The following is a 115343-nucleotide window of genomic DNA, read 5'->3' on the forward strand; positions in this document are numbered from 1 at the left end:
GGTGAACTTCCGTAGGTCGGCAGTCCTTCGATATCGAACGGGGTCATACTGTGATCACATCGCTACCAAGTCCGTCTGAAGCCGTCAAGAAAGCGGTAAACACAATTCAGATCTCGGTTGTCGTCCCGTTCTTGAACGAACAGGACGTCTTGCCCGTCTGTTATGCGAAGCTGAAAGGGATTCTTGGAGGGCTGGCCCAACCCTACGAAATCGTGTTCGTGGATGATGGAAGCACGGACAACAGCGTGGAGCTCGTGGCTGCGCTGATTCGACGGGATCCCACGGTGCGAGTCGTGCGCCTGAGCAGAAACTTCGGAAAAGAAGCTGCGATGAGCGCAGGGTTGGCGCATGCCCGCGGTGAGGCCGTGATTATGTTGGATGCCGACCTGCAGGATCCTCCTGAGCTCATTCCAGATATGGTGAGGGCTTGGCGCGACGGCTTCGACATCGTCTCCATGCGACGACGCAAGCGTGAGGGGGAAGGTGCAGCGAAGCGGTTGTCTGCGTATGCGTTCTACCGAATCCTCAGTCGTATGAGCCGTTCGCGGATACCCGCCGACACCGGTGACTTTCGCCTTATGAGTCGCAGAACGGTAGAGGCCCTGCTTCAAATGCCGGAGCGGTGCCGCTATATGAAAGGTCTGTATTCCTGGATTGGATTCCCGACCAAAGTCATTGATTATGACCGCGCGCCCAGGGCTGCCGGCAAGACAAAATGGAACTACTTCGCCCTGTTCGGGCTCGCCCTTGAAGGAATCACCTCCTTCTCAACCGCTCCGTTGCGATGGGCGACGGGGATAGGCGCCGTTGTGGCATTGGCAGGCGCCACGTTTGGGTTTTGGATTATCTTCAAAACCCTGATGTTCGGTGATGACGTACCGGGCTATCCGTCACTGATGGCCATGATTACGTTGCTGAGCGGAATTCAGCTTTTGACTATCGGCCTGTTGGGCGAATACGTAGGCAAGGGGTATTTGGAAAGCAAACAGCGTCCCGTCTTCGTCGTACGCGACGTGCTCGATTACGCCACTGAGACCCACTCGCATTACGCCCCATTCCGAGAAAAAAATGCAGTTGAAGGCTAGCTGGTTTTTCTGGGGGCTGGCAGGCATCGTCATCGCTCGGCTGTTTTCAATGGCGGCAGTGCCGCTGATGGATCCCTCAGAGCCGAGATACGCTGAGATCGCCCGTCTTATGGTCGAAACCGGCGATTGGATAACGCCCTGGTTTGAACCCGGAGTGCCCTTCTGGGGCAAGCCGCCTCTGTCGTTCTGGAGTCAGGCCCTGGGGATGCGAATCCTTGGGGAGTCGGAGTTCGCGGTTCGATTGCCGTCATTCCTTGCCATGGCCGCGCTGGCAGCCTTGCTTTACCGCGCGGCCACCCTCCTTTTCGGTCGAGAGACAGCGCGATGGGCCACGCTCATGCTCTCCACCATGCTTCTACCGCAGGTCGCGGCCGGCGCAGTACTGACGGATCCGTTCTTTGCGCTGGGAGTCACCTATTCAATGTTGGCGTTCATTGTTGCGCCAACGACGCCTACCAAGTTCTGGCGCTATGGCTTCTTCATAGGCTTGGCGATCGGTCTGCTGTCGAAAGGGCCCCTGACGTTTGTCCTCGTTGGGTTGGTCGTAATACCTTGGCTGGTCATCTACCGCGAGCGCACGGTGCATCTGACCGTTCTTCCGTGGTTCACCGGTACGCTGGTCATGCTCGTGCTGACGGTTCCCTGGTACCTCTGCGCAGAGATAAAGACCCCCGGATTCCTCCAGTATTTTTTAGTGGGCGAGCACTTCCTGCGGTTCGTGGATGCGGGCTGGCAGGGAGATCTGTATGGGACGGCGCACAAGAGCGCCTTGGGCAGTATCTGGTGGCAGTGGCTGCTGGCATCCTTGCCGTGGGGAATTATGGGGGGCCTGCTGGCTGTTTGGATCGGTGCCAGCGCCTCACGCAGGTCCAAGGCATTCGAGGTTCATAAGTCTCCTGTCGTCGGATACCTGGCACTGTGGGCCATTGCTGCTCCCGTCTTCTTCACCTTCTCGGGAAACATACTTTGGACGTATGTGCTGCCAAGCTTGCCTGCTCTTGCACTACTTATTTCGATATACGCGCAAGCGTTTCTTCCCGCAGGCAATGCACCACCCTTGAGTCGGATTTTGATCGGGGCGGCAGGTCTGGTGCCCATAGTGGCAATTAGTCTCGGGGTGATCTCGCTTATGGCGCCCACCACACTGATGACCGAGAAGGAATTGGTGGCTGTCGCCCGGTCTCAAATGAGCGATGGCAAGAAGCTCTATTTTGTGGACAGCCGACCTTTCTCGGCACGCTTCTACTCGGACGGCAAAGCCGAACTTATCGCCCTGGGCGAGCTGGAAAATCTGGCGCTGCAAAAGGGGGAATCGGCTATCGTCGCCATCCCAAAAAAAAAGGAGTCTTCAATAGCAGGAAGCGTTAGAGCCCGATTGGTGGAGATGTATAAAAGCCGGCGCTATACGCTTTACAGACTCAATGGCTAGGCTTTTTTCAGCCGTAATGGGAACGTCGATATGACCGGGAAATTAAGGACTGTCCCATTACAGTACTGGACCCGTCATTTCTCCTCGACGGCCGCAATGACCGCAAGACTGCGGGTAGCGATACTGGTTGTCCTGCTCTCTGTTTTCGCGGCCCCTGCACAGTCTTGCGACAGCATGCCCTCGTGGGCGCGGTCCGCCTGCAACCGGCTTGACCAGATCTGGACCGAAGGCGGAAACGATCTCTACATCAGCGGATATACGTGGCACAACCGCGCCACGTACAGCAAAGAACAAATCAACGGCTTTAACGAATTAGCCTGGGGCGGCGGATACGGTCGCAGCATCTACGACGAAGACGGTGATTGGCAGGGCCTGTACGCCATGGCCTTTCTGGACTCACACAGCAAGGTCCAACCCGCGGCAGGCTATGGCTTCCTGAAAATCGGCCAGGTCAGCGAGAACTTCCGACTGGGCGCGGGCTATACCGTATTTCTGACCGCGCGCCAGGACATCATGGGTTATGTCCCTTTCCCCGGCATCCTGCCACTGGTCAGCGCGAGCTACAAGGGAGCCATGCTCTATGCCACCTATATCCCAGGTGCAAGCGGCACGGGTAACGTCCTTTTCATATTCGGCCGCTGGCGCTTCTAACGCCTCGGCCCCGCGCCCCGCCCCGGACGGGCAGATTTGCCGGGCTTGAATTTGCAACTAGCGAACTGATGTCGTTTCGATAGGGCCCCTTGGGGGCCGCCGTGATTAATTCACTGGCTCTTGCGGGCCGAGGCGGGACGATGATAAAGCGCATGCTTGGATGTCTGGTTGGCGGGCTGCTTTACGCCGGATCGAGTTTTGGCGCGGACCAGGTTGATACGCCTGTGTCCGACGGTCGGCGATCAGGCGAATGGGAATTTTCAGTCACGCCGTATGTCTGGGCACCGGCGCTGTCTGGAAAGGTGTCTCACCGACGGTTGCCGGTCATCGATGTAGACACGAGCTTTGATCAGATTCTCGAAAACCTGGATTTCGCGGCCATGCTTAGCGGCGAAGCACGTAAGGGCCGGTACAGCCTTTTCGGCGATCTGATTTATGCAAAGGTCGGCGCTCAGGGCGACACGCCCCGTGAGGTTGTGGCAACCACTGCGGACGTCCACAGCAAGACCTTCACCGGTCTACTGGGCGCAGGGTATTCGGTCCTTGATCAGTCACCTCACAGCCTTGACGTCGTGGCGGGTTTACGCGTTTGGTCCGTAGACACCGACATCACGCTGAAGGGCGCACGCCTGAATGGCAGGAAAAGCAGCGATGGCGCCACGTGGGTGGATGCCGTCGTAGGGGTGCGGGGCAACTACGTTTTCACTACAAAACTGTACGCGACAGGCTGGGGCCTGATAGGCGCTGGCGGCGCAAATGCGGATTGGGATGTTGGAATCGGCATGGGATACAACTTCAGCAAGAGCGTCTCAGCGACTGCCGGCTACCGCGCTGTGGGCGTGGATTACAGCGCCGGCGGCTTTAAGTTCGACGCTGTGCTGCACGGCCCAATGGCCGGCTTGACCATTCGTTTTTAAAGGCTGCTTGTCAGACTCGCGTCGACTCACCCAGTCTTCATTCAGTGGTGAGCCGATCCACCCGCTGGACTTAACAGATGGAATAGAGCCTCATGGACATCAAACTACCAAAAGCAGTTTGTCGCGCGATGCTGGTGATTGCGTCCTTCACATCGTCCTATGCCTGCGCGGAAATCAGTCTCTCCGAAACGCGGGCCATCGCGGAGGAAGGGTACATCTACGGTCTTCCTATTGTGATGAACTACGCGATCATGTACGAGTACGCGGTCGACAAGAACTCGAGCCAGTACAAGGCACCGTTCAACCAGATTCGCAGCCTGCACCATGTCGCCACCTACAAGGACACGGCCATTATCTCGCCGAACAGCGACACGCCGTATTCCATGATGTTCATGGACCTACGCAGCGAGCCGATCGTTTTATCGGTACCGGCAGTGACTAAGCCTCGGTACTACTCGGTTCAGCTTATTGACGGCAGTACCTACAATTTCGGCTACATCGGAAGCCGTTCCACCGGGGACGAGGCTGGCGATTACATGATCGTTGGCCCCGATTGGAAAGGCGTAATGCCTCCAGGCATAAGAAAGGTCTTTCGATCCGAAACGCAGCTTCCCTTCGCGGTCTTTCGGACTCAACTGTTCAACCCCGCCGACATGCCCAACGTCGTAGCGATTCAATCGGGCTACAAAGCACAGCCGCTTTCTGCATATCTCAAACAGCCGGCGCCTCCTGCCGCGCCTGCAATCGACTTTCCAAAAATCAATAACGATCTGGCAAAGACCGACTTTTTCACATACCTGGGTTTCGCCTTGCAATTCGGCCCGGCCGCGCCGGAAGAAGTGGCAATTCGTGCGAAGCTTGCCCGTCTGGGCATTGGCGCCGACGAGAAGTTCAGCTTCGAACAGCTGTCCGCCGAGCAAAAGAGCGCCGTCGTCAAAGGCATGCAAGACGGGCATGCCAAGGTCGAAAATGCTATCAAGAATCTGGGCACGAAGGTCAATGGCTGGAACATCGTGGGGGCCGGCGGCGACAGCGCCTTCTACCACGGCGACTGGCTGAAGCGGGCCGCGGTGGCGCAGGCGGGCATATACGCCAACGACGCTGCGGAAGCCACTTACCCCCTGACCACGACCTTGCCCGATGGCGAGCCGCTGGATGCTGGTAAACACAACTACACCATTACCTTTCGCGAGGGGCAGCTGCCGCCGGTCAATGCTTTCTGGTCGGTGACGATGTACGACGGCAAGACGCAGTTGCTGATCGAGAACTCCATCGATCGGTACCTGATTAATTCGCCGATGCTCTCGACCATGACGAAAAACGCGGATGGCTCGCTGACGCTGTACCTTCAGAAAACGTCACCCGGCGCGGACAAAGAGAACAACTGGCTGCCGGCACCAAACGATCTCATGTACCTGGTCATGCGCCTGTACTGGCCGAAGACCGAGGCGCCTTCCATCCTGCCTCCCGGGAATGGCACGTGGAGTCCGCCCCAGATCGTCAAGGCGATGTAGCGCATTGCACTGAGCGACTCCTGACTACAGGAACCCTATCCATCTGCCCGCTACCAGGCAGCCCGTCCATAGCAGCAGCGAGACGGCAGCCTGGCAGCGCAGCGCGGTGGACGCGGGGCCGCCTTGTAGCACCTGTCCCCATGCCCCGCTCCGGCGCACCAGCCAGGCGTTGATAAGCCCCGCGCCCAACAGGCTCATCTTCACCACGAAGGCCGGATTTTCCAGGTATTCCTGCGCCCGCACGGTGAACAGCGTTGCGCCGGTCAGTATGGCCAGCGCAAGGCCAACCGCGGCGGTGCGCGCCAGCACAGGCGCCAGAAGCGCCAAGGATGTGGGCTTGAGCACGCCGAGCAGCCGCAGGTCCAGCGGAACGATCGAACCGATCAATAGGCCGATGGCGCCGATATGGGCGGCGTTGACCAGAAGATAAAGCGTTCCGGATCGTCGCAGCCACAGCGCCGGGGGCAGGGCCGTCAGCGCGTCCAGCGCCAGCCGCAGCGGTTCAGGCATGGGTGAAAGCCGTGGCTCAGGGTTTCTTGATGCGGCTGGGATAGATGTCGTAGGTCTTGCCGCCCACCGTGACCTGGACGGCCTTCATGCGCCTGTTGCCGGCGTCCTGGTCGCGGTTGCCAATGGCGGTGATGGCGTCGCCCGGCTTGGCGGAACCCTCGACGAATCCCGCTTCCTTCGTCTGCGTGGGATTGCCCAGCTCGACCACCCAGACGCCATCATCGGCTCGCACCTTTAACGTGGGATGGGGCGGCGCGACCTGCACCTGCTCGACCGTGCCTTGCAAGGTCATCTGTTCGGATTCCGCCCATGACCAACCGTGATGCGCCATGGCCGTGGGGGCCGCTGCGCACAGCGCGGACAGCGCCAGCCCTGCAAATAACGCGCGCTTCGATAGCTTCATGTCGATGCTCCTGGGTTGCGGTGGGGCCGTCGCCACGGCCCGCGCTGGGGCGTGGCGGCCAGTGAGCAAAGCATACCTCTAGAACCGATAAGCCAGCTTCAGCGAGCCCGAATGGCTGTTGCCCCGCGACGCGAACTCGCCGTCGTATTGCAGCCTGAAGTCCAGCGCATTGGCGTGCGTGACCTGGAAGCCCGCGCCGATGCGTCCGACCACATTGTCGGTGGGCATCGTGGTGGTGAAGCTTCCCGCGCTGTCGGGGGCGCCCGCGAGTTTGGACTTGGTTTTCCAGCCGTCTTCCGACAGCAGCGACACGCCTGCGTAGGCAAACGGCCGCAACACGGCGCCCTGCGGTAGCTCGCTGCGTCCGCCGACTTCCAACGTGGGGGCAAGGCCGAAGACCATCTGATCGCTGCTGGCCACCTTCAGATGCAGGGCGTCGCCCGACTCTTCATAGCCGGACATACGCGAGTAAGTCGCGTCCAGATCCGCATAGGGTTTCACGTAGACGTCGCCGTCGGTGAAGGTCCTGGCCACGCGTATGCGCGCGCCGAAGCTGTACACGTCGGGCTTGCTCGTGGCTTGCGACTTGAAATTGGGAATCGCCAGATTGCGGTTCAGGTCATACGACCCATAGCCTGCGCCCAGCGCGCCGGAAATCGTCCAGGGGCCGGCTTCCCGCTTGAGCACCAGCCCGGCATACCCGGTGTCGCCGGAACCGGTGACGCGACGATCGTCGCCACGAAGATGCGAGTTCTGGTAGGCGAACGAGCCGCCCAGATACCAGTCCGGCGCAATCCGCCGCTGGCCGCCCAGCTGGTACGTCACGCTGTCCAGTGAGAACCCCGATGAGCCGTTGCCGCCGTCCTGATTCGTATTGCGGCCGGTGACCTGCCCCCAGACGCAATCCTGCTCCTGGGTCATGGGCCCGTTGCCCACGAACGTGGGGCAGGACATCATTGCGCCGGTGAAGCGCGCCATGCCCAGCTGCATTTGCGCGGCGGGCGCCAGCGCAACGCCGGGCGACAGGTCCGACAGGCGATTCTGGTACGAGCCGGCCCCTTGGCGCGAGGCCGCGTCCAGCACCGCGTACAGCTTGGCAAGCCCGGCGGTTCCGCCTTGATCCCAGTCGCGTTGCAAGTGGCTCGCCAGGCTTGTCGCGTTGCGCTTTAACTGCATCGAATCCGCGTTGAAGTTGGCGCCCACAGAGCGCACGTGGGTCGTGCCGCCATCCTGGCGCGCTTCGTAGTCGACCACCGGGGAATCCGATGCAAGCAAGGCGCCGGCCTGGATGCCGTTGACGTTCAATACGGCCAACTCCCGATTCGGCAACAGCGCGAGCGGCGCCACCAGCAATTTGCCATCCAGGGTGGCAGGCCCGTTGATGGTCAGGAAGTCGGATGCCATCTTGTCAAAGTCGGCCCCCACCTTAAGCGTGCCCTGCGCCGATTGCGTGTAAGTCGTGTTGAAGGTCGTGGCGATGAAGCGGGTGCGGTCATAACCCCAGTGGGTGCCTTCGCGCCCGCCCAGCGCAACCAGCCCGTTGTTCTGCAGCGATGTCCCCACGTATTGGGGGCCGGACGAAAAGGTGCCGGTATTCGTCATCCCGCCGCCGTTCTGGTAGACGTTGCCCATCAACAGGCCGGCGTTGTTGATATTGAGCAGGCCGGTGGTGGCCCGGACCGCAGTGTCAGCGGTCACCGAGCCCGTGCTCGCTATGTTCATCATGCTGTCGGCCGCGCTGTCCGTCCATATGGCGGTTGCCGCCTCGGTGGCCGATCCCCCGATGACGCTGCCGTCGATGGCGAGGGTCACGCCGTTTCCATTCGCGTTCTGCGCGAAGATGCCGATGCCATTGACCGCCGTGGACGAGACGCTTGCATTGGCGCCGACTGTGACATTGACAGTGGCGTTGCCGAGCCGTTCCGAAGTGCCTGATCCTGCATAGACCGTATTCCCATCCGCTGCCAGCATCAGGCCACCTGCGCCACTGACGCTTTGCGCCAGGATCCCGATGGCGCCGGCGCCCGTAACGGTGATGATGCCGTTGTTGGTCACCGAGACGTTGCCACCTTGCCCGTTGCCCGGCGATATCGACGCGGCTTGGCTTGCGTCGACGGTGAGGGTGGGCGCGGTGCCTGGCAGGCCGACCAAACCACCGCCTCCGCCCACCGATTGGGCGACCAGGCCATGCGATCCGGTCCCGAAAGTCTTGATCCAGCTTTGTGCGCCAAGACTTGCAGTCACCGTGCCGCCGTCAGCCTGTGCGCCGCCCTCGGGTGTGCTGCCGAAAATGCTGGTGTTGATGCCGGCGGTCGCTTGTTGATTTTGCGAATTGATGACGATCCCGCCGCCGCCGCCCACGCTTTGCGCCAGCACCCCAAACGCGTTGTTGCCCTGCGTCGTGATGCGCAGGGCGCCGTTGTCTTGCAGCGTCACGGCGCCGCCGTTGCCTTCGCTTGTATTCTGGGTTTGGCCGGTCGACAGTTTGATGGCCGGTATGGGATCGTCGGCCACGGCAACCCGCACACTGGTGCCCGCACCCGCGAAGCCGCCGCCACCGCCCACCGATTGCAGCACCGTGCCGAATGCCGCTTCGCCCTGCGTGCCGATGGTCGTGATGTTGGCCGGGGCGCCCGCAGCGGTGGATAGCGTGACGGCCCCGCCATTGCCCGCACCACCGCCCGAACCGCCGTAGCCGACGCCGACGGTGAGGGTGCCAAAGAAGCCGTCCGAGCCGTCCGCGGCATGGCCGCCGCCACCGCCCACGCTCTGCGCGTAGATGCCGGCCGCGCCATAGCCGCTGGTGGCAATCGATCCGCCGTTCAGCGCCGTCGTCACACTGCCGCCGGTTGAGCCCTTGCCACCATCGCCGCCCACGCTGTAGTTGGAGTTCACGTCGACTTTCGTCGGATCCACCCAGCCCGAGCCTGTTGCAAGCGCGCCGCCCCCTTTACCGCCGCCGCCGCCGATGCTCTGGGCAAATATCCCCGCGGACCAATCGCCCGCGGTGGTGATCGTGCCTGTGGGATCCAGATTCACCGTGACCGTGCCACCGGTATTGCCCACGCCGCCCGCGCCGCCGACCGACACATCATGATTAAGGTTGAGCTGATAGTTGGGCGGCTGCTCTTTCAAGAGCTTCTGGTACACATCCTGGAGCACGTTCTTGGCGTCGACGCGACCATCAAGAATGGACACGATGGGATTGTCCGCGGAACCATCCGACCCCGCCGATCCACCTTGCCCGCCACCACCGCCGATGGACTGCGCCTGCACGCCCGCGGCGTCACCGCCGTAGGTGGCGATGTTGCCGCCGACCGTCACCCCCACGGCGCCTCCCGCGCCGCCGGCCCCGCCCGTCTTGCCCACTTTGACGTCGAACGACGGTGATACGTGCATGGCCAGGCCAACGAAGTTATAGGAGCCGCCTTGTGACGCGCCTCCGCCGCCGCCAATACTCTGCGCCAGCACGCCCATGGCGCCGGATCCCGCCGTCTGGATCTGCCCCGTGGGCAAGACCTCTACCTGGACCAGGCCCCCATTGCCGCCGCCGGCGCCCGAGCCGCCCAAGCCGATGCTGGCCGTCAGGACGGACCCGGTGCCGAAATCTTGCGTGTTTGCGCTGCCGAAGCCGGCGTTGCCGCCCCCGCCACCGATCGATTGCGCGGTGATGCCGTTGGCATAATCGCCGTAAGTCGCGATAGTGCTGCTTGCGGTTCCGGCCGCATCGGGCGTGAACGTTGCTTGCCCGCCGGATACGTTGACCAGGCCCCCCAGGGCGCTCCAGACCGAATTGCCGTTGCCGCCGGCGCCGCCGTCCGCTCCCACGGCCACGGCCACATTCAAGGATAAAGAGAACGCACCTTCGGGCACCGTACCGCCGTAATCCAGCGCAGCGGCCAGCGACGACGAGTCGCCGCCCGCGCCGCCGCCACCGCCGATGCTTTGGATCAACACACCGTGCGAGCCTTGGCCCCGGGTTTCGATCTGCGCGCCTTGCGCAGCGGCAAAGGTCACGTAATTGCCATCGCCCGCGATACCGCCAGTGCCACCGACCGCGACCGAAACAGGAATCGAAACCTGCGTACCCGCTTCCGTCACCGGGATCCCGATTGCCGCCGCCTTCGCCGTGGCATTACCGCCCAGGCCGCCGCCGCCACCTATGCTTTGGATCACGGCGCCAAAGGAATCGATGGGCTGCGCGTTCGCCGTCAGGCACGGGTCGGCGCAAGTGCCGTTGACCAGCCGCGAGGTCTGCCCCGTCTTGATGCTGCCGCCCAACATCTGCGAACTGACGACGCCGCTGTTGCCGCCCGTGCCGCCTTGTCCGCCCACCGCCACGGCGACTGTCGCCAGGGGGCCGACGCTATAAGCGAACGCCTGGCCGCCGGTGCCGCCGCCACCCCCGATGGACTGGCCGACCAGGCCTGCCGCCTTGGTTCCCTGCGTGACGATGTTGGAGTTGTTCAGGTTCAGCACCACGGACCCGCCCGTGCCTCCATCACCGCCCGATGCGCCAATGGCGACTGAATGGAAAATGCCAAAGCTGCTGGCATTGCCCCCGTTGCCGCCGCCACCGCCGATGGATTGGGCGACCAGGCCGTGCGCGTTGTCGCCGCCCGTAGTGAGCGCCAGGTTGGTGGGCGTGCCGATCACTGAGCCGCCCGAGCCGCCTTTGCCGCCGGTGCCGCCAACGCTGATCAACCCCTGCGTAGCACCGCCCGCGCCGCCGCCGCCACCGATGGATTGCGCCAGGACGCCTATCGCGGACAGCCCCGTGGTGGCGATGGTGCCGGACGAGTTGAAGGTCACCGTGTTGGCATTGGACTCGAACGGGTTGGTGGTGGCATCGCCACCCAGCGAAACCCCCAGGCCGCCCGCGCTTCCCGCCGCGCCGCCGCTGCCGCCGATGGACTGTGCCAGGACGCCCATCGCCATGGTGCCGCTGGTGCGAATGGCGCCGGTGTTCGTCACGGTAATGACCCCGGCAGAGCCGGCGGCGCCGCCCGTGCCGCCCTTGCTGTAGAAAATGCCGTAGTCGACCGACCCGGCGCCGCCCGCGCCCGCCAGGGACTGCGCCATGATGCCGACCGAATCCGTGCCGGCGGTCGTTATCGTGCCGGCGTTGGCTACGGTTATCGCGCCCGCCGAGCCACCGTTGCCGCCACTGCCGTCAACGCCGCTCAACTGGCCGTTGCCATTGCCGCCGTTGGCGCCGGCGCCACTGGCGGTTTGTGCCAGGATGCCGGGCGAGCCTTGCCCCTGCGTCGATATGGCGGTGTTTGAATCCGTCGATATCGTTACCGTGCCCGTCGAGCCACCATTGCCGCCGTTGCCCCCCTGTACGTCCGTGCCTGTGGCGGACGCGGCGGTGCCGCCATCATTGCCCAGGTTCTGCACCAGAATGCCGAAGGCGTTCGCGCCCCGCGTCGAGATCGATGTTCCGGCAAGGGACACGTTCATCGATCCGGTGGAACCGCCCGCGCCGCCATCGCCTCCCGAACCGCCGCCGATCGTTCCGGTAAGCGTGCCGCCGTCGGCGCCTTGCCCACCCTGCAACACCGCATAGATGCCATGGGAGTCGTTCGCTGCGGTGGTGATGTTGATGGGCAGGGCCTTGCTGCCCGCCAGTTTGACCGTCAAGCTGCCGGCGTTGCCACCGCTGCCGCCATTGCCGGCGTTGCTGCTGCCGAACCCCAACGCATCGCCGCCGTAGTCCCCGCCCGCACCGCCCGCGCCGCCGACTTGCGAGGTCTGGATCCCCGAAGCGTGATCGCCTGTGGTGGACAAGGTGATGGGGGCGCTGGCCGTGGTGACCCATACGCCCGCGTCGCCCGCCTGCCCGCCAAGACCCCCATTACGATCGTGATAGCTGCCGCTATTGAAATTGCCGCCGCCCGCGCCGCCGCGCGCTGAAACCAGCAACGCCGGCAGCTGGCTTCCCGCCGTTGACACGCTGGCGTCCGTCACGTTGATCTGCAAGGGAACCTGCGAGCCATTGATGCTGCCCGCGTTGCCGCCATTGCCGCCCAAGGTGTCGTCTTCGTCGGCCAGGCCATTGCCGCCATTGCCCGCCACGATGATCGCTGCGACGCCCGCTCCGGGCGCTGGCGGCGTGCCGCTCTGGGTGACGGTGACGTTACCGCCGCTTAGCAGGGTGACCTTGGCGCTGAGGTCGCTGGCGGCGCCGCTGCCTGCCGCACCGCCATTGCCAAGGCCCTTGTCGGTTGAATCGCCGCCATTGCCCGACGTGGATTGAGCCAGCACGCCATACAGCGCGGACGAGGCGGTCGAGTTGTTGGTCCAGACCCAATTCAAAGCGACATTGCCGGAGTTGGTGACCGATGCACTGCCGCCGCCGCCGCCCATGTTGGCGCCGCCGTCGTATTGATCGGCGCCATTGCCGCCGCTGCTGGACGCCAGGATGCCTGCGTAGCGCCCCGTTCCGGCGAGGTTGACGTTGATGTTTCCCGTATTGACGATGGACGCCCCCGCCGACTGGCCGCCGGCACCGCTGGGGTTATGGTCGTCCGTGGTGCCGCTACCGGCGCCGCCCTGGCTCAGCGCGGCCACGGCCGCGCCGCCCGCTACCGTGACGTTGGGCAGATTGATGCTGACGTCGCCGTGATTGGTCACCGACAGGATCTCGGTCTGCGACCGGCCGGCCACGCCGCCATTGCCGCCATAGTCGCCGTTGCTGCTGCTGGCGGCATTGCCGCCCTGCATCTGCGCGAATAGCCCGTAGAGATTGCCGTCGCTGACGATCGGACCTCCCGTGGACTGCAACGTCAGGTTGCCCGTGTTGATCACGGTCAGGCCTTGCGTGTCCGTACCGGTCAGCGTGCCGTCTGGATTGCCGTTGCCGCCTATCGACAAGGCCTGAAGCGCCGCCTTCGTTGAAGAACCAACCGTCACCGTGATGTCCGCGCTGGCGCTTACGTTCATGGGCGGTACGGGGTTGTAGTTTCCGGCTTGGAATATGACCGCCTGGCCGGAAGTGCCTGACGTGTTGCAGGACAGTCCGCCGCTGCCACCGCCGCAGTTGTACGTCTGGCCCGACGCCGCAGCCCCCAGGAAGGTGCCGGCAATCGCGGCTGAGAGAGTGGTTACGCGAAGGTAAACCCGGCGGTTGGTCATGCGTTCTTCCGGTTATCAGGACAGCGTTGAGGTGGCTGGCGCAGCATAAAAAACTTGTGCAACACTGTATGTCCCTAAAACTGAGGACATGACGGAACAAGCCGATGAAGGCAGACTCGCCGCTTGTGCTCGCAGCGGGGCTCGCTCTGGCGATCCGGTGCGCCCTGTTCGATATGAATCGAAGCCGTCCGATGATCATCTGATGCGAAAAAAAGACATACAACAAAAGTCTGAACCGGCGGCGCAAACTCCCGACACGAACGAAGTGCTGCCGCGCGCGGACAGCGCATCGGCAGCCAGCGGACCGCCTATACGTGTGGCAACGGTCGAAGACGATGCGGTTTGCCAGCAGGCCTTGGCGCACGCCGTCCAGACCGCGCAGGGACTATGCATGGTGTGGATGGCGGCCAACCGGCGCGAAGCGTTGTCCCAGCTGCCACGCCAGCCGCTTGACGTGCTTTTGGTGGACCTGGGCCTGCCCGACGGCTCCGGCCTGGATGTGATCGCCGCCGCGCGGCAGGCATGGCCGGAATGCGCGGTGATGGTAAGTACGATTTTTGGTGATGAAACCCACGTCCTGCGCGCCATCGAAGCGGGTGCCATGGGCTATGTGCTGAAGGACTTGAGCGCCCAGGAACTGGTCGCGGAAATTCGCAGCCTGCATGCCGGGGGCAGCCCGATCAACCCGATGGTGGCCAGGAAACTCCTTTTGCGACACACCGTGCAGGCGCCGCCCGTCGAGGCCGTTGCCGCCCCCGCATGCGCGCCGCTTGTATCGCCTTCGGCGCGCGAAGCCGAGACGCTGCGCCTGGTCTCACGCGGCTATACGGTGGACGAAGTCGCCAGCGCTTTGGGCGTCTCACCGCACACCGTGCAGACCTTTGTGCGGCGCATCTATACCAAGCTGCAGGTGAATTCGCGGGCTGAAGCGGTGCGCGAAGGCGCGCGACACGGGTGGCTGAGTGAGGATTGATCTGCCCGGGGGGGCGCGGACTTGGGTGGCCATGGGCAGCTGGGACGCCGCGCTGAGGTTAATGCTTGGCCTTCTTCTGCTTGCCGTTTGTGGGCTGGCGCAAGCCCAATCGCCCGTGCTCCATATCACTGAAGCGCAGATGTGGCCGTCATCGAGCACCACGTGGATGCAGCCGCCTTCGATGGCTGAACTGGACGCCGGGGACAGTGCCATGAATGCCGCCGACGCCGACTGGCAGCCGGTTAGTCTGCCGCATGCCCGGCCGCGAACGCCGTGGCCGCTAGCCGCGCCGGGATCGGCGGACCGTGCCCAAGTGCAGTGGTACCGCATGCACATTCCTGCCACGGCCTTCACGACGCCGCGGCTGCGGCTATACGCCGCGCGCTGGCAGGCAACCGGCACGCTGGCGGTATACGTGAACGGGCAGCGCGCCTGGCAATCACGTGGCGACCGCGCGTGGAACAACTTCAATCACCCTTTGTGGGTGGATCTGGGCGGCCTGTTGCACCCGGGCAAGGATGCATGGGTGTACGTGCGCGTGGCCAACCAGCCCAATACGGGTGGCGCGCTGTCGTCGATGTGGATCGGACCGACCGCCGACTTGCTGCCGTCCTGGCGCTGGCGCACTTTTCTGCAGACGGCGCTGCCGACCTATTGGCGTGGCTCTTTCCTGCTGCTGGGATTCTTTGCCTTGGGCATCGCCATCTGGCTGCGCACGAATCGCCGTCGCGACACCAGCCTGGCGCCTGCCGGCGGCGCGTGGCCGTTCGCGCTTTTCTTTTGCATGGCGGTGGCGCAGGCGCTGGCAGCCTTGCTGTTCCTGGTGGACGATGCGGGCCTGTCCATGAGCTTCGCCTGGTTCTCGTGGATGACGTTGATGGGCATGGTGACCGTACCCGTCTGCGGATTTCATTTCCTTGGCATGGTGCAGCATCGCCCGCGCCCGCGCTTGGGCCGCGTCCTGCTGGTGTACTGGGCCGTTGTCGTCGTCGCGACGCTGCCCTGTTGGTGGGCGGATCGTCCCGGGATTCTGGCCGTGCAGCGCCTGGCAATTCTGCCGCCGGCGCTGGCGCAGATCTATGCCGCCACGGCCAACGCCTGGCATGAACGCAGCCGCGCCAATGTGCTGCTGGCTGCATGGGGGCCCGTGTCGTTGCTGATGGCGTGGCATGACCTGCGCATGCAGAGCTTCAAGACGGACATGGAAGGCATATACCTGACGCCGTATGTGAATCTGGGCTTGCTCACCCTGTTCGTCTATGTCGCGTTCACGCGCTACACCCGTGCGCTGGCCGTGGCTGCGCGCGCCCGCGCGGTGCTGGCCGAGCAATTGGCCGCACAAGAGCGCGAACTGGTCCAGGCGCACGAGCGCCTGCGCGTGGCGGAGCGCGAGCAGACGCTATTGAACGAACGTCAACGCCTGATGAGCGAAATGCATGATGGCGTGGGCTCTTCTCTGATGAGCGCGCTGCGCCAGGTAGAGCTGGGGCGCACGCCGCTGGACATCGCTCAGGTTCTGCGGGAATGCATCGACGACCTGAAGATCGCCATCGATTCCCTGGAAAGCACCGATGCCGACCTGTTGGCCTTGTTGGGGGCCTTGCGCTTTCGATTGGGGCCGAGGTTGACCGGGGCCGGGATCGCGCTGCGTTGGCGGATGAGCGATCTGCCGCCATTGCAGTGGCTCGACGCGCAAAGCGCGCTACACGTGCTGCGTATCCTGCAAGAGGTGCTGACCAATATCGTCAAGCACAGCGACGCGACGGAGATCACCGTGACCACCGCCGAAGCGACGGCCGCCGTGTGCGGCACGGAAGAGATCGGCGTGTGGGTGTGCGTGCAGGACAACGGCCGACCGTTCATGCCACCGCCGCCCGAGGTGGCATTGCCGGGGCGGCGGGGCGTGGCGAATATACGCAATCGAGTGACGGTACTTGGGGCGCGGTGCGCCTGGCAGCCACTGCCGGGCGGCACGCTGTTCAAGCTGTGGCTGCCCCTGTCCCAGCATTACGGTCAGCAGCAGAAAAAAAGCGCCCAGAGTCTCGTGGCGAACTAGGAACCAGGAACCAGGCCCCCCCAATCAATTCGCCGTGATGTTCGCGGCCTTGACGACCTTGCCCCAGCGGTCCAGTTCCGACTGGGTATACGCGCCCAGTTCCTTCGGCCCCATGAAGATGGCTTCGGCGCCTTGCTCCGCGGCCTTCTGGCGGAAGGCGTCGGTCTTCATGATCTTCTGGATTTCACCGGCGATCTTGTCGACGACCGGCGCGGGCGTGTCCTTGGGCGCGTACATGGCGAACCACGATGACACGATCAGGTCGGGGTAGCCGGCTTCGGCGGCGGTGGGCACGTTGGGCAGGGACGGCAGGCGGGTGTTGCCGGTGACGGCCAGCGCGCGCAGCTTGCCGGCGGCGATCTGGCCCAGCAGCGGCGGGGGCGTGGTGATGGTCATGTCCACGGCGCCGCCCAGCAGGTCGTTCAGCGCGGGGCCGGTGCCCTTGTACGGGATGTGCGTGATCTGCGTGCCGGCCATCTGGTTCAAGAGTTCGGTGGCCACTTGTTGCAGCGAGCCGTTGCCGGATGACGCGTAGTTCAGCTTGCCCGGGTTGGCCTTGGCGTAGGCCACCAGTTCCTTGAGCGAGTTGATGGGCAGGTCCGGGCGCACCACCACGACTTGCGGCGCCGACAGCACGTTGGCGACGGGGGCGAAGTCCTTGATGGGGTCCCAGCCGGCGGCAGGCGTCACGTGGGGCGTGATGACCTGAAAGCCCGAGTATTGCAGCAGCAGCGTATAGCCGTCGGGCTTGGCGCGGGCGACTGCCTGCGCGGCGATGCCGCCGGAGGCGCCCGGCTTGTTCTCGACGACGACGCTTTGGCCCAGCGCCGTGCCCAGGGGCTGGGCGATCAGGCGGGCGGCAATGTCGGTGGTGCCGCCGGGCGCGGCCGATACGATCAGCGTGATGGGGCGATTGGGAAAGTCCGCTTGCGCGCTGGCTGCGCTGGCGCCGAGGGCTAGCGCGGCGGCGATACCGGCGCGCAGGAGGGTGGGCAGGCTGGGCAATGTCATGGGATGTCTCCTTGCTTTTTTATAGGTGTGGTCAAAACAAACGGATGAAACGGCTGCGGGTTTTGGGCCGCGCTGCGTCGTACTTCACTGCATCACCGCTACTGCGGAAATCTCTCAGCCAGCCAGGCGGGCGCGGCATGGGTTGCCAAACGTGGCCCTGCTTGCAGCAGGGCGTTGCTCAGGTCGCGCTGCACCAGCGCGGGCAAGCCGCGCACGATAGCCAGCAAAGGCTCCAGCGACACGCCGGTGTCCACGCCCATGCAGGCGAACATGTGCACCAGTTCTTCGGTGTTGACGTTGCCGCTGGCGCCGGGCGCGTACGGGCATCCGCCCAGGCCGCCGGCCGCCGCGTCAAAGCGGGTGATGCCGGTTTGCCAGGCGGCCATCGCGTTGGCCAGCGCCATGCCGCGCGTATTGTGCAGGTGTACGGTCAGCGCCACACCGGGCAGGCGCGCGGACGCCTGTTCGCACAACGCGGCCACTTGCGTCGGATACGCCATGCCGGTGGTGTCGCACAGCGTGATGCCGGTGGCGCCCGCGTCCGCCAGCCGTGCGGCCAGGTCCAGCACCTGGTCCACGGCCACGTCACCGTCAAACGGGCAACCGAAGGCGGTGGACAGCGACACGTTGCACGGCGTGCCGCTGCGGGCGGCGGCGGCCAGCACCTGCGACAGTTCCGCAAGCGACTGATCGCGCGTCATGCGCAGGTTGGCGCGGTTGTGCGTCTCGCTGCACGACATGACCAGGTTCATCTCATCGGTGCCCGCTTCCAACGCGCGTTCCAGCCCGCGGATGTTGGGCACCAGCGCGGTATAGATCACGCCGGGGCGGCGGCGAATGCGGCGCATCACCTCCGTGGCGTCGGCCAGCGCGGGGATGGCCTTGGGCGAGGTAAAGCTGGTGACTTCGATGCGCGCAAAGCCGCAGTCGGACAGGGCGTCCACAAAGGCGACCTTGTCATCGGTGGCGACCAGGTTCTTTTCAATTTGCAGGCCGTCGCGCGGGCCGACTTCGTTGATCTCGATCTTGGCGGGGCCGGCGTTCATGCAATCACTCCCTTGGCGCGCAGTGCGTCGCGTTGTTCGTTCGACAAACCCGCCTGCGCCAGCACGGCATCGGTGTGCTCGCCCAGCGTGGGCGCGCGTTCGCGCACCGCGCCGGGATTGGCGGACAGATACGGAAAGACGGCCGGCATTTCCACTTGCACGCCCGCGGCCGATTGCACGGTGGTGATGGCATTGCGGGCGCGGTAGTGCGGGTCGGCGGCAATGTCCGCCACGGAATAGATGCGACCGGCCGGCACGTCGGCTTCGCGCATGGCGGCCAACACGTCGTCGATCAGCCGCGCCTGCGTCCATGCGCCGATGGCGGCGTCGATCTCGGCAACCCGGCGGGCGCGGCCGTCGTTGTGCGCCAAGGCCGGGTCCTGGCCAAGGTCGTCGCGGTCGATGCGCGCCATCAGCCGGGTGTAGATGGCGTCGCCATTGCCGGCGATCAGCACGTAGCCGTCCTGGCAGGGATAGGCGTTGGACGGTGCAATGCCCGGCAGCGCGGCCCCGGCGGGCTCTCGTACGGCGCCGAACACGGAATATTCGGGCAGCAGGCTTTCGCTAAGGTTGAACAGGCTTTCGTACAGCGCCGCATCGATCACTTGGCCGACGCCGCCACGCGCATCGCGCTGGTATAGCGCCATCATCACGCCCAGCGCGCCATGCAAGCCCGCGATGGTGTCGCCCAGCGACAGGCCGGCGCGCACCGGCGCGCGACCCGGCTCGCCGTTCAGGTAGCGCAACCCCGCCATGGCTTCGCCGATGGCGGCAAAGCCCGGTTCGCGCGCCTTGGGGCCGGTCTGGCCGTAGCCCGAGATGCGCAGCATGATCAGGCGCGGGTTCAGCGCATGCAGGGCTTCCCAGGACAAGCCCCATTTTTCCAGGGTGCCGGGGCGAAAGTTCTCGATCAGTACGTCGGCCTGTTGCGCCAACAGACGCACGATGTCCTGGCCTTCCTGCTGGCGCAGGTCCACACACACCGACTGCTTGTTGCGCGACTGCGCTTCCCACCACACCGACGTGCCTTCGTGCAGCAAGCGCCATTTGCGCAGCGGGTCGCCCTGCCCGGGGGGTTCGATCTTGATGACCTGCGCGCCAAAATCCGCCAGGGTCTTGGCGGCGAACGGCCCTGCTATCAGTTGGCCCAGCTCCAGCACGCGGATGCCAGCAAGAATCTGCCCAGCCATTTCGCCTCCTTGGCAACGCTTGATATTGATGATTGACAGGCGGCAGTGTGCCCGCGAAGCGGCGGGAAGCGGAATGGACAATCGGGGAAAGGGGTATTCCTGGAACGAGAAACCCCGGGCAAACCCGCAGCGGCAGCCGCCTTCTTTGTCGCCGCCTTCTTGATCGCCGCCTTAGTGGTCGCCGCCTTAGTGGTCGCCGCGCAGATGCGCCAGCAACAGGCGGGCGCCCACGGTCAGCGTGTCGGCATCGCGCACGCCCAGCAGCAGCCAGCGGCGCGCCCATTCGTCGGTCAGGGGGATCAGCTTGAGCGGCATCGAGCGCGCATGCGGCTCGGCCGCGATGCGCGGCAGGATGCCCACGCCGCCCGTGGCCGTGACCATGCGGCAGATCGCGTCAAAGCTGCGCACCTGGATGCGCAGCCGCATTGCCCGGCCCAGGCGACCGCTTTCTTCGGACAAGCGGGTGGCTAGCGACGTGGCGGGCGGCAGGCCCACGTAGTCGTAGGCCAAGGTGTCGGCAAACGCCACCTGCACCTCGGCGGCCAGCGGATGGCGCTGCGGCACGATCAGCACCAGTTCATCCAGCCGATACGGAAAGGTCGACAGCCCCTCGGCCGCCGTCCGGTCGGCGAATACGCCGATATCGGCGCGGTTCTCCAGCACGGCGGTGACGATGTCGCTGCTGTTCTGCTCTTCCAGGTCAATGCGCACGGCCGGGTGCCCGTCCATGAAGGCGGCCAGGTCTTCGGGCAGAAACTGCGTCAGCGACGAGGTATTGGCGGCAATGCGAACCTGCCCGCGCACGCCTTGGGCAAAGTCCGACAGCGCGCCCGTCATCTGCTCGACTTCCTGCAACACACGAAGCGCGTGGACCAGGCAGGCCTGGCCCGCGTCGGTCAGCTCTACCCCGGCGGCGTTGCGGTACAGCAGCGCGGTGCCCAGGGCGGCCTCCAGGTCGGAAATGCGTTTGCTGGCCGCCCCAACCGCCAGATGCGACTGGCGCGCGCCGGCCGAGATGCTGCCCTGGCGCGCAACGGCAACAAACAAGGCAAGGGTGACGAGGTCGATGCGGGCAAGGTTCATGGAAAAATCGGGCACGGATAGGCCAGGGCGGGCGGCGGGCGCAAGGCGACTGCCGGGGTGCCAGGGCAATAATTATGTCCGAATTTTTTCTTCCCGCCCGTTGCGGCTCAACCGCGCGTTGCGCCGCCGAGGACGGTCCTTGGCCCTTGGCCCTTGGCCTGGGCCTTGGGCCATCAAGGCTGGAAGAACGCCGTGGGCGTCATCAGCCGGTTTTCCTGGCGGATCAGATAGCCGGCCTCGGCGCTCTTGGTCAGGTAGCCGGCCCAGGCGGGGTCTTTTTGCAGCGCCAGGCGCTTGGCTTCGCGGTCGGCGGCGCTGTCATAGACCCAGATGTGCATGTAGCTGTTGACGTCGCCCGTCTCGGTCTGCATGTAGGCCAGCGGCTTGCCCAGGTGGCGGCTTTGCACCGCATAGCCGTGCTCTGCATAAAGCGCCAGGTGCTTCTTGATGGTGCCGGCGCGGCAGGTGTAGGTCCGTACGTCGTAAAGCATGGTGTTTCCTTTGAGGGGTTGCGATGGGGATTGCAATGGGGATTGCGAAGGGGGCAATGCGGGTTGCAACGCGCATTGCAGGACCTGATCGATCGTCAGTCCGCCGTGGCGCCGGACTGTTTCACCAGCACGCTCCAGCGATCGACTTCCTGGTTCACGTACTGCTGGAACGCGGCATGGCCGTCGCCGACCGGATCGGCGCCCAGCCCTTTCAGCTTGTCCTGCACGGCGGGGTCGGCCACGCCCTGGGTGATGGCCTGCGACAACTTTTCCACCACGGGCGCGGGCGTGGCTGCCGGCACGAACAGGCCGAACCAGGACCGGGCGTTCATGGCGGGGTAGGACGTTTCAGAAAACGCCGGCACGTCCGGCAACGCCGCATGGCGCTGCTTGCCGGTGACGGCGATGGGCCGCAAGCGGCCGGCCTGGACCTGCGACAGCACTTCGGGCAGATTCGCGAACATGATCTGGACCTGGCCGCCCATCAGGTCATTCAGCGCCTGCGAGCCGCCCTTGTAGGGCACATGCGTCATCTGCGCGCCGGCCAGTGAATTGAACTGGGCGCCCGCCAGGTGCGATGCCGTGCCCGTGCCGCCCGAGGCGTAGTTCACGCGGTTGCCGCTCGCCTTGGCGTAGGCGGCCAGTTCTTCCGGCGTCTTGGCCGGCACCGACGGGTTCACCACCAGCAGCAAGGGCACCGACGCCAGGTTCGACAGGCCGGCGAAGTCGCCCGTCAAGCTGTAGTCCAGCTTGTGATACAGCGTGGAATTGATGGCATGGCTGGACGTGGCCATCAGCAGCGTATAGCCGTCCGGCTCGGCGCGCGCGGCCATGACGGCGCCAATGTTGCCGTTGGCGCCCGCTTTGTTTTCCACCACCACCGGCTGGCCCAGGCGGGTGGACATGGACTGCGCCACGGTGCGCGCAATCACATCGGTGGCGCCGCCGGCGGCGAAGGGCACGATGATGCGCAAGGGCCGCTCGGGGTAGGCGGAGGCGGTGTCGGAGGATGCCGCGAACGATGCAGCGCCAAGGGTCGAGGCGGCCAGCATCGCGGCCACGGCCAGCCGCCGCAGGGCGGGCAGGGGGGTATTCATAGTCTCTCTCCAGGTGTGGATATTTTTTATGGGGTCGCCGCGCGCCGTTCTTGCGACTGCTGCGCGGCAATCCGATCCTGAACGTCAGGAAGCGGCAAGCTGCGCTTGTTTGCGCAGGCTCGTCAGGGTGGCCCGGGGCGTGATCACCTCGGGGTCCAGACAAAGTTCGATCAGATAGGGCGACCCGCTGTCCAGCGCCCGCGTCAAGGCGGGCGCGAAGCCTTCGTGGCTGTCCACGCGTTCGGCCGGCACGCCGAACGATTCCGCGTAGGTCACGAAGTCGGGGTTGCAAAGGTCCGTGCCGATGGTCCGGCCCGGGTAGTTCTTTTCCTGATGCATGCGGATCGTGCCGTACATGCCGTTGTTGAACACGATGAAGACGACGGCCAGGCGGTGCTGCTTGACGGTCGCAAGCTCCTGCGAGGTCATCAGAAAGCAGCCGTCGCCCGCCAGGCAGACAACCTGCCGTTCGGGGTGGCGCAGCTTGGCTGCAATGGCGGCGGGCACGCCGTAGCCCATCGCGCCGCTGGTGGGCGCAAGCTGGGTGCGCGGGTGGCTGAAACGGTAATAGCGATGCGCCCAGGCGCTGTAGTTGCCCGCGCCGTTGGTCAGGATGGCGCGCGCGTCCAGCCCTTCGCGCAGGGCAACGATGACACGCGCCGGGTCCATGGGCAGATCGGTGGCGGGCGGTTCCGTATAGCGCTGGTAGCTCTGGCGCAGCCCCTCCAGCCAGCCGCGCCACGGGGCGGCGTCCACCGGCTCCAGTGCGGCGGCTGCGTGGGCGAAGGCGTCCAGGCCCGACGGTATCTTCAGGGTGGGCTGATACACCCGCCCCAGCTCTTCGGGGCTGGCCAGCACATGGATCAGCGTCTGCCTGGGCACGGGAGATTGCAGCAGCGTATAGCCGCCCGTCACCATTTCACCCAGGCGCGCGCCCACCGCCAGGATCACGTCGGCGTTGCGCACGGCGTCAGCCAGTTCCGGGTTGACGCCTATGCCCACCTCGCCCACGTATTGCGGGTGGTGGTTGTCGTACAGATCCTGCCGGCGAAAAGAGCACGCCACCGGCAAGCCATTGCGGCCGGCGTAGCGGGCCAGGGCGTCCAGGCCGGCGTCGGTCCATCCGGACCCGCCCACTATCATCAGTGGCCGCTGCGCGCGGGCCAGCAGGGCGCGCATGTCGGCCAGCGCGTCGGGCGCCGGATGCGCCTGCGGAAACTGGATCGTGCCGCAGTCCTGCGGCGCGGCCAGCTCGGTCAGCATGTCCTCGGGCAGCGCCAACACCACGGGGCCGGGCCGGCCAGACACCGCAACCGTGAACGCGCGGTTCAGGTATTCGGTGACGCGCGCGGCGCTGTCGATCTGCGCCACCCATTTGGTGAACTGGCCGAACATGCGCCGGTAATCGATTTCCTGGAACGCCTCGCGCTCGACCATGTCGTTGCCCACCTGGCCCACCAGCACGATAAGCGGCGTGGAGTCCTGAAACGCCGTCTGCACGCCGATGCTGGCGTTGGTCGCGCCGGGGCCGCGCGTGACCATGCAGATGCCCGGTCGGCCGGTCAGCTTGCCGTGCGCCTCGGCCATGAACGAGGCCGCGCCTTCGTGCCGGCAAGACACCAGGCGTATCCGCTCGCGTTCCGTGTACAACGCGTCCAGCACGTCCAGATAGCTTTCGCCGGGCACGCCGAATACCGTGTCCACGCCGTGTTGCAGCAGCGCGCGCACCACATGCTGGCCGCCCGTCATCAATGTTGGGGTGTCGTTCATCGCAGTTTCAATCAGGCCGCAAGGCGGCGGGTTTGGGTCTGGATGAACTGTACGCAGCCTGGCGGCGGGCGCGTTAGGACAGATCAGAGCTTGTATTGCACTTTTTCGCGCGTTGCCCGCGCGGCCGTCAGCCGATGGGGCGGTCGTACTTCTTGCGGAAATCGCCCGCGGTGCTGCCGGTGTGTTTCTTGAAGAAGCGGGCGAAGTACGAGGGGTCTTCGAAGTTCAGCTGAAACGCAATTTCGGCGATGCCAAGGCCCGTATTGCTAAGCAGGCGCTTGGCCTCAAGCGCAACGCGCTCTTGCACCAGCTGGCTGGCGGTGCGCCCCACGCTGCGCTTGACGGCATCGTTAAGCTGGCGTTCGCTGACGCACAGCGCGTCGGCGTATTGGCGGATGGCGTCGAAGTCCAGATAGTGTTCTTCGATCAGCATGGTGAACCGCTTGGCCAGCGAATAGCTGGGGCCGGCGGTGGTCTCGCGCTCGTCGGCCGGGTACAGGCGGCGCAGCTGCGTCAGCAGGATCAGCAGGTACGAACGCACCACGTCAAAGCGCCCGGTCTGGCGGTCGCGCGTTTCGCGTTCGATTTCATTGAGCAGCGGCAGCATGCCGTCGTGCTGTTCGCGCGACAGATAGATGGCCGGCGAGCCGCCCGCCAGGTGAAAAAAGGGAAACTTGGCGATGTCGTCCGCGCGCGGGAACATGTGGGCGAAGAAGTCCGTGCTGATATTCAACACGTAGCCGCGCGGCTTGACGGACGAGGTCCAGGCGTGGATCTGGCCGGGCGACAGAAAAAATACCGAGTGGTCGCGCACCTCGTGCTGCTCGAAGTCCAGCATGTGGGTGCCGCTGGCCTGGCTCATCCAGAGCAAGTGGTAGTAGTTGTGCCGATGCAGGAAGCCGCGCGGGATATCGTCGCGGTCCTGCAGGCGGACAAGATCGAAGTAGAACGAACCCTCGCCCGAGAAATCGGAAGTTTCAAAGGTGGGGAAGGGTTGCGCGTTGGGCGTGTGCGGGCCTGCGGACAAGCGGGAAGTCTCCTTGGCGGCGCGCGAGGCGGCTCGATTTTTTTGCCATGATATCGCCAAACGTGCCCAGCCGCGGTTGCCGTAAACCCGGTATTGCCCGCTCCGGGGTCGCCTTACGACCCTTCAGGCAGTTTCGCAATCACCTTGATCTCGAAGTCAAAGCCGCTTAACCACGTTACGCCCACGGCCGTCGCGGTGGGATACGGCGCCTGGCCCCAGTATTGCGGCACCACGTCAGTCCAGATCCGTTCGAAGTGCGATTGCGGGTCGACCATGAAGACGGTCACATCCACCACATCGTCGAACGTGCAGCCCGCCGCTTTGAGAATGGCGTTCAGGTTGTCAAACGCCAGCCGCACCTGCGCATCCAGCTCGGGCTCTGGCGTGCCGTCCGCGCGGCTGCCCACCTGCCCCGAAACAAAGAGAAAGCCATCGGACCGGATGGCGGGCGAATACCGGTGGCGCGCGTACAGCGCGTGGCGGTCAGGCGGAAAAACGGGGTCTCGCGTCGTCATAGAAAGCTCCTTGAATCGGGCCGGCATGGCCCGTCGTTAGCGATGGGTTCACTGTAACGACGCGCCCACGGCCGATAAACGCGCAAGCTTGTCCATCACTGTTTGTAGAATCCAAACATTCTTCAACCGGCGGGGGCCGACGATGGACCGTTTCGATGCAATGCAGGCGTTTGCCCGCGTGGTGGAGGCCGGCAGCTTCACCAAGGCGGCCGAAACGCTGCACATCAGCAAGACCACCGTGACGCAACTGGTGCAGCAGCTTGAGGCGCGCCTGCGTGTGCGACTGTTCAACCGCACCACGCGACGGGTGAACGTGACCGCCGACGGCGCGGCCTATTACGAGCGCGTCATCAAGCTGTTGGCTGACATGGATGATGCCGAGACCAGCCTGTCGGTGGCCTCGGCATTGCCCCGGGGGCGCTTGCGAGTCGACGTGCCCAGCCCGCTTGCCCGCATGGTGCTGATCCCCGCGCTGCCGTCGTTTCACGCGCAATACCCCGACATTCAATTGGACATGGGCGTCAGCGACCGCATCGTCGACGTCATCGCCGACAACGTGGACTGCGTGGTTCGGGGCGGCGAGCTGACCGACCTGTCGCTGACGGCGCGCCGCGTGGGCGATCTGCAATTGGCGGTGTACGCCGCGCCCAGCTATCTGGAGCGCGCCGGCCACCCCACGCATCCGCACGACTTGGAAAACACGCATCACCGCGTGGTCGGTTACCTGTGGCAGCGGCTGGGCAAGGCGTTTCCCTACGCCATGCATCGCGGCGACGAGCATGTGCGGGTGCATGGGCGCTATGTGTTGGCGGTGGATGACGGCAACGCGTACCTGGCGGCGGGGCTGGCGGGGATGGGGGTATTGTGGCTGCCCCAATACATGGCCGAGCCGCATGTGGCGACGGGCGAATTGACGCCGCTGTTTCCGGACTGGCGGCTGGACCCGATGCCGTTGACCATTGCATTTCCGCCCAACCGGCACGTCAGCACGAAGCTACGGGTGTTCATCGATTGGGTGGTGGCGCTGATGGGGCAGTACGCACCGGCGGCCGGCGCACCGGCGGCGGGCGTACCGGCGGCCGGCGCACAGGCGGCAGGGGCACCGGCGGCAACGAAGGCAACAGCGAAGTCGGCAACGAAGGCAAAAGCGCAGACAGCAGCGCAGGCAGCGACGCGATCAGAGACGCAGAATAGGGACGATCCGCCGACTTGATCGCCCCGACATCACAAGCCTGCATCCCCGCTTCAGGGCGCGAACAAGCTCAACCCTGCGCGCGCCGGGGCAGCCAGCGCCAGAACACCCCGGCCGCCACCAGCCCCAGCGTGCCCACGCCGAACGATGCGCCGCCCAGCGATACCAAGGCGGTCAGCACCGACAGTGCCACCGGCCCGCCGCTGGCGCCCAGGTCCGCCATGAAGCGCCAGATGCCCAGGAACTGCGTGCGCGCGCCGGGCGGCGCGGCGTCGGCGCCCAGCGTCATCACAATGCCGGACCCGATGCCGTTGCCAAAGCCCAGCAGCGCCGACACCAGGATGAAGCTGGCCACGCCGCCGGTCAGCGGGATTGCCATCAGACTCAAACCCATCAGCAACGTGCAGGGCAGCGCCACCCACAGGCGGCCGCGCTGGTCCATCACCTTGCCCGCCGGATAGAACACCGACATATCCACCGCGGCCACCAAGCCGTACACCAGCGACGTGGTGGCGGCATCCAGGCCCAGATGATCGGCCCATAGCGGGATCACCACCTGGCGCGACGCGCGCAGCGCGCTGATCAGCATCACGCCCACGCCCAACGTGGCATACACGCCGCGATGGTCGCGCGCCACCTCGCCGATGCGGGCTCGCGGGCCGCCCTTGTGCGCGCTGCCCGAGGGTTCGATGTCGGGCGCCTTGATCGCGATAAGCCCCGCGCCCAGCATGGCGCAGATGGCAATCCAATAGGCGCCGTCCAGCCCCACGAAATGGATAAGCGCCGCGCCCGCGAAGGGGCCGATAAAGGTGCCGATCCGCGTGGTGCCGCCCAGCGTGGACAACGCCCGCGCGCGATAGGCCAGCGGCACGACTTCAATCATGTAACTCTGGCGCGCCAGCTGAAACACCGACTGCGCGCAGCCCTGCATCAGCATGGCCACCCCCAGCACCCACAGGTGCGGGAGGCCGATCACCAGCGCCAGGCCCATCACGCTCAACAGTGCCGCGCCCGCCATGGCCCGCTTCTCGCCGAAGCGTTCGGTGATCAGGGCGGACGGAATGTTGGACAGCAGCGAACCCACCCCGATCAACGCGGCGATCAGGCCGGCAGTGGCCACCGACGCGCCGTGGTCGCGCGCGGTCAGTGCGATAACGGGAAGGATGGCGCCGTTGCTGATGCCGTAGAGCAGCGACGGGCCGAACGCCGGAACGGCGATGCGCTTCAGATTGAACGAATCAGAGTGCGACATGAAGGAACGGTGGGAACTTGGCCGTCTGCCGACCGCCTTGCCACTGGCGCGGGGCTGGCCCGGCGACCATGGATGCGGGATTCCGAGAGTGTAGCGGCAGCCCTGCGCGGCTGCCTGTCAGGCGGCTGACAGTGGGGCTGAAAAGCGGACTGAAGAGCGGACTGAAACGCGGGCTGAAAAGCGGGCCGACAATCGTGCTGACGGCCGGCAGACGCAGACGCGCGTCGGTCACGCCCAACGGCGCTCCGATCAATCGGGCTTTGACGCCTCTGTCTCGGTACCGGACTCGGCAATCATGCGCAGGCATTTGACGAACAGGCCACGGTATTCCTCGGGCAGCCGAGCCAGCAATTGGTCTTCCACCACCACATCGCGCGGCATCACCCTGCACAGCAGCTCCAAGCCGGCCGGCGCGACATACAGCTGGTTAGCGCGGGCATCCGTGGGTGACGGCCGGCGTTCTATCAGCCCGCCGCCATGCATGCGCCTGACCATTTCAGCAACGGTGTTGCGGTCCATGGCCAAGCGCTCCGCCAGGGAATTCTGGCTAAGGCCGGGCTCTTGGTAAAGCAGCACCAAGGCGGCCTTTTGCCGGGGCGTTACCCCTTCGCCCGCAAACGTCGCCGCGAAGATTTCCTCGGCCTTGAAGTGCGCGCGCCGCAGCAGATGCGACGGCACCTCTTCAAGGCGGAAATTTCGCAGCAGGGATTCGACTTGCGCCTCGGCGGCCGATAGCGAAACGCCCGCCGGCGCTGACGTGCGGGCGGACGTGGGTTGGGCTGTCTTGGAGGTAGGTGATCGGGCCATTGTGATGGAGTTTTCTACGGTCGTTGTCGCGATTAGGATGGGTCCCTGCGTAGTTACAATAACACGTACACGTACAAGATAGGCGCGTTTCAAACACTCATCTGATCATTCTGAGGCAATAAATATAGGGTAATCACGCGTTTCTTGCCGTGTCGCTCCGCCCTACGATAGTACGCATACGTCTTATAAAGCCACCCCGCCGGATGCCGCGACCGAGGTGGGCTTCAACTGTCAAGGTAAGGAGCTTCACCATGAGCGAAGGTCAAATTCTCTCCGGCTTCCTGGCGCCCCATCCGCCTCATCTGGTCTATGGCGAAAACCCGCCCCAGAACGAGCCGCGCTCTGAAGGCGGCTGGGAGCCGCTGCGCTGGGCGTATGAGCACGCACGCGAAAGCATCGAACGCCTGAAGCCGGACGTGCTGCTGGTCCATTCCCCGCACTGGATCACGCAGGTAGGGCACCACTTTCTTGGCGTGCCCAGACTGGCGGGACGATCCGTCGACCCCATCTTTCCCAACATCTTCCGCTACGACTTCGGCATGAACGTGGATGTCGAACTGGCCGAGGCCTGCTGTGCAGAGGCCGCCAACCTGGGGCTGGTCAGCAAGATGATGCGCAACCCGAAGTTCCGTCCGGACTACGGCACGATCACCACGCTGCACATGGTGCGGCCGCAATGGGACATTCCCGTGGTGGGGATATCCGCCAACAACACGCCGTATTTCCTGAACACCAAGGAAGGGCAGGGCGAGATGGACTTGCTGGGCCGGGCCACGCGCGAGGCCATCCGCAAAACCGGACGCCGCGCCGTCCTGCTCGCCAGCAACACCTTGTCTCACTGGCATTTTCATGAAGAGCCGGAGCTGCCCGAAGACATGACCAAAGAGCACCCCGAACGCTATGACGGCTACAAGTGGGACGTGCGCATGATCAACCTGATGCGGCAAGGCCGCATGCAAGAGACCTTCCAGCTGTTGCCGCAGTTTATCGATGAAGCGTTCGCCGAAGTGAAGTCCGGCGCCTTCACCTGGATGCATGCCGCAATGGGTTATCCCGAGCTGGCCGGCAAGCTGCATGGCTACGGCACCGTCATCGGCACCGGCAACGCGGTGATCGAATGGAACCTTCAGGACGCGGGCCTTTCACGCCTGGCGCCGGCTGCCCAGGCCGCCTGATTGCACCGTCTGCAAAAGAAAAAGGGGAATGACATGAGCATCGTATCCGCGTTTCTTGTACCGGGCAGTCCGCTGCCGCAGTTGCGCCCCGACGTGGCGCCGTGGGGCCGCCTTCGAGACGCCTTGGCGCAAGCAGGCAAATCGCTGGCCGAATCCAAACCCGATTGCGTGCTGGTCTATTCGACGCAATGGTTCGCCGTGCTGGACCAGTTGTGGATCACCCGGGCGCGCAGTACCGGCCTGCATGTCGATGAAAACTGGCACGAGTTCGGCGAGCAGGCGTTCGACATCTATTCGGATGCCGCCCTGGCGCACCGCTGCGTGCAGGCTTGCAATGACGCCGGCATCAAGACACGCGGCGTCGACTATGACCAGTTTCCAATCGACACGGGCACGATCACCGTGACCACGCTGATGAACTTCGGTACGCCGGCGCTTCCCGTCGTCATCGCCGCCAACAATCTTTATCACAGCCCCGAGCAGACCGAGCAGCTGGGCGCCATCGCCGCGTCCGCCTTACAGGACAAGCGTGTGGCGGTGGTGGGAATCGGGGGCCTGTCCAACAGCATGTTCCGCGAAACCATCGACCTTCAGGAAGACCACATTCTTTCCGACGCCGATGACACGTGGAACCGGCGCCTGCTTGCCCTGATGGAAAGCGGCGACGTCCAAGCCCTGCGCGCAAGCCTGCCCGACTATGCCAAAGAAGCGCATCCGGACATGGGCCTCAAGCAGTTCCATTGGCTGCTGGGCGCGATGGGCGGAACTTTCAAGCAGGCAATCGTGCATGGGTATGCACCGCTATACGGCAGCGGCGGCGCTGTCGTGGAGTTCAAGCTCCAGTAGCGTGTTTCCGAAGGGCCGGCCAGGCCAGCCCTTATTTGCCAAGGAGCAGTCGTGTTCAAGCAGTACAGAAATTTCATTGATGGCCGGTTCCAAGACAGCCAGAAGCGGTTTGCCGGCATCAACCCGGCAACGGGCGTTCGCTTTGCCGACGTGCACGAGGCCACGCAAGCGATGGTCGACGAGGCGGTCGCAGCGGGCCACCGGGCGGTACGCAGCTGGGGCGCCACGTCGGTTGCCGACCGCGCCGACATGCTCTACCGCATCGCCGACGAGATCGATCGCCGCGCGGACGACTTCCTGGACGCCGAAGTCAGCGATACGGGCAAGCCGGTGTCGCTGGCGTCCAAGCTTGATATCCCGCGTGGCGCGGCCAATTTCCGTATTTTTGCGGACATCCTGAAGACAGCCCCGCTGGAGACGTTTCGCACCGAACTGGCGGGCGGCGCCCACGCCATCAACTACGCCGTCAGAAAGCCGCTGGGCGTGGTGGGCATCATTTCGCCGTGGAACCTGCCGCTGCTTTTGTTCAGCTGGAAAGTCGCGCCGGCGCTTGCGTGCGGCAACGCGGTAGTGGCCAAGCCCTCCGAAGAAACACCGGGCACCGCGACGCTGCTTGCCGAAGTGATGCAGTCGGTGGGCTTGCCCGACGGCGTGTTCAACCTGGTGCACGGCTTTGGCCCGAACTCGGCGGGGGAATTCATCACCCGGCATCCGGACATCAGTGCCATCACATTTACCGGTGAATCAAAAACCGGCACGGCCATCATGCACGCCGCCGCCGCCGGCGTGAAGCCGGTGTCATTCGAGCTGGGCGGCAAGAACGCGGCCATCATCTTCGCCGACTGCGACTTCGAGAAAACCGTGGAAGGCATGGCGCGCGCGGCGTTTCTGAACAGCGGCCAGGTGTGCCTGTGCTCCGAGCGCATCTTCGTCGAGCGGCCCATCTACGACCGCTTCGTGGCCGCGCTTGCCGAACGCGCCCGGCGCATCAAGCTGGGCGATCCCACGGACGTGTCGACCGACATGGGGCCGGTGATTTCGGCGGCCCATCGCGACAAGGTGCTGAGCTACTACGCGCTGGCGCGGCAAGAGGGCGCGCAGTTCATCGTGGGCGGCGGCACGCCAAGCTTCGGCAATGCGCTGGACGGCGGCTTCTGGGTCGAGCCCACCTTGATCGCCGGGTTGGCCGATGACGCCAGATGCGTGTCGGAAGAAATATTCGGCCCCATCGGCCACGTCACGCCGTTTGATTCGGAAGCAGAAGTCATCCGTCGCGCCAACGCGACGCCGTATGGGTTGGCGGCCACCATCTGGACCAGCAACGTCAACAAGGCGCACCGCGTCGCGCAGTCCATGAATGTGGGCGTCGCCTGGGTCAACGCCTGGTTCCTGCGGGACCTGCGCACGCCCTTTGGCGGCAGCGGCCTGTCGGGAATCGGCCGCGAAGGCGGGCTGCATTCCTTGAACTTCTACTCCGAACTCACCAACGTTTGCATTCACGTGGATGCACCGGACGCCGTCAATGACTGAGAAACCCATGGCCCAAAGCAAGCTGTCATCCACCGTCATCGAAGGGCGCGCGCAGCCACGCGGCAAGTTCCCGCACATCAAGCGTGCCGGAGACTTTCTCTTTGTATCGGGCACCAGTTCGCGCCGCCCCGACAACAGCTTTGCGGGCGCCGACGCCGACGCCATGGGCGTGCTGGACGCCGATATCCGCGCGCAGACGCGCGCCGTCATCGAGAACATCAAGGCGATTCTTGAAAGCGCGGGCGCCAGCCTGAAAGACTTGGTCGAAGTCTCTACGTACCTGGTCGATATGGGCGACTTCAAGGGCTACAACGAGGTCTACGCCGAGTACTTCGACTACGACGGCCCCGCCAGAACCACCGTCGCCGTGCACCAGCTGCCGCATCCGCTGCTGCGCATCGAAATCAAAGCCGTGGCGTACAAGCCGATGGATTCCAACGCATAGGCGCCGGGGGAAATATGCCGACCTTGTATCGCGATTTCAAGACGCAGGACGAGATAGACGCTCAGTACGACGTCGAGAAATCCGTTCCTGATTTCATGATCTATGCCAAGCACTACGTCGCGGAAAGCGAGCACGTACGACAGCGCCTGCCTGCGCACCTTGACGTCCCTTACGGGCCGACGCTTGACGAGACCGTGGACATTTTTCCGGCTGCGCAGGCCGGCGCCCCTGTGTTCGTCTTCATCCACGGCGGCGCATGGCGCATCCTGAGCAGCAAGGAGTTTTCGACGGTGGCCAGCGGCCTGAGTGCACGAGGTTTCACCACCGTCGTCGTCAACTACTCGCTTTGCCCCAAGGTCAGCATCGACGAGATAACGCGGCAATCACGCGCGGCGGTGGCTTGGGTGATCCGCAACATCGGACGTTTTGGCGGGGACCCCAAACGCGTCGTGCTGGGGGGGCATTCCGCCGGTGGCCATCTGACCGCGATGTGCCTGCAAACGGATTGGGAACACGAGTACGGGCTGCCTCGGGACCCGCTGGCGGGTGCGGTCATGGTCAGCGGCGTGTTCGAGATCGAGCCGTTTCGCTGGTCGTCGATTCAGCCGATGCTTCAGATCGACGATGGCGTCATACGCAGAAACTCGCCGCAGCATCGTGTGCGCGCCTGCGCCACGCCCGTTCTCATCTCGTGGGGTAGTGACGAACCATCGGAATTCGCCAGGCAGTCGCAGGATTTCGCGCGCGTGTGGACGCAGGCGGGAAACCAGGCACAGACCCTGATGCAGGACGGCAGAAATCACTTTGACGCAATCTACGGTTTCGAAGATCCCAACCATCCGTTAACGGAATGGATAGCAAATGTAGTGACACGCTGAACCGCAGCGGTTCGCGTCATCGAATATTCCTCCACGCAGTAGAAACACGCTAATCAACGCGGATCGCCATGAGCTTTACCAATCTTGCCCCCCAGCCTCCGCTGTATCCCGCCGAAGCCGAGGACTACGCCCGCGCGGCGTTGGCGCTTTCGGCTGCGGCGGTACAGCGCTGCGAACGCATCGCCGACATTCAGTACGGCGACACTGCTGCGCACAAACTTGACGTGTACCCAAGCCGAAAACAAGCGGGGCAACCCAGCCCGATCCTGGTCTTCGCCCATGGCGGCGCGTGGACGAATGGCTACAAGGAATGGGTGGCGTTGATGGCTCCTGCCTTGGTCGCCGCGGGCATTACGTTTGTCTCGATATCGTATCGACTCGCGCCAGACTTCAAATGGCAGGCGCTATTGGACGACTGCCATGCCGCGCTGTCGTGGGTGGTTCGGAACATTCACGAGTATGGCGCAGACCCCGCTCGCATCGCGGTGGGAGGCCATTCCGCCGGTGGTCATTTGATGACGCTTGCCGCATTAAGCGCGCAAGGCCTGCACCGCCACGGCATTCCCGCGTCGTCGATCGTTGCGTGCTTGCCCCTGTGTGCGCCGCTGGATATCCGGTATCCCGAACGCACGCCGGGCAGCGGCGAAGAGCGCACGCATCAGAACCTGCTGGACGACGTAGCGGAAGCCGAATCGGCAAGCCCCGTGTGTCGGGTGGATCAGGACACGCCGCCGATGTTGCTGGCATACGCCCGGGAAGACCTGCCTCGCATCATCAAGGGCAATCAAACGATGGAAGCCGAGCTGCGTCGGCTGGGTCGGCCCGTTGAAACCATGGTGTTAGCGGGAGATCATTTTGCGCCGGCGATCGCGGCAGGGCAGGCGGACTCGCCCTGGATGAAGCGCCTGATTCAAATCATGCAGGGATGAGCCCTGTTTAAGAAGACCCGGAGAATCCGATGAAAATTTCCCAATGCTTGGCGCTGTTGGCCCTTACCTTGTCGACGGCCGTGCAGGCGCAGTCCTGGCCGAACAAGCCCATCAAGCTCATCATTCCGTATGCCGCGGGGTCCGGCCCCGACGTGGCGACGCGTCCCGTCGCCGAACAGATCGGGCGAATACTGAAGCAGCCGGTGATCGTGGAAAACCTGGCCAGCGCGGGCGGCATCGTGGGCACCCGCACGGTGGCCAAGGCGGCACCGGACGGGTACACGTTCGGCTTTGGCAACAACATCACCTTGGCCGTCAATGCCAGCTTCTATCGCAGCCTGCCCTATGACCCGATCAAAGACTTCGCACCCGTCGGCTTGCTGTTCGACAACCCTTATATTCTTGTTGCCGGCAAGGACTTCAAGCCGAATTCAATTCAGGAGTTCATGGCCTATGTGAAGCAGAACCCCGGCAAGGTGAACTTCGCCTCGGGAACCGGGGTGGGCTCGGGCAGCCACCTGACCGGTGAAATGATGAAAGCGGTCGGCGCCCTGGATATCACGCACGTACCGTACAAAAGCGGGTCGATGGCGCTGTCCGACGTGGTCAGCGGCCGGGTCGACGTGATGTTCGATAACGTGAACGGCGTCCAGCAGTTCATCAACAACGGAACGTTGAAAGCGTTTGCCGTCACCAGCCCCAAGCGCCTGCCCACCATGCCCAACGTGCCGACGATGGCCGAATCCGGGTTTCCCAACTTTGAAGCGGTGGCCTGGGGCGGCATCGTGGCGCCCAAGGGCACGCCGCAGGCCATCATCAATCGCATGAACGAGGCGATCGGCCAGGCGTTGAAGACGCCCGAAGTTGTGCAAGCCAACGCCGCGATGTCGCTGAACCCGATCAGCGCGACGCCGGAAGCATTTACGGCATTCATCGCGGCCGAAACCAAACGGTGGGCCGAGACGGTCAAGGTGTCGGGGGCCAGGGCAGAGTAGGGGTGTGAACGCGGGTGGCGAACGCGGGGAGCGAACGCGCCGGGGGACTGCCTATCGCGTCGCCACAACGACGTGCGCCTGGATCTTGCCCGTGATGCCAGCCGGGCCAAAGCGGTCTTCAATCGCCGAAGCGGCAACGTCCGTTGCCTTCTCCAGAATGCCGGCGTCGCGCGCTTCCAGTTCGGCACGCATCGGCGTGCCCTGGCAATAGGCGACGGCGACGCTGCGGGGTGACTCGCCGAGGCTTTGCATGGCAATCGTATCGAAGGTGATGGCCCCGGTGAACCCGCCCGCCGCCAGCGCGCCGCGGATCTGCGTCTGGTCGTAATAGCCGTGCGGCACTTTCACCATGAACCGGGGCGGGTCTGCCGGGAACAGCGTTGCCATTGCCTGCGTGACGCAGTCGGCGAATTCGTTGTCTTCTATGCGATCCCACACGTTGAACAGGAATGTGCCACCTGGCCGCAGCACCCGGTACGCTTCGGAAAAAGCCCCCGCCTTGTCCGGAAAGAACATGGCGCCGAACTGGCATACCACCGCATCGAAAGCGCCATCGGCAAAGGGCAGCTTCATGGCATCGGCCTGGCGCCACGTGACGGGGCGGCTCGTGCCCAGGCTCATGGCATGTTCCAGCATCGGCTGGCTAAGATCGGTCGATACGATAGAGGTGCCGGCGGGCAGTTGGGCCGCCAGATGGCGTGTGACCGCCCCGGTGCCCGCGGCGATTTCCAGCACGGATGACGGGGCCAGGGCCGCGACTCGCCGCGTTATGTCCCGCGCATATCCGTCGAAAATCATCGGGACCAGATACCGCTCGTATAGCTGGGGAATGGGTCCGGCAAAGGCGCGTTCGCCACTGGACGTGTTCATGATGATCGACTCCACAATAGGTCGATAAGGCCGCCCGACGTTGTGGGCGGCGCGGTTGCCGCTGTGCGCGACGGCGTCATGCCGCCCGCCTTGTAGTGATGGCTTTACGCGCATGCATGAACACCAACGATAGTACGCCTCAAAACCCCATTTCCGATGCGGCGTGGGCCACTTTCATGGCGTTGCCACCCTCAAGAAGGGGGCGCCGAGGCGCCGTTTTATTCGGTGTATGCTTGCCGGGCAAAAATGCCCGGTAGCCATTGCCATCCGGTCCGTTATCTTCCGATCTCCTCTTGTCCCGACACCATGATCAAGGCCTTGTTAGTTGAAGACGATCCGAAGCTCTCGCGCCTGATTGCGCAGTTTCTGGAGCAACACGGTTTCAAGGTCGCCCAGGCCTATCGCGGTGACCAGGCGGTGGAAGCGTTTCGGCGCCATGACCCGGCCATCACCATCCTGGACCTGATGCTGCCGGGCCGAGACGGCTTGCAGGTTTGCCGCGACCTGCGCGCGTTTTCTTCCGCGCCCATCCTGATGCTGACCGCGCGTGAAGACGATCTGGACCAGATTCTGGGGCTGGAGTCCGGCGCGGACGATTACGTCATCAAACCCGTGGAGCCGCGCGTGCTGCTGGCCCGCATTCGCGCCTTGATGCGCCGCCGCAACCAGACGGACGCGCAGCCGGATCAACTGGCGTTCGGTCCGCTGTCGATTGACCGCCAGACGCGTTCGGTCGCCCTTGCCGGGGTGGAAGTCGATCTGACGACCATGGAATTCGAGATGCTGTGGGCATTGGCCAGCCAGGCCGGGCAGGTGCTGACGCGCGACGATCTGCTGAACGCGGTGCGCGGCATTGAATTCAATGGCCTGGACCGCAGTGTGGACGTGTGCGTCAGCAAACTGCGCCGCAAGCTGGACGATGACCCGCGCGACCCGGCACGTATCAAGACCGTCTGGGGCAAGGGCTACCTGTTTTCTCCGAAGGCGCACGAGCTCGGCGATGCTTAAGTTCGTTCTGCGCATCTTCGTGGTGCTGGCGATCGGTTTTGTGCTGTCGAACGAAGTGGTCGATCGGGTGGCCAATTACCTTTTCGAGCCCGAGACCGCGAACTACACGCGCGAAGCGGTGCGCGGGCAGCTGCACAGCCTGAAGCTGGAATTGGCCAATGTGCCGCCCGAGGCGCGCCGCGACTATGTGCGCGATACCCTGGCCCCGCATTACGGTCTGGCCTTGCGGGTGATGGACCCGGCCGACTACAACTCGCCCGACTTCGCGCTGACTGACGGCGAGCGGCGCATCATCGAGGCGGGCGGCTTCTTTCTGCGTGACAAGCAGATGAGCTTCGTGTCCGCGCTGCCCGGGCCGGGCGCGCAGTGGTTGCTGGTCAAGATGCCGCCCGAGCCGCTTGTCGGCACCTGGGTGATCGTGGCCATCTACACCGCGCTGGGCTTGCTGCTGTGCGGCTTCATGCTGGTGTGGGCGCTGCCGATCTGGCGCGATCTGGAAGCGCTGAAAACCGCCGCGCACCGTATGGGGCAGGGCGATTTGCAGGCGCGCGCCCGCCTGTCGCGCTATTCCAGCATCCGTGGGCTGGGCGATACGTTCAACCAGATGTCGGATCGCATTGCCGCGCTGATCAGCAATCAGCGCGAACTGACCAACGCGGTGTCGCACGAACTGCGCACGCCCATTGCGCGGCTGTCGTTCGAGCTGGACATGATCGACCGCGAGGCGGACCCCCAGGCGCGCAAGCGCTTGGTCGAGGACATGAAAAGCGACGTGGCCGAGCTGGACAGCATGGCTTCGGAACTGCTGATGTATGCGCGCTTGCAGCACAAGAGTGCAGACGTACCGTTACAAGCGCAGGACGCGCGCGGCTGGCTGGATGCCGTGGTGCAGCATGCCGCGTTCGAGGCCGAGCTGCTGGGCGTGCATTGCGAGGTGACGCGGTGCGACTCGGATGACGTCCACCTGCACGCGCGCTACATGACGCGCGCCTTGCTCAACCTGCTGCAAAACGCGATCCGGCACGCGGGCGAACGGGTACAGGTCGGGCTGACCAGCCCGGCCCCGCAGCACTATGTGCTGACGGTGGACGACGACGGACCCGGCGTGCCGCCCGCCGACCGCGAACGAATCTTCGAACCTTTTATCCGGCTGGACGAAAGCCGGGCGCGCGACACGGGCGGCACGGGGCTGGGACTGGCCATCGTCAGCCGCGTGGCGCACTGGCACAACGGCATGGCCCAGGTGGCCGACAGCCCCCTGGGCGGCGCCCGCTTCGTGATCAGCTGGAACGCCGCCTGACCTGCGCGGCCCGACCGAACGCGGTCCGACCGAGCGCGCCGCCGACGAGGTCGCGCGCGTCACGACAAAGATCTTCACAAACTCCATACAAACCGGGAAAGATCGCGCGACGCGGCATGGATAGCATCACGGCATTCCTCTTTCGCAGGGTATGCGTCCTCCATGTTTTCGCTAAGCCGCCTGGTCGCCATCGGATCGCTGTTGCTTGCCGGCGGCGGTTGCCAGACGCTGCCGCCCGCCGCGCCCGCCACGATCGCCAAAGGCGATTACGCGGCGGTCGTGAGCTACCTGACCCAGCGCATTCCCTACGACATGGCCCTGACCAAGGTGCCCGGCGTGTCGATCGCCATCGTTGAGGACCAGCGCATAGTCTGGAGCACGGGCTTTGGGGTGGCGGATGCGTTGCGGCACCGCCGCGCCACCGGGGACACGCTGTATCGCGTGGGCGCCATCAGCAAAATCGTCACGGCGGCCGGTGTGCTGCATGCCGCCGACGATGGCCGGTTGTCGCTGGACGCGCCGGCTGCGGGCGCCTTGCCCGATTGGCACGTCGAGCCGCGCCGCAACGCCATGCAGTGGATGGGCGCCGCGCCTTACACGGCACGAAACTTGCTGAACCTGCACCCCGGCACGCTGGAGGACACGATGGGCCGCGCCCGTGCCGACATGGCTTACGCCTTGTTGGGCGACATGGTGGCGCACGTGGCCGAAGAACCGTTCGACGCCTATGTGCGCCGCACAATTCTTCAGCCCTTGAACATGCCGCGCGCCGGGTTTCGACCGCACGAGCGCATGCTGGAGCAACGCGCGGTGGGCTACCGGCGCGGCCGGCCTTGGCCGGAAGCGCCACAGCCCAACGAGGCGGCGGACGGGTTATGGGTCAGCGCATCCGAGATGGCGCGCTTTAGCAGCATGTTGTTCGCGGGCGGCGCTTACGGAAGCCGGGCTGCGGGAAATCCCGGAGGCAGGGCCGAGGTCAATGTCGACGTCAGCGCCGATGCCCGGCGCGTGCTGACGGCGCAATCCGCACAAACCCTGTTGGGGCTGCAAACGGTGGCGGGCGACGGGCTGGACCTGGATTGCCGATTCGCCTTGTCGTGGCTGGCCGCGCCCTGTGACGACAACGTGGTCACCGCCACGTCCCTGCGCGAACACAGCGGGGCGACGGAAGCGTTTCATTCGCGCTGGGTGCTGGCGCCGCAGGACAAGCTGGCGGTGGTGGTCATGGGCAATTCGGATTCCAGCGAGGCGCTGGTGGCGGCGGTGGCCACCCTGGCGATGCGCATGATGCGCCAGGCCCGGCAGGGCGCCGGTCCGGGATGAAAAACGTACGTGTGGGCACGCGGCGCGTCTGATAAATTGTGTAGACGTTTTAAGTGCCCTCGTACCTTTCTTTACAAAGGTTAATGAGATCCGAGAACTTTTCCGCTCTCGTCTCGATACATTGCCGCCTGCGGCCAATCGGCCGCTTTGACAAGCATGGAGGACGCCGATGTCGGAAATCGTGGTGTATGTCAGAAGCCAGCAAAAGCTGGGCGACCAGATCGTTGCCATGCCAACGCTATATCAGCTGAAAGAATGGTGGCCGTCTCGACGAATCAGCGTGGTTGCGCGTGACGATGTGGGCGCGTTCTACCAGGCGCTGCCGTGGGTGGATGAATTCGTGCGCACCTCGACACTTGGCGGCTATCTGCGCTGCCTGAAAAAAGAGACGCAGGTGTCCGTCAGCCTGCATCACAGCAGCGAACGTTTCGGCCTGGTCAATCTGCTGCGCTTGCCGCCCATCCGCCTGGGCTTTCGCCACGGACGGCTGACCGACATCGTGTGGACGCATTGGCACCGCAAGAACATCGCCGAATATATCGGCCAGGCCAACTTGAACATGCTGGCTTCCTATCGTCCCTTTGACGTTGAACGCGTGCCGCGCGCCTGTTTCGAAGCGCTGGCGGGCTCGCATTTGCGCACCGCGCAAAGTGCCGATGTGGTGATGATTCCCGGCGGCGGCTCGGGCGCGTTCAAGCGATGGAGCCTGGCCAACTATGTGCAGTTGGCAGACGGCCTGAAGCGCGTGATGGGCGAGGGCGCCCGCTTCCTCTTCGTGCTGGGCCAGCAAGAGGCCGCTGAGCGAGACGCCTTGCAGGCGATGCAGCGGGCGGACTTTGCGGTTGCGTATTGCCGCACGATTCCAGAGCTAAGCGCCATCATGCTGCGCGCGCGCCTGGTGGTCGCCAACGACTGCGGGCCCTCGCATATCGCGCAAGGCGCCTGTGTGCCTTACGTGGGCATTTTCAACGAAACGAATCCTGAATGGTTCTGGCAGCGGCCCGGCTCGGCCGCTGTGGTGCCGCGCCGCCCTCAGGACGGCATCAACGCCATCACGCCCGACGAGGTCCTGGCTGCCTGCCGCAACGTACTGGAGCATCATGCGCATCCTGCACTCGCTGGCTGAACCAAGTCTTGGCGGGCTGGAATTTCGCACGTTGGAACAGGCAAGTTGGCTGCAAAGGCATGGCTACGACGTAGCTATCGCAGCGCCCTCGGGCAGCGCCGTCAGTGGCGCCGCGCGCGAGCGCAACCTGACAACCGTGGACATCGACTTCAAGCCGGCGTACGCGCCGTCGACCGTGCTGGCATTGCGCCGCGCGGTGAAGGCATTGAATATCCAGGTGATCGACAGCCACAGTCGCGTCGACGGTAAAGCCGCCGCGCTGTGCCGCGACCTGTGCGCGGTGGTTCGAACCCGGCATTTCGCCAAACCCATGCGCACGTCGCCACGCCGGCGGCTGGAATGGCGCTTCGGCTGCGATCACGTCATCGCCACCAGCAACGTCGGCAAGCAGGAACTGCTGGCGGCGCGGCTGTTCCGCGACGACCGCATCAGTGTCGTGGGTGAATGGGCGGGCGACGAGTTCTTCCGCCAGGCCGAAGACGCGGACGCGTCATTGCGCATCCGCCAAGGCCTGGAAATCCCGGCCCCGGACGAGGCATACGTCATTGCCACCGTGGGCATGTTGCGTCCCGAAAAAGGCCAGGCCGATCTGCTGCGTGTGGTGCATCGACTGCGCGCGCTGGGCGTGCCTGCCGTGGCGCTCGTCGTGGGCATGCCGACCGCCGCCACCCGCGCCTATGCGTACGAGCTTTACCGTTTGGCGATAGAGCTGGGCATCTCGGACCACGCGGTGTTCGCCGGACACCGCACCGATGTGCCCGACATGATCCGGGCGGCGGACGTGGTGCTGGTGCCCTCGGCAACGGAAGCCTGGTCGCGCGTGGTGCCCGAGGCTTACGCCATGGGCCGGCCCGTTGTCGCCAGCGACGTCGGCGGCCTGCCCGAAATCGTCGTGCCCGGCCAGACCGGCTGGCTGGCCGCGCCGGGTGACATCGCGGGCTATGTCGACCGCATCTTGCAAATCCGACACAACGCCGGCGATGCGCAGGCGGTCGTGACCCGCGCCCGGACGTACGCCGAGACGAATTTCCGACTGAGCGAAAAGATGTTCCACACGCTGGACGCGTACCGCCGCGCCATGGAGCCGGGCTTGCGCGCGGGTGCTTACCGTTCGCCGTCAGCCGTGTGCGCCGTCCGGGCCTATATCGAACCGTTTGAGGTACAGGCGCACGAATATCTGTTGACCGGCACAGGCGCGCGCGGTCGCACGGGCATCCTGCTGGTTCATGGCCTGGCGGGCACACCGGAAGACATGCGTGCGCTGGCGCTGGGGTTGCACCGTCGCGGCTACACCGTGCTGGCCGTCAAGCTGGCCGGTCATTGCGGCACGCTGGATGAACTGGTGCGCACAAGCTGGCTGGATTGGCTTGCAAGCGTGCGGCGCGGTGCCGACCTGCTGGCAAGCCGCGTCGATCACTTGGTGGTGGGCGGACAGTCGGTCGGCGCCATGCTGGCACTGGCCCTGGCGCAGGAACGCCCGCTGCACGTGGCCGGCGTACTGGCGCTATCCCCCGTGTTCCGTCACGACGGCCCAGGCTTGCCGCGCTACGCCAGGCTGGGCTTGCTGTTGCCGCTTTTGCATACGCTTCTGCATACGCTGCGCATCGGTCGCCACCGCGTGATTGCGAACCGCGACGCGTCGCTGCCCGGCATCCCCTGGCGGTCGCTGGCCCAGGCGCGAAAACTGTCGGTGTCGGTATGGCGACGGATGCATATATTGCGCGCCCCGTGCCTCGTCTTGCACGCGCGCAACGATGACATCGCCTCGGTCTCGAACGCCTTCGACATTGTGAACCGCGCCTGCAACGCAAACGTGTCCCTGCATTTGGTGGACGACAGCCGCAACGCAATGACCCCGCTTGCCCTCAAACGCAACGACGTGATCACGCGGGTCGCCGCGTTCGTCAACGACATCGTGGAAACGCCGGCGGGTCAGGAGGTCGTCAATGTGGCGTGACGGGCGTTATGTTGCTGACCAACGCACGCATTGGCGGACCGCTTTTCCAGTGTTAGACGCGAGAGGTTCGAAGGATTCTGGTCGCGCATGATGAATTGCGCGACGAGACCCAGGGGGCGACCGTAGAAAGCGGCGCCCGCAAGCGTGCCCCTGTCGCTCCCGGTCAATCCGCGTGCGCGCGTTGTCAATTCCCCCCGAGCGGGCGCCCCTAAGATTCCCTGCATCTCCCCGTGCAGGCAATCTGACAGGCATCCGGCCCCCGCTCCCCATGATTACGCTCTACGACCATCCCCGATCCGGCAATTGCTACAAGGTGCGCCTCTTCCTGGCGTTGATCGCATTGCCCTATCGGCGTGAGTTCATGGATGTGCTGGCGCGCAAGAACCAGACCGAGGCGTTCGAACGCATCAGCGCGTGGAGACAAGTCCCGGCGATCGATGACGACGGTCTGGCCGTTTGGGACAGCCACGCCATCCTGATGTACCTGGCGCAGAAACACGCCCCGCAGTGGCTTGCGCCGCTTCCTCATAGCGCGCAGATGCACGCGTGGCTATCGGTGTCGGCCAACGAAATTGCCAACAGCTTGCAGCCGTTGCGGCTGACCAAGGTGGTCAGCCACGCCGAGGCCGCGCATCACCTGGGCGTCAGTGAAGCGCTGCTTGATGTGCAGGGGCTGGAGCAGCGGACGGATCGGCTGTTGCACCAGCTGGAAAGGCGCCTTGGCGTCAGCCCTTGGCTGGCGACCGTACGCAGCGTCGCGGACATCGCCTGTTATGGCTATCTGGCATTGGCAGAAGAGGCCGGCATCGATCTGGACGGCTATCCCGCCCTATCGGCTTGGCGCCGGCGCATCGAAGAACTGCCGGGTTACGTCGCGCCACAACACACCAACACAAAACACACTGGGGAAAAACATGGAAGCGATCTCTCGACCTGACGTGAACGTAGGGGCTGGAAAAAAGCCGAACCTGCTTCGAATCTCTGTGGCCACGGTAGTGGGCACAGCCGTTGAAGCGTTTGATTTTCTGGCGTACGGCACCGCCGCCGCACTGGTTTTCAATAAGCTCTTCTTCCCGCAGTTCGACCCCTTGACCGGCACGCTGGCGGCGTTTGCCGCCTTTGCCAGCGGCATGCTGGCGCGGCCCATCGGCGGGATCCTGTTCGGGCACTTCGGGGACCGCATCGGGCGCAAGTCCATGCTGACGCTTAGCCTGCTCATGATGGGCATCTGTACGGTGCTGATCGGGCTGTTGCCCACCTACGAGCAAATTGGCGTGTGGGCGCCGATCTTGCTGGTGGCGCTACGCATCGGGCAAGGCCTGTCGTTTGGTGGCGAACTGGGCGGCGCCATGCTGATGGCGGTGGAACATGCGCCACCGCGATGGAAGGGCTTGTTTGGCAGCCTTCCTTTAGTGGGGTCGCCGCTGGGCATCCTGCTGTCGGTGGGCGCCTTCGCCCTGGTCACGCGGCTGCCTGAAGAAGACTTTCTGGCGTGGGGCTGGCGGCTGCCGTTCCTGGCCAGCGCGGTGTTGATCGTGGTGGGGATATTGATACGCCGTGGCATCGACGAATCGCCCGATTTCGCCCGCGTCAAGGCCGAGCAGACGCAGGTCAAACTGCCCGTGGCCGAATTGCTGGGCAAGCATGGCAAGGCGTTGTTGCTGTGCGTGGGATGCAAGCTGGCCGAAGTGACGTTGATCTACACCTTCCTTGTTTTCTCGGTGTCGTATGCGGTATCCACGCTGGGCTTTAGCCGATCAGACGCGCTGCAAGCGCTGCTATACGGCGCGGCGGTGATGACGTTCACCATTCCCGTGTTCGGCATGTTGGGCGACCGCTTCGGCGCAAGACGCGTTTGCGGATGGGGTGGGCTGTTGCTGGCCGTGATGGCAGTGCCGATTTTCATGGCCGTGGGCAGCGGCTCGCTGTTTGCTTACAGCGTGGCCGCGTTCGTCGCCATGGCCCTGAACTACGCCATGATGATTGCGCCTCAGTCCAGCCTTTACGCGGCCCAGTTTCCGCCAGAGCTGCGTTACTCGGGCCTGTCGATCGGCGTGCAGTTTTCCGCCGCAATCGGGGGTGGCCTGGCGCCGATGGTGTCGGCAATGTTGGTGGCTCGGTTCGATAGCATCGTGCCCGTGGGCGCGTACCTGGCGGTGCTGGGCGTCGTTGCGGGCACGTCGGCGTTCTTGATGAAGCCCACCACCCGGGCACGCTCCGCGCCCTGATCTTCAGCCGGCCGATTACTGATCCCGCGCCAGCGCCGCCGCACGATATTTGTTCGGCGGGCTGCCGAAGCGTTGCTGAAAGCATCGGCTGAAGTGGCTGGCGTCCTGAAACCCACAGGCCAGCGCAATGTCCTTGACGGGGACATGCGCCCTGCACGGATCTTCCAGTGCGCTGCGGGCCAGTTGCAGCCGGCGCTCGCGCACGTACTGGCCATACTGGATGCCGCGCATCTGGAACAAGCGATGCACCCAGCGGCTGGAAGCGCGCAGCGCGCGCGCCACCGCCGCCACGGACAAGTCGTTGTCGGTGATGTGCGTATCCACGTAGCTGGTAAGCGCCTGCCAGCTTTCGATGGGGCCGCGCTCGGTGGTCGGCAATTGCTCCAGCGCCTGGCTGGTGTAGATGGCCGCCAGCAAAGAGATCAGCGCCTGTTCCGCAAACATGCTGGACGTGGGGCTGACGGCGTCGGGCTGCTCAAAAAAAACATGCCCGAGGCAGTGGTGTGCCGTGCGCACCATCGGCAGCGTCGATGCCGCGCGTTGCGCCGTGAACTGCGAGATATCCTGCAAGTGCATGCCCAGCAGGTTCAGCAAGGACCCCTTGATCACGACCAGCCTGGAGTCCGTCAGCATGCGCACTTCGGAAGGCAGGGCGGTGGTACGAAAAATGATGTCGCCCGTTTCCACGGGCAGGCTCGCGCCGTTCTGGCTGATGGTGCCGTGTCCTTCGATGATGAAGCTGGCCAGGAATTCCGCCCGCAGCGCATCGGCCGCGTGTTCGGCCCGGTGCTGCACCGTCATGGGCGTGGATTCCAGGTTCACGGCCAGGCCGCCCGCGCGCAGGCGGCATGCCTGCAAATGCAGACGCGGTTGCAGGGTCAGCGGCAGGAAGTCTCCCGGCAGCACCAGCTTGTTCAGCCGCGCCTGATAGCCGGACAGTTCGGCCTCGTAAAAGGGACGAAAACGGGGGGCGAAATTCAGGTCCGGCTCTTGCTGGGAAGCGGCAGGCGGAAGCGAAGGGACGGCTTGCATGTCGATGGATGAACCCGACTTTCTGGGCGGGCCAAGCGCCCGCGAAATCATTGTATCGACGCTGATCGCGCACGCACCTGCCGTTTACCCTAGGCCCTGGCACTCTCGGACAAGCCCTGTGCAGTTGGGGGCAAGGCCTGGAAAACCCCTGCCGGATGTAATGGCAAGGGTGTGCCACCCGGCAAGGCTTCAGGAGATGAGTGTGGATGACAAGGCAATGCAGTCCGACGCGTTTTTCAAGCGCTCGGCCGACAAGCTGGATTTTGGCAACTGGAACGTGCGGGAAAAAATCGCCCTAAGCTGCCGCATCCTGGCAAGGGAAGGGCACTCGGAGACGCTGGCAGGGCAGATCACCGTGAAGAACGATGACGGCTCCTACTACACGACGGCGCTGGCCCAGGCCTTCGACGAGATCGGCCCGGATACGGTGATTCGCATCAACGACGACATGGACGTGCTGCAAGGAGAGGGCACGCCCAATCCCGCCGTGCGGTTTCATTTCTGGGTCTATCGCAACCGGCCGGATGTGCGCTGCATCGTGCATACCCACCCGCCTTATGTGTCGACCCTGGCCATGACCGGGCGCCCGCTGGTGGTGTCGCACATGGACGCGACGCCGTTTCACAACGACTGTGCGCATCTGAAGGAATGGCCGGGCTTGCCGATCGCCGACCAGGAGGGCGAAATCATTTCCGCCGCCTTGGGCAAAAAGCGCTGCGTGCTGTTGGCCAACCACGGGTTCCTGGCGGCCACCGGTTCCGTGGAAGAATCCTTGTATCTGTCGGTGCTGATCGAGCGCGCCGCGCGTAATCAATTGCTGGCCGCTGCCGCCTACGGCGAGGTGAAGCCGGTGGACGATGCGCTGGCGGCCGAGTCGCACGACTTTCTGCTCAAGCCCAGCATCGTGCGAGCCAGCTTTGCCATGTTTGCGCGTCGTATCGAACGGCAGGGCATTGCGCAGGCATACGCAAAGCCCTAGGCGAAAGGCAACAAGACCGCAACAAGACCGCAGCGAAACGGCCCCAGACCAAAGGGCCGCCTCAAAACAAAAAAGGCCGGCCGCAAAGAGCGGGCCGGCCTTTCTGATCCACCACGACACTGCTTACGCGTCGGCGGCGCCTTCCTCAACCGCAGCCGCCGGCTGCACTTGGTTAATCAGCGCGGGCCAGGTGTTGATCGACAGCAGATGGCAGTACACCAGCGGCAGCCAGCCATTGGCGCGCCAGCGCAGGAACTCGTCGTCCGGCAGCTTGTTGAACTTGGCTTCGTCGATCACCTTGAAGCCGGACATGGCCAGGCGCTGGCCATCGGGCAGGGTGATGTCGGCGCGGTTCTCGATGAGCAGATCGGCGGCGGCCAGGGCCTGCGCGAACTCCATCGTGTAGGCGTGCTGGTTCTGGTAGTCGCGGCAGAATTCCAGCGCGCTGCGGGCCAGGTCGGTGGGCTCACCGGCTTCGTCGAAGAACGGATTGTCGCGGCCTTCGACCACCGAGGCGGCCTTCTCGTCGACGCACAGCGTGAACTGGCTGCGGTCTTCGTTCTCCATGAAGATGAAGGGATAGCGGCGCACGTAAGCCGGGATGTAGGTGCCGGCGCGCCATTGGCCGTCGGCGTCGACGAACAGGTTTTCCTGGCCGCGCACGCCCAGCACCGCGACGGGCGTGGGCTGATCGCCGTCAGTGAAGACAATGGGAAAGTGGCGGCAGGCGGTAGGCAGCTCGGTGGCCACCAACGGCACGGCGTTGGTGGTGGCGGCATAGGCAAAGCCCGTGTTGCCGGCCAGCGACAGGTTGGCGTGCACGCCGGCAGCCAGGGGACGGGGTTGTTCGTAGAACAGGGGAAGCGAAGTCTGCGTAGTCATGGTGTCGAATCAAAGAGTGCGGGATTGCGCGTCGTTGTCGCGACGCTCGTCGTCGGAAGACGGGCTGCCTTCGGCGACGGGTTGTTGCGGATTGCCGGCCGGCGTTTGCAGGACCGAGGTCTGGCCGTTCGGAACGTTCAGCATGGCGTTGTCGCCGGAAGGCAGTTGCCAGTTGAAGGTGGCCGAGGCCACTTTCAGCACCTGCGGATCGGCGTAGGCGCCCAACGGGTCCGGGCCGAAACTATCAGACGGGACCGTACCACGGAACAAAGATGAGGCGGTAGGCGTGGTCGGGATGACCGGCTGCGGCGCGGTGATGGCGGACAGGCGGTCGATAACGCCCGTCGGACCCCACGTGGTGCCGTTCAGGTAGTACGGCGAGCCCACCAGCGAGCTCTTGATGGAAGCGGCCGCCACGGCGCCCGTCTTGCCACCCACCGTGCCCCACACGTCGGCCGAACCGGCGGTCGGAACGGTCAACGAGGCCACGTTCAGCTTGTGGCTGAGATCGGCATCGTTCAGGCCGATGCGCAGCGCGCCCAACGGGCCGGCGGCCAGCGTCAACGCCGTTTGCGGGCCCACCAGGCCAACGGCGGTGATGTCGCCGTTGGTGCTGATGGTGGCATTCGCGCCTTGCAGCGTGGCGGGTGCGCCCAGGTTGATGGGGCCTTGGGTCACCAGCAGTTGCGCGGGCAGCGTCAGCCCGGCGCCGCCGGTTTGCGTGAAGCCCGTGGCGGCTTTCACCGTCGAGCCGGCGGCGAACGTCGTCGTGCCGGTCGGGTCGGTGTTGGTGATGCGGATCGGACCCGTGTCGGCGGTGACGTCCTTGCCGAACGCGACCTTGCCGCCCTTGATGTCGATGCCGTCAGGACCCGAGGCGCGCACGTTGCCGTTGTAGCTGGCGGACTTGGCTTCCAGCTGCTGCACGCGGTAGGCGCTGACGTCGCCGTTGAACACGATGGTGTCCACGGCGCGCAGCGTCAGCGAGCCCAGGCCGGTGGCGTCGCCCGCCACCAGCACGTTCTTGCCCGCGTTGATGGCCAGGTTGTTGCCGTTGCCGTCCAGCTTGCTGCCCAGCACGACCGAACCCGTGGTGCTGGTCAGGTCGCGGTCGCCGGTCAACGTCACCGCGCCGGTGTAGACCTGGTCGCCGGTCGTGACGACCTTGCCCGGGCCCATCGTGGTGGTGCCTTCGATCGCCAGGCCGCGCAGCGGCGTTGTCGCGCCGATGTCGCCCTGGATGTCGGCGTTGCCGGCAATGATCAGCCCTTGCTGGCCCGACTCGGTGCCGTCCACGCCGGCCTTCAGTTGCACGTTGGTGCCGGTCAGCGTGGTGTCCACGCCGGACAGGATCACGTGCTGGCCATACTGCTGCGAACCCGTGGTGTCGACCGAACCGCCGTTGATCAGCAGGTCGCCGTTGCCGCTGGTTTGCAGCGACGCGGTGCGGACCGGGCCGTCCAGAACGGTGTCGCCCGACGCATTGATCGTCAGGTTGCCCAGGCGCGAACCTTGGCCGACCGGGCCGGCAAACTCGACGTTGCCCTTGTCCGCCGACACAGTCATGTCGTGCCCGCCGTCAACGGCGTCGTTGAAGCGAATGTCGCCGTCGCGGCTGGCCACGGTGACGTCGCCGCCCAGCGTGACCGCGCCTTGGTACGACTGGTCGCCCGTGGTCGCGATGCTGCCTTGGCCCAGCGTGGACTTGCCGTTCACCGTCAGGCCGGCCAGCGCATTCTGTGCACCGATCGGACCCTTCAGCACGGCGTCGCCGTCAATGGTCAGCTCATGCGAGCCGTCGGCGCCGCCCAACAGGCCCACCGTGCTGCCCTTCAGGACGGTGTCACCGCCCAGCACCACGCGTTCGCCGTAGGACTGCGCACCGGTCGTGTCGACCAGCCCGCCGTTGATGCCAATCGTGCCGCCCACGTCCGACGTGACCGACGCCGCGTACACCGCGCCGTTCAGCGCGGTCGCACCCTGGCTGGCGATGGTGATGTCACCCAGTCGCCCACCCGCGTCGTCGCCCACGGCGTCCGTAAACGTGACACTGCCCGCACCGGCCGACAGCGCCAGATCGTGCCCGTCGCCCTGGCTGCTGGCGACCTTGTCGTTGAACGTGATGCTGCCGCCTTGGGTCATCAACGCCACGTCGCCGTCTAGCGTGACCTCGCCGTTGTACGACTGCTTGCCGCTCGTGCCGATGCTGCCGTCCAGGCTGGACGTGCCGTTCACCGTCAGGCTCGCCAGCGCGTCCTGCGCACCGAACGCGCCCTTGAACACGGCGTCGCCGTCGATGGTCAGGTCGTGCGGGCCGTCAGCGCCACCTAGCAAGCTGGCGGTGCTGCCCTTCAATACGGTGTCCGCGCCAAGGACGGCAAGCTCGCCGTACGACTGCGTGCCGGTCGTGTCGACCAGCCCGCCGTTGATGGCCAGCGTGCCGCCAACGTCCGACGTGATGGACGCCGCGTACACCGCGCCGTCCAGCTTGGTGGCGCCGTTGCTATCGATGGTGATGTCGCCCAGGCGGCCGTCGGCGTTGTCGCCCACCGTGCCCGAGAAGGTGACATCGCCGGTGCCGGTTGCCAGCGACAGGCCGTGGCCGTCCTGAGCCGAGCTGACCAGCGTGCCGCCGAAGGTGATATTGCCGTTGGTACTGCGGCTGTCCAGATTGTCGGTCAGCGTGACGGTGCCGGCGTACGCCTGCGCGCCCACGGTGTTGATCGTGCCGCCGCCCAGTTCCGCGTCGCCGGTGATGGTCAGCGAGGCAAGGCGCGCATCGTTGCCGCCACCCAGTGCGCCGTCGATCACGGCGTTGCCGTCGATGGTCAAGGCTTGGCTTTCGTCAACCGAATCCGCGCCTTGCGCCAGCGTGACGGTGCTGCCCTTCAGTACGGTGTCGGCACCCAGCACGGCCAGTTCGCCGTAGGACTGCGTGCCGCTCGTGTCGACCAAGCCGCCGTTGATGGCCAGCGTACCGCCGGCATCGGTGGTGACCGATGCGGCATACACCTTGCCGTCCAACTGCGTGGCGCCGCTGCTATTGACGTTCAGCGCGCCCAGGCGGGCGCCTGCGTCATCGCCGACCTTGCCCGACAGGGTGACGTTGCCCAGCCCCGCGTTGATCGTCAGGCCGTTGCCGTCGCCGTCCGTGCTGGCGACGCTGCCGCCGAAGCTGACGTTGCCGCCAGCCCTACCGCTGGTGTTGATCACCAGTTGGTCGGATAGCGTGACGTCGCCCTCGTAAGCCTGTGCGCCTACAGTGCTGATCGTGCCGGCGCCCAGCGTGGCGTCGCCGTTGATGGTCAACGACGCCAGGCGTGCATTCTCGCCCACCGCGCCGTTGACGATGGCCTTGCCGGTGATGGCCAAGGCTTGGGTTTCGTCCACCGAATCCGCGCCCTGCGCCAGCGTGACGGTGCTGCCCTTGAGCACGGTGTCCGCGCCCAGCACGGCCAGTTCGCCGTAGGACTGCGCACCAGTCGTGTCGACCATGGCACCGTTGATGGCCAGCGTGCCGCCTGCGTCGGTGGTGATCGACGCCGCGTACACCGCGCCGCCCAGCGTGGTGACGCCGTTGCTGTTGACGACCACGTCGCCAAGGCGCGCATCGGCGCTGTCGCCCAGGGCGCCCACGAAGTTGACGTTGCCGTTGCCGGCGCCGATCGTCAGAGTGTTGGCTTCGCCGGTAGCGCTGGCCACGGCGGCGCCGAACGTGACGTTGCCATTGTCGCTATGGATGTCCAGGCCATCGGCCAGCGTCACCTTGCCTTGGTAGGACTGTGCGCCGAGAGTGTTGATGCTGCCGCCGTTCAGGTCCGCCGTGCCGGAGATCGTCAGCGAGGCCAGGCGGGCGTTATCGCCCACCGCGCCGTTGATCGCGGCGTTGCCCGTGATGGTCAAGCCTTGGCTTTCGTCGGTGGAATCCGCGCCTTGGCTCAGCGTAACGGTGCTGCCCTTGAGCACGGTATTCGCGCCCAATACGGCCAGTTCGCCATAAGACTGCGTGCCGGTCGTGTCGACCAGGCCGCCGTTCAGACCCAGCGTGCCGGCGGCATCAGTCGTGACAGATGCCGCGTACACCGCATTGTCCAGCGTGGTGGCACCGCTGCTGTTGACGGCTAGCGCGCCCAGGCGGCCCGTCGTGCTGTCGCCAACCGTACCCAGGAAGCGGACGTCGCCGCTGCCGCTGTTCACGATCAGGTCGTTGCTGTCGGGGCCCGCGCTTGCCACGGCACCGGTGAAGGTCACGTTGGCATTGTCGGCGTTCAGCTGGACGCCCTTGGTCAACAGAACGTCGCCTTGATAGGCTTGTGCGCCCACGGTGTTGATCGCACCGCCCAACTGCGCGTCGCCGTCGATCGTCAGGCTGGCCAGGCGGCCGTTCGTGCCCGCGCCAACTGCACCGTTGATCACCGCATCGCCCTGGATGGTCAGGGCCTGCGTCTCGTCCGTCGAATTCGCGCCTTGGGCCAGCGTGACGCTGCCGCCCTTCAACACCGTATCCGCGCCCAGTGAGACCCGTTCGCGGAAGGTTTGCGTGCCCGTCGTGTCGACCAGGCCGCCGTTGATCGCGACCGTGCCGGGGGCGTCCGTCTGCGCGGACGCGGCGTATACCGCGCCGTTGAACGTGGTCGCGCCGGCGGTGTTGGCCGTCAGGTTGCCCAGGCGTTGTCCCGCGCTGCCCACGGCGTTAAAGCTGATGTCGCCCGCCGCTGTCGAGTTGATCACGACGTTGCGGCCGCCGATCAGCGCGCCGTCGAACGTGACGTTGCCGGTGGTGGTGGACAGCGACTGGTCGCTGCCCAGCGTGACGTCGTTCTGGTAGTGCTGGCTGCCGGTGGTGGCGATGCTGCCGGTGGTCAGCGTGGCGGGGCCGTTGACGGTCAGGCTGGCCAGCTTGGTGTTGGCGCCGATTGCGCCGGCCAGCGTGGCCGGGCCGTCGACGGTCAGCGCGTACGCGCCGTCTACGCCATCGGCCAGCGTGACGCCGCTGCCGCTCAACGTCGTGTCGGCGCCCAGCACCACAGCGGCGCTGTAGGACTGCATGCCGGTCGTTGTGACGCTGCCGCCGTTAAGCGCAGTGACGCCGGTGCCGACCTGGTTCAGCGATGCGGTGTTGACCGCGCCGCCGTAGGTGGTGGCGCCGGCCGTCAGAACGGTCAGCGCGTTCGCGCCCGAGACGTCGCCCGTGAACGTAACCGCGCCGTTGCCCGTGTACACGTTGACGCCGCCAGCCAACACGGTGTCGCCATCGACGCCGAAAGCGCCGTTGCCGGTGGTGTACAGGCCGCGCAGCGTGGTGTCGCCGTTGTACTGCTGGGCGCCGTTGGTCGCGACGTTTTGCAGGCTGATGTTGGCGCCGTCGATGCTCAGGCCGGCCAGGTTGATGGCGTTGCCGCCCAGCGTGACGTTGCCGTCGTTGGCGACGATCACCGCTTGCTGGTTGCCACCGTTCAGCGCGCCCGAGATGTTGACATTGCCGCCGTCGCCGTTGGCGGTCAGCGTGCGCTTGCCGCCCGTCAGCGTCGCGTTGCCCGAGATGTCGATGGACGCGCCGGTCAGGTCGCCGCCAAGCGTGACGCTACCGTTGTAGGTTTGCGCGCCGGCGGTGTCGACGGCTGCCGTGCCGATCTGCGCGGCGATCACCGTCAGGTTGTTGACCTGGTTGTTGGTGATGGCGTGGTTGATGCCGACGTTGCCCGAGGACGACCCCAGCAACACGTCGCCGTGATTGCCGGCGGTCAGGCCAACGCTGCTGATCAGGTCGCCGTCGGCGGCGATCTGGATGCTGCCGTCCGCCGTCGCAATGTTGCCCAGCGTCAGCGGGCCGGTGGCCTCGACGACGATGTCGCCGGCGCCCAGCACGTTGGCCTTCAGATAGCGCGCCGACGTGGTGAAGGCGGCGTTGCCGTCACCGATGCCGTTCTTGCTGGTCAGGTCCAGGCTGTTGGTCGTGACATCGCTGCCCAGGGCCACCAACGAGCCTTCGGCGGCGGCCAGCACGACCGTGCCGTTCGCAGCGCCGGCGTTGATGGTGCCGACCACCACGTCGCCATGCTGCGAGCTCAGGTCGATGCCGCGGTTGTTGCCGGCGGCCGTGGCCGACACGTCCAGCGTGCCGGTGGCGTTGGCGGTGATGTTGCCGTTGGCGGTGGACAACGAGGCGGTCAGTGCGCCGGTATTGTTCAGCGTCAGGTTGGCCGGCGTGGTGACGCCGGTCAGGTTGACGTTGGCGTTGGCCACCTCTGTGGTCAACGCCGTGTTGCCGCCCGCCGCGCCGCTGGTGACGTTCAGCGTATCGCCGCGCGCAATGATGTTGCGCGGCGTGGCGCCCGCCGCCACCACGTCTTGCAGGCCCACCAGGGTGATGGTGTCGTTGGCCTGCACGCCCGTGCCGGCCACGGTCAGCGTGCCGTTCGAGGACAGCAGCAGGTTGTCGGCGGTATTGGACAGGCCCGAACGCGCGTCCAGGTCGCCCGACGAACGGAGGTAGACCGAGCTGTTGTCGCCCGTTTGCGTCACGTCGCCGGTCAGCGTCAGGGCGCGCGTGCCCACGTTGTTCAGCGCGATGACCGCGCCATCGGCACCCGTGGTCAGGTCGCCCAGCGACGCAACGTTGGTGCGCAGGGCGATGCCGCCCAGGCCGGTTGCCAGGTTACCCACCGTGCCGATGCTGCCGCCCGCCGTGGCCGTCAGGCTGTTGCCGAAGACCAGGTTGCCGGGAATCGCGCCCAGGATGGATCCGGCCGCCTTCAGCGTGACGTCGCCCAAGGTCAGGGCGTCGATCGTGTTGATCGACAGGTCGCCGTTTGACGTCGCAATCGAGATGTCGTTGGTCGCCGAGTTGGTCTTGGTGCTGGCGCTGTTCACCAGCGTGGGGCCGGCGGTGGTGATGCCGATGGCGCCGTTCTGCGTAGCGATGGCGTTCAGCGTGGTGCCGGCCGCGCGGTTGTCGTCCAGGAAGATCGAGCCGTTGCCGGTAACTTCCGCGTTGATGAAGGCGGCGGTCGTCTGCACGTTGTCGGCCGAGCCTTCGGCGCCGCCGATGCCCGCGCCGGCCTTCAGCGTGACCGAGTTGCCGATGATGCGCGTGGATTCCTCGCGGTCGTCAACGATGGTGCTGCCGGTCTTGCTGTAGTCGATGTTGACCGTGCCCGTGCCCGCGTCGATGTTGCCCGCCACCAGTTGGCTGTTGGTGCCGTTGCCCACGATCTTGATCGTGCCGCTGCCGTTGCTGGCGACGGCGTTGGCGATTTGCAGGTTGCCGGCCGCCGCGATGTCGATGATGCCGCCCGACAGGTACGAGTACACGGCGTTGTTGTCCGCCGCCAGATACATGCCGCCCAGCGTGGTCGCTTCGACGCGCTGGCCGCTGGCGTTGATGCGGCCGTTGGCGGTGTCGACGCCGATGCCGCTGCGCGCGTTCAACGCGACGCCGTACGCCTTGATGTTGGCGCCGCCCACGTCGGCCAGGATGGCGCCGTTCTCGGCGTTCAGCGTGACCTGGCCTTGGGTGGCGCCGGCCTGCACGTTCTTGACGAAGATGCTGCCCGCCGTCGCCTTCACCGAAATGCCGTTGCCGGCTGCGTCCGTGCCCGACGTCATGCTGGTCAGGAACAGGCTGCCCGACGACGTGATGCGCGTTTCGCCGTTGGCCACCGAGGTGCTCAGGCCGCCTTGCATGCTGCCGACGCTGTCCAGGTACAGCGAACCGGCGCCGGTGACGCTGGCGGACACGGCGTTGTTCAAGGCCGCGATCTTGATCGCGGCGTCGGTGGTGCCGATGCCGTTCTTGGCGGTCAGCGTGATGGCGCCGGTGCCCGAGCCGGAGATGGCGCCGCCGCCGTCCAGGATGCTGCCGTTCTGCGCATTCAGCGTCAGCGTCTTATTGCTGCCGTAGCGAACAGAGCCGACCAGGATGTCGCCCGTGGTCGTCGTGACGGACAGGTCTTCGCCTGCGTTGAGGTTGCCCAGGTTGATCGAGCCCGCCTGGTTCAACCAGATGCCGCCCGAGGCCGTGGCCGCGATGTTCTTGACCTGCGTGTTCAGGGCGCGGGTGGACGAGCCAATCGCGTTGGGCGTGTCGCCCGACCCGGTGGACAACGTCAGGTTGCCCGCCGTGATCTTCGACGTGCCGGTCATGCCCTGGATGGAGCCGCCGGTGTAGTAGTAGGGGTTGGTCGACAGGTTGACCGAGCCATTGGCCGTGACGTCGATGTCGTTCAGCGTGATCGAGCCGATAGCCTGGTACGTGAAGTTCAGGCCGGTGGTGTCACGAACGATGGTCAGCGCGGTGTTGTTGCTGGTGTCGGCCCCGCTGAACGTCAGGTTCTGCGCGTCGATGGTCAGGAACCCGTAGCTGCCGTACTGGTTGCCCTGCGCGTTGTTGCGGTTGATGGTCAGGTCGCTCAGGTCGGCCAGGTTGTCGACGTAGATGCTGCCCGGGGTATTCAGCGTCAGCGATGGCGTGTCCAGATGGATGCGATTGGCGTTGCCCGAGCCAATGCTGCGCGACGAGCCGTAGTCGGCCGTCAGCGTGACGCTGTTGCCGGTGATGCGGTTGCTGTTGTTTGCGCCGACGATGTTGCCCGTGCTGGTCGACAACGCGACCGCGCCATTGCTGGTGCTGATGGTGCCCACCACCAGGTCGCGGCCGCCGCGGGCGGTATCGGCGGTCAGCGTGATGTTGCCGTCGCCGGTGACCGAGGCGGCCTGCAAGCCATAGGTTTCGATCAGCGCGATGCTGCCGTCCGCCGTGGCCGTCTGGTTGGCGCTAAGGTTGACGATCGTCGTGCCGCCCGAGCTCAGGTTGGTGGTGCGGATGGCGCTCTTGTTGCCGATCGAACCATTGGCCGTCAGGGTGACGGTGGTGGCGTTGCTGATCGTGCCGCTCAGGATCGAGCCGCCCGAGTTGTTGACGGTGAAGCTGTTGCCGTTGGTGTTGACCGAGCCCAGCTCGATGTCGCCGACGGTGTTGCTGACCGAGCTGGCGCCGGTCGAGGTCAGGCTGGGCAGGCTGGTGTTGCCTTCCACCGTAATGAACGCCCCGCCGCCGACGGCGCGGCCGCTCAGCGTGCTGACGCGGGTGTCGATGGCGTTGCCGACGCCGCTTGCGCCGATGGCGGCGTTGGCGGTCAGGTTCAACGACGCGGCATCGATCTTGGTGTTGGCATCGCCATCGCCCAGCAGCGACGCGTTGCGCGAGGTCAGCGACACGTTGTCGTAGCCGACGTTGATGGTGCCCACGGTGACGTTGCGGTCGCTGCTGACGGTCAGGTTCAGGCCGCCCGCGTCCGTGATGTTGCCCAGCACCAGGCCGGCCGTGCTGCCGCTGCCGCCGTCGGTGGCGGTAAAGCCGATGTTGCCCTGGCCGTCGCGGGTCGGGGAATTGATGCTGTAGGAACGCGCGCCGTTGCCCGTCGAATACAGCGACAACGCATCGATGTGCTGGCTGGAATCGATATAGACGTCGCCGGCGTTCTGGATGTTCAGCAGCGGGGCCGACAGATTGATCTCGCGGCCCGTGCCGCCGATGGCGCCCGAGCCCTGCGTGGTCAGCGAAACCTGGGCGGCCGTGATGCGCTGGCTGTCATCAGCGCTGCCCAGGATGCTGTTGTTGCTGGACAGGCGTACGGTGCCGGTGGACTGCGTGTCGATGATGCCGATGTCCTGGCCAACGTTGCTGGACAGCATCAGGTTCAAGCCGGTGTTGTCGCGGACATTGTTGACTTGCAGGCGGCCGTCATGCACCACATCGAACAGCAATTCGTTCGACGTGACGTCGTAGGTCGAAGGCGCGACACCCGTTGCATACAACGACAGGCTGGCCAGGTCGACGTCGTTGTTCACGTAGACGTGGCTGCCGCTCGTCAGGTAGAGCTCGCTGGTGGTGGTGTTGATCTTGTCGGCCGGACCCGAGCCGATCTGGCCGGTGGCGAAGAGCGACACCGAATCGCCCGTCACGTGCGAGGCGGGCGACAGGTTGACCAGGTTGCTGCCCGCACCGTTGGCGGCCAGGCTGACGGCATGCGCGGGGCCGGTGTCGATGTTGCCGATGTACACCGTGCGGTCGCCGGAGAACGAGAAGTTCAGGCCGGTGGTGTCGCGCACGTCAAACAGGTTGTAGCCGCCGGTGTCCGTGACGTTGAACGTCAGGCCCTGCGCCGCGACCTGCACCACGTTGTCCGCCGACGGGTTGGCGTGATTGGCCGTGACGTTCAGGCTGAACAGGTTCGACGCGTTGTTCAGGTACAGATCCTTGCCGGTCTGCGTGGTCAGTTGCCGCGTGTCGGCCTGCACCGCATTGCCGGCGGCGCCGATGGACTGCGTGGCGGTCAACGTCAGCGAGGGGGCGACGAAGCTGCTGCCCGCGCCTTGAAGAATCGACCCGTTGGTGACGTTCACCTGCGCGGAGCTGGCGACGTTGTTGTTGCCCAGGGTCAGGGTCTTGTTATTCGAGATCCACAGGCTGCCGCGCAGGTTCGAGGACAGCTTGTCCACGCTGACGTACAGCGGCTGGTTGGTGTTGTACGTACCCGTGACCGAGCTGGCATTGAGCGTCAGCGCGCCTGTGGTGATGTTGGGGCTGCTGGCGCTGCTGCTGTTGCCGTAGATGTTGCTGTTGCTGCCCAGCGTGACCGAGCCGCCGGCGCCGGTGGCCACATTGTTGACGGTCAGCGCGCGGTCGGACGAGATCGACAGCGCCAGGTTGCCCGCGGTGGAAACGTTGCTAAGCGTCAGCCCCGAGGTGCCGGTCGAATCGCTCAGCGAGAACGTCAGGCCGGTGGCCGAGATGCTGTACGAATTGTTCTGCGAGCCGCTCGAGCTGGCGTGGTTCGCGGTCAGCGACAGCGACGTCAGCTGCTTGTCGTTGGAGACGGACACGTTGCCCGCCGACGCGATCGACAGATTGTTCGTGCTGGTCGAAGCGGCGACGCTGCCGTTCGTGCCCAGTGCGTTCAGGCTGACGTTGTTGCCGGTAATGACGCCCGAGCCGCGGCTGATGGTCGGCAGGAACGACGTGTTGGCGTAGCGCGAGGTCAGCGTCACGGAACCCGCGGCGCCGGTATTGATCGTGCCGGTGGCAATGGCGGAATCGGCGTTGACGGCCAGTGCGGCGCCGTTCATGTCTGCCGCGATCGTCAGGCTGGTGCCACCCGCGATCGACAGCGTCTGGCCGCCCAGCCCGCCGAAGGCATAGGCGTTGGTGTCGAAGTTGGTGGTGCTGCCCGCATCGCGGCGGCTCAGGTTCAGGTCGATGCTGCTTAACGCCTGGCCACCGTTGTTCAGGAAGATGTCGCCGTTGTTGGTAATTGCCAGGTTGGCGGTCGTGGTGCGCAGCGCGCGGCCGGCGGCGCCGATGGCCCCGGTGTTTGCATCGCGCGCGGTGTAGCTGTCGCTGCCGGTGGCCGACAGCTTGACCGTGCCCGCCGTGATGCGGCCGGAGCCGGCATCACTGGTGATGCTGGAATTGACGCCGCCATAGGCCGTGGTCAGGCTGACCAGGTTGCTGGCGGTAATGGCGCCCACCTGGATGTTCTTGCGGCCGCTGAAGCTGAAGTCCGTCAGCCCGCCCGTGATCTGTTCCAGGTACTGCGTGGCGCCGTCGTCGGTGATGCGGATGGTCTGGCCCGCGCCGCCGCCGATGGCGATGGTGCTGGTGGCGCCGGACGCGCGCTGGCTGTTGATCGCCAGGCTGCGCAGCACGGTGTCGCTGGCGACAAAGAAGTCGATGCCCGCCGACAGGCTCAACGCGGACGTGCCGGACAGGGCCAGCGTGCCGCCCGTGGCCGACGAGCCGATCGAGCTGCTGGCGCCCGCCGTCAACGCGACATTCGCCGCGCGGATCGTGCCGGGGTTGGCCAGGTCGTCGTTGGCGATGTTGCCGCCCGCGATCAGGCTGACCTTGCCGCCCGCGCCGGCATCGATGTTGCCAACCCACAGGTTCTTGCCGTTGGCCGAGAACCCGAAATCCAGGTCGGAGGAACTGGCGATGTCCTTCAGGTGGATGCCGTTGGCGTCGTCCGTCAGCGTGAAGGCCGACAGGTTCGGTGCGGTGATCGCGTACGAGCCATAGACGTAGCCATTGCGCGTGACGGCCAGGCGCGTCAGCCCGGTCTCGTTGTTGACGGTGATGTCGCCACCGCTGGTCAGGCTGACGTCCGGCGCCTGCAAGGTCAGCGCGGCGCCGGCCGCGCCCAGCGATCCGGCGGCCGACAGCGCGATGCTGCTGGCCTGGATCTTCGTGGCGGCGTCGCCATCGTCAAGAATGGAACCCGCGCTGTTGGCCAGCGACGCGGGGCCGGCGGCCTGCACGTTGCCGATCAGAGTCGTGCCGTTCCCTTGCGTGTAGCCAAGCTGCCCGCCTGCCGTTACCGAGGCCAGCTTGATGTTGCCGTAGGTGCCGTTCAGATAGAGGTCGCCGCCCGCGTTGGCCAGGACGTTGACCTGGCTGGGTCCGCCCACGCCCACATAGCGCACGCCGCCGCCGTAGTTGCCGCCGATGGAGCCGGTTGCGGTCAACGAGATATCGCCACCGCCCGCGTACACATTGCCCGAGCCGTTGCCCAGGATGGAGCCGTTGGCCGCGTTGATCGTGACGTCGCCGTTTGCGCTGCGCACCGTGCCGGACACCAGCAGGTCGCCCTGGCGCGCGTCGATCCGTACCGCGTCGGTGGCCGTGATGTTGTTCAGCGTGATGAGGCCGGTGGTGTTGCTCGAACCCGTGGGTTTGGGCAACTGGACGTAGAAGCCGCCATTGCCGGCCGAGCCGTACAGGCTGCTGGTCAGGATGTCCAGATAGCCGGTGCCGGTGGCGCCGATGGCGCGGCCGGCCGACAGGCTCACCAGATTGGCCAGCAGCTGGGTGTTCTTGTTGCCGTCGTCGGCAATGGAGCCCGTGGTGTTCAGCGTGATGGCGCCGCTGTAGCCGGCGTCGATGCTGCCCACCGTGATGTCGCGGTCGCTGGCGAAGTTGAAGGTCACCGAGTTGCTGTCGCGCACCTGGTGAATGGTGTGGCCGGTGGCATCGTCGGTGATGTTGAACAGCAGCGACGGGGCGCGCACGTCCAGCACGTAGTGATCGTCCGGCCCCTTGTGGCGAGCCGTCACCGTCAAGCTGTTCAGGTCGGCGATGTTGGTCGCGTAGAGGTTGCCGCGCGTGTCCAGCGACAGCAGCGGCGCGTTGACCGAGACGAAATCGGCGTTGGTGCCGATGTCCTGGGCGGCGGTCAGGCTGACCGAGCTGGCGGTGACGCGCGTGTCCGCGATGCCGTCATCCAGGATGCTGCCTTGGGTGGACGTCAGCGTGACGCCGCTGCCGGCGCGGATGTTGCCCAGCTTCAGGGTCTGGTCGCCGCTGAACACGAACTGGTTCAGCAACGAGCTATAGACCTGCTTCAATTCATACGCATTGCCCACCTCGTCGTTGACGTCGAACGCGAGGAAGGGCGCGGAGACTTGCAGGACGTTCTTGCGCAGCGGGTCGGCGTGCGTGTTGCTGACGGACAAGTAGGTCAGCGTCTTGCCCGGGTTGTCGACGTAGATGTCGCCGCCGCTGCCCAGCGTCAGGCTGGTCGAGGCCGTCTTGATGTGGTCGCCCGCCGTGCCGATGTGCTGCTGCGCTTGCAGGTTGATGGCGTTGCCCAGCAGTTCGCTGTTGGCATTGGCGCGCAGGATGTTGCCGCCCTGGGCGTTCAGCCACAGGGTGCCCAGGCCGGCGTCCACCTTGTTCGCGGTCAGGTCCGCCACGCCGATGACGGAAATGCCGTTGTAGGCTTTCAGATCATCCAGCAGCACCGAGCCCTGGGCCTGGTTGATGTAGATGCTGCCGCCCGTGGCGTGCAGTTCACCCGCCGCCGTGCGCAGGTAGGTACCCGTCGTGCCCACGGTGTAGCTGCTGTTCGACGCCGGCGCCAGCAGGGTGACGACGCTGCCGGTGATGAGCGATGCCGACGTGCCCGTGATGTTGCCGGCCCGCGCGGTCAGCGTGACGTTGCCCGAACCCGCGCTGACCTGGCCGGCGGAAATGCTGTTGCCCGTCAGGTTGACGGCGCCGCCGCCGGAACTGACGTTGTTGGCCAACACGCTGCCCGCGCCGGTGATCGCGATGGCGGCGTTGTCCGCCTGGGCCTGCGTGATGGTCAGGCTGGTGTTGCTGCTGTCCAGGTACACGCCGCCCGGACCCGCCGTGGCGGACACGTTGCCGGCGTTGGTCTTCAGGCTGCGCGACGCGGCGCCGATGGCGCCGTTCTGCGCCGACAAGGCCAGCGTGTTGGTCGAGATCGTGGTGGCGTCGTCGCCGTCGTCCACGATGTTGCCCAGGGTGGAGGCCAACGAGGTCGATGCGCCCGCCTTGATGGCGCCCACGGTCAGGTGGCCGCTGCTCCACACGGACAGCGGGCCGCTGGTTTCAACGGAACGCAGGTTCAGCGCGCCGGTGTTGTTCAGGTATACGCCGCCGACGCCGCTGGCGGCCGTCAGCGTGGCGGTCTGCGTGTTCAGGGCCTGGCCGGCGCTGCCGATGGCGCCGTTGTTGCCGTTGCTGCCGCTGGCCTTCAGCGCGATGCTGCCGGCGCTCATGCTGCCCGGGATGTTGCTGGCCAGGATGTCGCCGGCCGTGGACGTCAGCGCCAGCGTGCCGGAGCCCAACGAGACGGTGCCCACGCGGATCGTGCGGTCGCCGGTGAACGAGAAGCCCAGGCCGTCTTGCACGACCGAGTTCAGCTGATAGCCGCCGTTGTCTGCCAGCGAGAAATCCAGCCCGCCCGCCGAGGTGAGCTGGTACGTGTTGTTGACGCCCGGTTGCGCGTGGCGGCTGGTGATGTCCAGCGTGCTCAGTACCGAGCGGTTGGCCGCGAACAGGTTGCCGCCGGTGGCAAGCGCCAGGCGCGATGTCAGGGTGTTGACCGCGTTGCCGGCCTCACCGATGTTGCCGCCGCTGGCGTCCAGGGTGACGGTGTTGCCCGCCACCACCTGGTTGGCGCCGCCCACGTTGCGGATGCTGCCCGCGCTGGTGCGGACCAGCGCCGCGCCGCTGCCGGCGTCAATGACGTTGGCCAGGTTGATGTCGCCGGTGGCGTTCAGCGTGATCGCGCCGCCCCGGCTGGTCAGCTTGCCGATGTTGCTCAGCGTGCTGCCCACGCCCAGCGCTTCCAGCGTGATGGCGCCGCCCTGGGTGCTGATTTCGGTGTTCGAATTCTCGAAGCGGATGCCGCCCGTTTGCGTCGAACGCAGCGTGAAGCTGTTGCCCGAGGTCGTCTTCAGGTTGATCGCGGCCATGTCCGCAATCGTGATCTGCCCGGTGGCTTCCAGCTTGATGTTGGTGGTGCCGGCCAGGCTTTCCAACAGGCCGCGCGACACGGTGTTGTTGGCCGCGTTGGCGTCGCCGCTGTTGAGCATGCCGTCGCCCGCGCTGCCGTCCAGCGCGCCCGAGCCGCTGCCGGAATCGACGATGCGCAGGTCGGTCGGGTCGATCAGCAACAGGCCGGTCTTGCCCTTGGGCGCGCGCATGTCCACCGAGCCGGTCAGGCCGATGTTCTTCTTGCTGGAGACTTCGGCAAAGCCGCCGTCGCCGCCTTGCTCGCCGCCGCGTGCCGACAGGCTGCCGGCAAAGGCGGTGGCCTCGTTGGACCACATCGTGACGCTGCCGCCGTTGCCGTTGACGCGCGCATCGGCCTTCAGCGTGGCGCCCGCCGCCACCTTGACGGTGGACGACTTGCCGCTGAACGCGGCCGAGCCGTCGTCCGGGGTAACGCCCAGGCTGCCCAGGGCGATCTCGCCGCCGCCCGCCCCGCCGGACACGTCGATGGCGGCGCCGCGCGCCACGTCCACGTGTTCGCCGGTGACCACGACCTTGCCGCCTTGCTGGCCCGCGCCGGCGCCGGTGGCGTCGACCGTGCCCGCGATCTTGACGGTGCCGGCGTCGCCGCCGGACAGCACGATCTTGCCGTTCTGCGTGCCCACCGACTGGGCGCTGATGATGCCGTCGGTATTGACGACGTTGTCGATCACGCCCTTGACGGCGCGCGCCGTCATCAGCACCGTGCCGCCGTCCGCGCGGATGACGCCGGTATTGGTGACCAGTGCCGATACCGGCTTGCCGCTGGCGTCCTTGGGCAGTTCGCCCACGGTGGAGGTGGCGTCAAACGACAGGAGGCCGTCGCCCTGGAAGTCCACCGTGACGGTGTTCGCGCCCGCCAGCGCCACGCGGCCCAGCTTGGCCTGGATCACGCCCGAGTTGCTGACCGACGGCGCCACCAGCGCGGCCAGGCCGCTGTCCTTGATGGTGATCGTGCCTTCGTTGACGATCCGGGCATTGGCCTTGGTGGACGCCTGGTTGAACTTGTAGTTGCCGGCCAGGAAGTCCTTGTCGCTGATGTTTGCCGTGGTGGCGACCAGGCCGCCCACGTCGATGCGCGCGCCCTTGCCGAACACGACGCCGTTCGGGTTGACCAGCATCACGGTGCCGTTGGCGTTCAGCTTGCCGAAGATGGCCGACGGGTCGTTGCCGACCACTCGGTTCAGCGTGACGCTCTTGCCGCCGGGCTGGCGGAAGTTGACCGTTTCGTTGGCGCCGATGCTGAAGTCTTTCCAGTTGATGATCGCCTTGCCGCTGGACTGGTTGATGTCCAGCGTGCCGTTGCCGCGGTCATTGATGGTGGCGGCGCCGCCCACGACGTTGCCGCCGGTGGGGTTGGCGTGCGCGCCGCCGGAGGCGAGCGAGCCGATCAGCACGGCCAGCGTGCTGAGCGCGGGCAGGGCGGTGTCTTTCTTTATGCGCATGCGGCGAGCGGATTGGGAGAGGCTGCGGGATTTGCGATTCATGGTCGGTCTCTTGTCGTTCGCTGCTTAGTACTGCGCCGAGATGCTGAAAAATACGCGGGGATTCTTGTTGCCCTGGGTCAGGACGTCGCCGCTTGTGGGCTTGGCCACTTCGAACGTTGCGTACAGGGTCTTGCTGAGGTTGGCGCGCATGCCCGCGCCAATGGACGACACGTTGGCGCGCGTCAGCGGCGCGCTTTCGCTGCGCGACCAGATGCGGCCGCCGTCAACAAACGAATAAACGTGCGCGCCGTGCGGCAGGAAGTTGTCGGTGGACACGGCGTAGCGCAGTTCCAGCGAGCCGGCCAGGCCGGAATCGGCGGACATTTCGCCGTCGTCATAACCCCGGCCGAAGTTGGGGCCGCCCAGCGCGAATTCCTCGCTGGCCAGTAGCGGGCTGGCGCTGTACTGGCCGGCAAAGGTGGCCACCAGCGACAGGCGATCGGTCAGCTGTTGCAGGCGCGTCAGTTCGGCGGTGAGCTTCAGGAAGTCCGACCGGCCCTTGGCGCGCGAGGCCAGCTCGGCGCCTTCTTGCGTGGCGCCCATCGCGTCCAGGCCCTGGTGCACCGTGCCGCGAATGGCGGTGATGCCGTTCCAGCTGTCGGTGCGGTCATAGCTCAGGCCCGCGCGCAGCACGCGCAGCCGGTCGCGCGTAAAGGGCGTCTCGGTAATGTCGGTAGCCACGTTGCGCACGTCGAACATGCCGAAGGCGCGCAGGTTTTCCAGGCGCGAGCGGATCAGCGGATAGGTGACGGTGGCCGTGTAGGCCTGCACGTCGCTGGCCACGTTCAGCGGGGCCAGGTCGCGCCCCGGCTCGCTCTTGGCGTAGCTGGCGGCCAGGCCGAAGGTCATGCCGCTGTCGCTGACCAGCATGTCGTAGTTGGCGGCAACGGCCTGGCTGCGGTAGGCCGGAAAGCCCAGGCGGCCGCTCAGCGTGAAGGTGTCGGCGCGGGCGCCGAACGAATTCAGCGTGACCTGGCCGGTCATTTCGCTCCAGCCCAGGTAGGGCGAGCCACGGTTATCAATGCCCAGGCGCGCATCGACCGGCTTGCGTTCGCTATGCACCACCAGCACCGAGCCGCCCACTTCCTTGGGCGAGGCCTCCAGCGACGCGCGCACCACCAGGCCGTTCAAGTCATTGGCCAGCAGCAATTGGCGTTCGACTTCGGCCACGTTGATCGGGCGCACGCCACGCAGGCGCTGCACCAGCTTTTCCACCGCCGCTTGGGCGGGGCCGATATCGCCGTCGTACTTCACGTCCGACACATAGCCTTCGACCACCACGATGCGGAACACGCCGCCATCGACCGTCTGCGCCGGCACGATCACGCGCGTGGTCACGTAGCCGTCGTTGCGGTAGAGCAGTTCGATGTCGTTGGCCACCTTGAAGGCATCGGCCACGGTGATCGTCTTGCCGACCAGCCCCTGGTAGAACGCGCTGATGGTCTCGGGCGCGTAGTGGGTCACGCCTTCCACCCGCATGTTGGCCAGCGTGAAGCTCAGCTTGTCGGCGCCCACCGGGGCCTCGGACGCGCTGCCCTGCTGCACCGTCACTTCGGGAGCGGTCGTCATGCTTTCCGGCATGGCCGGCTGGGGCAGGGCGCGGCCGGGTTCGGCGGCGGACGGCAACTGCGGGCGCACGCTTTGCGCGGCGGCGGGGCTGGTCGCCAACGCCAGGGCCGTTAAGGCCAGGCCGACATGCAGGGAAAGGGGGGAAAGGCAGAGGACAACGGGGCGGCAAAATCGGGATAAACGGCGCATGAGTACTCGGACGGCGGCTTGTTACATTCGGATTTAATAGATGCTATTTGACATATTTGTCACGCTTGGGTACACAGAATTTTTGCAACTTCCAAGCCTTGGGATATGCCTACGCTCGTGACGCCGTCACCGGTAGAGCGGGCAAATACAGGGGAATCCCGGTGTCGTGAGTCTGTGGCGGCAACGCCACAACGACACGAAAACATCCCTTCGCCGACCAGTTTCGCGCTGTAACAAACATTATCGTAAGTACGCAAATATTCCATTACCGAGGTTTGCTGGAATGTCAGGCAGGTTTGCCGCAAGGAAAATTATTCGAGTCCAGAGCCCGGATTTGTCTCGTGTTACCAACGCTAAAGCGGGCCAGCATGAAAGAATGCGCGGCATGAACGACGCCTTCTTTTCGATGGCTCCGGGCCAGCTCGCGGGCTTACGCGTACTGGTCGTGGAGGACCGCCCCGAAGACCGCATGCTGCTGGTCGATTTCCTGACCAGCCAGGACTGCCGCGTCTATGTGGCCGAGGACGGCAATGACGGCTACCGCAAGGCGCAGCTGGTGCAGCCGGACATCATCCTGATGGACGTGACCATGCCGGTGTGCGACGGCCTGGCCGCCTGCCGCCTGCTGAAAGCCGACCAGGCCACGCGCGGCATCCCCGTCATCTTCCTGACGGCGGCAAGCCTGCCCGGCGAACGGGTGGCGGGTCTGTCGGCCGGTGCGGTCGATTACGTGGCCAAGCCCTTCGACTTCGAGGAAGTGCGCCTGCGCCTGCTGATTCATCTGCGGGTAGGGGCCACGCCCAACGCCACGCCGACCCCTGTTCCCACCGTGGCCGAACCCCATGCGGACGATGGCACCTCGGCCGCCGCGGCCGGTGCGACGCTGGACGGCGTGCTGTTTCGCGCCGCCCGCAAGCTGCTGCGCGAACGGCTGGACCACACGCCGGAATTGATGGCGCTGGCGCAGGCGCTGAACACGAACGCGCGCCGGCTGAACCAGGCGTTCCGACGCTGCGCCGGCACGACCGTGTTCGAATTCCTGCGCGAAGAGCGCATGCGCGAGGCGCGCCGCTTGCTGTGCGAAACCAGCCTGGATATCCAGGCCATTTCGCAGGCGGTGGGCTATGGCAATCGGGGTAATTTCTCTACGGCTTTTCGCGAGCGCTTCGGCATGCCCCCCACGGCCTTGCGCCAGGAGCATGATCCTTATGCATGATCGCCGCCTGGGCTTGCCGGGCAGGCTGCCGTTGAACTTAATGTTGCCGTTGTTGTTGCCGTTATTGTTGCCGTTGTTGTTGCTGTTGCTAGGGGTCCTGTCATGCGTGATGTCACCCGTGCACGCACAGCCCTTACCGCCTGCAACGCCCGTCGTCGACCTGAACGCCGTGACCGGCAAGCTGCCCCTGAACCACGAATTGCTGGGGCAGGAAGACACGACCGCGTCCAAGGACGTCGGCCAGATCCTGGACGGGCCCTGGCAGCCCGTGGCGCCTGCCTGGCTGAATCGGGGCTTTTCGAAATCGGTGTACTGGCTGAAGCTGGACGTCAGCAACCCCACGCAGGGCTTTGTTGAACGCTGGTTGTCGTTCGGCGTCCCCAGGCTGGAAGACGTGCGGTTCTATCTGTATCCCGCCGGACAGCGGGAGCCTTCCCAAGTCATCCTGGCAGGCAACCGCGAGCCGCTCGCATCGCGACAAGTGCCGTCGTCGGTGTCGGTGGCCGCGCTGCTGCTCAATCCGGGTGAACGCATGACGGTGCTGGTGCGGGTGCAAAGCCGCTCGGCCATCAGCATGGAACCCACCTTGTGGACGCCGGGCGCGTTCGTGGGCGCGGCGCAGCGCGGCACGCTGGTGCTGGCGCTGCTGATCGGCGCGCTGCTGATGGTGGTGATCTACACGGGGGTGCTCGGCGTGGCCCAGCGCGACCTGGTGTTCCTGCTGCTGTCCGCCGCCATCATTACCGAAATCCTCTACAGCATTTCGTACCAAGGCCTGCTGTACCGCTATGTGGTGACAGGCGGCGGCGAAGTGGTGTTGCGCGCGCCCAGTGTGCTGGGCACGCTGGCGGCCACGGTGTTCGGGTTCTCGGTCATGCTGTTCGCCGATCTGCATCGGGTGCGGTTGTGGCGCTGGGTGTACGGCGCGCTGATCGCCGTGGGCCTAGTGGGCTCGGTCTGGGCGGCGTTTGGTGAGTATCGCGCCAGCGCGCAGGCGCTGGTCGGGCTGATCTTCCTGTGGGGGCTGGTCTGGCCGATCTCCATGGCTGATGGCTGGCGGCGCGGGCATGCCAACGCACGCATCTTCCTGCTGTCGTTCGCGGTGTATTGCGCCTGCCTGTTCCTGCGGCTGGCATTCATCAACGGGCTGCTGCCCGGCCGGTGGGAAGGCGGGCCCGAGGTGGCGTGGGACCTGTTGTCGGTGTCGCTGATGCTGGCCGTGCTGGTGCACGGACGAACGCGCCAGCATCGGCAGGAAAAGCTGGCCGTCCAAGCCGAGCTCACGCAGGCGCGTGAACGCGAGCACCAGCGCCTTGATTACGCCGTCAGGGAACGCACGCAGGCCTTGCAGGAAGCATTGATCCAAGCCGACGAAGCGGGCCGCGTGCGCCAGGACTTCCTGGCGCGCATCAGCCATGACCTGCGCACGCCGCTGACCTCGATCATCGGTTTCGCGGATCTGATCCAGGCGGGCGGGCGCGACGATGCGCCGCGCGGCGCCATCATTCGACGCAGCGCCGACCACATGCTGGGCATGGTGAACGACCTGATCGATTACGCGGCGGGCGTCGGCGGCCAGGCGCTGCGCGTATCGCCGGAATACGTGCACGCCTTGCTGGATGCCGTGGCCAAGGAATCGGCGCCCATTGCTGCCCGCCATAACAACCAGTTTGTATTGCGCGTGTCGGACTCTGTACCCGCCGTGTTGGAAATGGACGGCAAGCGCGTGCGGCAGGTGTTGTCCAACCTGATCGACAACGCGGCCAAGTTCACCCGGGGTGGCGTGCTGACGTTGACGGCCGATTACGCGGCGTCTGCCCCTGCTGCTGTGGACGCCGCGGGGCAGTTGGTGTTGTCGGTGCGCGATACGGGCTGCGGTATCGCGCCGTGCGATCGCCAGCGCATCTTCGAACCCTTCCATCGGCTCGCGGCCGCCGATAACCAGCCGGGGGTAGGGCTGGGCCTGGCCATCGTCCAGCAGTGGGTGGAGCGCATGGACGGCGATATCCGTGTGGAAAGCCACGTGGGCCTGGGCACCTTGATCAGCGTGACGTTGCCGGTCAGGAAGATGGACGAGTCCCGCATCTCGCATCACTACATCGCTGCCGCGCCGCATGTGCTGCCAACGCTGGACGGGTCGGGCAAGCATCTGTGGCTGGCCGAGGATACGCCCGAGATCCGCGAATTCCTGGTCGAGGAACTGGCCAGCATGGGCTTTCAAGTGGACAGCGAAGCCGATGGCCGGGGCATGGTGGCGCGCATCCAGGCGCAGGACGCGCGGCGCCCCGATTTGATTCTGACCGACCACCGGATGGAAGGCGTGGATGGCTCGGTGGTGCTGGCGGCGGCGCGCGCGCGCTGGCCGGACCTGCCCGTGGTGGCGGTGTCGGCCACCCCGCACGACACCCTGGCCTTGGGCGGCGCGCGCTATGACGCCAGCCTGCTCAAGCCCATCAGCCTGGTCGAGCTGCGGCATGTGTTGGGCAGGCTGTTGAACCTGACGATCAAGGCCGTCGGCGACGAGGGCAAGCCTGCGTCATTGCCCTCGTTTGCGCCGCGTTTGTCCGGCGCCGAGCTGGCGCAGGTGCAAGTGCTGCTGGATAGCGGCGCCATCTCTGACCTGATCGACTGGTCGCGCGCGTTGCAGGCGCGCGATGCGGCATTCAAGGACTTTTGCGCGGCGCTGCAACGCCTGGCTAAACAGGGCGACATCGGGGCGATTCGCAAGCTGTGCGAAACCATGCGCGCGGGCTGAACGACCGCGTCGGAAACGCAAAGGGGCCGGTCGCCCGGCCCCTGTGTGACGCGTCGGCTTATACCGCCGACACGCTGCCCGTGGATTTTCCAGCGGGTTCGCCCGCCGCGGGTACGCCCGCCGCAGGTTCGCCCGCCGTGGTCGCGACGGCCACATCCGGCGGCACGGTCACGATCGACGTCAGCGACGGGTTGGCGGGCTTCAATGCCGCCAGGTCCGGACGCGGACGTTGCAGTTCGGCGTTGCCGGCAAAGGCCTGCTCCATGCCTTGGGCTGCCGCCAGCACCTCGCGGTCGCCGCGAAAGCGCCCGACGATCTGCATGCCAAACGGCATGCCTTGGTGGTCCAGGCCGCAAGGCAGCGTCAGGGCGGGGTGCGTGGTCAACGTCACCACATACGTCAGGGCCAGCCAGCGATAGTAGTTTTCCTGGCGGCGGCCGTTGATGGATTCAGCGTACAGCTGCGTCCACGGAAACGGCGACACCGGCGTGGTGGGCGACAGGATCAAATCGTAGTCGTCAAAGGCACGCTGGAAGCGCTTGATCAGGCGCGTCTGTTCGGCTTGCGCCCAGGCGCAGTCCTTCAGGCTCATCGCGGCGCCCATCTCGAAGTTGGCGCGGCTGTTGGGGCCCAGGCTGTTGGGGTCTTTCTCGTAGGCGTCGCGCATGCCCGCCACGAAGGCTTCGGCGCGCAGCACGTCAAAGCAGCGATGGGCCTCGCCGAAGTCCAGCTCGATGGGGTCGCAGGCCGCGAACAGATGGCGCATGGCCGCGATCTTGGCGCGGAAGGTGGCGCGGATGCCGTCGTCCACCTCGCACTGGCCGAAGTCCTCGGTGTAGGCCACGCGCAGGCGGCCCAGGTCGGCCGTGCCCGGCGTCAAGAATTGCAGCGGGTCCAGCGGATAGCTCAGCGGGTCACCGGCGTCGGGGCCGGCGCTGGCCGCCATTTGCAAACACGCGTCCGCCACCGTGCGGCCCATCGGGCCGACGACGGAGATCGGCGTCCAGCCCAGCAGCTTGCGCACGCTGGGCACCACGCCCGGCGACGGCCGAAAGCCCACCACGCCGCACTTGGATGCCGGAATGCGTAGCGAGCCCCCCGTGTCCGACCCCGTGCAGACCGGGAACATGTCGCTGGCCAGCGCGGCGGCCGACCCGCCGGACGATCCGCCGGCATTCAGGTTGGGGTTGAACGGGTTGCCGGTTGCGCCCCACACGGTGTTGCGCGAATTGGCGCCCGCGCCCATTTCCGGCACGTTCGTCTTGGCGGTGACGATGGCGCCGGCGCGGCGCAGGCGCGCCACCAGCGTCACGTCTTCGGTGGGGATGTGGTCGCGATAAATCTGCGACCCGAAGGTGGTCAACAGGCCGGCGGTGGGCTCCAGGTCTTTCACGCCCAGCGGCAGGCCGTGCAGCAGGCCCAGCGCGTCGCCCGCCATCACCGCTTGTTCGGCGGCGCGCGCTTCCAGGCGGGCGCGTTCGAACGCGGTGGCGGTGACGGCGTTGATGTACGGGTTGACCGCCTCGATACGCGCGATGCACGCGTCCAGCAATTCCACCGGCGAGAGCTGGCGCGCGCCGATCAGGCGCCGCAGCTCCACGGCCGACAGCGAGACGAGGGAATCGTCCAGGGTCATGAAAACTTCCTTCAATCGATTTTGATATTGGCGCGCTGCGCAACGTCGCGCATCTGCGGCAGTTCCTTCTGGATCAGCGCTTCGCCTTCGGCCGCGCTGGAGAACGCGGCTTCAAAGCCCTGCGCCTCCAGGCTCTTGCGCACGTCCGGCGATGCCACCGTGGCGCGCAAGGCGGTCTCAAGCTTGGTCTTCACGTCGGCGGGCAGCCCGCGCGGCGCGGTGAACATCAACCACGTGTCCATGGCCACCGACGGATAGCCCTGTTCGGCAAAGGTCGGCACGTCGGGCAGGAAGGCCGAACGCGTGGGGGCCGACACCGCCAGCACGCGCACCTTGCCCTGCTTGCTTTGCGGCAGCGCGGCCGCCACGGTGTCGACCGAGAACGGGATCTGGCCGCCGATCAGGTCGGTCATGGCGGGGGCGCTGCCCTTGTAGGGCACGTGAATCATCTTGATGCCGGCGGCCGACAGGAAGGCTTCGCCGACAAAATGCGCGGTGGTGCCGGCACCGAACGAACCGTAGGCCGGCGGCTCCTTGTCGCGCGCCTTGGCGTAGGCCACCAGTTCCTTCAGATCCTTGACCGGCACCTGCGGGTTGGCCAGCAGCGCCAGGCCGGTGCGGCCCACGATGCCCAGCGGTTCAAAGCTCTTGACCGGATCGTACGGAAGCTTGTTCTGGATGGCCGGGTTGACCGTGAAGGTGGTGCCCGAGCTGACCAGCAACGTGTAGCCATCGGGCGCGGCCTTGGCGACGAAGCCGGCGCCGATTGCGGTGCCCGCGCCCGCGCGGTTTTCCACCACCACGGTCTGGCCCAATTCCTGGCCCAGCTTTTGCGCGATGACGCGGCCCAGCACGTCGGTGGCGCCGCCGGGCGGAAAGGGCACCACCAGCGTGACGGGTCGCGTGGGGTAGCCGGGCTGGGCGGCGGCCGGGGCAGAGGCGGCAAGGGTGCCCGCCAGGGTGACACCAAGGGCAATCAAGGCAGTCTTCATGGTCATGCTCAACGAGAGTGGTGGAGGAAAGGCGCTTGTGTCGGCGCCTGAGGGTCGGCCGCGAGTCGTTGCCCGCGGCTCAGGAATTGCTCATATTCTTCGGCCGGCACGAACAGCCCGCCCGTGGTCCAGGCCAGATGCGTGGCACGCGGCAGGTGCGGCAGCAAGCCGCGCTGGCGCAGCCACTGTTGGCCCGCGACGCTGCCCAGCAAGTGGCGCGGGCCAGAAAAGCCCGCTGCCGCCGAGGGCTCGATGCGTAGGCCTTCGCTGTCATGCAGGCGCGCCAGGTCGCCGTAAAGCGTGTCGTCCGCCACGGTGTAGACGCCGGCCAGCAGGTCGCCCACGGCGGCATACGCCAGGTCCGACGCGCGCGGCACGGCCAGGCCGTCGGCCTCGGTCTGGTTGGTCAGGCCGATGTCGTAGACCGACGGCGGCACCGGCACGCCCGGCAGTTGGCCATTGCCGGCCATCATGCGCAGCAGAAAGCACGGCGACTGGACCGGCTCGGCAAAGAAGCAGTGCACGTGCGCGCCGAACAGCAACGACAAGCCAAAGGCGATGCCGCCGGGCGCGCCGCCCACGCCGCAAGGCAGGTAGACAAATAGCGGATGCTCGGCGTCGACCACGATGCCGGCTTGCGCCATCTGCTCGCGCAGCGCCAGCGCGGCTGCCGCATAACCCAGGAACAGCGAGGCCGAGCGTTCGTCGTCAACGAAGTAACCCTTGGGGTCGGCCTCGACCTGGCGGCGTCCGGCCGCCACGGCTTTTTCGTAATCGCCGGGATGTTCCACCACCTCGACCCCGCGCGCGCGCAGCCGGGTTTTTTTCCATTCCTTGGCGTCCGCCGACATGTGCACGGCGGCCCGAAACCCCAGCGCCGATGCAATCACGCCAATAGACAAACCCAGGTTGCCGGTTGAGCCCACGGCTACCTGGTATTCCGCGAAACAGGCGCGGGCCTCCCGCGAGGCCAGCTTGATGAAGTTATCGCCGGGCGCGATCAGGCCGCGTTCCAGGGCCAGCTTTTCGGTGAATTCCAGCACTTCGTGGATGCCGCCGCGCGCCTTGATCGACCCCGCCACGGGCAACGCGTGATCCGCCTTGATCCACAACCGTCCCGACGCCTTGGGCAAGCCCAACGCGTCCTGCATGGCGGGGGTTTCCAGCAACGGCGATTCGATGACGCCGGCGGTGGCTTGCAGCTCTGGAAAGCGCTGCGCCAGCAACGGTGCGAAGCGCGTGAAGCGGTCCTGCGCGGCCTGCACATCGGCCAGGCTGAAGGGGGCAGCGGGGGGCTTAACGGCGGGCGCGCCAACGGGGGCAACCCCCACAGCCGGACGCGTCCACAACACGGGCCGCGCCGCGCGCAACGCCTGCAAGGAAAGGGACGAAACAGAAGCGGGGGACGGGATCATGACTGCGCTTGCCTAAGGGGGGCGTCCAGAAGACGTCATCTAACGGTCACATCCTAGGCTTGCCCTTAACGTTGCCGCAATATGAATTGATAGAATTGTCCGTTGCGTTTTGCGCAAACCAAGGGCAAACCCGATGAACCCCCAGATTCTGCAAGAAATGGCCCTGCGCTACTTCCTGGAAGTGGCGCGCTGCGGCTCCGTCAGCGTGGCGGCCGAGCGGCTGGAAGTGGCGCCGTCGGCCGTCAGCCGCCAGATCGCCCGGCTGGAACGCGAGCTGGGCACCTTGCTGTTCGAGCGCCGCTCGCGCGGCATGGCGCTGAACGCGGCCGGCGAATTGTTGGCCGCGCACGCCAAGCGCGCGCAACAGGATGTGGACCGCGTGACCGGCGAAATCATGAGCCTGCGCGGCCTGCGCCAGGGGCTGGTGCGCGTTGTGTGCACCGAGGGTTTCGTGCACGACGTGGTGCCCGCGGCCATCGCGGAATTTCGTAAGCAATATGCAGGCATTCGCTTCACGCTGGACGTGTGCTCGCAGCGTGAAGTGCCCGTCCGGGTGCGCGACGGCGCGGCCGATATCGGCATCACGCTCAGCCTGACCTCACACCGCGACGTGCGCGTGGAATTGCGCATGCCCGCGCCGGTGCGGGCGGTGGTGGCGGCGGACCATCCCTTGGCTGCGCAATCTGAAGTGTCGCTGGCGCAATTGATGGCGTATCCGCTGGCATTGCCCGACGCCGATTCCACGCTGCGGCAGTTGATCGACATCAGTTGCAGCCGCCAGCAATTGCAGTGCGAGCCCGTGTTCTCCAGCCGCAGCGTCGATGCGCTGGTGGCGTTCGCGGGGGCGGGCGGCGGCGTGGCGTTCTGCGGGGAACTGGCAATCCGTTATCGGTTGCGCGGCAAGCAGGTGGTGGCCGTGCCGCTGCGCGACCGCGAAATGAACGAACGCCACTTCGAGGTGCAGACGCTGGCCGGACGCGTGCTGCCCGAGGCCGCCAAGGCGTTCATCGCCAGCCTGCGAGCGCAGCTGGAAGCGGAGGGTGGGGTGGTGGATTGATGCGCGGCGATTGATGCGCGGTGATCAGTGCGCCGTGAGCGCTGCGCCGTGATCAGTGCGCGGATCAGCGCCGCACGCCATCCCGATACGCCACCGCCACCATCGCTGCCACCACGAACGTCATCACCGCGAACAGCACGACATACCCGGCGGTCCACAACAGCCCTGCGTTCGTGGCGTAGTGCAGATATTCCGTCAGCCCGCTGTGGGCAAAGCCGCCCAGGCTGACCAGCACGGCCAGGGCCAACACCAGCGGCCAGCGCGGATAAGGCATGGCGGCGCGGATACCTTGCAAGCTCGCGTCGCCCGTGACGGCGGTGCGCGGCAGGCTCAAGGTCAACACCGCCACGCAAACCAGCACCGGCAGCCACACCACCAGCACGGCCGGCACCAGTGCCGCCAGGAACTTGTTGGTGTCCGGCCCGTTCATCAGCATGTAAAGCACATAGGGCAGGTCGCCCGTCGCGCGCGCCAGCACGGCCACGATCAGCACCAGCACGCCGAATACCATCAGGTGCCGCGCCTCGGCCGAACCGCCGCGCGCCGCGTCGGGGTTGGCGCCGCTGCCCAGCACCACGACACGATGCCAGGCGAACGTCACGCGCGCGAACGCGATCAGGTTGATCAGCGCCAGCAGCATGTACAGCGCGCTACCGGTCCAGGCCAGCGTCGCGGCCAGGATGGCGAATGGCAGCGACAACAGAAATGCCGCCAGCGACCACGGCGCGGCGGCCAGCATGGCCCGGCCTTGATGGCGGATGACGCTGGCCGTGGCAAAGAAGTATCGACGTGCTCCGAATGTTTGCGACAAGGCGGCGCCTGCTTGGAAACGAAGGGGGTTCGTTTATACCGCAGCTGGGGGCGGACGGTGCGGCGCCGTCAAGACCGCCCGGGACGAAGCGGTCCGGAGGGTCTGAAGACGCCGCCGTGGGACGGCGCCGTGGCTTAAACCGCCGCCGCGCTGCGGGCCAAACCCGCCAGCACGTTGCGCGCCGCCGCCACGCCCATGTTCACGTAGGCCGCGCGGGTCACCCCGCCGATGTGCGGGCTGAGCAGGATGCGGGGCTCCTGTTGAAACGGGTGTCCCGCCGTCATGGGTTCGACGGCGAAGCTGTCCAGGCCCGCGGCCATCACCTGGCCGCTACGCACGGCGGCCAGCAGCGCCGCTTCGTCCACCAGGCCGCCCCGCGCGGTGTTCACCAGGATCACGCCGGGCCGGCACTGCGCCAGCGTGTCGGCGTTGACCAGATGATGGTTGGCGTCGGTCAGCGGGCAGTGCAACGACACGGCATCGCACTCCTGCCAGATGCGGGGCAAGGCCACGCTCTGGATATAAGGCGGCAGGTCTTGCGCATAGGGATCGTGGCCAATGACACGCATGTTCATGCCGTGCGCCATCGCCGCAAAGCGCCGGCCGATGGCGCCCAGCCCAACCACGCCGACCGTCTTGCCGTCCAGCTCCACGCTTTTGTGCGTGGCCTTGTCCCAATGGCCCGCCCGCATGCGCGCATCCAGCGGCACCACCGATTTGGCGGCGGCAAGCAGCAGTGCCAGCGCGTGCTCGGCCACGGCCGCCGCGTTCGCGCCCGCCGCCGCCACGACCTCGATGCCGCGTTGCGCGGCGGCAGCCTTGTCGATGGTGTCGGTGCCGCTGCCGTGCTTGGAGATCACGCGCAAGGACGGCGCGGCGTCCATCGCGGCGGCGCCCACCTTGCTATAGCGCACGATGATGGCCACCGGATCGTGCTGGCGGCACAGCGCCACGATGTCGTCTTCCGACGGCGCCTTGCCCGCGTAGACGATGTTGAAGCCGTCCAGCAGCGCCAGGGCTTCGGTGGCCAGGTCGGCGGCGGTAACGACCAACGCCGGTTTAGGCGCAGCAGGCATGGTCACAGCGCCTCTCCTTCCTTCAGCACGCCGGCGCTGCGCAGCGCGGCCGTCAGCCAGGTGGCTGCGGTGTCGCCGGCCTGAATGGCGGCGATGCGGGCGGCTTCGTCGCGCACTTTCTTTTCCGCCGCGGGCAGCAAGCCTTCGATTTTTTCGCGCTCGACGACGACCACGCCGTCGGCATCGCCAATGATGAAGTCGCCGGGGTGGACCGTCACGCCGCCCACCGACACGGGGTGGCCGATGCGGCCGGGCACGTTCTTGGTCGGGCCGTTGGGGTTGGCGCCGGCCGCGAATACCGGGTACCCCATGTCGATGATTTCGGTGGTGTCGCGCGCCGCGCCGTCGATGACCACGCCGGCGATGCCCAGCTGGCGGCAGGCGGTAATCATGATGGTGCCCATCAGCGCGGCGCTCAGGTCGCCCTTGCCGTCGATCACCAGCACGTCGCCGGGTTTGGCCAGCGAGATGGCCGCGTGAATCATCAGGTTGTCGCCGGGCCGCACCTCAACGGTGAAGGCGGTGCCCGCGAGCTTCATGCCGGGGTCCAGCGGCCGAATGCGGCCACTGAGCGCGCCGCGCCGGCCCGCCACATCGGCCAGGATGGCCGGCTGCAACGACGCGGCGCGGCGCACGATGTCGGCCGGGACGCGGGAAAAGTCTTTGATGATGTCGGGGTTTGCCATGGAAATTCCTGTCTGAAGAAGACGATGTTGGGGTCGGTTTTTTTGGCCGGGCGGTGCCTGCGCGGCCTGGGTCTCATTCGACGCGGGCGCCCGAGTCCTTCACGATCTTTCCCCACCGGATGCGGTCGTCATGGATCAGCTTGGCGAATTGTTCAGGCGTGCTGGTCAGCACGCGCGCGCCTTGTTCCTGGTACTTCGTACTGAGGTCCTGCGCTTGCAGCGCCTTGTTGAATTCCGCGTTCAGACGCTGCACGATGTCCTGCGGCACGCCGGCCGGCGCGGCCAGGCCGAACCACGTCACGGCCTCGAAGCCGGGGTAGCCGCTTTCGGCAATGGTCGGCACGTCGGGCATGTCGGGCACGCGTTGCGCCGAGGTCACCGCCAGCGCGCGCATCTTGCCGTTGCGCACGTGGCCGATCAGCGTGGGCACCGACGACAGGTACATGTCGATCTGACCGCCGATCAGGTCGTTGGACGCCTGGGCGGCGCCCTTGTACGGCACGTGCGTCAGCTTGATGTCGGCGGCGTTCTGCAACTGCACGGCGGCCAGGTGGGCCACGGTGCCGTTGCCCGAGCTGGCGTAGTTCAGCGCCTCGGGTTTGGCGCGGGCCGCGGCGATCATGTCCTTGAACGATTTCAACGGCGAATTGGCCGGCACTACCAGCACGAGCGGCGCGTCGGCGATCAGGCCGATGGCGGACAGGTCGGTTTCCGGGTCGTAGGGCAGCTTGGCGTACAGCGTGGGGTTGATGGCCAGGTTGCTGGTCTGCCCCAGCACCAGCGAATAGCCGTCCGCCGCCGACTTCGCCACCGCGTCCACGCCGATATTGCCGCCGGACCCCGGGCGGTTTTCCGTGACGATGTTCCAGCCGGTGTTCTTTGCCACCTTCAGCGCCGCTTCGCGGGCCAGCACGTCGGTGCCGCCGCCCGGAGGGAAGGGCACGATCAGGCGGATGGGTTTGTCGGGGTAGCCCTGGGCGGCGCTGATGCCCGCCACGCAAACGAGCGCCAGGCCCGACAACACGCGCGCAATCACTTTCATGGTTTGTCTCCAGTCGTTGTTTTGATCCGCGCATTGTGCGGGCGTGTTCCGCCTAATACAATCTAGGTTCGCAGTACGAAACACGTTTCGTATAGCGGTCGATTTAAAAGACTTGGGGGCGAATCGTGAACGACAACGGCAATGACGGCAATGACGGCAAAGACCGCGAAGGCGGCGGCAGCGCGGGAACAGAAAACGACGCCGACGGCGCCGAAGACGGCGTGGTCGCGGTCCGGCGCGCGATGCGCATCCTGGAGGCCTTCGGCGTGGACGACGCCCACCTGACGCTGGCTGAGCTCAGCCGCCGCACGGGCTGCCATCGGTCCACCGTGCTGCGCCTGGCGCGCACCCTGGCCATGGACGACTACCTGGCCCAGCGGCCGGACGGCACGTGGCGCCTGGCGCGCGCGGCCGGTTGGCTGGGCGCGTGCTACCAAGCCACGTTCAACGTGCAGGAATTGGTGCAGCCCGTGCTGCGCGAGCTGTCCGGCGCCACAGGGGAAAGCGCAACGTTCTATGTGCGCGAAGGCAATCAGCGGATTTGCATGGCGCGCGTCGAAGGCCCGAAGTCCATCCGCCACCACGTGCGGGTCGGCGCGGCGCTGCCCTTGAACCTGGGCAGCCCGGGCCGCGTGCTGCTGGCGTTTTCAGGCGAAGCGGGCGACGAGTACGAGGCCGTACGACGTGCCGGCTACATGATTTCGCTGGGCGAGCGCGACGCCGAAGTCTCCAGCATTTCGGCGCCGGTGTACGGCATCAACTGGACCCTGCTGGGCGCGATCTGCATCTCTGGCCCCATCTCGCGCTTGAACGAAGCGGTGCTGCTGGGCCATAAAGAAGCCATTCTTTCAACGGCCAGCCGGCTGTCGCGGTCGATGATGGGCGCGCGGCAAGGCGGCGCGGGTTAGGGCACGGGCCAGGGCATGTCTGTGGCGGCAAGCGTCTGCGGGGCAAGCGGATTACCCAATCGGCCACTTGGGCAGCCGTATCTTGCGGTACGGCAGGCTGCGCCAGTCGGGGCTGGCCGAGCCGGGGGCGGCCACGTACACCACGGCGCGCGCCAAGGGCGCGTACTGCGCATGGAAGTGATGGGCCGACTTCACCACGATCAGCCGTTGCGCCGTCAGGTCGCATCCCAACTGCGTGAACAGGTCCGTGTGATAGGCCTGCGTGCGCAGTGACACCAATGCAATCAGGATGCCGTCGGCATCGACCAGCGCGCAGTCGCCCAGCGCGATGCGCGTGCCGGAATTGCCCGTCATGAACATATCGGCGTGGGTTGCCACAACGCGGCAACGCGCGTCCACGGGCGCGCCCGACAGCGGGCCGACCTTGCCGCCGATGCGCAGGTCAAGTTCGGCGCCCACGCCCGCATCGAAGGCGATGCGGGCGGCCACCGGGTCCCACATCGGTCCCAGCGCCGCGTTGCGGATGCCGCGTTCCCGCATGCGCGCCAGCAGATAGGTGGAGTCTCCGGCCGCGCCGCTGCCCGGGTTGTCGGACCGGTCGGCCAGCACAACGGGACCCTCGCCAAACGCCAAGGCTTCGTCCAGCGCTTCGTCCACGCCGCGGTACGGCACCATCAGTTGTTCGCGCATGCCGATCAGTTCATCGGCAAGCGTGCGCGCCAGCGTCCGCGCGGCGGCGGCGTCGCCATCGGCATAGACCAGCACCTTGGTGCCCATCTCGGGCACGTCGCCCGTGGCGAAGCCTTGCGCGACCGACACCGACAGAATGCCGTCGCGCCCTTCCAGCGCCTTGATGCGGCTGACAAAGCCGCGCGCCGGTTCGCGCGTGGTGTGCATCGGCACGATCATGTCGCAATCGACCAGCGCGGCAACGGGACGCTGCCGCCGCTGGTGGGCCGCGTGGCACAGGTCCACCAGTTCACAGGCGCGCTCGTAGACGTCAATGTGTGGGTATTCCTTGAACAGCACCAGCACCGTCGCCTGCTCCACCATCAACGGCGTCAGGTGCGCGTGCGGGTCCAGCTCGGCGCCCACCGTTACGTCGGGGCCGACCAGCTCCCGCACACGGCGCAGGATGTCGCCTTCGCAATCGTCATAGCCGTCGGCCACCATCGCGCCGTGCAGGCCCAGCAGCACCATGTCCACCGGCAAGGCCGCGCGCAGGTCAGCCAGCAGTTCGTCGCGCAATGTCTCGTAGGCGGCTCGCGTGGTGGTGCCGCCCGGTTGCGCCGAGGCCACCAGGCCTTCAATCACCGTCCAGCCCTGTTGCGCCGCGCGCTGTCGCGCAACCCACAGCGGCCCGCCGTAAAACGTCATGTGATCGGGGTGCGTGCCCGCGCGCAGATACTCGCGCGACGTGAACGCGGCCAGGCCGGTGGGCAACGGGGAAAACGTGTTGGTCTCGGTGGCGAGAGCGCCGGTGAAGATACGCATGGGACGGCTCCTGGGGGCGCGCGCGGCGCCTACGGTTGAAAGGGCGCGGCGTTGATCGGCAAGGGTTCGCCGTTCATTTGCGCGGTCAGCAAGGCGGCGCTGCCACAGGCAAGCGTGAACCCTAAAGCCCCCTGGCCGATGTTCAGCCACAGGTTGCCGGCCGCGCGGCTTTTGCCGATCAGCGGCTTGCTGGTCGGCGTGGCCGGCCGCACGCCCGCCCAGGCCTGCGCGCGCGACAGGTCCAGGCGCGGAAAAGCTTCCTTGACCTGATGCCGCAACGTCGCCATCCGCGACGCGTCAACCTCGCCATGCTTGGCGCCGATGTCGACCATGGCCGCAATGCGCAGCACATTGCCCAGGCGCGCGTAGACGATGCGCCGTTCGTAATCGGTCACGCTGATGGCGGGAACATCGGCGGTGTCCGCCGTGATCGGCACGCTCAGGCTATAGCCCTTCAAGGGATACAAGGGCACGCGTTGGCCCAATGCCGCCAGCAGCGGTCGGCTGCCGATGCCCGAGGCCACCACGAACGCATCCGCTTGCAGGTCGCCGGCATCCGTCTGCGCCGCGACGATGCGGCCGCCTTCGCGCCGCAGCCGTTGCACGCGCGTGTTCATGTGGACGCTGACGTTGGCGTTGCGCCGCAGCCGCTGAAACAGGGTGTCGGTAAAGCGATGGCAGTCGGCGGTTTCTTCGCTGGGCGTGTAGACGGCGCCGGCAATGCGCGCACCCATGCCGGCCAGCGCCGGTTCCGCCGCCAGCGTTTCGTCGCGCGACAGCACGCGCTGGTCGGTGCCGTGAGCCGCCTGGTAACGCACCAGCGACGCGGCCTTGTCCAGTTGCCCGGCATCGCGGTACACAATCAGCTTTCCGGTTTTTGACAGGCCGAAATCCATGGGCGCCTCCGCCAGCATCGCGTGCAGCGTGTCGCGGCTGAGGTAGGACAGGGACAGCAATTGGGCGGTGGACGCGCGCGACACCGAGGCGCGGCACGCGCGCAAAAAGCCCGCCAGCCACAACCATTGCGAAACGTCGAAGCGGTAGCGCAGGCGCAGCGGCGAATCGCGTCGGAACAGCCAGCCCGGCATGTCGGCCAACGCGCCCGGTCCCGCCAACGGCGCCACATAGCTATAGCTGAGCTGCCCGCCGTTGGCGAAGCTGCTGCCCAGCGCGGGCTCTGCCCGTTCGTCCACCACAACCACCGCGTGTCCCGCCCGCGCCAACAGGTGCGCCGTCGTAACGCCGACCACGCCCGCCCCAATTACGCATACCCGCATGACTCGCCTCGTAGGTTCAGGTAGGGCACGATTCTGATCCGCGCACCGGGGCCGGGCAAATTCCAAATCGCGTCCCATCCATAACCTTGCGATATGTGTGCGGGCGCGGCGTTGCCGCCCTATCGTTTTCCCTAGCGGTGGTGCGCATCAACCTCGCTTTTTCTGCGTTTTCCCTGCGTTTTCAGGGCAAAAGCCCCCACACCATAACCTTGGGTTATCCATAGGCCCACGTTAGCTATTTGTGCCGCGCCGGTGTGCCGCCGATGATCCGCTTACGGAACGCAACGCCATGCCGAACACGCAGGCGCTGACGACATAGCCGGCCTATACAAGGGGAAATGATGACGTCTTACCGGAACGCCACGGCAGCCGTGGCGCTTGCGCCAGCCTGTCCCGGAGCGCAGCCATGAAGGTCTTCTGCGCCGGTCTGGGCACCGAGACCAACACCTTCGCACCCATGCCCACCAGCCTTGCGGCCTTTCAGGAACGCGACTACTACCCGGCCGGCACGCATCCCGATTCCGTCACCTTCGCCGGTGCGCCGCTCTTCGTGGCGCGCCTGCAAGGCCGCGACGCAGGCTGGACGCTGGTGGACGGCCTGGTGGCTTCCGCGCAGCCCGGCGGCATCACCACGCGCGCCGCCTACGAAACCTTGCGCGACCAGATCCTGGCCGACCTGCGCGCCGCGATGCCGGTGGACATGGTGCTGCTGGGCTTGCACGGCGCGATGGTGGCCGATGGCTATGACGATTGCGAAGGCGACATCCTGCGCCGTGTGCGTGAACTGGTCGGCCCCGACGTAACGGTGGGCGCCGAGCTGGACCCGCACGCGCACCTGACGCCGCTGATGGTGGAACAGGCCACGGTACTGGTGCTGTTCAAGGAATACCCACACACCGATATCCGCGAACGCGCCGAAGACCTGCTGGCCCTGTGCCTGGACGCGCACGCGGGCCGCACGCGTCCCGTGGCGGCGCTGATCGATTGCCACATGATCGTGCCGATGCACACCACGCGCGAGCCGGCGCGCGGCTTTGTCAGCCGTATCAAGGCGCTGGAAGGGCGCGACGGCATTCTGTCGATATCGGCCGCGCAGGGCTTCGCCACGGGCGACGTGCCCGAGATGGGCACCAAGGTGCTGGTCTATGCCGATGGCGACGCCGCCGCCGCGCGGACGCTTGCACGCGCGCTTGCCGATGAACTGATCGGCATGCGCGAACAACTGATGGTGCCGTACCGCAGCGTGGACGAAGCGCTGGACGAAGCCTTGGCGTTCGACGGCGGCCCGGTGGTGTTGGCCGACCGCCCCGACAACCCCGGCAGCGGCGCGCCCGGTGACGCCACCTTCGTACTGCAACGCGTGCTTGAGCGCGGCGTAAGCAATGTGGCGCTGGGCCCGCTGTGGGACCCGGTGGCCGCGCGCATCGCCTTCGATGCGGGCGTGGGCGCCGAACTTGACCTGCGTATCGGCGGCAAGGTCGGCCCCTTGTCAGGCGACCCGATCGACCTGCGTTGCACCGTGCTTGCCGTGAAGGCGGACCTGGTGATGACCGGCCTGTCCGGCGCACCGGCGCCGATGGGCGACTGCGTATTGGTGCAGGCCCAGGGCGTACAGATCGCGCTGACTTCCGTGCGTAACCAGGCCATCAACATGGACCTGTTCACCCAGCTGGGCTGTGACCTATCGGCCTGCAAGATCGTGGTGGTCAAGTCCGCGCAGCATTTCCACGCCTCGTTTTCAAAGGTCGCGCGCCACATCATCTATGTGGGTGGCAAGGGCGTGGCGACGCCGGATTGGAAGACGCTGACGTATCGCAACATCCGGCTGCCGAAGTGGCCGCTTTAAGATCCCGCCGGCGCATGGCCGCCGGCGAATCCACTTATTTGACGGGAACCTAGTGCGATGAAAAACCGCCTGCTTTGCCTGATCTCGACCGCCACGCTGGGCCTGGCCTGCACCCTGGGCGCCGTGCCCGCAAGCGCGCAGCCGGCCAAGACCCTGCGCATTGTGCCGCACGCCGACCTGAAGGTGCTGGACCCGACCTTCACCACCGCCTACATCACGCGCAACTTCGGCTACATGGTGTACGACACGCTGTTTGCGATGGACACACACAGCAAGCCGCAGCCGCAGATGGTCGAAAAATACGAGGCCAGCGACGACAAGAAGACGTGGACGTTCACGCTCTTGCCCGGCCTGAAATTCAGCGACGGCCAGCCCGTGACGACGGACGATGTGATTGCATCGCTGCAACGCTGGTCCGCGCGCGACAACATCGGTCAAGCCATCACACGCGCTGGCGGCAAGTGGGAAGCGCTGGACGCCAGCCGCTTCAAGCTGACGCTGAACCAGCCCTTTGACCTGGTGCTGGACGGATTGGCCAAGGTGTCCAGCTACCCCGCCTTCATCCTGCCCAAGCGGCTGGCGTCGCAGCCGGCAACCAAGCCGCTGACCGAAGTCGTGGGCTCCGGCCCTTACGTGTTCAAGCGCGATGAATGGGTGCCGGGCAGCAAGATCGTGTTCGAAAAGAACCCGCACTACCTGGGTCCGAAGATGGCGGCCGACGGCCTGGCGGGCGACAAGACGCCGCATATTCCGCGCGTGGAATGGCGTGTGCTGCCGGACTCCAACAGCGCCACCGCCGCGCTGACCAACGGCGAAGTCGACATGATCGAGCAAGCGCCCGCCGACTACATCGACGCGCTGCGCGCCAACAAGAACGTCAAGATCGGCGTGCTGGAACGCGCGCAGGGCTACATCATCCTGAACCAGTCGATGCCGCCGTTTGATAACCCGAAGGCGCGTCAGGCGGTGGCGCATCTGGTGGATCAGGACAAGTTCACGGCTGCCATGGGCTACCCGGACGACTTGCGCATGAAGTACTGCGCCACGGTCTTCATCTGCGGCGGTCCCAACGACAGCACGGCGGGCGCCGCGCCTTACGCCAAGCCTGACCCGGCGCTGGCCAAGAAGCTGTTGGCCGAAGCCGGCTACAAGGGCGAAAAACTGGTCATCCTGTTGCCGACCGACCTGGCCTATCTGAATTCCGCAACGCTGGTTGCCATCCAGGCCTTGCAGGATATCGGCGTCAATCTGGACATCCAGTCGATGGACTGGGCCACGCTGACCGCACGCCGTGCGCGCAAGGAAACGCTGGACAAGGGCGGCTGGAACATCTTCCTGTCGGCCGCGTCCGAGTTCAACGTGGACTCGCCCATCAGCAATACGTATCTGGGCGCCGTGTGCGGCAACAGCCTGCCGGGCTGGCCGTGCGACAAGAAGCTGGACGAACTGCGCGAACAGTGGATTGCCGCCACCAGTTCGGACGAGCGCAAGCGCGTGCTCGATCTGTTCCAGGAGCGCGCCTACGAGGTCTTTCCCGCCATTTCCATCGGCCAGTATTCGCGGGCGTTTGCCGCGCATAACAGCCTGAAGAACACGGACAAGATCTGGAGCCTGCCGAACCTCTGGGTGCTGGACAAGTAATCCAGCGCCCGCCGTTACCGATACGCGAGACAACTATGGGTTACATCATTCGGCGCGTACTTGCCATCGTGCCCGTCATGGCGGTGGTGGCAGTGATCGTGTTCCTGCTGATCCACCTGTCGCCCGGCGACCCGGCGGCGTTGATCGCCGGGGACTTCGCCACGGCCGAGGACATCGCCAAGCTGCATACGGCGCTGGGCCTGGACGAGCCCTTGTGGCGGCAGTTCGGCCTGTGGGCCGCCAAGCTGATGCAAGGCGACCTGGGCACGTCGATCTTCACGCAAGTGCCCGTGACGCAGTTGCTGTCGCAGCGGGTGGAGCCCACCTTGTCGATCGCCGCCATCACCATGCTGGTATCGATCCTGGTGGCGGTGCCGCTGGGCGTGTTGGCGGCATATCGCGCCGGCACCTGGATCGATCGCCTCGTCATGCTGTTTTCGGTGCTGGCGTTTTCGTTGCCGGTGTTCCTGGTGGGCTATCTGCTGATCTACGGCTTTGCGGTCAAGCTGCAATGGCTGCCGGTGCAGGGCTACGTCAGCCTGTCCAGCGGCGTGGGGCCATGGCTGCGCAACCTGACCTTGCCGTGTATCAACCTGGCGCTGGTGTACATCGCGCTGATCACGCGGATGACGCGGGCCACCGTTGTCGAAGTGCTGCACGAAGACTACATCCGCACGGCGCGCGCCAAGGGCCTGGCGGTGTTGCCGGTGCTGGAACATGCGTTGCGCAACGCCGCCATTCCCATCGCCACCACGGTGGGCGTGGGCATCGCCTTGCTGATCGGCGGAGTGGTCGTCACCGAGACCGTGTTCGCCATTCCGGGCATCGGCCGGCTGGTGATCGACGCCGTCCAGCACCATGACTACCCGGTCATCCAGAGCGTGCTGCTGATTTCGGCGGGCGCCTACGTGCTGATCAATCTGTTGATCGACCTCAGCTACCGGCTGTTCGATCCGCGTATCCGTTATTGAGCCGTCGCGGGAAAGAACCATGTCAGAAAATTTGATTTCCCCCAGCGTGCCCACCGCGCCCGCTGCGCCCATCCTGCTGCACGAGGCCCTGACGGCCAGCGGCCGGCGCTGGCGCTGGGTGCGCAAGCATCCCACGCTGATCATCGGCCTGGTGCTGCTGCTGATCGTGGCGGGCCTGTCGATTGCCGCGCCGTGGATCGCCACGCACAACCCCATCACCATCAACCCCTTGCAGCGCCTGAAGCCGCCTTCGGCCCAGCATTACTTCGGCACCGACGCGATGGGCCGCGACGTGTTCAGCCGCGTGGTCTGGGGCGGGCGCGTGTCGCTGGTCGTGGCCATCGTGGTGGCGCTGGTGGCCAGCGTGATCGGCGTGGTGCTGGGGCTGCTGGCCGGCTTTGTGCGCTGGGCCGACGCCATCATCATGCGCATCATGGACGGCATGATGGCCATTCCCGACATCCTGCTGGCCATTGCGCTGATGGCCGTCATCCGCGCCAGCCTGACCACGGTCATCATCGCCATCGCGATTCCGCAGGTGCCGCGCGTGGTGCGGCTGGTGCGCTCGCTGGCCCTGACCTTGCGCGAGCAACTGTACGTCGAGGCGGCGCATGCCATCGGCACGCGCCTGCCCGTCATCCTGCGCCGGCATGTGCTGCCCAACATGGTGACGCCGCTGGTGGTGCAGGCAACCTTCATCGCCGCTACCGCCGTGCTGACGGAAGCCGTGCTGTCGTTCCTGGGCGTCGGCGTGCCGGCCCAGGTGCCCAGCTGGGGCAACATGATGGCCGACGCGCGCAACTACGTGGCCGTGGCTTTCTACACCATTCTTTACCCCGGCATTCTGCTGGCCATCACCGTGCTGGCCATCAACCTGATGGGCGACGGGCTGCGCGATGCGCTGGACCCGCGCCTGACCAACCAACGCTAGGAGGACGCCATGGCCCTATCCCCCGCCAACGCCGTTGGCCCTGGCGACGTGCTGCTTGAAGTCGACAACCTGCGCACCTACTTCGACACCGTCTCGGGCACCGTCCGGTCGGTCGATGGCGTGTCGTATCAGGTGCGCGCCGGGCGCACGCTGGGCGTGGTCGGTGAATCCGGCTGCGGCAAGAGCGTGACGGCGCTGTCCATCCTGCGCCTGGTGCCGACGCCACCCGGGCGCTTTGCCGGCGGCCAGATCCGCTATCGCGGCACCGACCTGCTCAGCCTCACGGAAAAGCAGATGCGCCAGATCCGCGGCAACCGGATTTCGATGATTTTTCAAGAGCCGATGACGTCGCTGAACCCGGTGCTGACCGTGGGCCGGCAGATTGCCGAGACGGTCATGGTGCATCAGAAGCTGAACCGCCGCGACGCGTACCGCCGTGCCGAAGAGATGTTGCGCCTGGTGCAGATTGCCGAGCCCGAACGCCGCGTTCACGAGTATCCGTATCAACTATCCGGCGGCATGCGTCAGCGCGTGATGATCGCGCTGGCGCTGGCCTGCAACCCCGAAGTGCTGATTGCCGACGAGCCCACCACCGCGCTGGATGTGACGATCCAGGCGCAGATTGTCGACCTGCTGCGCAACCTGCAAAAGACGCTGGGCATGGGCATCGTGTTGATCACGCACGACCTGGGCGTGGTGGCTGAATGCTGCGACCGCGTGGCGGTGATGTACGCCGGCCGCAAGGTCGAGGAAGCGCCGGTCACCGAACTGTTCGACCGCCCCTTGCATCCGTACACCCGCGCGCTGATGGGGTCGATGCCGTCCATGAACGCCTCCACGCAACGCCTGGCCGAAATTCCCGGCATGGTGCCCGCGCCCAGCGAACTGGGCAATGGCTGTCGCTTTGCACCGCGCTGCACGTACGCCACGCCGCGTTGTCACGTTGAAGCGCCCGAGCTATCCACGCATGGCGTCGACCATGTGGTGGCGTGCCATGAAGTGGCGCGCGTGGCGGCGCAACCCGGCCTGCTGGCCGCGACTTCCGTGGCGCCCGGCGCCACCCTGACCGGAGTTCAAGCATGAGCGCCCATCCTCAGCCGCCGGTGGTTGCATCGACGGCGCCGTTGCTAGACGTGCGCGACCTGAAGATGCACTATCCCGGCGCGGGCGGCTGGTTCACGCCGCGCCGTAAAGTCGTGCAGGCGGTAGACGGCGTGTCGTTCAGCGTGGCCCGTGGCGAAACGCTGGCGCTGGTGGGCGAGTCGGGCTGCGGCAAGACCACCACCGGCAAGTCGGTGTTGCGGTTGATCCAGCCCACGTCCGGCTCCGTCAAACTGGAAGGCGAAGAGATCCTGGCCCTGACGCCGGAGCAGATGCGCAACCGGCGTCGCGATATGCAGATCATCTTCCAGGACCCCTATGCGTCCTTGAACCCGCGCATGACGGCGGGCGATATCGTGGGCGAGCCGCTGCGCAACTACCCGATGTCGGGCGGCCGCGCGCGCGTGGACGAGCTGGCGTGGCTGTTCGACAAGGTCGGTCTGCGCCCCGAAGCCATGAAGAAATTTCCGCACGAGTTCTCGGGCGGGCAACGCCAGCGCCTGGGCATTGCGCGCGCGTTGGCGCTGCGGCCCAAGCTGATCGTCTGCGACGAGCCCGTGTCCGCGCTGGACGTCTCGGTGCAGGCGCAGGTCATCAATCTGCTGATGGACCTGCAACAAGAGATGGGCATCGCCTATCTGTTCGTGGCGCATGACCTGGCGGTGGTGCGTCACATCAGCCATCGCGTGGCGGTGATGTACCTGGGCCGCATTGTTGAAGTGGCCGACCGCGACACCTTGTTCTCGCAGCCCCGGCATCCGTACACCGAGATCCTGCTGTCGGCCGTGCCGGTGCCCAATCCGCACAAGCCCGCGCAGCGCAAGCTGTTGCAAGGCGATCCGCCCAGCCCCGCGAACCCGCCCAGCGGCTGCCGCTTTCACACGCGCTGCCCGCTGGCGCAGCCCATCTGCCGCGAGACACAGCCCGCGCTGACGGAACGGCCCGTGGCTTCCGCCACCGGCCAGCAGTGGGTAGCGTGCCATTTTCGATGAACACGCCGCAATTGCTGGCCGGGCCGCTGCCTGACGATGACGCGGTATTCGGGCAAGCCATCGCTGCGTTGCAGGCGGCGATGGCGGCGGGGCGCTTGACGGCCGTCGACCTGGTGCGCGCGTATCAGGCGCGCATTGCGGCGTACGACCAGGCCGGGCCGGCGCTCAACGCGCTGATCGGCTTGAATCCCCAGGCGGCCGGTGAGGCGGCCTTGCGCGATGCCGAGCGCCGCGCGGGCGTGGTACGCGGTCCGCTGCACGGCGTGCCGCTGCTGTTCAAAGACAACATCGACGCCATCGGCATGCCGGCCACCGCCGGCTCGCGCGCCTTGGCGCGGCGGCTGCCCCGGCAGGACGCCGACGTGGTGCGGCGCTTGCGCGAGGCAGGCGCAATCGTGCTGGGCAAAACGACCTTGCACGAACTGGCCTGCGGCATCACCAATGTGTCGTCGATGTCCGGTCGCACGCGCAACGCGTATCACGCCACGCGCGTACCGGGCGGGTCCAGCGGCGGCAGCGCGGTGGCCGTGGCATCCAGCTTTGCGGCGGCCGCCATCGGCAGCGACACCAGCGGCTCCATCCGCATCCCAGCGGCGTTCAACCAGGTGCTGGGGTTGCGGCCCACGGCAGGGCGATGCAGCACGGCCGGCGTGGTGCCCCTGTCGCCCACGCTGGACACGGTAGGCCCCATGGCGCGCTGTGTGGACGACCTGGAGATTCTTTGGTCGGTCATGGCGGGTGGCGACGACGGCGATGCGGCGTCGCAACCGAAGCGTAGTGACTGGCGCATCGGCACCGTCAATGCCTTGTTCGGCAGCGGTGCGGCGCAGCGGGAAGTCTCCGCGCACGTGCAGGCGGCATTGGCGCGCTGGCAGGCGGCCGGTGCGTCGGTGCGGCAGGCGCAGCTTGGTATCGACGACACGCGCCTTTCCGCCGCCAACGTCACCGGCTACGAATTTCGCGACGCATTGGCGCAGTGCCTGCGTGACGCCGACGTGCCGGTGCGCAGCCTGGGCGACATCCTGGACGGCGCCTACCCGCATCCGGAAGTCATGACGGTCCTGCGCGAACGCAATGCGATGCAGGATCCGGACGGCAGCGCCCGTCAGGCAACGTTGGCCCGTGCCGACGAAATTCGCGCCGAGGCCCTCGCAGCCATGGCGTCCGGCGACTTCGATATGCTGGCCTATCCCAGCGTGCGGGGCGGGCCGGTGCAACTGGGCGAAGCACAGACCGGCGGCAACGGCCTGCTGGCTTCGGTTACCGGCTTGCCTGCATTGAGCCTGCCCATCGGCTTCACGCCGAGCGGCATTCCGGTTGGCCTGGAGCTGCTGGGCGCGGCGGGCAGCGAAGCGCGGCTGCTGCGCGCGGCGCGGGATTTCGTTCAAGCGGTGGCCTAGCCGCCGCCCGGCACCCCGACAACCCCAACCCATCCATCGACGCGTTCGTGGCGATCATGCGCGAGACGCCCGCCAAGCGGGGCCGGCCGCGAAAAACGGTGCAGTTGGCAGCGTTTTCATGCGGTGCAGATCGGTAGATCAGGATCACGGGATAATTCTGAAAGTGCATGGGTCGTCCGGCGCACGTATCATGATCCGCGTCGCGGATGTCGCACGCTTTGCCGATCGACTTGCCTGGCACGAGTAGTACATGAGGCTGCTGAAGCAGCGTTTTGAGGAAATGATGAACTTTTGGGTCCCTGTAGTCTTCGGTACGTTCAAGCTGCTGGTGTTGGGCACGGGCATGTTTCTCGCCATCAAGTCTCACTACGATGGAGAAAAAAAGGAGAAGAAGGAGAAGGAAAAGAATGAGGTGGATGCGCCGTCGTGAGGGCGTGCCATGCAGGGGCGACTGCGATGCCGTGGTGATCGCCCTCTGGCACCTTGATCGTCCACACCTTCCCTTCAATCACCCGCCGCGCCCGCGCAACGTTGGCCACGCGCAGGTATCGGTGCGACACCGCTGCGATCTTCCCGGCCGATGAATCCGTAAAGCGCCACCGCCGTGACAACGGTGACGGCGCACAGCACGTATAGCAATGCGGCAAACGCTTGCCCCGATGCCAGGGTCAGCGCCGCATGCGGCGTTGACGGCAGTAGCGTCATCGCGCCTGCAACGTCGCCCGCGCCGCGCATCGCCCGGCACACGGCTTGCTGCAAGCGCCTTGCACCGGCAAATCCCTGCCATGCGACGTGCCGCTGCCCGGCTCAGGCCCGCGTCCGTTACACCCGAGAGCAACGCCCATGTCTACACCAGCCGCAACACCGTTTCCCCGCGCGCCGTGGTCCTTGCAGGGCTCGGCACTGATCAGCGTCTGGCGCGTGCCGCTGGATGCGCTGCCCGTGGCGGCGGCCAACGGCGCGCGCCTTGTGTCGCTGGGTCGCCAGGCGCTGTGCGCGACGGTGTGGGCGCGCTACGAACCCGGCGGCACGCTGGCCTATAACGAGCTGCTTTTTGCCGTGGCGGTGCAATCGTCCGGCATCGTGGCCCCGGCATGTACCGTCGGGCCTATCTGGGTGGACGACGAAGCGGCAGCGGCCGGTGGCCGAACGCTATGGGGAATTCCGAAACGCATGGGGGTGTTCCAGGCCGGGTCGTCTGACGGCCCGTCGCCCGGGTTTGCTGACGGCGCCACGGCGTCGATGACGGTGGATGGCCGGCGGGTGGCAACGCTGCAATATCAGCCGCCGTCGCGCTTGCAGGTGCCGGTGCGCTTGCCGATCTGGACAGTACAGGACGGCGACTCCGGCCCCATCCGCACGCGGTGCATGTTGCGCGGCCGAATGAGTCGCGGCGCCGCGCGATGGTTTTTCGAGCCGGACGGTCCGCTGTCATTCCTGGCGGGCCGTGAACCGCTGGCCAGCGCGCGACTGGAAAGCTTGTCGGCGCGCTTCGGCGTGTAGCGTCATGGGCTTCCTTGGCGCTTGCGATACGCGCCACCCACGCAAGCGTCGCACCCGCCAGACCATGATCAGCGCTAGCGCGCGCGACGTGCCTGGGCGGCCGGGGCCGGCAGCTCCGCGCTGCCTTGTGCGGCAAGCCTTGAGGGGGCCGCGCCCGCATGCAGTGGCCGATGCACCGTCTGCGCGATCAGCACGCCCACCAGGCTCATGCTGCCGCCGATGACGTGATACGCGTGCATCTGTTCGCCCAGCATGGCCACGGCCAGCACGGCGGTCAGCACCGGCAGCAGGTTGATGAAGATGCTGCAACGGTTGGGGCCCAGGTGCTTGACGCCCTGGATCCAGCAAAACGACAACAGGATGGACGACCCGATGCCGGCGTAGGCGATCAGCGGGAGGGTGCGGGCGTCCAGCGACGCGGTGCCGGCCGGCAGCATCACGAAGAACGGCAGCATGAACACGAGTGCCGCGATGGCTTGCAGGTACACCGCCTGCCACGCCGGAATCGTCAGGCGCCAACGGCGCAGCAGCACGCCGTACAGCGCATACGACAACGAGGCCAGCAGCATCAGCAGGTCGCCTGCGTGGACGCCGTTGCGCGCGATGGCGCCGATGTCGCCCTGGCCCACCAGATACAACAGGCCCACGAAAGACAGCACGCCGCCCACGGCCATGCCGACGGTCAGCGCTTCGCCCAGCACGATCACGCTGAGGATGGCGGTCAGCAAGGGCACCAGCGCGGTCACGATGGCCATGTTGGTGGCCGTGGTGCTTTCGGCGGCGCGGTACGACAGGCTTTGGAACAGCGCCATGGCCAGCAGGCCGCTGATCGCCATCTTGCCCAGGTGCGGCCGCACCGACGCCCAGTTGCGCAGCAGCGGCCGCAGCACGAAGGGCGACATCAGCGCCAGCGCCAGGATCAGGCGATAGAAGGTGATGGCCGTGGGCGAAATTGCCGACGCGGCCAACTTGGAAACAATGACGTTGCCCGCCCACAGCACGATGGCCATGAACGGAAAGAGCAGGGAAGTGATGGACATGAAGGTCTCCGAAACGAGCCGTTCATGGTGCCGGGCGCCGCCGCGTCCGTCTGGCGCTACTATGTCGCCAGTTATCGCAAAACTGCCAATCTGAACGTATGGAAGATTCTCCTTTCTACAGCGCATTCGTGGCCTCGGGCGCACCCGCCGCCGCCTTGGCGGTGGATTACCCGCACGGCCATGTCATCGCGCCCCACCACCATGACCGGGCGCAGCTGCTCTACGCCATCCAGGGCGTGATGACCATCGAAGCGCAGGGCGGCAGGTGGGTGGTGCCGCCCACGCGCGGCGTCTGGCTGGAGGCCGACGTGGCGCATTCGGTGCGCATGAGCGGCGCGGTGCGTGTGCGCACCGTTTTCGTCGACAGCCGCGCCACGGCGCAACTGCCCGCGCGTAGTTGCGTGTTGGATATTTCACCTTTGCTGCGGGAGTTGATTGTGGCGGCGGTCGACATGGATGTCGCCGCGCCCAAGCGCCCCGGCTCGCGCGATTGGCATTTGTTGCACCTGCTATTGCAGGAATTGCGCAGCCTGCCGGTGTTGCCGCTGTATCTGCCCATGCCGGCGGACGCGCGGCTGCGCAAGTTTTGCGATGCGCTGATGCGCCAGCCGGACGCGGCGTTGACGTTAGACGAATGGGCGGCCCGGCTGCACCTGTCCACCCGCACCTTGCATCGGCAGTTTCTGCAACAGACGGGCATGCGCCTGGGCCAGTGGCGACGGCAGGCGAGGCTGCTCTTGGCGTTGGAGCATCTTGCCGGCGGGGCGCGCGTGGTGGATGTGGCGCTGGAACACGGCTACACCAGCCAAAGTGCGTTCGCGGCCATGTTCAAGAAGCACTTTGGCGTGTCACCGGCAGCGTTCTACCGGCAGGGGTGACAGCAGCCGTTCAAGGTGGCAAGGGTTTGCTGGCATCCGCCGACATCCCGTCTTGCAACGCGCGCAGCCGCTGCACGTGCTTGTCCAGCTGCATGCGCAGGCGCTCGGCTTCTATCGCATCCGCGCCCGTCGTCACGTCCGGCCCCAACGCTTCCAGCCGCGCCATCGACGCGCGCAGCTCCGCGATCAAGCGCGTCAGGCGCTCAACCTCGGGCGCGGGCAGGATGCCGCTGACGCGGCGGGTATTGCGGCGGTCCAGCAGTTCGGCGACACGGGCGCGCAACGCCACCACCGTCATGGCGCGCAGCGGTTGCTTCAGGAATGGTGGCCAGCCCAGCGCGGCGCCAGCGGCCAGGGCGGTGGTCTTGGCCCACGCCGCGCCCGCCTGGCCAAACGAGGGCGAACGCGCGCTTGCCATGCCGGCGCGGCGTAGTACCTGCCGGTCGCGCTCCATCTTGGCCAAGAGCGCGTCTTTATCAGCCTGGGTGGTGGTCTTGGGCATAGTGGCTCCGTGCGGCGGCGGTATCCAGTCGGACCTGGTGGCTCAGTTCGGCAAAGGGCGAACCCTTGGGCGCGTTGTAGCGCGCGATGGCAAGCGAAATCAGGGTCACCACGAGCCAGGCGGCGGCAACCAGCCACGCGGCCAGCATGCGGTATTCGGTGTCCCAGAAGGTGACGATGGCGGCAACCGAGATGAACCCCAACGTGCCCAGGGCGCAGAACACCAGCGCCACCCCGCTGATCAGCGTGGAGATCAACGCGCCCCGATACAGCGATAACTCGATGCCCACCAACTCCACGTAATCGCCGGAACGTTCCGCAGCGAATTTCGCGATGTGCCGCAACCTGCGCAATCGTTCGGAAATCATGGCGTCTCCTGTGGGCCGTGAAAGCCGCGGTGCAGCAATTGCCATGCCCGTCGCCCGCGCTGCCGGGACCATTTTTTGCCGCATGCAATCGCGGTAGCATGGGGCGTTTCAACAGGAGGAATCATGGAAAAGCCAAAGTGGGATTTTCAGATCGAGCGGCCCGTTGAAGAGGGCGGGGCATGGCGCATCGGCTATACGCTGACGTTTGCCGGCGAACCGCAGCCGCGCGAACGCGTCGCCATCGAAAGCACGTACTCGTCGGCGCAGACGGCAATTGACGAGGCGACGCGGCTGGCGCGCATCCACGCGGCGGACTTGAACGGCGAAGCGCCCACCTTCGAAAAGCCGACCGACGCCGAGGTGCCCTTTGGGCAGCATCAGCGGTTTTAAAGTCCTACAAACCCAGGCACAGCAGCATCAGGAAGGCGCCGAACAGCACAAAGTGCGTCATGCCTTCAATGGCATTGGTCTGGCCGTCATTCAGGTTGATGGCGGCGACCAGCAGCGTCACCAGCATCATCAGCGTCTGTAGCGGCGTCATTGCCATGACGATGCGCTGGCCCGAGATCAACGCCATGGCCTCCATGGCGGGCACGGTCAGGATCACCGTGGACAGCGACGCACCCAAGGCGATGTTCACCACGGATTGCATGCGGTTGGCCAGGGCGGCGCGCAGCGCGGTCAGCATCTCGGGCGCGGCGGAAATGCCCGCCACGATCAAGGCAATCAGGCCGATCGGGACATCAACGCCTTCCAGGCTGCGGTCCAGCGAATGCGACATCAGTTCCGCCAGGAAACCCACCGCGATGATGCCGGCCGCCATGATCGCGGCCGACGGCCGCCAGCTGGTCTGCGCCGCCGCGGGCAGGTTGCGGCGCGTTTTCTTTTCCGGATAGCTGTAGCTGAAAAAGTAGCTGTGCGGGCCGGTCTGCATGCGCAGGAATACGCCGTACAGCAGCAACATCGCCACGATGGTGAAGGCGCTGTACGCGCGCCAGCTGGCCTGCGGCACGAATTCCGGAACGATCATCGACACCGTCACGGCGGTCAGGATCATCACGCTGTAGGTGCGCGCCGAATCGTCGTTGTAGGCCTGTTCGCCATGCTTGAATCCGCCAATCAACGCGGCCACGCCCAGGATGCCGTTGATGTCCAGCATGACGGCCGAGTAGATGCTGTCGCGCACCAGCGTGGGCGAGCCGCCCTTGGACGACACGATGGCCAGCACGATCACTTCCACCAGCACCGCCGACAGCGTCAGGATCATGCTGCCGTAAGGGTCGCCCAGCTTTTGCGCGATGCGCTCGGCATGGCGCGCCACGCTTAACGACGCACACAGGATGGCCCCGATCAGGATGGTGGTTTCCGCCAGGCTGGCCATTCGGCCAACGTCGCGCAGCTGTGAATCGACGGCGTATCCGGCAACGGCGATGACGCACGCCAAGAGTAGAAACTTCTCGGACTGGAGAAAGGATTTCATCTGGGTAGGACGGGCGGGAAATAGTGCCAGCCTAGCATGTCGTCAGCCAGCCGTCCGGGCGTATCGCCAGGTATGGCGCTTGCTAGCCACGGCCTTTTCGTGCCGCGAGTGGAGCCGTCAAGCGGCGTGCCGCCCCATAACGCCATACCCAATATTGGGTATTCCGGACACGGGCCGAAGCACGGCAGGCGGGACTACATTGCAAGGTCCAGGGTTCTTAACCGCACGTGGAGTTTTCTATGAAAAAGTCCATCATTCCCTGCGTTGCCTTGCTGCTCTCGACCATCGGCCTGACCGCCACGGCACAGACCATTACGCCGATGAAAGGGCAGTCTCCTGAAACCACACAACAAGACGTCGCCGCCTGCCAGGCCCAGGCGGGGGGCACCGGCACCACCGACACCACGCAATCCGGCGGTCGTGCGCGCGGCGCCGCCACGGGCGCTGTCGCGGGCGCGGCAGTGGCCGGCGCGCGTGGCCAGCAGCACGAAGAGGCCTATGACCGCATGGACGACGACGTCAAGCAGGAATACCGTCAAAACCAGGCGAAGGACGCGGCGGTGGCCGGCGCCGTGGTGGGTGGGTCGCGCCAGCGGCAGGACCGTCGCGAGCAGGCCAAGACCAGCAGCGCGGCGTCGTCCGCATACACCAGCTGCATGCAGCAGCGCGGCTATCAGGTCACGCCCTGATTGAAGGCGCCGGGGGCGCGGGGCCGCGCGCTTGTCATCAGGCGGACACGATGCCGTCATAAATTTCCGCGCAGTCTTGCACACGCCGCCCGGAAACCGACATGCACCTACGCCCCGCCACCGTCCAGGACGGCCCCGCCATCGCCACCTTGCTGGCGCAACTGGGCTATCCCGGCACCACCGCCTTCATGGCGGAAAAAATCGCCCTGCTATCGGCGCATCCCGATGCCCTGTTGCTGGTGGCTCACGACGATGCCGGACAATTGCTGGGCTTTATCAACCTGCATTTCATGATCCAGCTGGCGCTGCCCGGCGACTTCTGCCGCATCGCGTATTTCTGCGTTGACGACCAGGCCCGCAGCGCGGGCGTCGGCCGTCAACTCGAAGCGGCGGCCGAAGCAGAAGCCCGCGCGCGCGGCTGCGACCGCATCGAAGTGCATTGCCACGAACGCCGCGTGGATGCGCACCGCTTCTACTACCGCCAAGGGTATGAAGAATCGCCTAAATATCTGATGAAGCGGCTGGGCTTTATCATTTAGCCCTTGGCGGCGTTGTCCCTGCGATCGCGCGCCGCGTTCCTGGCCTTGATCGCAGAGGAGTTTTATTAGTGGTTCGATTCGCAACGACAGCATCCCTTTTTTATCCGCCCCGCGAAGAGTCCGCCCGCCTTTGGCGGCACCGACGCGCGAGGCCATGGCAGGCGGTGTGGCTGCTGGTGGTGATGCTCAGTTGCGTGTTGTTGACCTGGCCGGGGCAGGCTGGCGCCGCGTCGCCGCTGCAACCCCCGTCGCAGCCGCCCGCCGCATCGGCATCCGCGCTGACGCCCGATGCGTTGGCCGACCTGCTGGACAATCCCGAGGCACGCAAGGCGCTGGTCGATGCGTTACGAGCGCAAGCGGCGGGCAAGCCGCCCGCCGCGTCCCCCGCGCCGGGTGCGGCCACTTCCCCCAAGGCCCAGACCGAGCCCGGTTTACAGGAACGCATGGCCGATGGCGTGCAGCAGTTCCTGACCGGCGTGGCCGCCGACATGGGGCAGGGCGTGGACGATATGCGCGCGCTGGCCTCGGGGCGCAGCCTGCGGATGGACGGCGCCACCGCCGGCAATGCGCTGCTGCCGTTGCTGCTGGCCGGCTTGGCAACCGTCATTGCCTATCTGCTGCTGCGGATGATCGCCATGCGCATCTACACGCGCATCGACCGCTGGGTGGCTGAACATGCCAGCCCTTCCGAGGCGGCTACCGTTCACGACCCCGGCACTGCGCGCCGCGCGCCTGCCTCGATGCGGGCCTTGTACCAACGCTTGGGCGCCATCGTGGGCGCGGTCGCCATCGATGCCGGCGTGGTGCTGCTGGCCGCGATGGCGGGCGGGGCGGCCGCCCTGTGGGGCACGCCCGAGCGCGGCACGCTGGACACGCTGGCGGCGGTGTTCCTGCGCGCTTTCGTGGCGGTGGAAATCGTCAAGGTGCTGATCCGCACGGTGTTCGCGGTGCGGCATCCGCACCTGCGCCTGCTGCCCATGTCCGACGAGCTGGCCCGGTACTGGAACGCGTGGCTGGTGCGCGTGGTCGCGGCGGCGGGCTATGGCACGCTGCTGGTGGACCCGGTGATCTCGGCCGCGCTGTCGCCCGCCCTGGGTCGCCTGGCCAGCATGGTCATCATGCTGGTGGTGTACGTGTACGCCGTGCGCATCATCTGGCAGAACCGCCATTCGGTGCGTGATCGCATGAACCGCCATGCCGCCAACGCGGCCACGTTCATGGGGTCGCGGCTGCACTTCCTGTCGCGCATCTGGCACGTGCTGGGCATCGGCTACTTCACCGTGCTGCTCATCGTCAGCCAGATCGACCCGACCAACGCGCTGCCCTTCATGGCGCGCGCCACCGCGCAGACCCTGCTGGTCATCGGCGTGGGCAGCCTGCTGATCCTGTTTCTGAACACGATACTGGCCAAGCCCATCCGCCTGTCCGACGACCTGCGTCGGCGCCTGCCCATGCTGGAAGCGCGCGTGAACGCCTACGTGCCGGCCCTGCTGAAAAGCGTGGGCTGGATCATTCGCATCGTCATCGTGTTGCTGGTGCTGGACGCCTGGCACGCCTTCGACCTGTCGCGCTGGCTGTCGTCCGACGCCGGTGGGGCGGCCATCAAGATAGTGGTCAACGTGGTCATCGTGCTGTTGATCGCGGCGCTGGCCTGGACGGTTATCGCCAGCATCATCGAACACCGCCTGAGTCAAAGCGAAGGACGCGGCATGCCCAGTGCGCGCGAACGCACGCTGCTGTCGCTGTTCCGCAATGCCGCGTTGATCGTCATCGTGACCATGACGCTGATGGTGCTGTTGTCGCAGATCGGCATCGATGTCGGGCCGTTGATCGCGGGCGCTGGCGTGGTGGGCCTGGCCATCGGCTTCGGCGCGCAGAAGCTGGTGCAGGACATCATCACCGGCGTGTTCATCCAGCTTGAAAACGGCATGAACGAAAACGACGTGGTGCAGGTCGCCGGCGTGTTCGGCACCGTGGAGAAGATGACGATCCGTTCGGTCGGCATACGCACGCTGGACGGCGGCTACCACCTGGTGCCGTTCTCGTCGGTGGATGTGGTCGCCAATCACATGCGTGACTTCTCGTATCACTTAGGTGAATACACCATCGCGCACCGCGAAAGCGTGGACGACGCCATCGAGCATTTGCGCGCGGCGTTTGCCGAATTGATGACCGACTCGGTGCTCGGCCCCGAGATCCTGGAGGAAATGACGGTGGCGGGCGTTACCGCCGTCAACGACAAGGGCGTCACCATTCGCATCCTGATCAAGACCACGCCGGGCATGCAATGGGCCGTGCAGCGCGGCTATAACCGCTTGTTGAAAAAGCACTTCGACGCGGCCGGGATTGAACTGCCGTACCCGCACACGGTGGTGTACTTCGGGCAGGACAAGCGCGGCTATGCGCCGGCGGCCAACGTCACGTTGCAAGCCGAGCGGCCGGACGACGGCGAGGACGCACGCGCGGCTGGGCATACCCGCCGCCGCTTCAAGCCGGAAACCAGTCAGGACGATTCGGCGGAGGTGCTGGGCAACGAGCTTGAGGCGCGAGAGGAAGGGCAAGCGCAGTCGCGCGAGTCCGAAACGACTTTGCACGACTCCACAACCGCGCGCGTGTAGGACGCGGGGTTACGCCCGGGCGTCATGGATGGTGCCGGACGATTCCCGCAGCAGTTCGATGAACAGGTCCAACGGGGCCGAGCGCAGGCTCGGCGCCCGGCGCGCAAGCAGCGCCAGCGCCGGCAGCTTGGGCGCGGATACCATCGACAGGATTTTCAGCCCGCCCAGGCGGGCTTCTTCTTTCGCGTGCGCCATGCGCAGCAAGCCCAGGTCCACCGTGCCCAGCGTGATCAGAGACCGCGTGGTCAACGGCGATAGCGCCTCGACCGTGTGCTGGGGCGGGCGCATTCCCAATTCCAGATAGACGCGCATGAATGCACGTCTCAAGACCGACTCGGTTGGCGGCAGTATCCAGCGCGCCTCGCTCAGGTCTTCCCATTTGATGCGGCGTCGGCGGCTCCATGCGCTGTTGGGCGACGCGACGACCGCCATCGAATCTTCGACCAGGCGCTCCAGGCGCAGCTCGTCGATGCGCACATTGCGCAGTTCCTCGTCGGTGATGGGGCCGACTACACAGTCCAGCTCACCGCCCAACAGCGAGGCGATCAGCAGGTTGATCTGACCTTCCCGGATGGACACCTGCACCGTGGGCGCCTTCTTGAGCAACTGCGCCACCGCCACCGTCGCGTTCAGGTTGCCGGACAGCGCGCCGATACGCAGCAGGCCCTGCTGCCCCTGGCGCACCAGGCCGATTTCGTTTTCGATGGTGCCCAATTCCCGCATCAGGATTGCCGCCCGCGCAATCAGCGCCGTGCCCGAGCGGTTAGGCGCGATGCCCCGCGCGTTGCGGTCGAACAAGGGGCCGCCGAACATGGCTTCCACCTCGCGCAACATGCGCGTGGTGGCGGGTTGCGACAGGTTCATGCGCTTGGCCGCCGCGTGCACCGTCGACACCTCGCCCAGAATTTGCAGCAGCTCAAGGTGACGGGCGCGCAGGCGTCGGACGAGGGCAGAGGGCGGGTTCATGGCAATACCTTAAACGCATCGATTGATAAAAATAAATGACTAATACCGGATCGTTGCCAAGCCTACACTTGTCTGCACAGATCGGGAATAGCCGCCAGTAAGAGGGCTATGCCAAGGCGGTCATCGCGCCTGGGCAGCGGTGACCTTCGCAACCCGGCATCCGCGCAATACCAGGAGACTAGCCATGCCATCTTCCCCCCCGCCCGCCGTGAAGGGCAGTGCCATCGCGCACGCCTTGGCCGACTGCGGCATCGATTCCGCGACCGTCGTGCCGGACTTCGTGCAGATCGCCACCCACCAATGCCTGGACGCCAACGGCGGCCGCCTTCGCGTGACCTATTGCGCCAACGAGAACCAGGCGGTCCACGTTGCAACGGGCCTGTACATCGGTGGCCGCCGCCCGGTCGTCATGATGCAGAACCAGGGCCTTTACAACTGCGTCAATTCGCTGCGCGCCTGTGGCCTGGATGCCGGCATTCCGCTGCTGTTGATGGTGGGCCAGTTTGGCCGCGAGTTCAGCAACTACGGCCAGGACATGCGCGCTTCCAGACGCCATATGGTCAGCCTGCTGGAACCGGTGCTGGACGCGCTTGGCATCGCCTGCTGGCGACTTGAAACCGCGCAGGACCTGGGCGCGATTGCCGCCGCCCACGCGCATGCCGAGCAGCAACGCTCACCCGCCGCCATCATCGTCGGCCGCCACACGGAATGGGATTGAACCGCATATGTCGATGACCACATTGCAAGCTTGCCGTGCCATTCACGAGGCCCGCGGCGACGCCGTTTTGGTAAGCACCATGAGCGCCATGAAAGCCATGGACGAGGTCGCGCCCGGCGCGCCCCTTGCGTTGTCCTCGGTTCCCCTGATGGGAGGGGCGGCCGGTTTGGGGCTGGGCATTTCGCTGGCGCGCCCCGAGCGCCGCGTCATGGTGCTGGACGGCGATGCCAGCCTGCTGATGGAGCTGGGTGTCCTGGCCACCGTGGCGGGCGCCGCGCCGGCACGCTTCGTCCATTTCGTGTTTGCCAATGGCGTGCAGTTCAATGGCAACGCCAATCTGGGGCTGGCCGGAAATGGGGCGGTTGATTTCTGCGCGGCCGCCAGGGCTGCCGGATACGCCGCGTCGTTCCGCTTCGCCGATGAATCGGAGCTGGCGGCGATGTTGCCGCGAATCATCCAGACGAACGGCCCGGTGCTGGTCGAGCTGACCATCTCGCCGTGTGCGCCGGTGCTGGGCAAGGGCAACCCCTTTCCCGAGCAGCCCGACAAGCGTTTCCAGCGCATGGGTAATGAAGCCGCGCAACTGCGCCGTCTGTTGGAGGCAACGTCATGACCCAGGCAAAGTACGAATTCATCGTGGTGGGCGCGGGCTCGGCGGGATGCGCGCTGGCCGCCCGGCTGGCGGCCGGCGGTCGGTCCGTGTTGCTGCTTGAGGCAGGCGATGACGACCGCTGGATCTGGATCCGCATCCCGGCCGGCGTGGCGTACATCCTGCGCGGCGAGCGCGGATTGCGACGCTTTCATACCGAGTCCGAGGCGCAGATGAACGGCCGCAGCATCTTCTGGCCGCGAGGCAAGGTGGTGGGAGGATCGTCTTCGGTCAACGGCATGATCTGGGTGCATGGCGACCCTTGCGAATACGATCGTTGGCGCGACGAGTTCGGCGCACAAGGCTGGGGCTACGACGACCTGAAGCCGATCTTTCGCGATATCGAAGGCTATGCGGGCGGTGATCCGGCCATCCGTGGCCGTCGCGGACCGGTGTCGGTCACGGAGTTCCGCTCGCGGCACCCTCTCATGAACGCCTTTATCGACGCCTGTGTCACCGCGGGCATCCCGCGTAATCCGGACTACAACGGCGCCTCTTATGAAGGCGTGGGTTATTTGCAGCACAACATTCGCAAGGGCTGGCGTTGGAGCAGCCGCGAGGCGTTCCTGCGGCCCTTGGCTGCCAATACGAATCTGCGGCTGCAAACGGGTGCGCTGGTGTCCAAGATCGTATTCGACGGCAAGCGGGCCAGCGGCGTTCAGTACCAGCTGGATGGCCAGCGTTGCGAGGCCACCGCCACCTGTGAAGTCATACTCTGCGCGGGCGCGATCCAGTCGCCCCAGATCCTGGAGCTATCCGGCATCGGGCGGCAGGGCCTGCTGCAAGACCTTGGCATCCCGGTCCTGCGCGATGCGCCCGCCGTGGGTGAAAACCTGCAAGACCATCTGCATACGCGGGTCACGTATGAATGCCGCAACGCCACCACGCTGAACCAGATCATGCGCAATCCGTTGCGCAAGGCCTGGATGGCGGCCGATTTCGCGCTGCGAGGTCGCGGCATGATGAGCTGCGCAAGCGCCGTGGCGCATGCCTTGGCAAAGTCGGACCCGGCGCTGGCGCAGCCGGACATCAAGTTGCAGTTGCATTGGCTGTCCAGCCCTGACGCGCGTGACCCCAAGCGGCTGGTGCTGGACGATTTCCCCGGTTTCTCGATTGGCACTTTTCCGCTGCGCCCGACATCGCGCGGATCGGTGCACATCAAGTCGCGCGAACCCGGCGATGCGCCCGTCATCCAGGCCAACTACCTGTCCAGCGATGAAGACCGACGCGTGACCGTGGCGGCCATCGAGATGGCGCGCAAGGTTGCGGCCCAGCCGGCGCTGGCCCGGTTCGTGGTGCGGGAAACGCGCCCCGGCGCCGAACAAGGCAGCGCGTCCGGGCTGCTGGACTATGCGCGGACCATCGGGCAAACGTCCTATCACCCCGTGGGTACATGCCGGATGGGCGACGACGATCAGGCCGTGGTCGACGCCAGCTTGAGAGTCAAGGGCGTCACGTCGCTGCGGGTGGCGGATGCGTCGATCATGCCGACCCTGTGTTCCGCCAATACCAATGCGCCTTCCATGATGATCGGGGAAAAGGCGGCGCGCCTGATCCAGGCGGGAAACTAACTCAGGCACAGCCTGACTCACCGAAGGAGAATCGCCATGCTGATGACCTCGTTGTCCCTAGTCTCGCGGCGCGCCGCCGTCTGTTGCATCGCCATCGGTCTGATGGGCGGCGCCGCGCCGGCCCTGGCCGAATCGGATTATCCGTCGCACCCCATCACGCTGGTCGTGCCCTTGCCGGCGGGCAGCGACACCGACACCATCGCCCGCCTGATGGCCGACGGCCTGTCGCACAGCCTGAAGCAGCCGGTCGTGGTCGAAAACCGCGTCGGCGCGGGCGGACAGATCGCGATGAAGTATGTGGCCAGCGCCAAGCCGGACGGCTATATCCTGGCCGCACCGTTTCAAGCGGCCTTGACGCTGGTGCCGCATATTCGCAGGACGCCGCCCTACGATCCGCAACGCGACTTCACGCCGATTGGCCGTTTCGGGAGCCTGGGGATTGCGCTGGTGGTTCCCGCCGACTCGCCTCTCAAGTCCTTTGACCAATTGATTGCCAAGGCCAAGGCCGAGCCGGGCAAGCTGACGTTTGCCTCGTTCGGCGTCGGCAGCGGTGGCCACCTGGCCGGCGAAATGCTGAACGCCGCGGCCGGGACCAACATCGTCCACGTGCCTTACAAGGGCACGTCCGAAGCGCGCGTCGGCTTGCTGCGCAAGGAAGTGGACATGGCGATCCTGGGGGACGGGCTGGCCGCGTTGCTGGTGCAGGACGGCAAGGCGCGCGTGCTGGCCGTGCCGCAGGCGTCCCGGTCGGTGTTGTTTCCGGATGCGCCCACCTTTACCGAGGCCGGCGTGCCGCTGGCCACGCAGGGCTGGGTGGGGCTGGTGGGGCCTGCCGGGCTGCCGGCGCCCGTCGTGAAAAAGCTGGAGGCGGCGCTCAAGGATGCCGCCGCCACGCCGGGCCTGGCCGACCGCCTGAAGAATATCGGTCTGCAACTGGCGCCCACCGACGCGGCGGGCTTTTCGACCATCATTCGGGACGACTACGCGTTGTGGGGCAAAGCCGTGAACATTGCAGGCATCGAAAAGAACTAGCCCGGGCAAGCGTGCTTCCGTAGGCCGTGGGCGCAGCCGCCGCCCACAACAACATGGCTGGACACGGCTTTCCACGCCTCTACCCGCCTCTACCCGCCTCTACACGCCTCTACCCGCCTCTACACGCCATCCCGCGCCGCGCGCAGCTTTTTCCACAGCGTGGTGCGCGAGATGCCCAGGCGCTTTGCCGCCAAGCCCATATGGCCGCCGGATTCTGCAATGGCTTGCTGGATGGCGCGCTGCTCGGCATCCAGCCGCGTGGTGGCAAGGTCCGGCTTGTCGGCCAGCTTGCTTTCCGGGAAGAGGTCCTCGGCATGGACCTGTGCGCCGTCCGCCATCACGACCGCGCGCGCGATACGGTTCTTCAGTTCGCGCACATTGCCCGGCCAGGGGTGGTCGTGCAGCGCCTGGATGGCATCGGGCGATAGCGTCGCGCCCGTGGCGGATTGCGCGGCCAGCAACGACCGTGCCAGGCTGGGCAACGCGCCGGGCCGCTCGCGCAGCGGTGGCGCCGCGACCCGGGCCACCGCCAGCCGATAAAAAAGATCCGCGCGAAACGTACCCTGCGCCATCGCGGCGGGCAGGTCGGTGCAGGTGCTGGCCAGAATGCGGCAATGGGTGTGGCGCGCGGTGCTGTCGCCCAGCGGACGATACTGGCCGTTTTCCAGCACGCCCAACAGCGCGGCTTGCGCCCGGGGTGTCAGCTCGGCCACTTCGTCCAGATACAGCGTGCCGCCCTCCGCCTGAGAAAACAGCCCGTCGCGCGCCGCGGCGGCGCCGCTGAAGGCGCCTTTCACGTGGCCGAACAACAGGCTTTCGATCAGGTCCGACGCCAAGGTGGCGCAATTGACGGCAACGAAGGGGCCGGCCGCATAGCCCGAGCGCGCATGCACATAGCGGGCGGCGCGGTCTTTGCCCGAGCCCGTTTCGCCTTCCAGCAACACGGGCAGGGCGCTGGTGGCCAGCCGTTCCAGCTCTTGCGCCAATGGATAGGTTTCATCGTGCAGCGCGTAGGGGTTTTCCAAGACCTCGTCTTGCTGGCCGGCCGGCTGCGCGGCGATGACCGATCGGATGCGGGCCACCAGCGCATCGGTGTCGTACGGCTTGGTCAGGTAGTCGTTAGCGCCCGCCGACACCAGCCGCACGGCCTGCGCAATGTCGCCATAGGCGGTGGCGAACACCACGGTGGTGTTGGACAGATGCGGGATCAAGCGTCGGTAAAGATCTTCGCCGGAGCCGTCCGGCAGCCGGATGTCGGCCAACAAGAACGCCGGACGCATGCGGGTCCGGCGAAACACTTCGACCGCCTGCGCGCAGCTTTGCACCCATTGCGTGGTGATGCCTTCCAGCCGCAGGCGTTGAAGCAGCGCGCCGCCCAGCAGTTCATCGTCTTCGATCAGCAAAACCTGGATGTCGCTCACGCCGTATCTTCCTGTGGACCGTAGGGCAGGCGCACGGAAATGCGCGTGCCGGTTGCTATGCCGGTCGCCATGCCGGTTGCCATGCGGGTTGCGCGCAAACGGCCGTGCATGGTTGTTGTCAGATCGGCAACGATGCCCAGGCCCATGCCGTCGCCGTCGGTGGCTGCGCCCAGCAGCGCGCGCCTGGCGGCCGGCGGCAGGCCGTTGCCCCGGTCGGCCACGTGCAAGGTCAGTGCCTGGCGGCCCGCGCGCGCAAACACCTGCACCAGTTCGCCACGCGGCGAGGCCTGGATGGCGTTCAACACCAAGTTCAGCAACACCTGCCGCACCGCGCCCGCGGGCAACGCCAGGCGGCGGTCCTGCATGCCTTCGCAATGCAGTTCCACGCGCACGCCCGCCCGGTTGGCCTGTGCGCCCACCATCAGCCGGATGTCGGCGATATCTTCCTGGTGCAGCAGGGCGGCGCCGGGGCGAAAGGTACGCAGGCTCGCGTCCACCACCGCTTGCAGCGCTTGGACGCCGCGTTCGATAAAGCCCAGGGATTCGCTGCGCACATCCTCCCGTTCGCCGAATTGCCGTAGCGTCTGCACGGCGGTGCGCAGCCCGCCCAGGGGGTTGCGCACTTCGTGGGCCAGCGCGGCCGACATCCGCCCCAACACCGCTTCGCGTTCGATGCGCGCATTGCGTTCGGTCAGCGCTTCGCGTTGCCGCGCGCTTTGCACCATCCAGTTGTAGGCCGACAGCAGTTCCTTGAGTTCCGGGTCGGTGGTGTCCACGCGCATGGGGCGCAAGCGATCTTCCGGGCCGGCGCGCAGGGCTTCGGTCAGCGAAATGATCGGGCGCTGAAGCCGGCGCGCCATGCCAAAGCACAGCACCGCGCCGATCAGGCTGATCGCCAATCCCACCAGGCCCAGTTCCCAGGCCAGTTCCTGGCGTTGCCGATGAAAATCGCTGACGTCCAGGTTGGCTACCAGCGTCCCCAGCGCGGGCCGGGCGTCGTCCAGCAAGCGCCACGTCCACACGCCTTCCGATCTTGCGCTGATCAGCGTGCCGGAGGTGTCCGCCAACGATGCCAGCGGAATCGGCTCAACTTCGGGGTAGCGCGCCACGTGCGCTAGCAGGCGGTGGTCCGCCGCGACGACGGCCAGCGTGCGATCAACCACGCCCAGATGCGTATCCAGCGCTCGGTTCAGCACATCGACCATCTGTGTGCGGTCGTCGGCGCGCACCGCAGGCAGGATCGCGGCGGACAAACCGTCCAGATACACCTGGCCCAAGTTGGCGACCTGCCTGTCGAACTGGCGCGACACGCCATGCAGCGCCAGGGAAATCAGCGCGGCGGAAATCGCAAGGAAGAGCAGTGAGACCGCAAGTGGAATGCGAGCGGTCAGGGGCAGGCGGGGCAGGTGGTGCAGGTGGTGCATGGGGGCAGCATGGCGATGCGATCGAAACCACGAAAACGAGGATTATGCCTGCGTGGAATCGGCGCCCGCATTTGCAAGAATTGGCAAGCGCGCCGCGCGCGGGAAAAATCCATGCCAGCCCGCTCGCAGCCCGGGAACTTTGCCGTGTTGTTCACGTTTGTGAACATCCTTGGTGCTGCGATGTTCACCGTTGTTCAGCGATGTGAACAAGCGCCTTTCATCCTGCTGGTTTTCCCGGATGAAGCCGGCAAAAGCCTGAAAGCGGATTGCAAGGCGTCGTCCTTAAAGTGCCCCCTCCTTCGGCTTGCGACATCACGCGCGCCGAAGCATGTCGACAACAAACAGGGGAGCAAGCCGTGGGCAGCACCATATTTTCCAGAAAGCGCGATCTGTGGGGCGGTGCGTTCATCGCCCTGTGCGGCGCGCTTACTATTTTTGAAGCAACGTCCTACAACATCGGAGAGCTGGCGCGGATGGGCCCGGGCTATTTCCCGCTGATGATCGGCTGCTTCCTGGTCGCGCTGGGCATCCTGGTGCCGCTCAGCCCGGACCCCGATGAAGTGCAGGAAGAAATGATGGAAGAACAGCTGCCCCAGCCTACGCGCCGCGATCGCGTGCGCGGCATGGCGTGCATCGCCGCCGGCATCGCGCTCTTCATCATCCTGGGCAGCTTCCTGGGATTCCTGCCCGCCACGTTTGCGCTGGTGTTCGTCTCGGCGCTGGGCGATACATCCAACTCCGTCAAGTCCGCCGCCATTCTCGCCATTGCAATGACGGTGTTCGGCGCGGTGGTGTTTTCCTGGGCGCTGCAATTGCAGTTTCCGATGCTGCGCTGGGGGTAGGAAATGGATCTGTTCGACAACGTATTGCATGGTTTTTCCGTGGCGTTGCAGTGGGAGAACCTGCTGTGGTCGCTGTTCGGCGTGTTCATGGGCAACATGATCGGCGTGCTGCCGGGCATGGGTGTGCTGGCCGCCATTTCGATCCTGCTGCCGCTGACCTACGCAATGACGCCGGTGGCCGCGCTGATGATGCTGGCCGGCATCTACTATGGCGCGCAGTATGGCGGCGGCATCACCTGCATTTTGCTGAACCTGCCGGGCACGCCGTCACACGCGGTGACCTGCCTGGACGGCAACCCGCTGGCCCGCCAGGGCAAGTCGGGGTCGGCGCTGTTCATGCTGGTCATGTCGTCGTTCGTGGGCGCCAGCGTGGGCATCATCATCATGATTCTGTTCTCGCCGATGCTGGTCGAAGTGGCCTTCCAGTTCGGCCCGGCGGAATATTTTTCGATGATGATGCTGGGCTTGTTCGCCGGCGCCACGCTGGCCAAGGGCTCGGCCATCAAGGGCATCGCCATGGTGTTCCTGGGCTTGCTGCTGGGCGTGGTGGGTACCGACGTCAACACGGGCACCATCCGTTACGGCTTCGGCGTCATCGAGTTGAGCGACGGCGTGCCCCTGGTGGCGCTGGCGATGGGCCTGTTCGGCTTGGCGGACTTCTTCGCCAACGTCAACCGCATCGGCAAGGCCACGACGGTGGGCGCGGGCCCCAAGATGTCGGTGCGACCTGAACCCGGCGACATCAAGAAGTCGGCCATGCCGATTGCGCGCGGCAGCGCCATTGGCGCAATCCTGGGCATCTTGCCGGGCACGGGCGCGACCATTGCGTCGTTCATGTCCTATGCGGTGGAAAAGCGCGTGTCCAAGACGCCCAAGCGCTTTGGCAACGGCGCCATCGAAGGCGTGGCGGGTCCGGAAGCGGCCAATAACTCGGCGGCGCAAACCAGCTTCATCCCGACCATGAGCCTGGGCATTCCCGGCGACTCGGTGATGGCCCTGATGCTGGGCGCGCTGATCATCCACGGTATCCAGCCGGGTCCGCAGATGGTGACCGAACACGCCGACCTGTTTTGGGGGCTGATCGCCAGCTTCTGGATCGGCAACGTCATGCTGGTGGTCATGAACCTGCCGCTGATCGGCATGTGGGCACGGCTGCTGAAGGTGCCGTACAAGTACCTGTTCCCGTCCGCGCTGTTCTTCGTGTGTGTCGGCGTCTACAGCACCAACAACAACCTGTTCGATGTGGGCATGGTGCTGGTGCTGGGCTTGGTGGGCTACCTGTTCCTGAAGCTGCGCTTTTCGCCCGCGCCGCTGTTGCTGGGTTTCGTGCTGGGGCCGATGGTCGAAGAGAACTTCCGGCGTGCGCTGCTGCTGTCGCGCGGCAGCATGAGCGTGTTCATCGATCGCCCGATCAGCGCCGGCTTTGTCTACGCCATCCTGGCGCTTGCCGCCTGGCTGGTGTTCTCGACGGTGCGCAACCGCAAGCGGGTCCGCGAGCTTGAAAGGGCTCAGGCCGGCGCCTGATCGCGTGCCGATGTCGTACTGAAAGGTGAAAAGGGGGCTGTCGGCTGGCCCCCTTTTCCATTGATGGGAGCGTGTCATGAAGCAATCGGATTGGCCTGCGCGGGGCGACATGCGGTGCGGTGAATTGACCGTGGTGCGCGAACTGCCCTTTGTGGAATTCATTGAACTGCTTGAATTCAGCCATCTGCGTTTCGACCCGCCCGCGCAAGGGGCCGCGTCCGCGCTGGTGGGCACGCAGGAATGGCGCCGGCGGATCGAGGGCGACTGCGCGCAGCCGGAATCGGTGTATGTCTGCACGACGCTGGATGCGCTGCATGACGCGGTGCTGGCGCCCGAGGATGCCGAGCTGAAAATCGACATGCCGTGCCAAAGCCGCGTGCGCCTGCGTACACTGTTTCAGCAACGCGACCGCGCCGCGTCCACGCCCTGCGTCCGGGTGGACTTGCAGGCCTTGATACGGCGGGTGCTGGTGCCCGCCAGCGCCCCGGCGCATCTTTTTGAACTGGTCAGGCACGTCGTCATGACGCGCCTTTGGGTCGAGGTGGCGCGGGTGTAGCCGCCGCGCAATTCAATTCGGCTAGACCGCCGCTTACGTACAGGAACCGACACGTGACAGAGTCCGCACTGCAAATCATCGCCGCCCTTGTTTTCGCCCTTGCCCTGGTGCACACCTTTTCGGCGCCGCTGTTCCTGCGCCTGGCGCATCGCAGCAAGCGCCATGGCGGCCTGCTGCATCTGCTGGGTGAAGTCGAAGTGGTGTTCGGTTTCTGGGCGGCGATATTGCTGGTCTTGATGGCGTTGGCGGCGTCGGGCGAAACGGCGCTGGCGTATGCCGAATCGCGCAACTACACCGAGCCCGCGTTTGTTTTCGTGGTGATGGTCATTGCGGCATCCTTGCCCGTGCTGACGGTGGTGATGCGTCTGGTTGAACGCGTGGCGCGGCTTTTGCCGGTGCGCGACCAGACCGCCAAGGCCTGGTTGTGCCTGGCGCTGGTGCCCCTGGCAGGCTCGTTGGTGACCGAGCCGGCCGCCATGACGATTGCCGCCATGATGCTGGCGCCTCAGGTGTTTCATCGCGAGATGCCGGAACGGTTGAAGTACCTGGCGCTGGGCGTCTTGTTCGTCAACATTTCCATCGGTGGCACGCTGACGTCGTACGCCGCGCCGCCGGTGTTGATGGTGGCGTCCACCTGGGGTTGGGATAGCGCCTTTATGTTCAGCACGTTCGGCTGGAAGGCGGCGCTGGCCGTGCTGGTCAACGCCACGCTGGTGACGGTGTTGCTGCGGCCGTACCTGCGTTCGGGCGACGTGATGGCCATGAAGGACTCGGCCGTGCCGATGTCGCCCGTGGTCATCATCGTGCACCTGTTCTTCCTGGCCGCCGTCGTGCTCAGCGCGCATCACCCCATCCTGTTCCTGGCGCTGTTCCTGTTTTTCATCGGCTACACCCAGGCGTACAAGGCGCATCAAAGCCCGTTGATCATCAAAGAGGCGCTGTTGGTCGGCTTCTTCCTTGCGGGCCTGGTGGTGCTGGGCGGCATGCAGCAGTGGTGGCTGCAACCCATCGTCAGCGGGCTGGAGCCAAACGTGCTGTTCGTCGGCGCCCTGGCGCTGACGGCCATCACCGACAACGCCGCGTTGACCTACCTGGGGTCGCTCATCGACGGCATCTCCAGCCAGGCGCAGTACATGCTGGTGGCCGGCGCAGTGGCCGGTGGTGGGCTGACCGTCATCGCCAATGCGCCCAACCCGGCGGGCGTGGCGCTGCTGCGCGGCAGCTTCGCCAACGGCGCGGTCAGCATGCCGGGCTTGCTGGCTGGCGCGCTGATTCCTACGCTGGTGTCGGCGTCGTTTCTGTTTTTTTTGTGATGGTCCCGGGCATCAAGACGCCGCGCCACCTTCAAAGCGGACATCGGCAGCGGGCAACGCAACGATCTTCACGCCAAAGCTGGTGATGGCGGGCAGGGTGGCGTTGTGATGCGCGCGGATCTGGGCGCCGGAGGCATGCGCTTTGTCGTGCGTGGTGTGCGCGTCGGCGGCTATCGTCACCGCAAAGCCCAAGGCCGCCGCGCGCCGTACGGTGGTGTCCACGCAGAATTCCGTGGCGTAGCCACAGACCGCCACCGCCGTCACGCCCAGGTCGGACAGCGTCTGACCCAGCGTGGTGCGCAGGAAGGAATCGGGCGTGGTCTTGCGCACGCGCATGTCGTTGGGCGCGGGGCGCAGGCGCGGGTCCAGCTCCCAGCCGGGCTCTGCGTGCGCCAAGGCGCTGCCCGGGGCCTCGTGCTGCACGTAGATGACGGGGGCGCCAGCCTGGCGGGCACGTTCGGCCAACGCGTTGATGCGGTCCAGTACGTCGGGGGCGTCGGCGGGCGCCGGCTGCGTGTCGGTGGTGTCGAACAAGGCGCGCTGCACGTCGATGATGATCAAGGCGGTGGGCATGGGGATAGAGGGGGCGGCTGAGACGGTGGCGGGGGCGGACAAGGCAGCTTGGCGCGCACCCGAATCTTGCAGTCTACCGCCGCTTGCAGACCGCTTGGCGACCGCCATCAATAATGATTACAATTCCCATTCTTAAAAATTGGGGTAGCGGTCGCCACGGCCATGTCGTCCTTGGAATCTCTGGAGCACCGAGCGCTGGGCTTGCTCTACCGCGACCATCACGGGTGGTTGCGGGGTTGGTTGCTGAGGCGGCTGAACGTGCCCGCCGAGGCGGCCGACCTGACGCAGGACACGTTCATGCGGCTGCTTTCGTCGCCGGCGTCGATGGCGCAATTGCAAGGCGTGCGGCAACCGCGCAGCTTTCTGGCGACGGTGGCGCAGCGCACGCTGGTGGATCACATCCGGCGCCAGGTGCTGGAACGCGCTTGGCTGGAAACGCTGGCGCAGCAGCCCGAAGCGCATGCCGTGTCCCCCGAGACGCAAGCCATCCTGCTGGAAACCATCCGCGAGATCGACGCCATGCTGCACGGCCTGGGGCACAAGGTGCGGCGCGCCTTCCTGATGTCGCAGCTGGAAGGCGCCAGCTATGCGGACATCGCCGCGCAATTGGGCGTCACCGTCAGTTCGGTGAAGAAATACATGGCGCG

At 65.8% G+C, this 115343-nt stretch carries 88 protein-coding genes (1 of these 88 running past the window's edge); 50 read left to right on the forward strand and 38 right to left on the reverse strand.

The window, feature by feature from the left end:
* Positions 1–50 precede the first annotated feature (50 nt).
* From YH64_RS10135 to YH64_RS10155, 5 genes are all read left to right on the forward strand, one after another.
* Positions 51–1085, forward strand: coding sequence for a glycosyltransferase (locus YH64_RS10135; protein WP_370512732.1), 1035 nt, complete (start codon positions 51–53; stop codon positions 1083–1085).
* Positions 1069–2514, forward strand: a complete 1446-nt coding sequence (locus YH64_RS10140; protein ID WP_046803806.1) for a glycosyltransferase family 39 protein — start codon at positions 1069–1071, stop codon at positions 2512–2514. Before YH64_RS10135 ends, YH64_RS10140 begins: the two co-directional genes overlap by 17 nt.
* A 96-nt stretch (positions 2515–2610) precedes the next feature.
* The gene (gene pagP / locus YH64_RS10145) at positions 2611–3165 is read left to right on the forward strand and encodes a lipid IV(A) palmitoyltransferase PagP (RefSeq protein WP_046803807.1); all 555 of its coding nucleotides are present in this window, start codon (positions 2611–2613) and stop codon (positions 3163–3165) included.
* Positions 3166–3266: 101 nt separating this feature from the next.
* Positions 3267–4082, forward strand: a complete 816-nt coding sequence (locus YH64_RS10150; RefSeq protein ID WP_255444285.1) for a hypothetical protein — start codon at positions 3267–3269, stop codon at positions 4080–4082.
* Between the two features lie 92 nt (positions 4083–4174).
* On the forward strand, positions 4175–5596 hold the full coding sequence (locus tag YH64_RS10155) for a DUF1254 domain-containing protein (protein WP_052945964.1): 1422 nt from the start codon (positions 4175–4177) through the stop codon (positions 5594–5596).
* A gap of 24 nt (positions 5597–5620) precedes the next feature.
* On the opposite strand, the gene YH64_RS10160 is transcribed toward YH64_RS10155, so the two are convergent.
* From YH64_RS10160 to YH64_RS10170, 3 genes are all read right to left on the reverse strand, one after another.
* Positions 5621–6106 carry a DUF6644 family protein gene (locus YH64_RS10160; RefSeq protein ID WP_046803810.1) on the reverse strand — a complete coding sequence of 162 codons (486 nt, stop codon included), beginning with the start codon at positions 6104–6106 and terminating at the stop codon, positions 5621–5623.
* Positions 6107–6122: 16 nt separating this feature from the next.
* The gene (locus YH64_RS10165; protein ID WP_046803811.1) at positions 6123–6509 is read right to left on the reverse strand and encodes a DUF6152 family protein; all 387 of its coding nucleotides are present in this window, start codon (positions 6507–6509) and stop codon (positions 6123–6125) included.
* Between the two features lie 78 nt (positions 6510–6587).
* Positions 6588–13646 carry an autotransporter outer membrane beta-barrel domain-containing protein gene (locus tag YH64_RS10170; protein ID WP_143215321.1) on the reverse strand — a complete coding sequence of 2353 codons (7059 nt, stop codon included), beginning with the start codon at positions 13644–13646 and terminating at the stop codon, positions 6588–6590.
* A 268-nt stretch (positions 13647–13914) separates the two neighbouring features.
* Here YH64_RS10170 and YH64_RS10175 point away from each other — a divergent pair, with 268 nt between their 5' ends.
* Together YH64_RS10175 and YH64_RS10180 are read left to right on the forward strand one after the other, a co-directional pair.
* Complete coding sequence (locus tag YH64_RS10175) at positions 13915–14619, forward strand: response regulator (RefSeq protein ID WP_370512733.1); 705 nt, start codon at positions 13915–13917, stop codon at positions 14617–14619.
* A gap of 139 nt (positions 14620–14758) precedes the next feature.
* Entirely contained in the window at positions 14759–16675 is a 1917-nt protein-coding gene (locus tag YH64_RS10180) for a sensor histidine kinase (RefSeq protein ID WP_255444289.1), read from the forward strand.
* 24 nt (positions 16676–16699) lie between these two features.
* Here the strand turns inward: YH64_RS10180 and YH64_RS10185 are convergent, their stop codons facing one another.
* From YH64_RS10185 to YH64_RS10225, 9 genes are all read right to left on the reverse strand, one after another.
* On the reverse strand, positions 16700–17686 hold the full coding sequence (locus YH64_RS10185; RefSeq protein WP_046803813.1) for a tripartite tricarboxylate transporter substrate binding protein: 987 nt from the start codon (positions 17684–17686) through the stop codon (positions 16700–16702).
* Between the two features lie 98 nt (positions 17687–17784).
* A complete protein-coding gene (locus YH64_RS10190) occupies positions 17785–18732 on the reverse strand; it encodes a hydroxymethylglutaryl-CoA lyase (RefSeq protein ID WP_046803814.1) in 948 nt (315 codons plus the stop codon).
* On the reverse strand, positions 18729–19922 hold the full coding sequence (locus tag YH64_RS10195; RefSeq protein WP_046803883.1) for a CaiB/BaiF CoA-transferase family protein: 1194 nt from the start codon (positions 19920–19922) through the stop codon (positions 18729–18731). Before YH64_RS10195 ends, YH64_RS10190 begins: the two co-directional genes overlap by 4 nt.
* Positions 19923–20108: 186 nt before the next feature.
* Positions 20109–21005: a LysR substrate-binding domain-containing protein gene (locus tag YH64_RS10200; RefSeq protein WP_046803884.1), complete on the reverse strand. Its 897-nt coding sequence runs from the start codon at positions 21003–21005 to the stop codon at positions 20109–20111.
* 173 nt (positions 21006–21178) lie between these two features.
* Positions 21179–21496 carry an NIPSNAP family protein gene (locus YH64_RS10205; protein WP_046803815.1) on the reverse strand — a complete coding sequence of 106 codons (318 nt, stop codon included), beginning with the start codon at positions 21494–21496 and terminating at the stop codon, positions 21179–21181.
* A 95-nt stretch (positions 21497–21591) separates the two neighbouring features.
* Complete coding sequence (locus YH64_RS10210; RefSeq protein ID WP_046803816.1) at positions 21592–22593, reverse strand: tripartite tricarboxylate transporter substrate binding protein; 1002 nt, start codon at positions 22591–22593, stop codon at positions 21592–21594.
* Between the two features lie 84 nt (positions 22594–22677).
* The gene (locus YH64_RS10215) at positions 22678–24363 is read right to left on the reverse strand and encodes a thiamine pyrophosphate-binding protein (RefSeq protein ID WP_046803817.1); all 1686 of its coding nucleotides are present in this window, start codon (positions 24361–24363) and stop codon (positions 22678–22680) included.
* A 127-nt stretch (positions 24364–24490) separates the two neighbouring features.
* A complete protein-coding gene (locus YH64_RS10220) occupies positions 24491–25390 on the reverse strand; it encodes a helix-turn-helix domain-containing protein (protein WP_046803818.1) in 900 nt (299 codons plus the stop codon).
* 113 nt (positions 25391–25503) lie between these two features.
* Entirely contained in the window at positions 25504–25905 is a 402-nt protein-coding gene (locus YH64_RS10225; protein ID WP_046803819.1) for a RidA family protein, read from the reverse strand.
* Positions 25906–26047: 142 nt separating this feature from the next.
* Between YH64_RS10225 and YH64_RS10230 the strand changes: the two genes are divergently transcribed.
* Positions 26048–27118 (forward strand): LysR family transcriptional regulator, encoded by a 1071-nt coding sequence (locus tag YH64_RS10230; protein WP_082134398.1) that lies wholly within the window; start codon positions 26048–26050, stop codon positions 27116–27118.
* Positions 27119–27167: 49 nt separating this feature from the next.
* Here YH64_RS10230 and YH64_RS10235 read toward each other — a convergent pair whose 3' ends face one another.
* Positions 27168–28349, reverse strand: a complete 1182-nt coding sequence (locus tag YH64_RS10235; protein WP_046803820.1) for an MFS transporter — start codon at positions 28347–28349, stop codon at positions 27168–27170.
* Between the two features lie 249 nt (positions 28350–28598).
* A complete protein-coding gene (locus YH64_RS10240; RefSeq protein ID WP_082134399.1) occupies positions 28599–29156 on the reverse strand; it encodes a MarR family winged helix-turn-helix transcriptional regulator in 558 nt (185 codons plus the stop codon).
* 251 nt (positions 29157–29407) lie between these two features.
* Here YH64_RS10240 and YH64_RS10245 point away from each other — a divergent pair, with 251 nt between their 5' ends.
* The 7 genes from YH64_RS10245 to YH64_RS10275 all read left to right on the forward strand — a co-directional run bounded on the left by YH64_RS10245 (position 29408) and on the right by YH64_RS10275 (position 35954).
* Positions 29408–30331 (forward strand): tRNA U-34 5-methylaminomethyl-2-thiouridine biosynthesis protein, encoded by a 924-nt coding sequence (locus YH64_RS10245; RefSeq protein ID WP_046803821.1) that lies wholly within the window; start codon positions 29408–29410, stop codon positions 30329–30331.
* 33 nt (positions 30332–30364) lie between these two features.
* Complete coding sequence (locus tag YH64_RS10250) at positions 30365–31177, forward strand: tRNA U-34 5-methylaminomethyl-2-thiouridine biosynthesis protein (RefSeq protein ID WP_046803822.1); 813 nt, start codon at positions 30365–30367, stop codon at positions 31175–31177.
* Between the two features lie 51 nt (positions 31178–31228).
* Positions 31229–32707, forward strand: coding sequence for a 2-hydroxymuconic semialdehyde dehydrogenase (locus tag YH64_RS10255; protein WP_052945967.1), 1479 nt, complete (start codon positions 31229–31231; stop codon positions 32705–32707).
* 7 nt (positions 32708–32714) lie between these two features.
* Entirely contained in the window at positions 32715–33152 is a 438-nt protein-coding gene (locus YH64_RS10260) for a RidA family protein (RefSeq protein ID WP_046803824.1), read from the forward strand.
* Positions 33153–33166: 14 nt separating this feature from the next.
* On the forward strand, positions 33167–34030 hold the full coding sequence (locus YH64_RS10265) for an alpha/beta hydrolase (protein WP_046803825.1): 864 nt from the start codon (positions 33167–33169) through the stop codon (positions 34028–34030).
* A gap of 68 nt (positions 34031–34098) precedes the next feature.
* Positions 34099–34959 (forward strand): alpha/beta hydrolase, encoded by an 861-nt coding sequence (locus tag YH64_RS10270; protein ID WP_052945968.1) that lies wholly within the window; start codon positions 34099–34101, stop codon positions 34957–34959.
* A 29-nt stretch (positions 34960–34988) separates the two neighbouring features.
* Complete coding sequence (locus YH64_RS10275; RefSeq protein ID WP_046803826.1) at positions 34989–35954, forward strand: tripartite tricarboxylate transporter substrate binding protein; 966 nt, start codon at positions 34989–34991, stop codon at positions 35952–35954.
* Positions 35955–36005: 51 nt separating this feature from the next.
* On the opposite strand, the gene YH64_RS10280 is transcribed toward YH64_RS10275, so the two are convergent.
* The gene (locus YH64_RS10280; RefSeq protein WP_046803827.1) at positions 36006–36824 is read right to left on the reverse strand and encodes a class I SAM-dependent methyltransferase; all 819 of its coding nucleotides are present in this window, start codon (positions 36822–36824) and stop codon (positions 36006–36008) included.
* A 306-nt stretch (positions 36825–37130) separates the two neighbouring features.
* Here YH64_RS10280 and YH64_RS10285 point away from each other — a divergent pair, with 306 nt between their 5' ends.
* The 7 genes from YH64_RS10285 to YH64_RS10320 all read left to right on the forward strand — a co-directional run bounded on the left by YH64_RS10285 (position 37131) and on the right by YH64_RS10320 (position 45766).
* Positions 37131–37832 carry a response regulator gene (locus YH64_RS10285; RefSeq protein WP_046803828.1) on the forward strand — a complete coding sequence of 234 codons (702 nt, stop codon included), beginning with the start codon at positions 37131–37133 and terminating at the stop codon, positions 37830–37832.
* Positions 37825–39132 carry an ATP-binding protein gene (locus YH64_RS10290; protein WP_046803829.1) on the forward strand — a complete coding sequence of 436 codons (1308 nt, stop codon included), beginning with the start codon at positions 37825–37827 and terminating at the stop codon, positions 39130–39132. Before YH64_RS10285 ends, YH64_RS10290 begins: the two co-directional genes overlap by 8 nt.
* Before the next feature lie 162 nt (positions 39133–39294).
* The gene (locus tag YH64_RS10295; protein ID WP_046803830.1) at positions 39295–40455 is read left to right on the forward strand and encodes a serine hydrolase; all 1161 of its coding nucleotides are present in this window, start codon (positions 39295–39297) and stop codon (positions 40453–40455) included.
* Between the two features lie 169 nt (positions 40456–40624).
* Positions 40625–41581 carry a glycosyltransferase family 9 protein gene (locus tag YH64_RS10300; protein ID WP_046803831.1) on the forward strand — a complete coding sequence of 319 codons (957 nt, stop codon included), beginning with the start codon at positions 40625–40627 and terminating at the stop codon, positions 41579–41581.
* A complete protein-coding gene (locus YH64_RS30355; RefSeq protein WP_082134400.1) occupies positions 41556–43538 on the forward strand; it encodes an alpha/beta fold hydrolase in 1983 nt (660 codons plus the stop codon). Before YH64_RS10300 ends, YH64_RS30355 begins: the two co-directional genes overlap by 26 nt.
* A gap of 268 nt (positions 43539–43806) precedes the next feature.
* Positions 43807–44475 (forward strand): glutathione S-transferase family protein, encoded by a 669-nt coding sequence (locus YH64_RS10315; protein WP_046803832.1) that lies wholly within the window; start codon positions 43807–43809, stop codon positions 44473–44475.
* A complete protein-coding gene (locus YH64_RS10320; RefSeq protein WP_046803833.1) occupies positions 44453–45766 on the forward strand; it encodes an MFS transporter in 1314 nt (437 codons plus the stop codon). The genes YH64_RS10315 and YH64_RS10320 overlap by 23 nt, the downstream gene beginning before the upstream one ends.
* A 15-nt stretch (positions 45767–45781) precedes the next feature.
* Here the strand turns inward: YH64_RS10320 and YH64_RS10325 are convergent, their stop codons facing one another.
* Complete coding sequence (locus YH64_RS10325) at positions 45782–46798, reverse strand: helix-turn-helix domain-containing protein (RefSeq protein ID WP_046803890.1); 1017 nt, start codon at positions 46796–46798, stop codon at positions 45782–45784.
* Positions 46799–46994: 196 nt separating this feature from the next.
* Here YH64_RS10325 and YH64_RS10330 point away from each other — a divergent pair, with 196 nt between their 5' ends.
* Positions 46995–47777 carry an aldolase gene (locus YH64_RS10330; protein WP_046803834.1) on the forward strand — a complete coding sequence of 261 codons (783 nt, stop codon included), beginning with the start codon at positions 46995–46997 and terminating at the stop codon, positions 47775–47777.
* 123 nt (positions 47778–47900) lie between these two features.
* Here the strand turns inward: YH64_RS10330 and YH64_RS10335 are convergent, their stop codons facing one another.
* From YH64_RS10335 to YH64_RS10345, 3 genes are read right to left on the reverse strand one after another with little or no spacing between them, the layout of a single operon-like run.
* The gene (locus YH64_RS10335) at positions 47901–48659 is read right to left on the reverse strand and encodes a SapC family protein (RefSeq protein ID WP_046803835.1); all 759 of its coding nucleotides are present in this window, start codon (positions 48657–48659) and stop codon (positions 47901–47903) included.
* A gap of 9 nt (positions 48660–48668) precedes the next feature.
* A complete protein-coding gene (locus YH64_RS10340) occupies positions 48669–65486 on the reverse strand; it encodes a filamentous hemagglutinin N-terminal domain-containing protein (protein WP_082134401.1) in 16818 nt (5605 codons plus the stop codon).
* 24 nt (positions 65487–65510) lie between these two features.
* On the reverse strand, positions 65511–67154 hold the full coding sequence (locus tag YH64_RS10345; protein WP_223264698.1) for a ShlB/FhaC/HecB family hemolysin secretion/activation protein: 1644 nt from the start codon (positions 67152–67154) through the stop codon (positions 65511–65513).
* A gap of 466 nt (positions 67155–67620) precedes the next feature.
* Between YH64_RS10345 and YH64_RS10350 the strand changes: the two genes are divergently transcribed.
* Together YH64_RS10350 and YH64_RS10355 are read left to right on the forward strand one after the other, a co-directional pair.
* Entirely contained in the window at positions 67621–68460 is an 840-nt protein-coding gene (locus YH64_RS10350; protein WP_046803837.1) for a DNA-binding response regulator, read from the forward strand.
* Complete coding sequence (locus YH64_RS10355) at positions 68453–71215, forward strand: hybrid sensor histidine kinase/response regulator (RefSeq protein WP_255444294.1); 2763 nt, start codon at positions 68453–68455, stop codon at positions 71213–71215. The genes YH64_RS10350 and YH64_RS10355 overlap by 8 nt, the downstream gene beginning before the upstream one ends.
* Before the next feature lie 58 nt (positions 71216–71273).
* Here the strand turns inward: YH64_RS10355 and YH64_RS10360 are convergent, their stop codons facing one another.
* From YH64_RS10360 to YH64_RS10370, 3 genes are read right to left on the reverse strand one after another with little or no spacing between them, the layout of a single operon-like run.
* Positions 71274–72851: an amidase gene (locus YH64_RS10360; RefSeq protein WP_255444295.1), complete on the reverse strand. Its 1578-nt coding sequence runs from the start codon at positions 72849–72851 to the stop codon at positions 71274–71276.
* 11 nt (positions 72852–72862) lie between these two features.
* Positions 72863–73849, reverse strand: coding sequence for a tripartite tricarboxylate transporter substrate binding protein (locus tag YH64_RS10365; RefSeq protein ID WP_046803838.1), 987 nt, complete (start codon positions 73847–73849; stop codon positions 72863–72865).
* 2 nt (positions 73850–73851) lie between these two features.
* Positions 73852–75258, reverse strand: coding sequence for a D-serine ammonia-lyase (locus YH64_RS10370; protein ID WP_046803839.1), 1407 nt, complete (start codon positions 75256–75258; stop codon positions 73852–73854).
* A 133-nt stretch (positions 75259–75391) separates the two neighbouring features.
* Here YH64_RS10370 and YH64_RS10375 point away from each other — a divergent pair, with 133 nt between their 5' ends.
* On the forward strand, positions 75392–76315 hold the full coding sequence (locus tag YH64_RS10375; protein WP_046803840.1) for a LysR family transcriptional regulator: 924 nt from the start codon (positions 75392–75394) through the stop codon (positions 76313–76315).
* 64 nt (positions 76316–76379) lie between these two features.
* On the opposite strand, the gene YH64_RS10380 is transcribed toward YH64_RS10375, so the two are convergent.
* The 4 genes from YH64_RS10380 to YH64_RS10395 all read right to left on the reverse strand — a co-directional run bounded on the left by YH64_RS10380 (position 76380) and on the right by YH64_RS10395 (position 79930).
* Positions 76380–77126, reverse strand: a complete 747-nt coding sequence (locus tag YH64_RS10380) for a hypothetical protein (RefSeq protein ID WP_255444296.1) — start codon at positions 77124–77126, stop codon at positions 76380–76382.
* A 134-nt stretch (positions 77127–77260) separates the two neighbouring features.
* Positions 77261–78202, reverse strand: coding sequence for an NAD(P)-dependent oxidoreductase (locus tag YH64_RS10385; protein WP_046803841.1), 942 nt, complete (start codon positions 78200–78202; stop codon positions 77261–77263).
* A 2-nt stretch (positions 78203–78204) separates the two neighbouring features.
* Positions 78205–78888 carry an RraA family protein gene (locus YH64_RS10390; protein WP_185975363.1) on the reverse strand — a complete coding sequence of 228 codons (684 nt, stop codon included), beginning with the start codon at positions 78886–78888 and terminating at the stop codon, positions 78205–78207.
* Positions 78889–78961: 73 nt separating this feature from the next.
* Positions 78962–79930, reverse strand: coding sequence for a tripartite tricarboxylate transporter substrate binding protein (locus YH64_RS10395; protein WP_046803843.1), 969 nt, complete (start codon positions 79928–79930; stop codon positions 78962–78964).
* Positions 79931–80172: 242 nt separating this feature from the next.
* Between YH64_RS10395 and YH64_RS10400 the strand changes: the two genes are divergently transcribed.
* Positions 80173–80838 (forward strand): IclR family transcriptional regulator, encoded by a 666-nt coding sequence (locus YH64_RS10400; protein WP_082134407.1) that lies wholly within the window; start codon positions 80173–80175, stop codon positions 80836–80838.
* Positions 80839–80889: 51 nt separating this feature from the next.
* Here the strand turns inward: YH64_RS10400 and YH64_RS10405 are convergent, their stop codons facing one another.
* Entirely contained in the window at positions 80890–82332 is a 1443-nt protein-coding gene (locus YH64_RS10405) for a M81 family metallopeptidase (RefSeq protein ID WP_046803844.1), read from the reverse strand.
* A 29-nt stretch (positions 82333–82361) separates the two neighbouring features.
* Positions 82362–83609, reverse strand: a complete 1248-nt coding sequence (locus YH64_RS10410) for a D-amino acid dehydrogenase (protein ID WP_046803845.1) — start codon at positions 83607–83609, stop codon at positions 82362–82364.
* Between the two features lie 406 nt (positions 83610–84015).
* Here YH64_RS10410 and YH64_RS10415 point away from each other — a divergent pair, with 406 nt between their 5' ends.
* The 8 genes from YH64_RS10415 to YH64_RS10450 all read left to right on the forward strand — a co-directional run bounded on the left by YH64_RS10415 (position 84016) and on the right by YH64_RS10450 (position 92921).
* Entirely contained in the window at positions 84016–85455 is a 1440-nt protein-coding gene (locus tag YH64_RS10415) for a M81 family metallopeptidase (protein WP_046803846.1), read from the forward strand.
* 57 nt (positions 85456–85512) lie between these two features.
* On the forward strand, positions 85513–87096 hold the full coding sequence (locus YH64_RS10420) for an ABC transporter substrate-binding protein (RefSeq protein ID WP_046803847.1): 1584 nt from the start codon (positions 85513–85515) through the stop codon (positions 87094–87096).
* Between the two features lie 35 nt (positions 87097–87131).
* On the forward strand, positions 87132–88067 hold the full coding sequence (locus YH64_RS10425) for an ABC transporter permease (protein ID WP_046803848.1): 936 nt from the start codon (positions 87132–87134) through the stop codon (positions 88065–88067).
* Between the two features lie 19 nt (positions 88068–88086).
* Complete coding sequence (locus tag YH64_RS10430; protein ID WP_046803849.1) at positions 88087–88998, forward strand: ABC transporter permease; 912 nt, start codon at positions 88087–88089, stop codon at positions 88996–88998.
* 9 nt (positions 88999–89007) lie between these two features.
* A complete protein-coding gene (locus YH64_RS10435) occupies positions 89008–90081 on the forward strand; it encodes an ABC transporter ATP-binding protein (protein ID WP_046803850.1) in 1074 nt (357 codons plus the stop codon).
* Entirely contained in the window at positions 90078–91091 is a 1014-nt protein-coding gene (locus tag YH64_RS10440) for an ABC transporter ATP-binding protein (protein WP_046803851.1), read from the forward strand. Before YH64_RS10435 ends, YH64_RS10440 begins: the two co-directional genes overlap by 4 nt.
* A complete protein-coding gene (locus YH64_RS10445) occupies positions 91076–92491 on the forward strand; it encodes an amidase (RefSeq protein WP_143215322.1) in 1416 nt (471 codons plus the stop codon). Before YH64_RS10440 ends, YH64_RS10445 begins: the two co-directional genes overlap by 16 nt.
* 250 nt (positions 92492–92741) lie before the next feature.
* The gene (locus YH64_RS10450) at positions 92742–92921 is read left to right on the forward strand and encodes a hypothetical protein (RefSeq protein ID WP_046803852.1); all 180 of its coding nucleotides are present in this window, start codon (positions 92742–92744) and stop codon (positions 92919–92921) included.
* Positions 92922–92995: 74 nt separating this feature from the next.
* Here the strand turns inward: YH64_RS10450 and YH64_RS10455 are convergent, their stop codons facing one another.
* The gene (locus YH64_RS10455; RefSeq protein WP_143215323.1) at positions 92996–93250 is read right to left on the reverse strand and encodes a hypothetical protein; all 255 of its coding nucleotides are present in this window, start codon (positions 93248–93250) and stop codon (positions 92996–92998) included.
* 84 nt (positions 93251–93334) lie between these two features.
* Here YH64_RS10455 and YH64_RS10460 point away from each other — a divergent pair, with 84 nt between their 5' ends.
* Positions 93335–93994 carry an acetoacetate decarboxylase family protein gene (locus YH64_RS10460; protein WP_082134404.1) on the forward strand — a complete coding sequence of 220 codons (660 nt, stop codon included), beginning with the start codon at positions 93335–93337 and terminating at the stop codon, positions 93992–93994.
* A gap of 74 nt (positions 93995–94068) precedes the next feature.
* Here the strand turns inward: YH64_RS10460 and YH64_RS10465 are convergent, their stop codons facing one another.
* The gene (locus YH64_RS10465) at positions 94069–95034 is read right to left on the reverse strand and encodes a DMT family transporter (protein ID WP_046803855.1); all 966 of its coding nucleotides are present in this window, start codon (positions 95032–95034) and stop codon (positions 94069–94071) included.
* 98 nt (positions 95035–95132) lie between these two features.
* On the opposite strand from YH64_RS10465, the gene YH64_RS10470 reads away from it, so the two are divergent.
* Positions 95133–95912, forward strand: coding sequence for a helix-turn-helix transcriptional regulator (locus YH64_RS10470; protein ID WP_046803856.1), 780 nt, complete (start codon positions 95133–95135; stop codon positions 95910–95912).
* Positions 95913–95922: 10 nt separating this feature from the next.
* Here the strand turns inward: YH64_RS10470 and YH64_RS10475 are convergent, their stop codons facing one another.
* The gene (locus YH64_RS10475) at positions 95923–96414 is read right to left on the reverse strand and encodes a hypothetical protein (protein ID WP_046803857.1); all 492 of its coding nucleotides are present in this window, start codon (positions 96412–96414) and stop codon (positions 95923–95925) included.
* Positions 96389–96781 (reverse strand): phage holin family protein, encoded by a 393-nt coding sequence (locus tag YH64_RS10480; RefSeq protein ID WP_046803858.1) that lies wholly within the window; start codon positions 96779–96781, stop codon positions 96389–96391. The genes YH64_RS10475 and YH64_RS10480 overlap by 26 nt, the downstream gene beginning before the upstream one ends.
* Before the next feature lie 123 nt (positions 96782–96904).
* Here YH64_RS10480 and YH64_RS10485 point away from each other — a divergent pair, with 123 nt between their 5' ends.
* Entirely contained in the window at positions 96905–97171 is a 267-nt protein-coding gene (locus YH64_RS10485) for a hypothetical protein (RefSeq protein WP_046803859.1), read from the forward strand.
* A gap of 4 nt (positions 97172–97175) precedes the next feature.
* Here YH64_RS10485 and YH64_RS10490 read toward each other — a convergent pair whose 3' ends face one another.
* Positions 97176–98261: a calcium:proton antiporter gene (locus YH64_RS10490; RefSeq protein WP_046803860.1), complete on the reverse strand. Its 1086-nt coding sequence runs from the start codon at positions 98259–98261 to the stop codon at positions 97176–97178.
* 239 nt (positions 98262–98500) lie between these two features.
* Here YH64_RS10490 and YH64_RS10495 point away from each other — a divergent pair, with 239 nt between their 5' ends.
* The 3 genes from YH64_RS10495 to YH64_RS10505 all read left to right on the forward strand — a co-directional run bounded on the left by YH64_RS10495 (position 98501) and on the right by YH64_RS10505 (position 102107).
* Entirely contained in the window at positions 98501–98950 is a 450-nt protein-coding gene (locus YH64_RS10495) for a YMGG-like glycine zipper-containing protein (protein WP_046803861.1), read from the forward strand.
* Between the two features lie 101 nt (positions 98951–99051).
* On the forward strand, positions 99052–99489 hold the full coding sequence (locus tag YH64_RS10500) for a GNAT family N-acetyltransferase (protein WP_046803862.1): 438 nt from the start codon (positions 99052–99054) through the stop codon (positions 99487–99489).
* A gap of 182 nt (positions 99490–99671) precedes the next feature.
* Complete coding sequence (locus YH64_RS10505) at positions 99672–102107, forward strand: mechanosensitive ion channel domain-containing protein (protein WP_046803897.1); 2436 nt, start codon at positions 99672–99674, stop codon at positions 102105–102107.
* Positions 102108–102116: 9 nt separating this feature from the next.
* On the opposite strand, the gene YH64_RS10510 is transcribed toward YH64_RS10505, so the two are convergent.
* Positions 102117–103073, reverse strand: a complete 957-nt coding sequence (locus tag YH64_RS10510) for a LysR family transcriptional regulator (RefSeq protein WP_052945969.1) — start codon at positions 103071–103073, stop codon at positions 102117–102119.
* A gap of 184 nt (positions 103074–103257) precedes the next feature.
* Here YH64_RS10510 and YH64_RS10515 point away from each other — a divergent pair, with 184 nt between their 5' ends.
* The 4 genes from YH64_RS10515 to YH64_RS10530 all read left to right on the forward strand — a co-directional run bounded on the left by YH64_RS10515 (position 103258) and on the right by YH64_RS10530 (position 107043).
* Positions 103258–103791 (forward strand): thiamine pyrophosphate-binding protein, encoded by a 534-nt coding sequence (locus YH64_RS10515; RefSeq protein WP_046803863.1) that lies wholly within the window; start codon positions 103258–103260, stop codon positions 103789–103791.
* A gap of 79 nt (positions 103792–103870) precedes the next feature.
* The gene (locus YH64_RS10520) at positions 103871–104404 is read left to right on the forward strand and encodes a thiamine pyrophosphate-dependent enzyme (RefSeq protein WP_240433976.1); all 534 of its coding nucleotides are present in this window, start codon (positions 103871–103873) and stop codon (positions 104402–104404) included.
* Positions 104401–106011 (forward strand): GMC family oxidoreductase, encoded by a 1611-nt coding sequence (locus YH64_RS10525; RefSeq protein ID WP_046803865.1) that lies wholly within the window; start codon positions 104401–104403, stop codon positions 106009–106011. The genes YH64_RS10520 and YH64_RS10525 overlap by 4 nt, the downstream gene beginning before the upstream one ends.
* Positions 106012–106047: 36 nt before the next feature.
* Positions 106048–107043 (forward strand): tripartite tricarboxylate transporter substrate binding protein, encoded by a 996-nt coding sequence (locus YH64_RS10530; protein ID WP_255444300.1) that lies wholly within the window; start codon positions 106048–106050, stop codon positions 107041–107043.
* A gap of 119 nt (positions 107044–107162) precedes the next feature.
* Here the strand turns inward: YH64_RS10530 and YH64_RS10535 are convergent, their stop codons facing one another.
* Genes YH64_RS10535 through YH64_RS30175 form a run of 3 tightly spaced genes read right to left on the reverse strand, consistent with a single transcriptional unit; the run spans position 107163 to position 110098 of the window.
* Entirely contained in the window at positions 107163–108464 is a 1302-nt protein-coding gene (locus tag YH64_RS10535) for a sigma-54 dependent transcriptional regulator (RefSeq protein WP_046803866.1), read from the reverse strand.
* Positions 108461–109888 (reverse strand): sensor histidine kinase, encoded by a 1428-nt coding sequence (locus YH64_RS10540; RefSeq protein ID WP_082134405.1) that lies wholly within the window; start codon positions 109886–109888, stop codon positions 108461–108463. Before YH64_RS10540 ends, YH64_RS10535 begins: the two co-directional genes overlap by 4 nt.
* Before the next feature lie 42 nt (positions 109889–109930).
* Positions 109931–110098, reverse strand: coding sequence for a hypothetical protein (locus YH64_RS30175; RefSeq protein ID WP_185975364.1), 168 nt, complete (start codon positions 110096–110098; stop codon positions 109931–109933).
* Positions 110099–110244: 146 nt separating this feature from the next.
* Here YH64_RS30175 and YH64_RS10545 point away from each other — a divergent pair, with 146 nt between their 5' ends.
* The 4 genes from YH64_RS10545 to YH64_RS10560 all read left to right on the forward strand — a co-directional run bounded on the left by YH64_RS10545 (position 110245) and on the right by YH64_RS10560 (position 114123).
* Positions 110245–110730, forward strand: a complete 486-nt coding sequence (locus YH64_RS10545; protein WP_046803867.1) for a tripartite tricarboxylate transporter TctB family protein — start codon at positions 110245–110247, stop codon at positions 110728–110730.
* A 3-nt stretch (positions 110731–110733) separates the two neighbouring features.
* Positions 110734–112254, forward strand: coding sequence for a tripartite tricarboxylate transporter permease (locus YH64_RS10550; RefSeq protein ID WP_046803868.1), 1521 nt, complete (start codon positions 110734–110736; stop codon positions 112252–112254).
* A gap of 76 nt (positions 112255–112330) precedes the next feature.
* Positions 112331–112810, forward strand: coding sequence for a hypothetical protein (locus tag YH64_RS10555; RefSeq protein ID WP_046803869.1), 480 nt, complete (start codon positions 112331–112333; stop codon positions 112808–112810).
* A 53-nt stretch (positions 112811–112863) separates the two neighbouring features.
* Positions 112864–114123: a putative Na+/H+ antiporter gene (locus YH64_RS10560; RefSeq protein WP_046803870.1), complete on the forward strand. Its 1260-nt coding sequence runs from the start codon at positions 112864–112866 to the stop codon at positions 114121–114123.
* A 12-nt stretch (positions 114124–114135) separates the two neighbouring features.
* Here the strand turns inward: YH64_RS10560 and YH64_RS10565 are convergent, their stop codons facing one another.
* A complete protein-coding gene (locus tag YH64_RS10565) occupies positions 114136–114696 on the reverse strand; it encodes a cysteine hydrolase family protein (RefSeq protein ID WP_046803871.1) in 561 nt (186 codons plus the stop codon).
* Positions 114697–114858: 162 nt separating this feature from the next.
* On the opposite strand from YH64_RS10565, the gene YH64_RS10570 reads away from it, so the two are divergent.
* A protein-coding gene (locus YH64_RS10570) for a sigma-70 family RNA polymerase sigma factor (RefSeq protein WP_046803872.1) crosses the window boundary here: on the forward strand, positions 114859–115343 show its 5' portion. 43 nt of this gene lie beyond the right edge of the window; the window shows 485 of its 528 coding nt (coding positions 1–485); its start codon is at positions 114859–114861; its stop codon lies beyond the right edge, outside the window.

Source organism: Achromobacter sp. LC458 (genome assembly GCF_001005835.2).
In the GTDB taxonomy this organism is placed as follows: Bacteria; Pseudomonadota; Gammaproteobacteria; order Burkholderiales; family Burkholderiaceae_B; genus Achromobacter; species Achromobacter spanius_B.

Coding starts and splice junctions, on each gene's coding strand:
- YH64_RS10525 (WP_046803865.1), top strand. CDS start 104,401: ATGACCCAGGCAAAGTACGAATTCATCGTGGTGGGCGCGGGCTCGGCG.
- YH64_RS10265 (WP_046803825.1), top strand. CDS start 33,167: ATGCCGACCTTGTATCGCGATTTCAAGACGCAGGACGAGATAGACGCT.
- YH64_RS10460 (WP_082134404.1), top strand. CDS start 93,335: ATGTCTACACCAGCCGCAACACCGTTTCCCCGCGCGCCGTGGTCCTTG.
- YH64_RS10295 (WP_046803830.1), top strand. CDS start 39,295: ATGTTTTCGCTAAGCCGCCTGGTCGCCATCGGATCGCTGTTGCTTGCC.
- YH64_RS10300 (WP_046803831.1), top strand. CDS start 40,625: ATGTCGGAAATCGTGGTGTATGTCAGAAGCCAGCAAAAGCTGGGCGAC.
- YH64_RS10210 (WP_046803816.1), bottom strand. CDS start 22,593: ATGAATACCCCCCTGCCCGCCCTGCGGCGGCTGGCCGTGGCCGCGATG.
- YH64_RS10180 (WP_255444289.1), top strand. CDS start 14,759: ATGTGGCCGTCATCGAGCACCACGTGGATGCAGCCGCCTTCGATGGCT.
- YH64_RS10465 (WP_046803855.1), bottom strand. CDS start 95,034: ATGTCCATCACTTCCCTGCTCTTTCCGTTCATGGCCATCGTGCTGTGG.
- YH64_RS10425 (WP_046803848.1), top strand. CDS start 87,132: ATGGGTTACATCATTCGGCGCGTACTTGCCATCGTGCCCGTCATGGCG.
- YH64_RS10420 (WP_046803847.1), top strand. CDS start 85,513: ATGAAAAACCGCCTGCTTTGCCTGATCTCGACCGCCACGCTGGGCCTG.
- YH64_RS10390 (WP_185975363.1), bottom strand. CDS start 78,888: ATGGCAAACCCCGACATCATCAAAGACTTTTCCCGCGTCCCGGCCGAC.
- YH64_RS10550 (WP_046803868.1), top strand. CDS start 110,734: ATGGATCTGTTCGACAACGTATTGCATGGTTTTTCCGTGGCGTTGCAG.
- YH64_RS10515 (WP_046803863.1), top strand. CDS start 103,258: ATGCCATCTTCCCCCCCGCCCGCCGTGAAGGGCAGTGCCATCGCGCAC.
- pagP (WP_046803807.1), top strand. CDS start 2,611: ATGACCGCAAGACTGCGGGTAGCGATACTGGTTGTCCTGCTCTCTGTT.
- YH64_RS10230 (WP_082134398.1), top strand. CDS start 26,048: ATGGACCGTTTCGATGCAATGCAGGCGTTTGCCCGCGTGGTGGAGGCC.
- YH64_RS10375 (WP_046803840.1), top strand. CDS start 75,392: ATGAACCCCCAGATTCTGCAAGAAATGGCCCTGCGCTACTTCCTGGAA.
- YH64_RS10245 (WP_046803821.1), top strand. CDS start 29,408: ATGAGCGAAGGTCAAATTCTCTCCGGCTTCCTGGCGCCCCATCCGCCT.
- YH64_RS10250 (WP_046803822.1), top strand. CDS start 30,365: ATGAGCATCGTATCCGCGTTTCTTGTACCGGGCAGTCCGCTGCCGCAG.
- YH64_RS10505 (WP_046803897.1), top strand. CDS start 99,672: ATGCTCAGTTGCGTGTTGTTGACCTGGCCGGGGCAGGCTGGCGCCGCG.
- YH64_RS10185 (WP_046803813.1), bottom strand. CDS start 17,686: ATGACATTGCCCAGCCTGCCCACCCTCCTGCGCGCCGGTATCGCCGCC.
- YH64_RS10350 (WP_046803837.1), top strand. CDS start 67,621: ATGCGCGGCATGAACGACGCCTTCTTTTCGATGGCTCCGGGCCAGCTC.
- YH64_RS10170 (WP_143215321.1), bottom strand. CDS start 13,646: ATGACCAACCGCCGGGTTTACCTTCGCGTAACCACTCTCTCAGCCGCG.
- YH64_RS10490 (WP_046803860.1), bottom strand. CDS start 98,261: ATGAAATCCTTTCTCCAGTCCGAGAAGTTTCTACTCTTGGCGTGCGTC.
- YH64_RS10215 (WP_046803817.1), bottom strand. CDS start 24,363: ATGAACGACACCCCAACATTGATGACGGGCGGCCAGCATGTGGTGCGC.
- YH64_RS30355 (WP_082134400.1), top strand. CDS start 41,556: ATGCGCATCCTGCACTCGCTGGCTGAACCAAGTCTTGGCGGGCTGGAA.
- YH64_RS10385 (WP_046803841.1), bottom strand. CDS start 78,202: ATGCCTGCTGCGCCTAAACCGGCGTTGGTCGTTACCGCCGCCGACCTG.
- YH64_RS10160 (WP_046803810.1), bottom strand. CDS start 6,106: ATGCCTGAACCGCTGCGGCTGGCGCTGGACGCGCTGACGGCCCTGCCC.
- YH64_RS10530 (WP_255444300.1), top strand. CDS start 106,048: ATGCTGATGACCTCGTTGTCCCTAGTCTCGCGGCGCGCCGCCGTCTGT.
- YH64_RS10405 (WP_046803844.1), bottom strand. CDS start 82,332: ATGCGTATCTTCACCGGCGCTCTCGCCACCGAGACCAACACGTTTTCC.
- YH64_RS10195 (WP_046803883.1), bottom strand. CDS start 19,922: ATGGCTGGGCAGATTCTTGCTGGCATCCGCGTGCTGGAGCTGGGCCAA.
- YH64_RS10430 (WP_046803849.1), top strand. CDS start 88,087: ATGTCAGAAAATTTGATTTCCCCCAGCGTGCCCACCGCGCCCGCTGCG.
- YH64_RS10355 (WP_255444294.1), top strand. CDS start 68,453: ATGCATGATCGCCGCCTGGGCTTGCCGGGCAGGCTGCCGTTGAACTTA.
- YH64_RS10510 (WP_052945969.1), bottom strand. CDS start 103,073: ATGAACCCGCCCTCTGCCCTCGTCCGACGCCTGCGCGCCCGTCACCTT.
- YH64_RS10360 (WP_255444295.1), bottom strand. CDS start 72,851: ATGACCCTGGACGATTCCCTCGTCTCGCTGTCGGCCGTGGAGCTGCGG.
- YH64_RS10240 (WP_082134399.1), bottom strand. CDS start 29,156: ATGGCCCGATCACCTACCTCCAAGACAGCCCAACCCACGTCCGCCCGC.
- YH64_RS10555 (WP_046803869.1), top strand. CDS start 112,331: ATGAAGCAATCGGATTGGCCTGCGCGGGGCGACATGCGGTGCGGTGAA.
- YH64_RS10500 (WP_046803862.1), top strand. CDS start 99,052: ATGCACCTACGCCCCGCCACCGTCCAGGACGGCCCCGCCATCGCCACC.
- YH64_RS10225 (WP_046803819.1), bottom strand. CDS start 25,905: ATGACGACGCGAGACCCCGTTTTTCCGCCTGACCGCCACGCGCTGTAC.
- YH64_RS10495 (WP_046803861.1), top strand. CDS start 98,501: ATGAAAAAGTCCATCATTCCCTGCGTTGCCTTGCTGCTCTCGACCATC.
- YH64_RS10190 (WP_046803814.1), bottom strand. CDS start 18,732: ATGAACGCCGGCCCCGCCAAGATCGAGATCAACGAAGTCGGCCCGCGC.
- YH64_RS10285 (WP_046803828.1), top strand. CDS start 37,131: ATGATCAAGGCCTTGTTAGTTGAAGACGATCCGAAGCTCTCGCGCCTG.
- YH64_RS10260 (WP_046803824.1), top strand. CDS start 32,715: ATGGCCCAAAGCAAGCTGTCATCCACCGTCATCGAAGGGCGCGCGCAG.
- YH64_RS10470 (WP_046803856.1), top strand. CDS start 95,133: ATGGAAGATTCTCCTTTCTACAGCGCATTCGTGGCCTCGGGCGCACCC.
- YH64_RS10540 (WP_082134405.1), bottom strand. CDS start 109,888: ATGCACCACCTGCACCACCTGCCCCGCCTGCCCCTGACCGCTCGCATT.
- YH64_RS10315 (WP_046803832.1), top strand. CDS start 43,807: ATGATTACGCTCTACGACCATCCCCGATCCGGCAATTGCTACAAGGTG.
- YH64_RS10320 (WP_046803833.1), top strand. CDS start 44,453: ATGGAAGCGATCTCTCGACCTGACGTGAACGTAGGGGCTGGAAAAAAG.
- YH64_RS10200 (WP_046803884.1), bottom strand. CDS start 21,005: ATGAACCTTGCCCGCATCGACCTCGTCACCCTTGCCTTGTTTGTTGCC.
- YH64_RS10410 (WP_046803845.1), bottom strand. CDS start 83,609: ATGCGGGTATGCGTAATTGGGGCGGGCGTGGTCGGCGTTACGACGGCG.
- YH64_RS10565 (WP_046803871.1), bottom strand. CDS start 114,696: ATGCCCACCGCCTTGATCATCATCGACGTGCAGCGCGCCTTGTTCGAC.
- YH64_RS10325 (WP_046803890.1), bottom strand. CDS start 46,798: ATGCAAGCCGTCCCTTCGCTTCCGCCTGCCGCTTCCCAGCAAGAGCCG.
- YH64_RS10415 (WP_046803846.1), top strand. CDS start 84,016: ATGAAGGTCTTCTGCGCCGGTCTGGGCACCGAGACCAACACCTTCGCA.
- YH64_RS10340 (WP_082134401.1), bottom strand. CDS start 65,486: ATGAATCGCAAATCCCGCAGCCTCTCCCAATCCGCTCGCCGCATGCGC.
- YH64_RS10335 (WP_046803835.1), bottom strand. CDS start 48,659: ATGACTACGCAGACTTCGCTTCCCCTGTTCTACGAACAACCCCGTCCC.
- YH64_RS10435 (WP_046803850.1), top strand. CDS start 89,008: ATGGCCCTATCCCCCGCCAACGCCGTTGGCCCTGGCGACGTGCTGCTT.
- YH64_RS10155 (WP_052945964.1), top strand. CDS start 4,175: ATGGACATCAAACTACCAAAAGCAGTTTGTCGCGCGATGCTGGTGATT.
- YH64_RS10270 (WP_052945968.1), top strand. CDS start 34,099: ATGAGCTTTACCAATCTTGCCCCCCAGCCTCCGCTGTATCCCGCCGAA.
- YH64_RS10140 (WP_046803806.1), top strand. CDS start 1,069: ATGCAGTTGAAGGCTAGCTGGTTTTTCTGGGGGCTGGCAGGCATCGTC.
- YH64_RS10205 (WP_046803815.1), bottom strand. CDS start 21,496: ATGCTTTACGACGTACGGACCTACACCTGCCGCGCCGGCACCATCAAG.
- YH64_RS10400 (WP_082134407.1), top strand. CDS start 80,173: ATGCGCATCCTGGAGGCCTTCGGCGTGGACGACGCCCACCTGACGCTG.
- YH64_RS10330 (WP_046803834.1), top strand. CDS start 46,995: ATGAGTGTGGATGACAAGGCAATGCAGTCCGACGCGTTTTTCAAGCGC.
- YH64_RS10485 (WP_046803859.1), top strand. CDS start 96,905: ATGGAAAAGCCAAAGTGGGATTTTCAGATCGAGCGGCCCGTTGAAGAG.
- YH64_RS10450 (WP_046803852.1), top strand. CDS start 92,742: ATGAGGCTGCTGAAGCAGCGTTTTGAGGAAATGATGAACTTTTGGGTC.
- YH64_RS10275 (WP_046803826.1), top strand. CDS start 34,989: ATGAAAATTTCCCAATGCTTGGCGCTGTTGGCCCTTACCTTGTCGACG.
- YH64_RS10365 (WP_046803838.1), bottom strand. CDS start 73,849: ATGACCATGAAGACTGCCTTGATTGCCCTTGGTGTCACCCTGGCGGGC.
- YH64_RS10370 (WP_046803839.1), bottom strand. CDS start 75,258: ATGATCCCGTCCCCCGCTTCTGTTTCGTCCCTTTCCTTGCAGGCGTTG.
- YH64_RS10165 (WP_046803811.1), bottom strand. CDS start 6,509: ATGAAGCTATCGAAGCGCGCGTTATTTGCAGGGCTGGCGCTGTCCGCG.
- YH64_RS10235 (WP_046803820.1), bottom strand. CDS start 28,349: ATGTCGCACTCTGATTCGTTCAATCTGAAGCGCATCGCCGTTCCGGCG.
- YH64_RS10480 (WP_046803858.1), bottom strand. CDS start 96,781: ATGATTTCCGAACGATTGCGCAGGTTGCGGCACATCGCGAAATTCGCT.
- YH64_RS10440 (WP_046803851.1), top strand. CDS start 90,078: ATGAGCGCCCATCCTCAGCCGCCGGTGGTTGCATCGACGGCGCCGTTG.
- YH64_RS10290 (WP_046803829.1), top strand. CDS start 37,825: ATGCTTAAGTTCGTTCTGCGCATCTTCGTGGTGCTGGCGATCGGTTTT.
- YH64_RS10475 (WP_046803857.1), bottom strand. CDS start 96,414: ATGCCCAAGACCACCACCCAGGCTGATAAAGACGCGCTCTTGGCCAAG.
- YH64_RS10395 (WP_046803843.1), bottom strand. CDS start 79,930: ATGAAAGTGATTGCGCGCGTGTTGTCGGGCCTGGCGCTCGTTTGCGTG.
- YH64_RS10520 (WP_240433976.1), top strand. CDS start 103,871: ATGAGCGCCATGAAAGCCATGGACGAGGTCGCGCCCGGCGCGCCCCTT.
- YH64_RS10280 (WP_046803827.1), bottom strand. CDS start 36,824: ATGAACACGTCCAGTGGCGAACGCGCCTTTGCCGGACCCATTCCCCAG.